Here is a 113,236-nt window from a genome sequence, read left to right as displayed (position 1 = left end):
GTAGGAAACTCTGGCAGAAGTCCCTCAAGGGCGATGACCAGACCCTCTCCTTCAACGAGGTCACCGTCGGCAACGGCGTGGTCGCCGCGGGCAGCCTCTCGGGCGGCGCCGCCTGGTCGCTGGCCGACGGCAAGGAACTGTGGAAGCCCCAGCCGACCACGGACTGCGTGGACCGCGGCTACGGCGGCGGGAACAAGCTGGTCGCGGTGCGCCGCTGCGGTGACTACGACCACCCGCTGATGAAGATCCAGACCCTCAAGCCGAATGGCGCGGTGCTCTCCTCGTTCACCCTGCCGAACAACCTGGCGGGGGCGAACGTGGTGTCCACCGACCCGCTGGTCGTCGCGATCAAGGCGGGCAGCGACTCGTCGACCTCCGGTGCCTCGGACTTCATGGTGATCGACGACAGCGCCAAGGACGGCAAGCTGCGCAGCAAGATCTCCGCCGGGAACGGCACCTACGACCCGCACTGCGACTCGCTCCAGGTGGAGAGCTGCAAGACCGCCATGGTCGGCAAGGACACGCTCTACCTGCCGACCAGGAGCCACCAGACCGGCAAGGCCGGCGCGGATGTCAACGAGATCGTCGGCTTCGACCTGGCCAGTGGCCAGTCGAAGGGCAAGGCCGAGGGCCGGAAGAGTTCCGAGCTCACCCCGCTCACCGTGGACCAGGACGGGTACCTCATCGCGTACCAGACGCCCGGGTGGCAGCAGGGCGGCCAGGTGGTGCGCCTCGATCCCAAGACGTTCGCCCTGGACGTGCTGTTGCGGAACCCTGCCTCCACCTCCCGGGTGGAGGAACAGATCTCGATGGGCCGCGGCGGGGTCCTGTGGTCCCAGAACCGGCTTTACCTGGGGCGGGATTACATCAGCGAGACCAGTCGCTGGGACAAGGACAAGAAGTACCTGGCGACGGTCTGGGGAGCCAACTGATACTGATCATTTGACGAGCGCTCCGGCCAAATCCCTGTCCATCGTGCGTACATGCCTGAACGATCCGTTTCAGACGCGAAGTACACATGATTGGCAGGGATTTCGGCATTCCGGGGGACTTCTCACCAGTAGGGGGCGCGGAACGTCGAACAAGCGTGTAGCTTCCGGTGGACAAGAGGGCGACAGGAGACGTACGCGGGCGACAGGGGGGGGCAGCGCATGGGCGTGCGGCTCATGGTGGTCGATGACCACCGTCTGCTGGCCGAGGCCCTCGCCTCGGCGTTGAAGCTGCGAGGGCACCGGGTGCTGGCCGCGGCGGCGCCGAGCGCGGGCGCCGCCGAACTGGTGGTGAGCCGGGCGCCCGAGGTGTGCCTGCTGGGCACCGCGGCCCCGGCCGAGCCGGGGGCCTTTGAACCGGTGGTCCGGATCAAGCGGGAGCGGCCCCAGGTGGCCGTGGTGGTGCTCGGCCCGGTGCCCAGCCCGCTGGGGATCGCGGCCGCCTTCGCCGCCGGGGCCTCCGGCTATGTGCGCCACAACGAGCGCATCGAGGGCGTCGAGCGGGCGATGATGAAGGCCCGGGCCGGCGAGGCCGCGGTCGAACCACAGCTGCTGCAGGGCGCGTTCGCCGAACTGCTCAACCCCGCGGCCCAGCCGGACGACGAGGGCGCCCGGCTGCTCCAGCTGCTCACCCCGCGCGAGGTCGAGGTGCTGGTGCGGGTCGCCGAGGGGGAGGACACCCGGTTGATCGCGGCGGGCATGGGCATAGCGCCCAGCACCGCACGCACGCACGTCCAGCGGGTCCTGATGAAGCTGGGCGTGGGCTCCCGGCTGGAGGCCGCGGCGCTGGCCGCGCGCACCGGGCTGCTGGATCGTGCGGCGGGCGGTGCCGCGGTCACTCCTCGGGGGGTGGTGGGGCGGCAGGGCGGAGCCTGAGCCAGAGCAGGCAGCCGCCGCCGAAGACCAGCATGCCCAGGCCCGCCCAGAGGTTGATGTTGATGCCGCGTGCCTTGTCCAGGTCCGCGTCCGAGGCCGCGATCCCGGCCCCGGTGACGATCAGGCCGTAGACGGTGAACAGGCCGCCGATGACCAGGCGTACGTCAAAGAGCCGGTGGTGATCCTGCACGGCAACTCCTCAGTAGGAGAACGGGAGGTAGCAGACGGCGGCGAGGACCACCGCGCCCCAGCCCAGCAGGGCGGGTCTGCGGTACCAGGCGGTGTCGCCGGGATCCGGCGGCTGCGCCATGCCGGGGGAGGTGGTGCCGTAGACGAATCCGGCCAGCGACGCCAGGGGTTTGGGCTCGGTGGCATAGGAGACCGCGAGCATCACCACCGCGCCGACGGCGAACGCCACGATCGCGGAGACGAAGTTGGCGCCCTGGTCGGAGGGGATCGAGACGATGTGCTGCTGGTAGAGCCAGAAGTAGTTGACCATCGCGGCGGCGGTGCCGGACAGCAGGCCCCAGAAACCGGCGGCGGCGGTGGCCCGCCTCCAGAACATGCCGAGGATGAACACGCAGAACAGCGGCACATTGAAGAAGGAGAACAGCGTCTGGAGGTAGTTCATGATGTTGGAGAAGGAGGAGGCGATAAAGGCGGTCCCCATCCCGGCGAGCACCCCGGCCGCCGTCGCCCACCGCCCGGTCGCCAGGTAGTGGGCGTCGGTGCGGTCCCGCCGGACATAGGGGGCCCAAATGTCGTTGACGAAGACCGTGTTGAAGGACGACACATTGGCGGCCATGCCCGCCATGAAGGCGGCGAGCAGCCCGGTGACCGCGATGCCCAGCATTCCATTGGGCAGCAGATCGCGCATCAGCACCGGTATCGCGTCGTTGTAGCTCAGTCCGCTGCCCGCCCGGCCCAGTGCGGGCTCCATGACCAGCGCGATCAGCCCCGGCACCACCACGGCCAGCGGAATGAGCAGCTTGGGGAACGCGGCGATCAACGGGGTGCGCCGGGCGGCGCTGAGGTTCCTGGCGGACAGGGCGCGCTGCACCTCGGCGAAGTTGGTGGTCCAGTAGCCGAAGCTCAGTACGAAGCCGAGGCCCAGGACGATGGTCAGCCAGTTGGCGCCCAGCGGGTTGGCGTGGCCGATGCCGGTACCGCCCCAGGCGCTGAGGAAGTCATCGCCATGGGCGGCGGAGAGCGAGTCGGCCAGACCGCCCCAGCCGCCGACCCGCTTGAGGCCGACGACCGCCAGCGGTATCAGCGCGGCGAGGATCACAAAGAACTGCAGCACCTCGTTGTAGATCGCCGAGGAGAGGCCGCCGAGCGTGATGTACGCCAGCACAAAGAAGCCCGCAACGACGATCGCCACCCACTGCGGCCAGCCCAGCAGCGCCTGGAGCACGATCGCCATCGCATAGAGGTTGACGCCCGCGATCAGCACCGAGGAGACGGCGAAGATCACCGAGGACAGCAGGTGCGAGGCGGGTCCGAAGCGATGCAGCAGGAACTCCGGTACCGAGCGCACCTTGGAGCCGTAGTAGAAGGGCATCATCACCAGGCCCAGGAAGACCATCGCCGGTATCGCGCCGATCCAGTACCAGTGCACGGTGTAGGCGCCGTACTGGGCGCCGTTGGCGGCCATGCCGAGGATCTCGGTGGCGCCCAGGTTGGCGGCGACAAAGGCGAGGCCGGTGACCCAGGCGGGCAGCGAGCGGCCGGAGAGGAAGAAGTCCAGGCTGGTGCGCACCGAGCGGCGGGCCGCGAAGCCGATGCCCAGGACGACGGCGAAATAGAGCGCCAGGATCGTGTAGTCGAGACCGTTGACGGGGAGCCGCAGCCCGTCGGCCAGGTAGTGCATGGGGTGGTGCATGGTCACCTCACTCACTGTCGACACGCACGGTCGACCGAACTCACCGTTGACCAAGCTTGTTGACTCATGATTCCTTGTGTTTGGTTGTGTGGGAAGGTGTTGGTGAGGGGACGTCAGAAATGCAGAAGACGGTGACCCGTCTCGCGGACGGACGCGAGCTGATCTACTACGACTCCGATGACGACGCGGTGCGCGACGCCCCCGACCCCCGCCCGCTCGGCCCGGTCGCCACCGTCACCGAACTGCGCCGGGACCCCCTGCTCGGCGACACCGTTGCCATCGCCTCGCACCGCCAGGCGCGTACGTACCACCCGCCACCCGACGAGTGCCCGCTGTGCCCGTCAAGGGACGGCAGACACACCGAGGTTCCCGCCGCCGACTATGAAGTGGCCGTATTCGAGAACCGGTTCCCCGCCCTCGCCGGGGACGCGGGCCGCTGCGAGGTCGTCTGCTTCACCGCCGATCACCGGGCGTCCTTCGCCGATCTCGACGACCGGCGGGCCGCCCTGGTGCTCGCCGCCTGGACGGACCGCACGGCCGAACTGGCCGCCCTCCCCGGCGTGCGGCAGGTCTTCTGCTTCGAGAACCGGGGCCGGGAGATCGGCGTCACCCTCGGCCACCCGCACGGCCAGATCTACGCCTACCCCTTTGTCACCCCGCGCACCGAGCGGATGCTCGCCCGCGCCGAAGAGCACCGCCAACGCACCGGCGGGCGCAACCTGTTCGACGACACCGTGGCGGCGGAGGAGGCCGACGGACGCCGCATCGTCCTCTCCGGCGAGCACTGGACCGCCTTTGTGCCCTACGCCGCCCACTGGCCGTACGAGGTCCACCTGCACCCCCGGCGCAGAGTGCCCGACCTGCCCTCGCTCGACGAGGCCGCACGGGCGGAGCTGCCCGGGATCCACCGGGAGCTGGTGCGGCGCTTCGACCGTCTCTTCGGCCCCGGGCAGCCGCCCACGCCCTATGTCTCCGCCTGGCACCAGGCGCCGCTCCACCACCCCTACCGCCATGAATTCGCGCTTCACCTCGAGCTTTTCACCATTCGCCGTACTCCCGGCAAACTCAAGTTCCTCGCCGGTTCCGAATCCGGCATGAATGTGTTCATCAACGATGTGCCGCCCGAGGCCGCGGCCGAGCGACTGCGAGAGGCAGCAAGCCAATGAACCCCACTGCGCCTTCCCGGGGGACAACCCCCGGACCCCCGGCCGCAACGACAGGCCACCGGGGTTCCGCTGACCGGCATCGCGCGGGAAACGTCGGTAAGTGCCTGGTCACCGGCGGAGCCGGCTATATCGGCAGCGTGGTCACGGCACATCTGCTGGCCGCCGGGCACACCGTGACCGTCCTCGACGACCTCTCCACCGGGCACCGCGACGCCGTCCCCACCGGCGCGCAGTTCATCGAGGGGCGCGTCCAGGACGCGGCACGCCGGCTGGACGGCTCCTATGACGCGGTCCTGCACTTCGCCGCCTTCTCCCAGGTGGGGGAGTCCGTCGCGGAGCCCGGGAAGTACTGGCGCAACAACGTCGGCGGCACCCTTGAACTGCTCGCCGCCATGCGGGAGGCCGGGGTCGGCACCCTGGTCTTCTCCTCCACCGCGGCCGTCTATGGCGAGCCCGCCACCGTCCCGGTCACCGAGACCGACCCCACCGTTCCCACCAGCCCCTATGGTGCGAGCAAGCTCGCCGTCGACCAGATGATCGGCGCCCAGTGCACCGCCCATGGCCTGGCCGCCGTCTCGCTGCGCTACTTCAATGTGGCCGGGGCGCACGGGCGTTATGGCGAACGGCACTCGCCCGAGTCACACCTGATCCCCCTGATCCTCCAGGTCGCCCTGGGCGAGCGGGAGGCCATCTCGGTGCACGGCGAGGACTATCCGACCCCGGACGGCACCTGTGTGCGCGACTACCTCCATGTCGCCGACCTCGCCGAGGCCCATCTGCTCGCCCTGGCCGCGGCCCGCCCCGGCGAACACCTCGTCTGCAACCTCGGCAACGGCAATGGCTTCTCCGTGCGGGAAGTCATCGAGACCGCCCGTAAGATCACCGGCCACCCCATCCCCGAGCGCACCGCCGACCGGCGGCCCGGCGACCCCGCCGTGCTGGTCGCCTCCGCCGAGCGGGCCCGCGCACGCCTGGGCTGGCGGCCCGGCCGCGGCGAGCTGGCCGAGATCATCGCGGATGCCTGGGAGTTCGCCCGCCGGACGGACGCATGACCGCCGCGGCCGGATTCCGCGCCGTCTACGGCACCGAACCGGCCGGGGTGTGGTCGGCGCCCGGCCGCGTCAACCTCATCGGCGAACACACCGACTACAACGACGGCTTCGTCCTGCCGATCGCCCTGCCCCAGCGCACCTCGGTGGCCGCGGCCCCCCGCGGGGACGGACTGCTGCGGCTGCACTCCGCGGCGCAGGGCGGCGGAGCGATCGAACTGCGGACCGCCGCGCTGACCCCCGGGGCGGTGCGGGGCTGGGCCGCCTATCCGGCGGGCGTGTACTGGGCGTTGCGCGAGGCGGGCCTGGCCATGGACGGTGCGGATGTGCACGTGGAGAGCGATGTGCCGGTGGGTGCGGGGCTGGCCTCCTCCGCCGCGCTGGAGATCGCCACGGCACTGGCCCTGACCGAGCTGTCCGGGCACCGGCCGTCCCGCCCCGAACTGGCCCGGCTGGCCCAGCACGCCGAGAACGCCTTCGTCGGCGTGCCCTGCGGCGTCATGGACCAGCTGGCCTCGGCCTGCTGCACCCGGGGCCACGCCCTCCACCTGGACACCCGTGACCTGCGCGGCCGCCAGGTGCCGCTGGACCTCGCCGGGCCCGGCCTGCGGCTGCTGGTGGCCGACACCGGCGTACGGCACCGGCTGGGCGACGGAGCGTACGCCGCGCGCCGCGCCGGCTGCGAGACCGCGGCCCGGGCGCTGGGGGTGCGGGCCCTGCGCGATGTGCCCTACCCGCAACTGCCGAGGGCCCTGCACTCCTTGGGGCCCGACCTGCGGCCGCTGGTCCGCCATGTGGTCACCGAGAACCACCGGGTGGCGGAGGTCACCGCGCTGCTGGAGGCGGGCGCCGTGGCGGAGACCGGCCCGCTGCTCACCGCCGGTCATCTGTCGCTGCGCGACGACTACGCCGTCTCCTGCCCCGAGTTGGACCTGGTGGTCACCACGGCCTGCGCGGCGGGCGCGCTGGGGGCGCGGATGACCGGGGGCGGGTTCGGCGGGTCGGCGGTGGTGCTGGTCGCCGCGGGAGACGCGCCGGCGGTGCGGGACGCGATCACCGAGGCCTTCGCCTTCGCCGGCCACGGGGCGCCGCGGATCTTCTCCGTGACGCCGGGGGACGGGGCCGCCGCGCAACCCTGAGACACCAACCACCCGCAAGGGACTTGTCGTTCACCACCCCAATACTGAACAGAAAGCTCACCATAAACATCTGGGTCAAGCAGTTTTGCGATTCGCCTTCCGTTGTCGGACCCCCGCCGTACGCTGTGCACAGCGCCGGTGGGGGCCGACGCTGATCAGGGGGCGAGACAGGCAGGTACGACGCCCGGGGTGGGGAAGTTGTCCGGCACGGCGGCGGCCGTGCGCGTGTGACGGTCCCGTACCGGGCGCCGTACCCGCACTGCCCGCCTCCCCGGAATTGGGGGTGGTTGTGGCACGTATTCGGGTACTGGTGGTCGACGACCACCGCATCTTCGCCGAGTCGCTGGCCGCCGCCCTCGCGGCGGAGCAGGATGTCGATGTCTCGGCGGCCGGCAGCGGGCCGGCCGCGCTGCGCGCACTGGAGCGCGCGGCGGTGGAGGGGCGTCGCTTTGACGTCCTGCTGATCGACGCCGACCTGGGCACGGTGGCCGGGGATCTGGCGCGGGTGCCGGAGCAGCGCCGGGCGCCGGGCCAGGAGGGCCCGGGACAGGGCGAGGGCACGGTCGATGGAATCTCCCTGGTGGCCGGGGTGCGCGCGGGCCATCCGGGCGTGCGGACGGTGGTGCTCGCCGAGCGCGACGACCCGCGCCGGGCGGCCGCCGCACTGCAGGCCGGGGCCGGCGGCTGGGTCGCCAAGGACTGTTCGCTCTCCCGGCTGCTCGCGGTCATACGCGGGGTGCTGCGGGATGAGACGCACCTGCCGCCCGCCCTGCTGACGGGCGTCCTGCGGGAGTTGACGGCGGCGCGCAAGCACCGCACCGAGAGCGAGCGCCTGGTGGAGTCGCTGACCCCGCGCGAGCGCGAGGTGCTGCGCTGCATGGTGGCCGGGCTCGGCCGCAAGGCCGTGGCCGAGCGCCTCTATCTCTCCCCGCACACGGTCCGTACCCATATGCAGAATGTGCTGGGCAAACTGGGGGTGCACTCCACGCTGGCCGCGGTGGCGCTGGCCCGGCGGGCCGGGGTCGGGCCGGCCGACCTAGCCGGGGATGTTGTCGAACGGGGCGGTCAACTGGCGTAGCAAGCGGGCCAGTTCATGGCGCTGGGCGGTGGAGAGCTCGGCCAGGATCGCATGCTCCTGGGCGAGCAGCCCGGCGAGCGCCTGATCCGCGCGGTCCCGGCCCTCCGCGGTGAGCCGCACCAGCACCCCGCGCCGGTCATTGGGGTCGGGCTCCCGCTCGACCAGGCCCTTCTTGGCGAGCCGGTCAATGCGATTGGTCATCGTGCCGGAGGTGACCAGGGTCTGGGTCAGCAGCTGCCCGGGCGACAGCTGATAGGGCGCCCCGGCCCGGCGCAGCGCGGTCAGGACGTCGAACTCCCAGGGCTCGAGCTCATGCTCGGCGAAGGCGGTGCGCCTGGCCCGGTCGAGATGGCGGGCCAGCCTGCTGACGCGGCTGAGCACCTCGAGTGGTTCCACGTCGAGGTCAGGGCGCTCCCGGCGCCACGCAGCGACCAGTCGATCGACCTCGTCCTCCATGGGGAGAAGTGTAAACGGTCTGTCGACATGAAGTCTCTTGACGTCAAGACAGTTGTCGGGGGATGCTGGCGCCAAGCCCACCACCGCACGGAGGCCTCGCCATGCACCGCACCCCCACCTGGGACCCGCAGCAGTACCTCCACCACGCCGACCACCGCACCCGCCCCTTCCACGACCTGCTGGCGCGCATCCCCGAACTGCCCGCCCGGGACCGCCCCGCCCGCATCGCCGACCTCGGCTGCGGCCCCGGCAACAGCACCTCCGTCCTCGCCGAGCGCTGGCCCGACGCCCACCTCACCGGCCTTGACAACTCCCCCGAAATGCTGGACGAGGCCGCCTCCTTCGCGGGCCGTACCAGCGGCGGCGGCCGCATCGAATTCGGGCACGCCGACCTCGCCGACTGGACCCCGGCCGAGCCCTTCGACCTGATCGCTTCCAACGCCGCCTTCCAATGGGTGCCCGGCCACGCCGACTCCTTCAAGGCCTGGACCGACGCCCTCACCCCCGGCGGCATCCTCGCCTTCCAGGTCCCCGGCAACTCCGGCGCGCCCTCCCACGCGCTGATGCGTGAGCTGTGCGACTCCCCCCGCTGGCGCGAGCGGCTGGCCGGTGTGGTGCGCGGCCCCGTCCACGTCCTGGAGCCCGCCGACTATCTGACCCGGCTCGCGGACCTCGGCTGCGCCGTGGACGCCTGGGAGACCACCTATGTCCACCAGCTCCCCGGCGAGGACCCGGTGCTCGACTGGATCAAGGGCACCGGCCTGCGGCCCGTGCTGACCGCGCTCGCCGACAACCCGGCGGAGACCGAGGAGTTCCTCACCGCCTACCGGCCCCTGCTGCGCAAGGCCTATCCGGGCGGCCCGCACGGCACGCTCTTCCCGTTCCGCCGCATCTTCGTGGTGGCCCGGAAGCCGAGCTGAGCGGCCCGCGGCGGGGGCGCGGGACCGTCAACTCCTGCGGTGCCCTATCAGCCGCGGCTTGGGCTCCAGTCCGTCCAGCCCGTGCCAGGCCAGATTCACCAGATGCGCCGCCACCTCCGCCTTCTTCGGCTTGCGCACATCCAGCCACCACTGGCCGGTCAACGCCACCATCCCGACCAGCGCCTGGGCGTACAGCGGTGCCAGTTTGGGATCGAAGCCGCGGGCCTTGAACTCCAGCCCCAGAATGTCTTCCACCTGGGTGGCGATATCGCTGATCAGTGAGGCGAAGGTACCCGTCGACTGCGCCACCGGCGAATCCCGCACCAGGATCCGGAAGCCGTCGGTATACGTCTCGATGTAGTCGAGCAGGGCAAAGGCCGCCTGTTCCAGCAGCTCACGGGGATGGCCCGCGGTCAGCGCCCCCGTCACCATGTCCAGGAGCTGCCGCATCTCGCGGTCCACCACCACCGCGTACAGCCCCTCCTTGCCGCCGAAGTGCTCGTACACCACCGGCTTGGAAACCCCGGCCTTGGCCGCGATCTCCTCCACCGAAGTGCCCTCGAACCCCCGCTCCGCGAAAAGCGTGCGACCGACATCCAGCAGCTGCTCACGGCGCTCCGCGCCGGTCATCCGCACCCGCCGGGTGCGCCTGCCCCCCGAGCCCGGGGCCAGGTCCTTGTTGGTGGTGGTCTTGCCGTCGAACGCCACGCCGTCAATCATGCCTTTCCCAGCTACCGCCGAGGGGACCCCCAGGCGGCACCCTCCTTCTCCTGCTCGTGTCCGGCCCGCGGCCTGCGCCGGGACTCGATCCGCTCCGCCCCCGGCCAGCGCACGTCATACGCCCAGCCGGCCTGCTCAAACCAGCGGATGATCCGGGCGCTGGAATCCACCTGCCCCCTCAGCACCCCATGCCGCGCCGACGTCGGGTCGGCGTGGTGCAGGTTGTGCCAGGACTCGCCACAGGACAGCACCGCCAGCCACCACACATTGCCCGACCGGTCGCGCGACTTGAACGGCCGCTTGCCGACCGCATGGCAGATCGAGTTGATCGACCAGGTCACATGGTGCAACAGCGCCACCCGGACCAGCGAACCCCAGAAGAAAGCCGACACCGCACCCTGCCACGACCAGGTCACCAGCCCACCGACCAGCGGCGGGAACAGCAGCGAGACCGTCGTCCACAGCACGAACTGGCGGGAGATCCGGCGAATGGCCGGATCGTTGATCAGATCCGGCGCGTACTTCTGCTGCGGCGTCCGCTCCTCATCGAACATCCAGCCGATATGCGCCCACCACAGCCCCTTCATCAGCGCCGGGACCGTCTCCCCGAACCGCCACGGGGAGTGCGGATCACCCTCGACGTCCGAGAACTTGTGATGCTTGCGGTGATCCGCCACCCAGCGCACCAGCGGCCCCTCCACCGCCAGCGAACCCATGATCGCCAACGCGACCCGCAGCGGCCGCCTGGCCTTGAAGGCACCATGCGTGAAATAGCGGTGGAAACCGATCGTGATGCCATGACAACCGATGAAATACATCGCCACCAACAGCCCCAGATCCAGCCAGCTCACCCCCCAGCCCCAGGCCAAGGGCACCGCGGCCAGCAGCGCGACAAAGGGAACGGTGATAAACAGCAGCAACGTGATCTGCTCGATCGAGCGTTTGCTGTCGCCACCCAGGGTGGCGGAAGGCAGCGAGCCCTCCGGGGCCTTCGGCGCGTCTTCGAGCACGTCGGGGCTTGCAGTCATGGGGTTCCCTCATGGGGGTCGGGGAGCATCGGCTACGGTTCCGTAACCTACGGCAACGTAAGTATGGCAGGGCCCGCGCCCGGGGCAAGAGGGCTGCCAAAGCGCGTCGGACGGCGACCTATGCTGGTGAGCGTCGGACAGCGCGGTCCGCCACCCCTCCAGTACGTGCTCGGAACACCGCAAGGAGCCGCACCTGTGAGCAGCGCCGACCCCACCGTCGCCACCCCCGCCCCGCCCCAGGGCGAAGGCGAAGCACAGCGCAGCGCCGCCCTGCGCGCCGACATCCGCCGCCTCGGCGACCTCCTCGGCGAAACCCTGGTCCGCCAGGAGGGTGAAGAACTCCTCGACCTCGTCGAACGGGTACGCGCCCTCACCCGCACCGACGGCGAAGCCGCCGCCGAACTCCTCGGCAGCACCGACCCGCAGACCGCCGCCAAGCTGGTCCGGGCCTTCTCCACCTACTTCCACCTGGCCAACGTCACCGAACAGGTACATCGCGGCCGCGAACTGCGCGCCAAGCGCGACGCCGAGGGCTCGATCCTGGCCCGCACCGCCGACCAGCTCAAGGACGCCGACCCCGAACACCTGCGGAACACCGTCGAGCACCTCGGGGTACGCCCCGTCTTCACCGCGCACCCCACCGAAGCCGCCCGCCGCAGCGTCCTCAACAAGCTGCTGCGCATCGCCGAACTGCTGGACACCCAGGTCACCGGAGAAGGCGACAAGCGCCGCACCGACCTCCGCCTCGCCGAGAACATCGACCTGCTCTGGCAGACCGACGAACTGCGCGTCGCCCGCCCCGAACCCACCGACGAGGCCCGCAATGCCATCTACTACCTCGACGAACTCCACACCGGAGCCGTCGGCGACGTCCTCGAGGACCTCGCCGCCGAACTCGACCGCGTCGGCGTCACCCTGCCCCTCACCACCCGCCCCCTCACCTTCGGCACCTGGATCGGCGGCGACCGCGACGGCAACCCCAATGTCACCCCCCAGGTCACCTGGGACGTACTGATCCTCCAGTACGAACACGGCATCACCGACGCCCTGCAACTCGTCGACAAGCTGCGCATCGCCCTCTCCAACTCCATCCGCAACAGCGGAGCCACCGAGGAACTGCTCACCTCACTCCAGAGCGACCTCGAACGCCTGCCGGAGATCAGCCCCCGCTACAAGCGCCTCAACGCCGAAGAGCCCTACCGCCTCAAGGCCACCTGCATCCGGCAGAAGCTCGTCAACACCCGCGAACGCCTCGCCCGCGACACCCCCCACCAGGAAGGCCGCGACTACCTCGGCACCGCCGAACTCCTCACCGACCTCCAGCTCATCCAGGACTCCCTGCGCGCCCACCGCGGCGCGCTGATCGCCGACGGCCGCGTGGAACGAGCCCTGCGCACCCTCGCCGCCTTCGGCCTCCACCTGGCCACCCTGGACGTCCGCGAACACGCCGAAGCCCACCACCACGCCCTCGGCCAGCTCTTCGACCGGCTCGGCGAGGAATCCTGGCGCTACGCCGACATGCCCCGCGACTACCGCCGCAAGCTGCTCGCCAAGGAACTGCGCTCGCGGCGCCCGCTCGCACCCAGCCCCGCGCCCTTGGACGCGGCCGGCGCCAAGACCCTCGGCGTCTTCCACACCATCGGCGAGGCACTGGCCCGCTTCGGCCCCGAGGTCATCGAGTCCTACATCATCTCCATGTGCCAGGGCGCCGACGACGTCTTCGCCGCCACCGTCCTCGCCCGCGAAGCCGGACTCGTCGACCTCCACGCCGGCTGGGCCAGGATCGGCATCGTCCCCCTGCTGGAGACCACCGACGAACTCAAGGAGGCCGACCGCCTCCTCGACGACATGCTCGCCGACCCCTCCTACCGACGCCTGGTCGCCCTCCGCGGCGACGTCCAGGAAGTCATGCTCGGCTACTCCGACTCCTCCAAGTTCGGCGGCATCACCACCAGCCAATGGGAAATCCACCGCGCCCAGCGAAGGCTGCGCGATGTCGCACACCGCTACGGCGTACGGCTGCGCCTCTTCCACGGCCGCGGCGGCACCGTCGGCCGCGGCGGCGGCCCCACCCACGACGCCATCCTCGCCCAGCCCTGGGGCACCCTCGACGGCGAGATCAAGGTCACCGAACAGGGCGAGGTCATCTCCGACAAATACCTCATCCCGGCCCTCGCCCGGGAAAACCTCGAACTCACCGTCGCCGCAACCCTCCAGGCCTCCGCCCTGCACACCGCACCCCGCCAGTCCGACGAGGCACTCGCCCGCTGGGACGCCGCCATGGACACCGTCTCCGACGCCGCCCACAGCGCCTACCGGCAACTGGTCGAGGACCCCGACCTGCCCGCCTACTTCTTCGCCGCCACCCCCGTCGACCAGCTCGCCGAACTCCACCTCGGCTCACGGCCCTCCCGCCGCCCCGACTCCGGCGCCGGACTCGACGGACTCCGCGCCATCCCCTGGGTCTTCGGCTGGACCCAGTCCCGCCAGATCGTCCCCGGCTGGTACGGCGTCGGCTCCGGCCTCAAGGCCGCCCGCGAAGCGGGACTCGGCACCGTCCTGGAAGAAATGCACGAACACTGGCACTTCTTCCAGAACTTCCTCTCCAACGTGGAAATGACACTCGCCAAGACGGACCTGCGCATCGCACAGCACTACGTCGACACACTCGTACCGGACGAGCTCAAGCACGTCTTCGAAGTGATCAAAGCGGAGCACCAGCTGACCGTGCAGGAAGTCCTGCGCATCACCGGCGAGCGCGAACTGCTCGACGCCAGCCCGGTGTTGCGGCAGACCTTCCACATCCGGGACGCCTACCTGGACCCGATCTCCTACCTCCAGGTCACCCTGCTGCACCGGCAACGACAGGCCGCCGCACAGGGCGAGGCGGCCGATCCGCTGCTGGGGAGGGCACTGCTGCTCACCGTCAACGGCGTGGCGGCAGGGCTGCGCAACACGGGCTGAGCCATCAGCGGTAGAGGCCGACCCGGCCGGCCACCCAGTCCTCGTAGGTGAGCGGAGGACGTCCGATGATCTGCTCCACGGAGGGGCGTTGACCGAGCGTCCACCGCGTCAGCTCGGCGAGCCGGGCACCGTACTCGGCGAGGGCATGGAGCGTCACATCGATCCCATCGTCCGGCCAGCCGCGGTCCCGCCGGAACGGCGGATCTGGTTGCGGATCCGGTGGCGACCCTACCGCTGGACCTGCCCCGAGTCGAACTCCGTTCCGTTTCCTAGCAGTTGTATGTGTTCTGCGCCCGCTCCAGCCCGTCCACGATCAGCGTCTCCACCGCATCCGCCGCCCGTTCCACCTCGAACGCCAGCTCCTTGCGCTCCGCGGACGAGAAGTCCTTCAGCACAAAGTCCGCCACCTGCATCCGCCCCGGCGGACGCCCGATGCCGAACCGCACCCGGCAGTAGCCGGGACCCAGCGCCTTGGTGATGGACTTCAGACCGTTGTGGCCGTTGTCGCCCCCGCCCAGCTTCAGCCGCAGCGTCCCGTAGTCGATGTCGAGCTCGTCATGCACCGCGACGATCCGCTCCACCGGAACCTTGTAGAAGTCCCGCAGCGCCACCGTCGGACCGCCCGACAGATTCATAAACGACATCGGCTTGGCCACCACCACCCGCCGGCCGGCCGGGCCCGGCGCACCGAGGCGCCCCTCGACCACCTGCGCCCGCGCCTTGTGCGCCTTGAACCTCGCCCCCATCCGCTCCGCCAGCAGATCCGCGACCATAAAGCCCGCATTGTGGCGGTTGCCCGCGTACTCGGGCCCCGGGTTGCCCAGTCCCACCACCAGCCAGGGGCTCGCGCTCATGCCGTCCGTCATCCGCATAACTCCTTCATAGCCAACCGCCGCCCCGCTCCAGTGGAGCGGGACGGCGGTCGGAGAGAAAAAACCGGGGCTCAGGCCTCGGCGCCCTCGGCCTCGGCCGCGGCCTCGACCTGGCCGGCGACGACATGCAGCACCACGGTGTCGGCCTCAACGGCCAGCTCGGCACCGGCCGGCAGCACGATGTCCTTGGCCAGCACGGAGGCACCGGCGTCCAGGCCCGCGATGGAGACGGTGATCGCCTCGGGGATGTGGGTCGCCTCGGCCTGGACCGGCAGTGCGGTCAGCGTGTGCTCGAGCAGGTTGCCGCCCGGGGCCAGGTCGCCCTCGGTCTGCAGCGGAATCTCGACGGTGACCTTCTCGCCGCGCTTGACGACCAGCAGGTCGGCGTGGACCAGGAAGCCCTTCATCGCGTCGCGCTGGACCTGCTTGGGGATGACCAGCTCGGTGCGGCCCTCGATGTCGAGCGACAGCAGCGGGTTGGGGGTCTTGAGCGCCATCATCAGGTCGTGGCCCGGAACGGTCACATGAACCGGCTCGCCGCCGTGGCCGTAGATGACCGCCGGAACCTGGTGGGCGGCGCGGGCACGGCGGGCGAAGCCCTTGCCGAACTCGGTGCGAACGGTGGCGGCCAGCTTGATCTCGGCCATGAGTGCACTCCTCGTGAACTATCAGTGGACTGGGTCACCCGGCCCACGACAGGCCTGCTACGAAGAGCGCGTCGATAACGGACCGCCATACCGCGCCGCTCTGTCACAAGCAACGTGTACGGCCTCCCTCGCCGAGCAACTCGAGGAGTCTACCCGGCGAGGGAGGCCGCACAGAAATCGATCAACAGGGCGCCCGCCGAAGCGTTACGCCTGCTCGTCGAAGAGGCTCGTCACCGAACCGTCCTCGAACACCTCGCGCACCGCACGCGCGATCGTCGGCGCGATCGACAGCACCGTGATCTTGTCCAACTCCAGCTCGCCCGGCGTCGGCAGGGTGTCGGTGAAGATGAACTCGCTCACCTTGGAGTTCTTCAGCCGGTCCGCCGCCGGACCGGAGAGCACGCCATGCGTGGCCGTCACGATCACATCCGCCGCACCGTGCGCAAACAGCGCGTCCGCCGCCGCGCAGATGGTGCCACCGGTGTCGATCATGTCGTCCACCAGCACACAGACGCGGTCCTTCACATCACCGACGACCTCGTGCACGGTGACCTGGTTGGCGACGTCCTTGTCCCGCCGCTTGTGCACGATCGCCAGCGGCGCACCCAGCCGGTCGCACCAGCGGTCCGCCACCCGCACCCGGCCGGCGTCCGGGGAGACGACCGTCAGCTTGTCGCGATCCACCTTGGTGCCCACATAGTCCGCCAGCACCGGCAGCGCGAACAGGTGGTCCACCGGGCCGTCGAAGAAGCCCTGGATCTGGTCCGTGTGCAGATCGACCGTGAGGATGCGGTCCGCACCCGCCGTCTTGAACAGATCCGCGATCAGACGCGCCGAAATCGGCTCCCGGCCGCGGTGCTTCTTGTCCTGACGCGCATACCCGTAGAACGGCACGATCACGGTGATGCTCGCGGCCGAAGCCCGCTTCAGAGCATCCAGCATGATCAGCTGCTCCATGATCCACTTATTGATGGGAGCCGTGTGGCTCTGCATCAGGAAGCAGTCCGCGCCACGCGCCGACTCCTGGAAGCGGACATAGATCTCGCCGTTGGCGAAGTCGAAGGCCTTGGTCGGGACCAGGTCGACGCCCAGCTGGTGCGCGACCTCCTCGGCAAGCTCGGGGTGGGCGCGGCCGGAGAAGAGCATCAGCTTCTTCTCGCCGGTCGTCTTGAACCCGGTCACAGCACAGTCTCCTTGGATGTCGCTTTGTGTGCGCTTATCACGGTACGCCCCGCGTGGCCCAGCCGTGTCACGGTCACTGCTCTCCGTCGTGCTCCTGAAGGGCGGCGGAAGCGGCCTGCGCGGCCGCGCTCCCCGGACGCTTCCGAGCTACCCAACCCTCGATATTCCGCTGCTGGCCACGGGCGACAGCGAGCGAACCCGGGGGCACATCCTTGGTGATGACCGAGCCGGCCGCGGTATAGGCGCCGTCCCCGATCGTGACCGGAGCCACAAACATATTGTCCGCGCCGGTCCGGCAGTGCGAGCCGACGGTCGTGTGGTGCTTGTGCACCCCGTCGTAGTTCACAAAGACGCTCGCGGCGCCGATGTTGGTGTACTCGCCGATCGTCGCATCACCGACATACGACAGGTGCGGCACCTTGGTGCCCTCGCCGAGCTCGGCCTTCTTCAGCTCGACATACGCCCCGACCTTGGACTTCCGGCCGAGCTTGGTCCCCGGCCGCAGATAGGCGAACGGGCCGACGCTCACGCCCTCACCGATCCGCGCGCCATCCGCCACGGTGTTGTCGACCCGGGCGTCCGCGCTCACGACGGTGTCCTTCAGGCGGCTGTTCGGCCCGACCTCCGCGCCGGTGGCCAGGTGGGTCGCCCCGAGGAGCTGGGTGCCCGGGTGGACCAGACAGTCCCGCTCGAAGGTCACCGTGACATCGACCCAGGTGGTGGCCGGGTCGACGACCGTCACCCCGGCCAGCATCGCGGTGCGCAGCAGCCGCTCGTTGAGCAGCCTGCGGGCCTCGGCGAGCTGGACCCGGTTGTTGATCCCCAGGATCTCCCGGTGGTCGGCGGCCACCGCCGCACCGACCCGGTGCCCGGCCTCGCGCAGGATGCCGAGGACATCGGTCAGATACTCCTCGCCCTGGCTGTTGTCCGTACGGACCTTGCCCAGCGCCTCGGTCAGCAGCTGGGCGTCGAAGGCGAACACCCCGGAGTTGATCTCCCGGATCGCCCGCTGCCCGTCGGTGGCGTCCTTGTGCTCCACGATCGCGGTCACTGCTCCGGTCGCGGCGTCGCGCACGATGCGGCCGTACCCGGTGGAGTCCGGCACCTCGGCGCTCAGCACGGTCACCGCATTGCCGTCGGCGGCGTGTGTGGTGGCCAGGCGGGTGAGGGTCGCACCGGTGAGCAGCGGGGTGTCCCCGCAGACGACGATCACGGTGCCATCGAGGTCGACGCCGCCGTTCGACAGCTCCTCCAGGCCGATCCGCACCGCGTGGCCGGTGCCGCGCTGCTCCTGCTGTACGACGGTGCGGGCGCCCGGATCGATCCCGGCCAGGTGCGCGGACACCTGCTCGCGGGCGTGCCCGACGATCACCACGAGGTGTTCCGGAGCGAGCTCGCGGGAGGCGGCGACGACGTGTCCGACGAGGGAGCGGCCGCAGATCTCGTGCAGGACCTTGGGGGTGGCCGACTTCATGCGGGTGCCCTCACCCGCTGCGAGGACGACGACGGCTGCCGGGCGGTTGGCGCTCACGGGTGTGCCCTTCGGCTTCGGGGTTCGAGGGGGTGGACACCCGCAGGATACCGGGGCGTAGGAGGGGCGGAACGCGGACGGGTCCTGACCTGGAGGTCAGGACCCGTGCTTGGCTTTGCTCCCTCGCCAGGGCTCGAACCTGGAATAAGTCATCCAAAGTGACCCGTGTTGCCTATTACACCACGAGGGATGGCAAGCCATCCCAAAAGGGACATTCCGCTAAGCGGTTTGCTTGACTCCCAACACTATGCCGTACCACCAGCCTTCGATGCGACGGTATAGATCAGCGCTTTCCAGAACCCGGATCACGCAGCAGCCCCGGTAGCCGTCGCCGACGTTCTTGCGGACGGTCTTCGGGTTGTGCTTCTTGACCAAAGTCTTCCCGAGCGCCTCGGGCGCGATGCCGATGAGGTCGGCCCAGTAGCGCTCCGCGGCGGGTACGTCTGCGGACTCGTGGATCGATACACGGCAGCGCAGTCGGCTGCGGGAGACCCCAACCAGGTCGAGCCAGCGCAGAAACAGTTCGATGACGGCCGGATCGCTGTTGATGAGCTCAACGATCTCCCGGCGTTGGTGGGGTTTGTCCTTTGTGCCCTCTGCCCAGTAGAGCGTGACTCCCGCGATGAGGAGCTCCCGATCGGACATCCGGCCGATCTCTTGAGCCGCATCCGACTTCGTCTGCTGACGCTCCATCTCGCGGCGGCGCAGGATGGGATCCCATCTGCGCCTGGAGAACGCCGACGCCTCCTCGCGCGTGCGCGGCGGAAGTTTCGGCATGTCGGACACCCATAGAGAGATCGAGCTCTTTGAGCAGCCCAGTACCTGCTGGATCTGGTCGTAAGTCATGCCCTGTGCGCGCAGCTCCCGTGCCTTCGCCTTCAGGTCATCCTTGGCTCTCGGCCGTTTTGTCCATTCGGGTGGCGGCTCGCCCTTCAGGAGCTGGCTCAGTCGGCCATTGCCGATCTTGAGTCGCTCACGGATCTGGCGAACGCTGAGTCCCTCCCTCCGCAACGCGATCGCCCGCGCCCGCAGCTCCTCGAACCCGGCGGAACCGTCCCGCAGCCCGCCCACCCCGTCGCCGTCCCGGCGTCGTACCTCGGTCATGGGTCCAGCCTCCGCCGCTCGTACCGGCAGATAGCCCGAAAACCCGCTCTATTCAGTAGTTCGAGCGAAAAACCATAGATTTCGCTTCCGCTCGAACCTGTTGTGTGCTTCCGAACACATCGCAAAACCGGTGGCCCCCACCCGTAGTCTGGGTGGTATGACCACAACGGGGGCAGTCACGGACGCGGGTGCGCGAGGCGCACCCGCGGGGCGGTGGTGGTGGGCCAGGCGGCGGAGCCTGGCGCTGGATGTCGCGCTGGCGGTGACGTCGGCGGTGGAGTGCGCGGCCGAGGGGGTCTCGTTCGCGCACGATGCGGGGCTGCCTGGGGCGCTGGGGGGTGTGCTCGGGCTGCCGGTGGGGGCGTCGCTGCTGTTCAGGCGGCGGTGGCCGATAGCCGTGGTGCTGGTGTCGATCGCGGTCACCCCGGCCGAGATGGGTTTTCTGCTGGGGATCGTGGGTCTGTACACGCTGGCCGCGTCGGATATCCCGCGGCGGATCATCGCGGTGCTGTCCGCGGCCTCGCTGGCGGGGACGTTCATCGTCACCTTGACGCGCTTTCACCAGGACATGTCGCCGTCGGGCCAGCACACCGACTTCTGGGTGGTGCTGCTGTTCTCGGTGGTGATGGCGGTGGGCGTGACCATGCCGCCGCTGCTGCTGGGGCTGTATGTGGGGGCCAGGCGTCGGCTGGTGGAGAGCCTGCGGGAGCGGGCGGACGGGCTGGAGCGGGAGCTGTCGCTGCTGGCGGACCGGGCCGAGGAGCGGGCCGAGTGGGCCCGTAGCGAGGAGCGCACCCGGATCGCGCGGGAGATGCATGACGTGGTGGCGCACCGGGTGTCGCTGATGGTGGTGCATGCGGCGGCGTTGCAGGCGGTGGCGCTCAAGGATCCGGAGAAGGCGTCGCGGAACGCGGCCCTGGTCGGGGACATGGGGCGGCAGGCGCTGACGGAGTTGCGGGAGATGCTGGGGGTGCTGCGGACGACGCCGGATGGGGTGCTGGCGGAGCACAAGGAGGCGGGGGAGTCGGAGCGGCTGGCGGCGGTGGCCGCGGTGGCCTCGGCGCGGGTGCGGGCGGCCGGGGAGGCCGGGGACGGTCCGTGTCTGGCGGAGCTGGCGGAGCTGGTGGGGCAGTCCCGGGATGCCGGGATGGTGGTGGAGCTGTCGGTCGAGGGCCGGGCGCGTTCCTATGCGGCGCGGGTGGAGCGCACGGCGTACCGGGTGGTGCAGGAGGCGCTGACCAACGTCCACAAGCATGCCCCGGGCGCGAAGGCGCGGGTGCGGGTGGCGCACCGGGATGCGGAGGTGGCGCTGCAGGTGGAGAACGGTCCGTCGGACGGTGGTGCGGATGCGGGGCTGCCGAGTGGGGGCAATGGTCTGGTGGGGATGCGGGAGCGGGTGACGGCGCTGGGTGGGGTGTTTGTGTCGGGACCTACTGATCTGGGTGGGTTCCGGGTGTCGGCGGTGATTCCTGATGTGGCGAGTGCGCGGGGCCGGGCGGATGCGGCCTGACGCCTAGGTTTCGGCGGTTTCGGTGATTTCGGCGGTTCCAGTGTCCTCGGCGGTTTCGGTGTCCTCGGCGCGCTCCGGTGGGGTGGGCTGGGTCGCGCCGGCGGACAGGCGGGAGGGGCGGGTGCCGGTGATCAGGGTGCCTATCGCGTGGTCGATGTCGGAGCCGAGGTACCAGTCGCCGGTGTGGTCGAGGCTGTAGACGCGGCCGTGGGTGTCGATGGTGAGCAGGGCCTGGCCGTCGAGTTCCTGGCCGAGGGGGCAGACCTCGGCGCCGAGTGCGCGGCCGAGGTCGGCGACGGTGCGGGCGAGGTGGAGGCCGTGCAGCGGGTCGATGCGGAAGGGGGTGGGGGCGAGGTGGCGGCCGGGGCCGGGGCCGGTGATGTGCAGGCCGCCGAATTCGGCCCAGGCCTCGACGGCGGCGGGGAAGACGGTGTGCCGGTGACCTGCGGGGGAGGCGTGGGCACGGAGGGCGTCGGCCCATTTTTCGGCGGTCTTGATGTCCCAGCGACCGGGTTGCCAGCCGGCTTCGCGCAGGGCGGCGTCGACGGCGACGGGGAAGCGGGTGGCGGCGGTGCGTTCGAAGGCGCGCATGGGTGGTCAGCCTCTGCCTTGGGCCGGGGTGGGGTCGATGGCGCGTACGCCGAAGTGGGCGAGGAGTGCGGTGCAGGAGCGGCAGGGGGCGGCGTAGCCGCCGTGTTGGGGGTCGCCGTCCTCGCGGATGTGGCGGGCGGTCAGTTTGGATTGCTTGAGGGCGCGGCGGGCTTCGCCGTGGGTGAGGGGTTTGCGGGAGGCGCGTTTGCTGCGGCCGGTTTCGTGGGTGGTGAGGAAGCGGGTGAGGAGGACGGCCTCGGGGCAGCGTCCGGTGAAGCGTTCGCGGCGTTCGCTGGTGAGGGTGTCGAGGAAGTCCTGGACGAGCGGGTGCAGGGTGGGTGGTTGGTCGGCCTTGCTCGCGGTGCAGGTGAGGGTGGTGCCGCGGACGGAGAGTGCGGCGGCGATGGTGGGCAGGATGCCGTCGCGGCGGTGGAGGAGTGCGGGTGGTCGGTCGGCGTCTTCGGTGGAGCTCCAGGTGAGTCTGGGGTCGCCTGGTGTGGTGCCGGGTTCGGCCCCTTCGTCCAGGGGTGGTCGGTCCTGAGTCGTGTGCATTGGTGGTTCTTCCCTCCCGTGCAATCCCCCTGTTGCGGAGATCAGCCTGCCAAATGGGGCGGTGGGAGTGGAAGGCAGGTCGGTGTTGCGTGGGTCTGGTGTGTCGGGTGGGTGCGGCGGAGTTGTGAGGTATCGCACGGGGGTGAGCCGGTGGCCGTCCGCGGGATGTCTGGGGCGCGTGTGGCCTCTGTGTTCTCGTGAATGCGCGTGGTGCGCTTGAGGATTGTTTGGGGATGAGGCGGGGGCCTTGTCTTGCGTCACCGCATAGGCTGTCCGTCACCATGTGTTTCCCGGCCCGGGGCATGCCCTGGGAGGCCGGGGTCTTCGGGCAGCCCGAGAACGCGGTCCGGGAACCCCGAGAACCCCGAGAACACAGTCCGAGAACCCCGAGAACACAGTGCAGGAAACACAGCCAAGAACGCAGTCCAAGAGCGCAGAAGAACGCAGAAGAGCACAGCCTCAGGAACACCGCCAGTCAGCAGGGGGCATCCGCCATGACGACAGGTCGGCTCGGGCATCAGGCCGCGCCACCGAACACGGCCTACGCCGGGCAGGTCGTGCATTTCCCGGATCCGGTCCGGCACGGTCGCTACCCCAAGGGGGTGCGGGTGGATGATGACGGTTTCCCGGATTTCTCCTCGTATGCCCGGGCGGCCGCCGAGATCGCGGAACCGCCGGAGGGCTTCGGGGTCGACGAACTGCGGCTCACGGACTACGTGTCGGCGAACGCGGCCTTGCACACGGCGGGTCATGAGCTGTGGGCCAGCCTGTCACCGGTGGCCACCCCGCATGGCTGGACCTGGCACCATGTGGCGGGCAGCCGGCGGTTGGAGCTGGTCCCGGTCGAGGTCAAGGCGTTGCTGCGGCATCACGGTGGGCTGGCGACGGCGGTGGTGGATCACGAGAAGCGCGGCACCCGGCCGTTGCAGGAGACCCGGCCGGTGCACTTTGTGCTGCCGCAGCGGGATCTGGCGGTGACCGAGGAGCAGGTGCAGGGCGTCGAGGAGGACCTCGGCTACCGGCTCCCCGGCTCGTACCGCGCCTTCCTCAAGGCGGCGGGCGGCTGTGCTCCGGTGGGAGCGGCGCTGGACGCGGAGCTGGGGCTGCTTCTGGACCAGCCGTTCTTCACGGTGCGTGAGGAGGCGGCGGTCAATGATCTGGTCTATGTCAACAAGTGCCTGCGCGATCACTTCACCAAGGACTATCTGGGCGTGGCCTTCGTCCAGGGCGGTGTGCTGGCGGTGAAGGTGAAGGGCGAGGCGATCGGTTCGGTCTGGTTCTGCCCGTACGACGATGCCCGGGACCGGGACGGCTGGACGGTGCAGGAGCGGGTGGAGCGGCTGTTGCTGCCCTGTGGTGAGGACTTTGACGCGTTTTTGTCCCGGCTGGCGGGCGGGCCGCCGGAGTTGGAGACGGTGGCGAATCTGATGGTCGACGGCGGCTTTGCGTACGCCGTCCCGGTGGAGGGGTGAGCGCGATGGTGACCTTCGCGCAGGCTCAGGAGCGCGCGGAGCGCTGGGTCAATGGCGATGTGCCGGCGTATCTGCACCGTGAGGTGCAGGTACGGGAGTTTGACCTGGGCTTTGTGGCCTGGGCCGAGGACCGTGCGGGGGATCCGTCGTCCGATGGCGGCCGGACCCGGCTGGTGATCGCCCGGGACAGTGGGGAGACCACGCTGTGGCCGGGGCTGCCGGTGGGCGAGGTGATCCGGCGGTACGAGGAGGAGTACGGGGTTGTGGACGAGGCGGCGCCGGTGACGGACGCACCTCCGCGGCGGCTGGATCTGAACGCGACGTCGTTCCTGCTGAGTCCGCCGCAGTGGCTGCAGGATGCGGCGGATGCGATGGGGATCCCCGACCGGAAGCCGGAGGCCGCAGCGGCCGTCGCCCCCGAGGTGGCCGAGGTGGTGGCGGAGCCCGGGCCGGTGGCCGAGGAGCGCGGGGACGAGGCCGGGGTGGGGCTGCCCGCCACGGTGCTGGCGCCCGCGCTGTCGGGTTCGGACGAGGACGATGTGCCGCCGCCGGGCGTACGGCCGGATGCCAGGACGGAGCTGATGCCCAGGGGCAGCGCCCTGCCGCCCACGGCCATCGCCCCCGCGCTCGAGGAGCGGAAGGAGCCGGAGGCGTCGGCCGGGCAGCAGGTGCCGGGTGTGCCGGTGCCGTCGGCTCGTCGTGGTGATGAGGGCGGTGCGCACCCGGTGGATCCGGGGCCGTCCAACGCGCCGGAGGCGCCCGGTGGTTCGGGTGGGCAGGGTGGTGCGTATGCGGCGACGGTGTTGGCGAGTCCGGGTGGGCTGGGTGTGCCGGTGCCGCCTGGTCCGCCTGGGCCGCCGGGTGTTCCGGGTGCGGGGCGTCGTGGTGGTGAGGGTGGTGTGCCGGTGCCGCCTGGACCTCCCGGTGTGCCGGGTGCCGGCCGTTCCAACGCGCCGGAGGCGCCCGGTGGTTCGGGTGGGCAGGGTGGTGCGTATGCGGCGACGGTGTTGGCGAGTCCGGGCGGGCCGGGTGGGCCGGGCGTGCCGGTGCCGCCGGGGCCTCCCGGTGTGCCGGGTGCCGGCCGTCCCAGCGCGCCGGAGGCGCCCGGTGGTTCGGGTGCGCAGGGCGGCCCGACCCCGCCCGCCCCGACCCCGCCCGCCCCGCAGGGAGTGCATGCCGCCGCAACGGTGCTCGCCGGTCCGGATGCGCCCGGTGCGCCGGGCCTGCCGCCCGGTCCGGGCGCGCCCGTGCCGCCCGGTGCGCCGGGGCCGGGTGGGTATGGCTATCCGCAGGTGCCCGCCGGGGTGCCGACGGTCGGTCCCGGCTATATGGCGGTGCTGCGCTATCGCGCCCCGGACGGGTCGGAGCAGCAGATCATCCGCCGCAGCGCGCTGGGGACGCCGCATCCGGAGTGGCAGATACTGCATGAGCTGCGGACGATGAATGTGCCGCCGCAGCAGGTGCTGGAGTTGCACACGGAGCTGGAGTCCTGTGATCTGCCGGGTGGTTACTGTGCCCGGATGGTGCGGGACGCCTGGCCGCAGGTGCGGGTGACCCATACCGCCGCATATGGTCGTGACCATGCGTCGCGTCAGCAGGGTGTGCGTCATCTGGTGGAGCATCAGGGCGAGTTGCACCAGGTGGCGGGCGCCCCGGCGCGGTCGGCGCCGAACCGGGTGCCATTGCCGCAGCCGGATCAGGTGACCGCGGCGCCGCCGATAGCGCCGGACGGGATCGCCCGTGAGCTGCTGGACTCCTATGGTCCGCAAGGGGTGTTCCGCTTCGACCAGCGCGCGGTGTCGCGGCAGGGCGTGCCGGAGGTGGTGGCGCAGACGCTGGTGTGGGCGGGGCTGCCGCGGGACTTCGGGCCGTTCTTCTGGGCGCAGGCGCAGCCGGACCGTCCGGTGCCGACGCTGGCGGAGCTGGCGGTGGAGCGTGGGGTGCGGCCGGCGGTGGATGCCGGGTCGTATCTGGTGATGGGCAATGACTTCGGCCGTCAGCTGTGTGTGCAGTACGGGACGGCGCACATGGTGGCGGTGCCGTTGGAGGCGGCCTCGGACGGGCAGCCGGTGCCACCGCAGTTCGTCAACACGAGCCTTCCTCAGTTTGTACGCTCTTTGGCGTTGCTCGGCCGGATGTGGCGGTGGCGCTATGGGCTGACCCCGGAGCAGGCCGGGCGCTGGACCGTGGATTTCCAGGATCAGCTGGCCTCGTTGGATCCGGTGGCCCTGGCGGCGCCGGAGAATTGGTGGGCGGTGCTGCTCGAGCAGATGTGGGACGGTCTCTTCTAGCGGCCGGCCGAGGGTTTGACAGGTGCGGGGCGCTCGACCCGGGTGGATGGGGGCGGGCGCCCTGTGCTGTGGGCCGGCGCATCCTTGAGAGGAGGAGCGGGCGGAGTGTCGGGTTTTGGGACGCTTCTCTCGTGTGGGAATGATGTGCGCCTGACCGCGTCGCACACCGGTTGTCCGGATATGAGGGGCTTTGAGCATGAGCGCATCGGTATCTCCCGAAGGGTTCACTGTTGTACGAGGCCGCGGTTACCGGCCTGACCAGGTTGAGCGTGCCGTTGCCGAGTTTGCGCGGCAGCGGGATGCGGCGTGGGAGCGGGCGGCGCGGTTGACGGTGCTCGCGCGTGAGATGGAGGACGAGGCGCAGCGCCTCGGCCAGATCGTGGTGCAGCTTCCTCCGCAGACGTATGAGTCGTTGGGGCCGCGTGCCCAGGGGTTGGTGACGACGGCGGAGGCGGAGGCGCTGGGGTTGCGGGAGCGTGCCGATGCGGCGGCTGCCGAGGCGCAGGATGCGGCCGAGAGGCATGCCCGGCTGGTGCGGGATGCCGTGCATGAGCAGGCGGTTGTGTTGCGGGCCGAGGCGGAGGAGTGGGCGCGGCAGGCGCAGTTGGCGGCCGAGGCGGCGGCGGATGGGCTGCGTTCCACGGTGCGTCAGGAGGCCAAGGCGCGGCGTGAGGAGGCGGAGCTGGCGCTGCGGGAGATGCGGGAGCGTACCGCCGCGATGCTTGCCGGGTTGGAGAAGGAGCAGGCGGAGCGGTGGGAGGTGGCGGGCCGGGAGGCGGCCGAGCGGGAGGCGGCGATGGAGGCGCGGGTCGCGGCGATGGAGGAGTATGCGCGGTCGACGCTGAGTGAGGCGCAGCGTCGGTTTGCGGATGCGGAGGAGGCGGCTCGGCATGGTCAGGAGGATGCGGAGGCGCAGGCGGCCGCGGTGCTGGCGCAGGCCCGGGTGCGGGAGGAGCGGGTGGTGCGGGAGACGGAGCGGGTGCTGAGGGAGCACGAGGAGCGGCGTGAGGAGTTGCGGTCGCATATGGCGCATGTGCGGCACAGTCTGGCGGCGTTGACGGGCAAGCCGGTGGTGGAGGACGCGGGCTCCGGTACGTCCGGGGAGTAGCCGCCGTCCCGCCCGTGGGGCGGGCGGGACGGGTGCCGGGTCAGCCGGTCGGCTGTGCCGCGGTGACGGTCAGCTGCAGGGGGAGGCTGGTGCCGTCGTCGGTGGTGAGCAGGAGCGTATAGCTGCCGGTGTTCGCGTCGGCGAACAGGCCGGGCAGGGTGATCCGGCCGTTCTTGTCGCTTTCCAGGGTGAGTGTGTGCAGCGGTTTGCCGTTCTCGCCCTTGAAGTGGGGGCCGGTCTTTGCGGGGGTCTTGCCGTCGGCGGTGAGCACGGTGGCGGTGACCTTGACGCCGTCGACGGGCTTGCCCTTGGCGAGTGCCTTGAGCTGGACGGGGCCGGTGAAGGCGCTGTTCGGTGTGGTGTTGAGGGTGCCGTTGCCGATTCGGACCAGGGTGTCGGCGTGCGGGGCCGGCGGGGCCTCGACGGTGGCGGTGAAGTCGACGGGCTTGATGTCGTGGTCCAGGACGGTGGCGCGGATGGTGAACTTGCCTGTGGTGTCGCCTGCTTGGAGGGTGGGTGTGGCGGTGGCGCCGTCCTTGCCGGTGACGGTGGTGACGGTGCGGGCCCGGCCCGGGAAGCGGGTGTCCGTGTCGCCGATGATCTCGAAGCGGACGCGGGTGCCGCGGGTGGGTTTCCCGGTGGGGTCGGTGGCCTTGACCTGGGGCCGGTCGGCGAAGGCCTGGCCGGTGGTGGCCGTCAGCTGCTGGTTTCCGATGCGGTCGAGGCGGGTGACGGGGGCCTGTGGGGTGGGCTTGTGGTCGCCTCGCTGATGCCCGTCGCTCCGGTGTCCGTCGTCTCCGTGGTGGTCGCCGGGTGTGCCGGGGTTGTCTGAATCGCCGGGCTTCTTGGGCTCCTTGGGCCCTTCGGGGGTGGGGGTCCGCCGGGGCGGCTCGGTCGGGGTGGGGATGCCGGGTGTGGTGGGGGTCCGGCCGTTCCCGTTGCCGGGCGGGGTGCCGGGTGTGGCGGGGAGGTCGGGCAGCGCGTCGACCTTGCCGCTCTGGTAGGTGCGCATCCAGGCGACCACGGTGTTGAGGTAGTCGCGTGAGGCGTTGTAGCGCAGGACGGCCTTTTCGATGTCGGCCTGTTTGCTCAGGTCCAGGCCGCCGGCGCACAGATAGCGGGCGGTGCCGGCCGCCGCGTCGAAGATGTTGGTGGGGTCCTTGATGCCCAGGCCCCGGCCGTCGGTCGCGTAGCTCTCCCAGGTGGAGGGGATGAACTGCATGGGGCCGACGGCGTGGTCGTACACCGGGTCGCCGTCCCAGCGGCCGCCGTCGGTGTCTCTGACGAGCGCGAACTGCCCGCCGTCCAGTGCGGGGCCGATGATGGGTCTGGTCGTCGAGCCGTCGGAGCGCAGTCCATAGCCGGCGGCGTGTTCCGATTCCACCTTGCCGATGCCCGCGATGAGTTGCCAGGGCACGTGGCAGTCCGGCCACTGTTCCTTGGCGAGCTTCTCGGCGTTCCGGTAGGCGGCGAGGGCGGTCGCGGGGATGCCGGTGGTGCCGTCCGGGGTGTCGCCGGGGCCGAGGTCGCGGCCGGGCTTGCCCTGGGCGCCGGGCCGTGGGACGAGGTCGGGCAGCGCGAGGTTGGGGGAGCCGTGCGGCAGGCTCTGCGGGTTGCCGGGCGCGGGCGTGGGGTCGCCGTCGTGGGCGGCCGCGGTGCTGTGTAGCGGGTTGACGCCGACCGCGGCGGTGAGGCTGGCGACGAGCAGAGCCGTGCACAGTCCCTGTCGGGAGACGCTGGCAGCGCGAGTACGAAGTATCTTCACGGAGGCTGCTTCCTTGGGAGGCCGGCGGCCGTGCGCGGGGGGTCGTACGAAGCCCCCCTCGGCCATAGCCCGAACACTAATTCCCTCTGACCTCAAATGTCTTGCCCGGGGACAGGCTTCACGGTTTCTTCGCCGTTCGTTCTCTGCGGCGGGTGGTGATCCGGCCGCTCCCGGGGGTCCGTTGCCCAACGCACCTGGCCGGAAGGCGAGCTGACCCTGGGACAGCCTAGGACAGGCGCGGACACCCCCTAGGGGACGGCCCGGGGGTTCCCCGTCCTGCGGTTCGTCCCGGAGCAGGAGGAGCGGGGGCGGTGCCGCTGCCTAGCCTGATGACGGTGGCCGGGGGGCCGAAGGTGGGGCTGGCCCCACCCCGAAGAGACAGACGGGCCCCATCGTGATCGCGCCCGGCGATCGGCAGGCTGGAACCCACACACATTCAGTGGCTCAAGGAGCAGGAGACTTCACCGTGACTACGGCTGTATCGATTCCCAGGACCGGGGGCAGCGGAGGACAGGTGGCCGTCGCGGCGAGGGCACGTCAGGTCCTCAAGGCGTACGGCTCGGGGGAGACCCGGGTCACCGCGCTGGACCGGGTGGATGTGGACATCGCCAAGGGGCAGTTCACCGCGATCATGGGGCCGTCCGGTTCCGGCAAGTCGACGCTGATGCACTGCCTCGCCGGGCTCGACACGGTCACCTCGGGCCAGATATGGATCGACGAGACCGAGATCACCGGCCTCAAGGACAAGCGGCTCACCCGGCTGCGCCGGGACCGGATCGGCTTTATCTTCCAGGCGTTCAACCTGCTGCCGACGCTCAACGCCATCGAGAACATCACGCTTCCCATGGACATCGCGGGCCGCAAGCCGGACCGGGAGTGGGTGCAGCGGGTAGTGGAGACGGTGGGTCTGGCCGGGCGGCTCAAGCACCGGCCGAACCAGCTCTCCGGCGGTCAGCAGCAGCGGGTCGCCGTGGCGCGTGCGCTCGCCGCCCGGCCCGAGATCATCTTCGGTGACGAGCCGACCGGAAACCTGGACTCCAGGGCCGGCGCCGAGGTGCTGGGCTTCCTGCGCCGCTCGGTGGACGAGCTGGGCCAGACCATCGTCATGGTCACCCATGACGCGGTGGCCGCCTCCTATGCCGACCGGGTGCTCTACCTGGCGGACGGGCAGATCGTGGACGAGATGTACCAGCCCACCGCCGACATGGTCCTCGAGCGGATGAAGCACTTCGATGCGCGTGGACGGGTGTCGTGACTGTTCTCCGGACCTCGCTGCGCAACTTCCTCGCGCACAAGGGGCGGATGGCGCTGTCCGCCGTGGCGGTGCTGCTGTCGGTGGCGTTCGTCTGCGGCACCCTGGTGTTCACCGACAGCATGACGGCCACCTTCGACAAGCTCTTCGCCTCCACCGCCTCGGACGTCTCCGTCAGCCCCAAGAAGAACGACGACGCCCAGCAGACCGGCAAGCCCCAGACCCTTCCGGCGTCCCTGATGGACCGGCTGTCCAAGGTGCCGGGTGCCACCAAGGTCGAACCGCGGGTCACCAGCCAGCGGCTCACCGTCGCCAACTCGAAGAACGAGAGCCTGAGCCCCGACTCCGGCGCCCCCACCGTGGGCACCAACTGGGACGAGAGCCAGCAGAAGTCCGTCGAGATCACCAGCGGTCATGAGCCGCACGGTGCGCGCGAGGCCGTCCTGGACGCGGACACCGCCGACAAGCACCAGGTGAAGACGGGCGACACGCTCCGGGTGATGGCCACCCCGGGCGACTTCACCGTGCGGATCGTCGGCCTCGCCTCGTACAAGACCACCAACCCCGGTGCGGCCGTCGTCTACTTCGACACCGCGACCGCCCAGACCAAGCTGCTCGGCAGCGCCCGGGAGTACACCGGCTACGGGCTGACCGCCGCCTCCGGCGTCAGCGACGAGCAGCTCAAGAAGAACGTCGCCGCCGCCATCGGCACCGGCTACACGGTGCACACCGCCGCCGAGACCAAGGAGGAGAACAAGAACGACGTCGGCTCCTTCCTCAATGTCATCAAGTACGCGCTGCTCGGCTTCGCCGGCATCGCCCTGCTCGTCGGCATCTTCCTGATCGTCAACACTTTCTCCATGCTGGTCGCCCAGCGCACCCGGGAGATCGGCCTGATGCGGGCGATCGGCTCCAGCCGCCGCCAGGTCAACCGGTCGGTGCTGGTGGAGGCGCTGCTGCTGGGTGTCGTCGGCTCGGTGCTGGGCATCGGCGGGGGCATCGGGCTGGCCGTCGGGCTGATGCAGCTGATGAATTCCCTGGGCATGGACCTGGACACCTCCGACCTGACCATCAAGGTCACCACGCCGCTGATCGGCCTGGCGGTCGGGGTGGTCATCACCGTCCTCGCCGCCTATCTGCCCGCCCGCCGGGCCGGGAAGATCTCCCCGATGGCCGCCCTGCGGGACGCGGGCAACCCCGCCGACGGCACGGCGGGCCGGGTGCGGACCGGCCTCGGCCTGTCGCTGACCGGGGCGGGCGCCGCCCTGCTGGTACTGGCCGGGAACGCGGACCAGGCAACCGCCGGCTCCACCCTGCTGGGCCTGGGCGTGCTGCTGACGCTGGTCGGCTTTGTGGTCGTCGGCCCGCTGCTGGCCGGTCTGCTGGTCCGGGTGCTCAGCGCGGTAGTGCTGCGGGTGTTCGGCCCGGTCGGCCGCCTCGCCGAGCGCAACGCGCTGCGCAACCCGCGGCGTACCGGCGCCACCGCCTCGGCGCTGATGATCGGCCTCGCGCTGGTCGCCGCCCTGTCGGTGGTGGGCTCCTCGATGGTGGCCTCGGCCACCGACCAGCTCGACAAGTCGGTGGGCGCGGACTTCATCATCCAGGACGGGAGCGACAACCCCCTGAGCCCCTCGGCACAGAAGGCCATCACCTCGGTCGGCCACGTCGAGCACTTCACCCGCTATGTAGGTGTCATCGCCAAGGTCACCACCCCGGACGGGAAGACCGCCACCCAGCGGCTCACCGCGGCCGACCCCGGCTACGCCGACGACGTCCGGATGAAGACCACCGAGGGCCGGCTGAAGGACGCCTACGCCAAGGACGCCATGTCCGTACCGGAAGGCTTCGCCAAGGACCACCACGTCAAGCTCGGCGACCGGCTGACCGTCGCGATGACCGACGGCCGCTCCGCCCGGCTCAAGGTCAACGCCATCACCTCGGACGACACCGCCTTCGACAAGGGCGCGATGTACCTCAACGTCGCCACCGCGCAGACGTACCTGCCCGCCGACAAGATGCCGCTGACCGGGATGATCCTCGCCAAGGCCGCCGACGGCCAGGCGAAGGAGGCCGCCGCCGCGCTGAAGGCCGCGGTCAAGGAATACCCGCAGATCAAGGTCCGGGACCAGTCCGACTACAAGAAGATGATCAAGGATCAGGTCGGCCAGCTGCTCAACATGATCTATGGCCTGCTGGCCTTGGCGATCATCGTGGCGATCCTCGGTGTGGTGAACACCCTCGCCCTCTCGGTGGTCGAACGGACCCGGGAGATCGGCCTGATGCGGGCGATCGGCCTCTCCCGCCGCCAGCTGCGCCGCATGATCCGCCTGGAGTCGGTGGTCATCGCCCTCTTCGGCGCCCTGCTGGGCCTGGGCCTCGGCATGGGCTGGGGCGCGACGGCGCAGCAGCTGCTGGCCCTCGAGGGGCTGGGGGTGCTGGACATCCCCTGGCCGACGATCATCTCCGTCTTCCTCGGCTCCGCGGTGGTGGGCCTGCTCGCCGCCCTGGTCCCGGCCTTCCGGGCGGGCCGGATGAACGTCCTGAACGCGATCGCCACGGACTGAGCCCGAGGGGGGAACCGAGGGGAGGCACAGGGACGGCCGGCCCGGACACGCCACGGGGGTGTGTGTCCGGGCCGGTGCCTTTCCAGCGGTGGGTGTCGGTCCGCCGTCGTACGCTGGAGGGCGCACCCGGCCCGTTGTCCACGGGTCGGGCTATTCGCGATGTCCACCCCCGGGACGGGATGCCCTTCATGAGTCTGCACGGTCTGCTCGACGCCGTCGTCAACGATCCGGCGCTCGCCGAAGCGGTGAAGGCCGCGGGCGACGGCAACCGGCCGCACATCGACCTGGTCGGCCCGCCCGCCGCCCGTCCCTTCGCCATCGCCGCGCTGGCGCGGCAGGGGCGGCCGGTGCTGGCCGTGACCGCCACCGGGCGGGAGGCCGAGGACTTGGCGGCGGCGCTGCGTTCCCTGCTGCCCCCGGACGGCGTGGTCGAGTATCCGGCGTGGGAGACGCTGCCGCACGAGCGGCTCTCGCCGCGTTCCGACACCGTGGGCCGCCGGCTGGCCGTGCTGCGCCGGCTGGCGCACCCGGCCGCCGACGACTCGGCGGCCGGTCCGGTGAGCGTGGTCGTGGCGCCGGTGCGCTCGGTGCTGCAGCCGCAGGTCAAGGGGCTTGGCGACTTGGTGCCGGTCAGCCTGCGGAGCGGGCGGAGCGCCGACCTCGGGGAGGTCGTGGACGCCTTGGCCGCCGCCGCGTACTCCCGGGTCGAACTGGTCGAGAAGCGCGGGGAGTTCGCGGTGCGCGGTGGCATCCTCGATGTGTTCCCGCCGACCGAGGAGCATCCGCTGCGGATCGAGTTCTGGGGTGACGACGTCGAGGAGATCCGCTACTTCAAGGTTGCCGACCAGCGGTCCCTGGAGATCGCCGAGCATGGCCTGTGGGCTCCGCCCTGCCGTGAGCTGCTGCTGACGGACGGCGTGCGGGAGCGGGCGGCGGCGCTCGCGGCGGACCACCCCGAGCTGGGGGAGCTGCTCGGCAAGCTCGCCGAGGGCATCGCGGTGGAGGGCATGGAGTCGCTGGCCCCGGTGCTGGTGGACGACATGGAGCTACTGCTCGATGTGCTTCCGGCGGGCAGCATGGCGGTCGTCTGCGACCCGGAGCGGGTCCGTACCCGGGCGGCTGATCTGGTGGCCACCTCGCAGGAGTTCCTGCAGGCGTCCTGGTCGGCGACGGCGATGTCCGGCACGGGCGAAGCCCGTTCCGCCAAGGGTGGTGGTGGGCGACGGGTGGGCGGCGAGGCCCCCATCGACGTGGGCGCCGCCTCGCTGTGGGGCATCGCCGACGTCCGCGACCGGGCCCGTGAACTGGGCATGATGTGGTGGTCGGTGAGCCCCTTCGCGGCGGACGAAGAGGGCGACGGCGACACGCTCAAGCTCGGCATGCACGCCCCGGAGAGCTACCGCGGTGACACCGCCCGGGCCCTGGCCGACACCAAGGGGTGGCTGGCCGACGGCTGGCGGACCGTCTATCTCACCGAGGGCCACGGCCCCGCCGCCCGTACGGTCGAGGTGCTCGGCGGCGAGGGCATCGCCGCGCGGCTCGACGCGGACCTGGCCGAGCTGTCCCCGTCCGTCGTCCATGTCTCGTGCGCCGGCCTGGACAACGGGTTTGTCGACCCCGGCCGCAAGCTGGCGGTGCTCACCGAGACGGACCTGTCCGGCCAGAAGGCGGCCGGCAAGGACATGGGCCGGATGCCGGCCCGCCGCCGCAAGACCATCGACCCGCTGACCCTGCAGACGGGCGACTACATCGTGCATGAACAGCACGGGGTCGGCCGCTATCTGGAGATGGTCCAGCGCACGGTGCAGGGCGCCACCCGCGAGTATCTGCTCGTCGAGTACGCCCCGGCCAAGCGCGGCCAGCCCGGTGACCGCCTCTATATCCCCACCGACCAGCTGGAGCAGGTCACCAAGTACGTGGGTGGCGAGGCCCCCACCCTGCACCGGCTGGGCGGCGCGGACTGGACGAAGACCAAGGCGCGCGCCAAGAAGGCGGTCAAGGAGATCGCCGCCGACCTGATCAAGTTGTACTCGGCCCGGATGGCCGCCCCCGGCCACAGCTTCGGCGCCGACACCCCCTGGCAGCGGGAGCTGGAGGACGCCTTCCCGTACGTCGAGACGCCCGATCAGCTCACCACCATCGCCGAGGTCAAGGAGGACATGGAGAAGGCCGTCCCCATGGACAGGCTGATCTGCGGCGATGTCGGCTATGGCAAGACGGAGATCGCGGTGCGCGCGGCCTTCAAGGCGGTGCAGGACGGCAAGCAGGCCGCGGTGCTGGTGCCCACCACGCTGCTGGTGCAGCAGCACTTCGGCACCTTCTCCGAGCGCTATGCGCAGTTCCCCGTGGTGGTGAAGGCGCTGTCCCGCTTCCAGAGCGACACCGAGGCGAAGGCGGTGCTGGAGGGGCTGCGCGAGGGGTCGGTCGATGTGGTGATCGGCACCCACCGGCTGTTCTCCTCCGAGACCAAGTTCAAGGACCTGGGCCTGGTCATCGTGGACGAGGAGCAGCGTTTCGGGGTCGAGCACAAGGAACAGCTGAAGAAGCTGCGTGCCAATGTGGATGTGCTGACGATGTCGGCCACGCCCATTCCGCGCACGCTGGAGATGGCGGTCACCGGCATCCGTGAGATGTCCACGATCACCACCCCGCCGGAGGAGCGCCATCCGGTGCTGACCTTCGTCGGGCCGTACGACCAGAAGCAGATCGGTGCCGCGATCCGCCGTGAACTGCTGCGCGAGGGCCAGGTCTTCTACATCCACAACCGGGTTGAGTCGATCGACCGGGCGGCCGCGCGGCTGCGGGAGATCGTGCCGGAGGCCCGGATCGCCACCGCTCATGGCCAGATGTCGGAGTCGGCGCTGGAGCAGGTGGTGGTGGACTTCTGGGAGAAGCGGTTCGATGTGCTGGTCTCGACGACGATCGTGGAGTCGGGCATCGACATCTCCAATGCCAACACCCTGATCGTGGAACGCGGTGACAACTTCGGGTTGTCGCAGCTGCACCAGTTGCGCGGCCGGGTGGGCCGCAGTCGTGAGCGGGGCTATGCCTACTTCCTCTATCCGCCGGAGAAGCCGCTCACGGAGACCGCCCATGAGCGGCTGGCGACCATCGCCCAGCACACCGAGATGGGTGCGGGGATGTATGTGGCGATGAAGGACCTGGAGATCCGTGGCGCGGGCAATCTGCTCGGTGGTGAGCAGTCGGGGCATATCGCGGGCGTGGGTTTCGACCTCTATATCCGCATGGTCGGTGAGGCCGTGGCCGACTACCGGGCGGCGATGGAGGGTGCGCCGGAGGGCGCTGAGGAGCCGCCGCTGGAGGTCAAGATCGAGCTGCCGGTCGACGCGCATGTTCCGCATGACTACGCGCCGGGTGAGCGGCTGCGTCTGCAGGCCTATCGCGCCATCGCCTCCGCGCACGGCGAGGAGGACATCAAGGCGGTCCGTGAGGAGCTCGTCGACCGGTACGGCAAGTTGCCCGAGCCGGTGGAGAACCTGCTGCTGGTCGCGGGGTTGCGGATGCTGGCCCGTGCTTGTGGGGTGTCCGACATCACTCTGCAGGGCTCCAATGTCCGCTTCGGACCGGTGGAGTTGCGTGAGTCCCAGGAGCTGAGGCTCAAGCGGCTGTATCCGCGGACGGTCCTCAAGCCCGCCACCCGGCAGATCCTGGTGCCGCGTCCGGCGACGGCCCCCATCGGCGGCAAGCCGCTGGTCGGCCGGGAACTCCTGGCCTGGACGGGCGAGTTCCTCACCACGATCCTGGGCTGAAGTCAGGCGGACGGGATGCGCTTGAGCACGGTGTAGCCGCCTTCGCTGCCGAAGTGCTCATAGGCGGCCCCGGGGTGCATCCGTTCCGCGTCGGTTATCAGGTCCTTGGCGGTGCGGCCGTCGGTGACGCGCAGGGCGACATAGTCGGGGACCGTGCCGCGGGTGTCGCCTATCCAGAGCACCCGGCAGCGGTGGACGAGCCGGCTGATGGGGCCGACGTCCGTCTCCACGGTGGAGTTGTCGGGTATGCGGTCCAGGAGGGCCTCGGCGGCCTTGACGCTCCGGGGTATGCGGTAGGTATCGGGCTCGGTCAGGCTGTACAGCGGCAGGGCCGAGCTGAGCGCGAGCGCGGCGCCGGCGACCGCCGCGGGCAGCTGCCGGGCGTAGGACCGCAGCCAGGGCCGGCGGTCCTCGCGCGCCTTGGCCAGTGCGTCGGTGAGGGCGATGAAGACGATGGGCATCAGCACGGCGCTGTAGTGCCAGTCGGTGCCCCAGTAGTGATCGTCGTGGGATATGAAGCGCCAGCCCAGCGTCGGAAGGGCGACCAGCAGGAGCGGTGAGCGCAGGGCCAGCAGGCCGGTGGTGGGCAGCAGCACCCACAGCAGGGTGCGGACCGCGGTGAGGACGGGGATGGTGGAGGCCGGGCCGGTGCTGCTGACCTTGTTCCAGTAGTCGTAGGAGCCGGTGTTGTTGAAGGCCGGGATGAACACGCCGAGGGTCAGGGCGGTGGCGGCGAGCCCGAAGGCCACCAGACCCAGGGCCATGGCGGCGGCGCGTGGTGCCCGCCGGGTGCCGCGCAGCCGGATGAGGATCACCGCCCCGATCACTGCGACGGTGACCCCGAGATCTTCCTTGACCAGGACCAGTGGCAGTGCCCACAGCACCGCGGCCCGCCACCGGCGGCGCACCACCGCCTCCAGGGAGAAGGCGAGGAGCGGCATGGCGAAGGCGATCTCGTGGAAGTCGAAGTCGACCGCGCGCTGCACTCCCCATGACACTCCGTAGGCGATCCCGATCGCCAGCCCGCGTGCCCGGCCCAGCAGTCCGGCGGCGAGCCGGGTGACCGGGACGGCGGACAGCGCGAAGAGCAGGGCCTGGGCGATGAGCAGGGTGATAGGGGAGGGGAAGAGGCGGTAGAAGGGGGCGAGCAGTGCGGTGATCGGGCTGAAGTGATCGCCGAGGATGTTGGTGCCGGGTCCCTTGAGGTCGACGACGGGTGCTCCGAGGTGGGCGTAGGACCGTATGGCCTGCTCGAAGATTCCCAGGTCCCAGGACATGGTCAGCATGCGCCGGTGCCGGCAGAGCGCCAGTGCGCTGTAGAGGACGAGGAGCGCTCCGGCCACCCAGTACGGGTCGAGCCGTGGTGCGCGCAGGGTGGCGCTCCAGGTCCGGCCCTCGCGCCTGACCCCGGCCGCGCCCGGGTCCGGCGCCGCAACGGCGGCTGCGGCCGAGTCCATGGGTGGTCCCTTCCTCCTGTTTGGGCGCTGGACGACTTCGAAAAGATACGCGGAGTCCACCCATGGCCCGGCATTCCGCAGGTGAGGAAGGTGCCGTACGGGCCCGGTCAGCCGCTCTTCTTCCAGTTGGTGCACCCGTTGGTCTTGAAATAGGCGTCATCCGGGCTGATCGTCACGATGCCATTCCCCGTGACGTTGTCATTGGCGAGGATGGAGTCCGTCCCGTGCAGGGCGTCCTTGGTGCGCTCCCAGTAACAGGTCGTGCCGCCCTGGAACTTGTAGGTGCCGGGAGCTATGTCGACTCCCACGCGGTACATGCCGCTGCCGGATATCTCGGACTTCGGGGTGCCGCTCTTGGCCGTGGGCATGGGGTTCCACCCTGCGCAGCTCTGGGTCTTGAACAGCTTGTCGTTCGCCGTGATCGTCACATATGCGGTGCCGCCGCCGGTGTCGTTGGCGTTGATTGCCTCGGCATCGCCTGAGGAGTTCTTGAGGCGCTCCCAGTAGCAGAACTCCGAGTTGCCCACCGACATATAGGTGCCGGGCTTGATGTCGGAGCCGACTTGGAGGGTGCCATTGCCGGAGAAAGCGGCCTTCTTGCTCTTCTTCTCGCTCTTCCCGCCTTTTTCTGTGCCCGCGCTCTTCTCGGTGCTCTTGTTCTCGGCGGACTTGTCCGCGCTTTTGGTCTTGTCGTCGCCACCGCTGAAGAGCTTGCCGCAGCCGGTCGTGGTGGCGCCGATGCCCACCACCACCAGGAGGGCGCCCGCGGCCGTGAGCGCTTTGCGCCGGCCGAACCGGCTCTGCTTCTGCTGGGTGTGCTGCTGGGAGTACTGAGACGACATGGCGAACACCTTCGGCGTGAGATCCGTGAACCGACGGGTCAATAACATCAGAGCCTGTTAACCGAGTCAACTATGTTCACACGAACGGGTTGGTTCATGCCTGTGAAGGGGTCGGTTGCGGCTGCGAGGGTATGCTCGGCATCACAACGACGATGTGCGAGCGACGAATTGGGAGGGGAGTCCGGTGGCAGACAGTACGGCGGAGGTGACTGCAGCCGCGATCGCCCGGCTGGCCGGAGTGGGCCGCGCGGCGGTCAGCAACTGGCGCCGGCGCTATATGAACTTCCCTCAGCCCATCGGCGGCACCGAGAGCAGCCCCACCTTCGACCTCGGCGATGTCGAGCAGTGGCTGCGCCGCCACGGCAAGCTTGAAGCGGTCCCGCTGCGCGAGCGGGTCTGGCAGCAGCTGGTCAGCCATCCCGCAGGTGCCATGGCCGCCCTCCGCCACGCGGGGGCGGTGCTGCTGCTCGTGCGCGACCGGCCGACCAGCTGGCTGGAGATGGCGGCGCTCGCGGACCCGAAGCTCTCGGAGGTGCTGCCCACGGCACTGGAGACGGTGCTCGCCGCCCGGCTCGGCGAGCACCATCCGGTCGCCGTCCCCAGCTCCGCCGAGCTCGCCATTTCCTCCGCGCTCGTGCGCGGAGCCGCCGAGCTGGCCGCGGTGCGCGGTGCCGCGCACGCCTATGAGTTCCTCCTCGGCCGTCACCTCGACGCCAACCCCCGGCAGTACACCCTCACCCCGCCGGGCCTCGCCGAGTTGATGGCCGCCCTCGGCCGGGGCGCCGCCGACCGGCAACGCCCGCGCACGGTCCTCGATCCCGCCTGCGGCACCGGCGCTCTGCTGAGTGCGGCCGATACCTCCGGCAGCACGGGTGCCCCCTCGATGTTCGGCCAGGAGGCCGACCCCGACCTTGCCGCACTCACCGCGCTCCGCCTCGCCCTGCGGTCCGAGGCGCAGGTGCGGGTGCACGCGGGCGACAGCCTGCGCGAGGACGCCTTCCGGGAGCTCGCCGTCGACACGGTGCTCTGCCATCCGCCGTTCAACGAACGCAACTGGGGCCACGAGGAGCTGGCCTATGACCCGCGGTGGGAGTACGGCTTCCCCGCCCGCACCGAATCCGAGCTCGCCTGGGTCCAGCATGCGCTGGCCCGGCTCCGCGACGGTGGCACGGCCGTCCTGCTGATGCCCCCGGCCGTGGCCTCCCGCCGCTCCGGCCGCCGCATCCGGGCCGACCTGCTGCGCCGCGGCGCGCTGCGAGCCGTCATCGCCCTGCCCGCCGGGGCCTCGCCGCCCTATGGCATCCCCCTGCATCTATGGGTGCTGCGCCGACCCGGCGCCCAGCCGTCACCCACCCCGCAGCTGCTGCTGGTCGACACCGCCGACCTCGCCCCGCCAGGCCGCGAGAAGCTGCCCTGGCAAGCCGTGCACACCACCGCCCTGGAGGCGTGGGAAGAGTTCGACCGCTTGGGCACGGTGGAGGAGAAGCCCGGGCTGTGCCGCTCCCTGCCCGTCATCGACCTGCTCGACGACGATGTGGACCTGGCTCCCGCTCGGCACCTTCCACCACCTGCCTCCGGCGGAAGCGCGGCCGACCTCGCCGACATCCATGACCGGCTCACCGCCTCCCTGGCACGCACCGGCGAGTTGACCCCCGCCCCGCCCGCCGCAATCACCGACTCCGCTCGCTGGCCCACCACCACCGTCGGCGAACTCGCCCGCGCCGGAGCCCTGGTGCTGCGCTCGGGCGGCGCCGGTACCGCCTCCGGCGCCGATGCGCCCCCCGTCCTCACCGACTATGACGTCAAGGCCGGTGGTGCCCCGTCCGGCACCCTCCCCGAGGGAGCGGCCGAAGAGCCCGTGCTCGTCGAGGCCGACGACGTCGTGGTGCCGGTCGTCGGCGATGTCACCGTGGCCCGCGTCATCGACGAGGCCACCGTAGGGGCCGCGCTCGGCCGGGGGTTGTTCCTTCTGCGGCCCGACCCATCCGCGCTGGACCCCTGGTTCCTGGCCGGGTTCCTGCGCGGCACCGCCAACCAGCGCCAGGCCAGCAGCTATGCGTCCACCGCCACCCGGCTCGATGTGCGTCGGCTCCAGGTGCCCCGGCTGCCCCTGCCCGAACAGCGCCGTCACGGTGCCCAGTTCCGAGCCCTCGCCGCCTTCGAAGAGGCGCTGCGGCTGACCGAGAGGCTCGGCGAACAGCTGATACAGGGCTTGTACGACGGGCTGACCGATGGGACCGTACGCCCGGAGTGAGCTGGAGGTCTCCGCATCCTCGTCTGATCCGTACAACCCCGGTGGACCCATCGGAGTCGGTAGATAGGCTCGGACCCACACCGCACTTCAGGAGCAGCAATGAATGGCCCCGGCACTGAACCGCCGCAGCCCCGTCGCACGGGAAGAGCCACAGTGATCACCATCCGGGTGGTCCTCGTCGCCATCACCGGCTGCACCCTCGGCATCCTTGGCTGGGTGCCGATGCTGCGCATCGCGATCATCACCCGCAAGGCCCGGGACTGGGCGGTGTTCTGGGCGGTGCTGGTGGCGTATGCCGTCCTGCTGACCGTGGTCGACAAGGGGTCGACCGGCTGGAACTACTTCGCCTCGACCTTGGTGGTCCTCATGGGCGGCCTGACCATCGCCTACTACCTGTGGTTCGACATCCGCCACCACAAGGGCCCCGCCACCCCGCGGTTGGGCATACCTGTGGGCGTCGCCCCCGCCCAGGCGTTCCCGCCGGTGGCCGCACCCCTGCCCGGCCCGGCCTATCCGCCCTACGCCCCGCAGCGGCAACCGCAGTTCCACAACCGGACGGCCGCCCCGCTGTATGCCCCGCAGCCGCAAGAGGTGCCCCTGCATCAGCACACCCCACAGCCCCGGCACGCACGGCGCCCCGAGCCCCCCGCTCAGCCGCCGCACCCCGCGCCCCCGCCACCCCAGCCGCAGAGCGCCCCCCGCCCCCCACAGCGAATAGACCAAGTGCGCGCGGAGCTCGATGAGCTGAGCGACTTCCTGCGTAAGGAGCCCAGGAACCACAGGGAGCAGGAGCGGTGAACGGACGCCTCATCGCGGACCGGTACGAGCTGGCCACGGTCATCGGCCAGGGCGGCATGGGCCAGGTGTGGACCGGCTACGACCGTCGGCTGGACCGCCGGGTGGCGGTGAAACTGCTCCGCCCCGACCGGATGACGCCCTCCGACGACGGGGCGGACGAGCTGCGCCGCCGTTTTGTCCGGGAGTGCCGCGTCACGGCCCAGGTCGACCACCATGGCCTGGTCACCGTCCATGACGCGGGCAGCGACGGCGACGACCTCTTTCTCGTCATGCAGTATGTGGACGGCGCCGACCTCGCCGACCACTTCGCCGAGCACGACCCCTACCCCTGGCCCTGGGCGGTCTCGGTCGCCGCCCAGCTCTGCTCGGTGCTCTCCGCGGTGCACGCCGTGCCCATCATCCACCGCGACCTCAAGCCGCGGAATGTGATGGTTCGTCCGGACGGCTCCGTTCTCGTCCTCGACCTCGGCGTGGCCTCCGTTATGGACACCGACACCACCCGCCTCACCCGCACCGGTTCACCTATCGGCAGCCCCGCCTATATGGCACCCGAGCAGGCGATGGGCGGCGCGGTCGGCCCGTACACCGACCTCTATGCCCTCGGTGTGCTGCTGCATGAACTGCTCAGCGGCGACGTCCCCTTCGCCGGATCGACGGCGCTCGGGGTGCTGCACCGCCATCTCTATGAGCCGCCCATACCGGTCCGCCAGGTCCGCCCCGAGATCCCACAGGCCCTCGAGGAGCTGGTGCTGCGCCTGCTCGCCAAGGACCCGCAGGACCGCCCCGCCGACGCCCAGGAGGTCTACCGGGCCCTGGCGCCGCTGCTGCCCGCCCCCGGTCAGGCCCTCACCGGCCCGTACTCCGGCGCGCCCGTCGGCCCCATGAACCCCACGCGTCCGTTCCTGCTGCCGCATGCCCCCTGGCCGGACCGGTCCGCCGTCGCCGCCCCCCTGCCCGGGGCCTCCACAGCGCCGGCCGCCCCGCCCGCCGAGGCGCCCAGCGGCCTCGATGTCGCCGAGGCCGTCGAAGAGGTCAAGCGGCTGCTCGACCAGGGCGGCATCACCCAGGCCGTGGACATCCTGGGCGCCATCCTGCCGGCCGCCGCCGCGGAGCACGGTGAGCGCTCCGCGGTCGTGCTGACCCTCCGCAAGCAGTACGCGGCCACGCTGATGGACGACGGCCAGTTCCGGCGTGCCCTGCCCGAGCTCCGCCGCCTGGCCGATGAATACGCCCTGGAGTCCGGCCCGTACGCGGCCAGGCAGGTGCTGCGCTTCCGGTATGACGCCGCCCAGTGCCTGGAGCAGCTCGGCGAGGCGGTCGGCGCCCTCAACGAATACCGGGCCCTGCTCCCGCAGTTCGAGAGCGACCCGGAGGATGCCACCACCCCCCTTGAAGTCCGCCGTCGCATAGGTCATCTGCTGCTGTCCCTCGGCGACCGCCAGGCCGCCCATGACACCCTGGTCGCCCTGCTGCTCGACGCCGAACGGCTGCACGGACCGCACCACCCGCTGCCCGGCGAGATCCGGCACACACTCAGATGGCTGAGCGAGGTCAGAGCCTGACGAAGCGGCAGAAGACGCGCGCACCCCCCGCCTTCCGCCGAATCGTTGGTCGAATCAGTGGCCTCGGCCACCCGGACTCCCTACCATCGATCAACGCCAGGACGATCGACGCACCATCGCACGATCATTGCCGGGAGGCTCTATGATCCGCCGAAGGACCGCCGCGCTCTCCGTCTCCGCCGGGCTGCTGGCCCTGGCGCCCGTGCTCACCGCCTGCGGATCCACCCCGCATCCGGGTGCCGCGGCCGTCGTGGGCAAGGACCGGATCACCGTGGCCCAGCTCCAGCACCAGGTCAAGGACGTAAGGGACGCGCAGCAGTCCTCCCCGCAGGCGGAGCAGCTGCTGGCCAACAGCACCCGTCTCAACCAGCAGACCCTGATCCACCTCATCCAGTACCGGATCGTGGAGAAGGCCGGGCGCGACAACGGCGTCCATGTCTCCCGCCGGGAGCTCCAGGAGGAGCGGGCCCAGATCGAGCGGGCCAATGGCGGGGCCGAGGCGTTGCGCGGCCGGTTCCTCGCGCTGGGCATCGCGCCCGGCCAGATCGACCGGGCCCTCGCCCTGGACCTGGTCCGCACCAAGCTCGACGCCAAACTCGGCGCCGAACGCACCAATCAGGTTCTGATCCAGACCTCCGAGTCCCTGCGGGTCGACATCAACCCGCGCTATGGCACCTGGGATGCCAAGCGTGGCATCGCCCGTACGGTGCAGGAGCCGTGGCTGCGGCCGGTGCCACCCACGGCGCCCGCCGCCGAGGGCCCGGCATGAGCCTTCCCCCTCGCCCGGACGGCATGCCCGGTCGCCTACGCTCGGCAGGGTGAACGACTCCACGCCCGGCCGTATCGTCCTGCTCACCACCAGCCACCGTGTCGCTCCCGGACTGCTGTCCTGGCCGGCCTGGCAGACGCTGCACGCCGCCGACCGGGTGCTGTGCTCCGACCCCGGCCACCCGCTGCTGCCCTATCTGCGGGAGGCCGGGGTCGAGGCCGAGCCGAGGGCGGCCACCGCCCGGGAGCTGGTCGACTACTGCGTGGCCGGGCGGCGCACCGCCGTCGTGGTGACCTCGGCGGACGGCGAGTCCGCCGTCACCGACGGGCTGGCCCGCCTCGCCGGTTCGGGGCGGGAGACGATGCCCGCGCTGGAGCTGCTGCCCGGCTCGTACGACCTGCCCGGTGCGCGTCTGCTCGATCTGGTGCAGGTCATGGACCGGATCCGGGTCGCCTGCCCGTGGAGCGGCATCCGCACCCATGAGGACCTGGGCAAGTACGGCCTGGAGGAGATGTATGAACTCATCGAGGCCATCGAGACCGGCGACCGGGAGGCGCTGCTCGAGGAGCTCGGCGATGTGCTGCTCCAGGTCGTCTTCCACGCCAGGATCGCCCAGGACGATCCGGACGAGCCGTTCTCCGTCGACGATGTGGCGGGCGGCATTGTCGGCAAACTCATCCACCGTCACCCGCATGTGTTCGGCGAGGAGTCCGCCGAGACGCCCGAGGACGTCAAGGTGCACTGGATGCGTACAAAAGCGGCTGAGAAGCGCCGCGAATCGGCCACCGAGGGCGTTCCCCTCGGTCAGCCCGCCCTTGCGCTGGTCGCCAAGCTCGCCTCTCGGGCCCGTACCGAGGGTCTGGAGGTCGTCCTCCCGGCCGGGGAAGGGCTGGGGTACGAGCTGCTCGCGCTGGCGCTGCGCGCCGAGGCGGACGGCGTCGAGCCGGAGACGGCCCTGCGTGCCGCCGCCCGCACCTATCGCGAAGCCATTCGCGCCGCGGAGCGCGAGCGGCGGCGGGACGGCTGATCAGGCCGTGTGCGCGGCGTTCTCGGTCAGCTTTGCGGCCGCCCTGGCCAGGGCCCGGGCGAAGGCCTTTCTGCCGCGGTGGCCCCCGGCGGGGTAGTTGTGGACCAGCGAGGTGATTGCACCGTGGCTGCGCACGGTGGCGAGGTCGAAGTCCATCTCATAGCCGTCGACGGTGACGCCCACGGTGTAGGCGAGTGAGTCGTCCCCGTACCGGGGGATGCTGGTCCGCTGCACCGTCAGAGTGGCCGGCCTGCCCTCCAGGGTGCCTTTGAAGTCCGAGCACTGTTCGACGGCCGTGCGCAGCCTGTGCATGGCCCGCTCGGCCCGGTCGCGGGGATAGCCGCTGACGTCCTGACCGAGGCTGGTCGCTTCCTCGCCGTCCTTCTTGACGAACAGCTGCCGGGCGTGAGCGGCGTAATCGCCTTCCAGGCGGCCGGAGTTGACGACGGCGGCCAGCGGGGCGCACCGTGCCCCGACCTTCTTGAGGGCCTGGTGCTCCTTGCCGTTCTGCTGCTCGGCCGAGGACTTCCGCCGGAGCTTCCACCCGGCGGGCAGGTCCGCTGCCTCCACCAGGGCCGCCTTCGCCTGGGCGGGGGTGATGTGGGACGGGAGTTCCGCCTTGGCGGCCGTGCCGGGTGCGGCCTTGTCGGAGGTGGACTGTGCGTTGTGGGTGCCGCTGCACGCGGTGAGCAGCAGCGGGGCGGTGGCGAGGAATGTGAGCGTGAGGCGGCGGGCGAAGCGGGTGTGCACGGTGACTTCCCCTCGAGCAGTGGCAACTTTTCGAACGCTCGTGTGCTGTCGAGGTGCCCCTGATGGGAATTGGGTACCCATTCAGCCCATTTGCGGTCTTGACAGAGCGGCCGATGGGTACCCGGAAGCCATGTTCACGAAACACACGGACCTCGCCCTCCCCGCCTATCTCGGTGGCATCGCACCCTTTATCGTCGGGCTTTTCGTCGGAGCCCTGCTGATCCTCGCGGTCGTCTACGGGCTCAGGTGGCGCGACAGGGAGCCCCCGCCCCCCTCCGCCCCGCAACGGCGCATGGGCGCCTGGCGGACGCCGAGGGAGGGGAACGGGCCGACGTCCCCCGACCACGGCCCCGGGCACAACGACGACGAGGACGCGATCGGCTATGTCACCGAGCACCGTGAACCGGACCAGCTGCCCAGGGAGAAACAGAGCGACCGGCTCCTGCCGCACGAGCTGAAGAGCCCGGGCAGCCATCCCGAGGAGCCCTCGGAGGAACGCAAGAAGTGGAACCCCGGCAGCAGCGGCTCCTTCGGCAGCGGCGGCGCCGGCCATCACTGAGGTCCTCCACCGAGGTCCTCCACCGACGTCCCCGGGAGCCGCCGGTAACGTCAAGGCGTGCAAGACAAGAACGACAACCACACCGACCGCGGCGCGGACGGCGGCGCCCCCACCATGCCGCCGCTCTTCACCTGGGAATTCGCGAGCGACCCCTATCCCGCGTACGCCTGGCTGCGCGAGCACTCGCCCGTCCACCGCACCGCGCTGCCCAGTGGCGTCGAGGCATGGCTGGTCACCCGCTACGCCGACGCCCGCCAGGCCCTGGCCGACCAGCGGTTGTCGAAGAACCCGGGGCACCACTCCGAGGCCGCCCACGGCAAGGGCAAGGTCGGCATCCCCGGCGAGCGCAGCGCCAACCTGACGGCCCATCTGCTCAACATCGATCCACCGGACCACACCCGGTTGCGACGGCTGGTGTCAAAGGCCTTCACCCCGGGCCGGGTCGCCGAGTTCGCCCCGCGGGTGCAGGAACTGACCGACCGGCTCATCGACTCGTTCGCGGAGCGCGGGGAAGCCGACCTCATCCATGAGTTCGCCTTTCCGCTGCCCATCCTTGCGATCTGCGATCTGCTCGGGGTGCCGCCCGAGGACCAGGACGACTTCCGCGACTGGGCGGGGATGATGATCCGGCACGGCGGCGGGCCGCGCGGCGGAGTGGCACGTTCCGTGAAGAAGATGCGCGCCTACCTCGCCGAACTCATCCACCGCAAGCGTGAGTCCCTGGGGGGAGAAGGGGGCGAGGACCTCATCTCCGGTCTCATCCGGGCCAGCGACCACGGCGAGCACCTGACCGAGAACGAGGCCGCGGCCATGGCCTTCATCCTGCTCTTCGCCGGCTTCGAGACCACCGTGAACCTCATCGGCAACGGCACCTATGCGCTGCTGCGCAACTCCGGGCAGCGCGAGCTCCTGCAGCACGCGCTCGACCGGGGCGACGAGAGCCTGCTCGCCACCGGCGTGGAGGAACTGCTGCGCTACGACGGCCCGGTGGAGCTGGCGACCTGGCGGTTCGCGACCCAGGACCTGACGATCGGCGGGCAGCGCATCGCCGAGGGCGACCCGGTGCTCGTCGTCCTCGCCGCGGCCGACCGCGACCCCGAACGGTTCGCCGAACCGGATACCCTCGACCTCGCCCGGCGTGACAATCAGCACCTCGGCTACGGGCACGGAATCCACTACTGCCTGGGCGCTCCGCTCGCCCGGCTGGAGGGCCGGACGGCACTCGCGACCCTGCTGCGCCGCCTCCCCGACCTGCGGTTGGCCGTCCGGCCGGAGGAACTGCGTTGGCGTGGCGGGCTCATCATGCGGGGGCTGCGCACGCTGCCGGTCGAGTTCACCCCACGAACCGGATGACTGTACGTCAACTCGGCTTTATCGCCCCGTGACTCCGGCTACACCGGGTTGTGACTCCCGGAGCCCGTCGCTATGTTCGACGGTCATATCAGCCGCCAACGAGAGGTCATCAGATGCGTTCCGGGACAGGCCGACATCGTCGGCCCCGTCAGATACCCGCCGTTGTGGTCGCCGCGGGGGTGACGGGTGCCGGCATCGCCATGCCGTTGTTCGCCGCCACCGGCGCCACCGCCGCCGACGCCGCGACCTGGGACCGCGTCGCCCAGTGCGAGAGCGGCGGGCTGTGGAGCGCCGACAACGGCGACGGGTTCTACGGCGGGTTGCAGATGACGCGTCAGATGTGGGAGGCGAACGGCGGTACGTCCTATGCGCCGCAGCCCGACATGGCCAGTCGCGCCCAGCAGATCGCCGTCGCCGAGCGGATCCTCCAGGCCCGCGGACCGTATGCCTGGCCCAGCTGCGCGATCGGTTCCGGCCTGGCCGCGAACGGGCCGACGCCGGAGGTGAATCCGGGTTCGACCCAGGCGCCCGAGCTGGCGCCGGCCCATCGGGCCGAGCCCGGACACCCGGCGCCCGCACCCCCCTCGTCCGCCTCCGGGACCCCGAACCCCGATGGGACCCCGAACCCCGATGGGGCCTCCGGTTCCGGTGCGTCAAAGCCCGGCAAGTCCACGCCGCAGCAGCCCGCCGAACAGCAGGGCGACCAGCCCGAGGGCAAGCACCGCAAGCCCCCGGCGGCGGACCCGGTGACTCCGCCCGCCGGTACCCCCTCGGCGGACCCCGCCCCGGCCCAGGGGCACACGCCCGGCGGCACCGGCGCGGACCCGGGCGGCAGCGCACCGTCGGACCCGGGCGCCGGGGCGGGCGCGGGCGCGGGGACGGGCAAGCACCGTGCCGAGCCGCCGCGTTCGGGCGCGGACCGCGCCTCGCGCGGTGGTACGGAAGCCCGTACGGGCACGCCGGAGGCGGGCGACTACACCGTGCGCCCCGGTGACAATCTGTCAGCCATCGCACAGGAGGAGTCCGTCGAGGGCGGCTGGCACAAGCTCTACCGAGACAACCAAAAGGCCGTCGGATCCGATCCGGACCTCATCCACCCTGGTCAGCAACTCGAACTGAAGAAGTAGCGGGACGGTTTGAGTCGAATGTCCGTTCCTGTGGAAAGTGAGACATGGGTCTCGTTGACAACGGCTCAAATGGCACCGTCCGGAATTCGATTAACCGCCTCCCACCTGCGAAAACAGCAGGTTACGGAGGGGTGTGAAGTCAGTCGGTGGCTGAAAAGGAGGGTTTGAACACCTCGGCCGCCTGTGCTTAACGTCGTCACCGCTCGCCACCGCGAGCACCACGGTCGTCACGCCGAATCCTGCCAACGACCGAGGGAGTCGTCGCGCAAGCGCCGTAGGCAGGAGCGGGGGAACCAAGGTAGGGCGCCGTAACGGACCGTCAGTCGCGATCGTGGATCGCCGACCGGACGAGCCGGGACGGCTAGGGGTGAAGCCGAGCACGCGCAAGCCGCTCGGCCGGGCAACTCACGTCCGAACCCGACAGCTCACCTCGTAGGCGCCGGTGAGGAAACCGACTTATGTCCAAGGGCAAGCATCGTCGTCCGAACAAGGCCGTCCGCATCGCCACGCTGGCCGGTGTCACCGGTGCCGCTGTCGCGGCCCCGCTGATGGCCGCCACGTCTGCCCACGCCGCTTCCGTGGTCACCTGGGACAAGGTCGCCCAGTGTGAGTCCGGCGGCAACTGGTCCATCAACACCGGTAACGGCTACTACGGTGGCCTGCAGTTCTCGCAGTCCTCCTGGGAGGCCATGGGCGGCACCAGCTACGCCCCGCGCGCCGACCTGGCGTCCAAGAGCCAGCAGATCGCCGTCGCCGAGAAGCTCCTCGCCGCGCAGGGTCCCGGTGCCTGGGGCTGCGCCGGTGAGGGCGGCCTGACCTCCGGCGGCCCGGCCGCCGATGTCGACACCTCCGGTTCGTCCTCGAAGAAGTCCTCGGGCTCCAGCGAGCGCGGCACCTCCACCAAGAGCCACGCCGACCGCAGCGAGCGCCAGTCCGCGCCGAAGCACGCCGCCCCGAAGGCGGACGACGGCGACGACGAGACCCCGGCCCCGCGCCAGGCCGCGCCCAAGCACGCCGCCCCGAAGACCGTGAAGATGGGCGACGGCGAGTACCAGGTCAAGGAAGGCGACACCCTCGCCAAGATCGCCGAGGCCAAGAAGGTCAAGGGCGGCTGGGAGAAGCTCTACGACCGCAACAAGGACATCGTGGACAACGCCGACCTCATCTACCCGGGCCAGAAGCTGCACCTCAGCTGACCCGGGAGACCCCTGCCCTCACGTGTGAGCAGGATCGCCCCGCTCCGATGCGTCTACCCCCGAGCCGCATCGGAGCGGGGCTCCGCCATGTTTGCGATCCGCCATGTTTGTGAAGGGTGCGGGATGTTTGTGAAGGGTGCGGGCGCGCGAAGCGCACCCGCTTCTTCGCTCAGCGAACACAACGGCTGACCATTCCTCCCGTGATCTCGGCGTTTGTGCCATTTTTCGGTTTGGGCGGCGGTCCGGCGGCGGGCGGAGCCTCCGGGGCCCGTTAGGCTCGTGCTGCAGAACTCCAGACACCCACGAAGGAGACCCTCGTGCCGTCCATCGACGTCGTCGTAGCTCGCGAGATCCTCGACTCGCGAGGCAACCCCACGGTCGAGGTCGAGGTCGGCCTCGACGACGGCTCCACCGGCCGTGCCGCCGTGCCGTCCGGTGCCTCGACCGGCGCCTTCGAAGCCATCGAGCTCCGTGACGGTGACCCGAACCGTTACCTGGGCAAGGGCGTGGAGAAGGCCGTGCTCGCCGTCATCGAGCAGATCGGTCCGGAGCTGGTCGGCTATGACGCCACCGAGCAGCGCCTGATCGACCAGGCGATGTTCGACCTGGACGCCACCGAGAACAAGGGCTCGCTCGGCGCCAACGCCATCCTGGGCGTCTCCCTGGCCGTCGCGCACGCCGCCTCCGAGGCCTCGGACCTGCCGCTCTTCCGCTACCTCGGCGGCCCCAACGCGCACCTGCTGCCCGTTCCGATGATGAACATCCTCAACGGCGGCTCGCACGCCGATTCCAATGTGGACATTCAGGAGTTCATGATCGCGCCGATCGGCGCGGAGTCCTTCTCCGAGGCGCTGCGCTGGGGCACCGAGGTCTACCACACCCTCAAGAAGGTGCTGAAGGGCCGCGGCCTGTCCACCGGCCTCGGCGACGAGGGCGGCTTCGCCCCGAACCTCGGCTCCAACCGCGAGGCCCTCGACCTCATCCTCGAGGCCATCAAGGAGGCCGGTTACACCCCCGGCCAGGACATCGCGCTGGCGCTGGACGTCGCCGCCTCCGAGTTCTACAAGGACGGCGTCTACACCTTCGAGGGCAAGAGCCGCACCGCCGCCGAGATGACCGAGTACTACGCGGAGCTCGTCGCCGCGTACCCGCTGGTCTCCATCGAGGACCCGCTGTTCGAGGACGACTGGGACGGCTGGAAGACCATCACCGAGAAGCTCGGCGACCAGGTCCAGCTCGTCGGTGACGACCTGTTCGTCACCAACCCCGAGCGCCTCGGCCGTGGCATCGAGGAGGGCGCCGCCAACGCCCTGCTGGTCAAGGTCAACCAGATCGGTTCGCTCACCGAGACCCTCGACGCCGTCGAGCTGGCCCAGCGCAACGGCTTCAAGTGCATGATGTCCCACCGCTCCGGCGAGACCGAGGACGTCACCATCGCCGACCTGGCCGTTGCCACCAACTGCGGCCAGATCAAGACCGGCGCCCCGGCCCGCTCCGAGCGCGTCGCCAAGTACAACCAGCTGCTGCGCATCGAGGAGATCCTCGACGACGCGGCGGTGTATGCCGGTCGCAGCGCCTTTCCGCGGTTTCGCTCTGCGAACTAGACAAGCGCAGCGCTCTGCGAACCAGCAAGTGCTTCAAGGGCTGACAAACCCGGCGTAAGCCTCACCACGTCCTCGGCCACGGTCCCGTACCGTGGCCGAGGACGACTTTGCGCGTCCGCAACCGGACCCCAAGGGGAGGCGATGTGGCGGCGGAACGGTTCTCCACCGCGACCAGACTCAAGGCACTCGGCTCGGTGCTCGTACAGGGGCCGAAGGCCGGGGGTCGGCGCATCCGGCCGCCGCGCCGGAGCCGGCTGACCGGGCGTGCCGCGCTGCTGGCGCTGGTCGTCTGCTCGCTGATCGTCGCCCTCGCCTATCCCATGCGGCAGTGGGTCACCCAGCGTTCGGACATCGACGACCAGCGGCGGCAGACCGACCGCGCCCGTGAGCAGGTCAAGCGACTGCGCGAGCAGAAGGCCCGGCTGGAGGACCCGGCGTACATCGAGCAGTTGGCGCGGGAGCACCTGCACTATGTACGCCCCGGCGAGACCGGCTACACCGTGGTGGACGGCAGCGGGGCCGCCCGGCGGCCGAAGGACCAGGGCGCGGCCGACCGGCCGTGGTACAGCAACCTCTGGGACGGTGTGGACGTGTCGGACGGCCGCCACTGACGTCGTATCACCGATCACCGATCCGCCCATTCGAGAAGACGAACACGAGCGAGCACATGGACACCCCTCCTCCGAAGACCGAGCCCACCGAGCCGACGGACGCGGATGTCGTCGCGTTCCAGGCCCAACTGGGGCGCCCGCCGCGCGGCCTGCGCGCGATCGCGCACCGCTGCCCGTGCGGCAACCCCGATGTCGTCGAGACGCAGCCACGGCTGGAGGACGGCACTCCGTTTCCGACGCTCTATTACCTGACGTGTCCCCGGGCGTCCTCGGCGATCGGGACGCTGGAGGCCGAGGGGGTCATGAAGGAGATGACCGCCCGGCTGCAGAGTGACCCGGAGCTCGCTGCCGCCTACCGCGCGGCGCACGAGGACTACATCCGGCGGCGGGACGCGATCGAGGTCCTGGAGGGCTTTCCCAGCGCCGGCGGGATGCCGGACCGGGTGAAGTGCCTGCATGTGCTGGTCGGGCACTCGCTGGCGGCGGGCCCCGGGGTGAACCCGCTGGGGGACGAGGCGATCGCGATGCTGCCGGAGTGGTGGCGCAAGGGGCCCTGTGTGAGCCCGGGTGGGGACGAGGGGTAGCGGACCGGTAGGTTCCCGAGTCCGTCCCTTCCGTTCCGTCTCCGTCCGTTTCCGATGCCCCCACGACGACTGCTGGAGAGCGCATGACCCGCGTGGCCGCGATTGACTGCGGTACCAATTCGATCCGTCTGCTGGTGGCGGACCTCGATCCGGTTACCGGTGAACTCGCCGAGCTGGACCGGCGGATGACGATCGTCCGGCTCGGGCAGGACGTGGACCGTACCGGGCGTCTCGCGCCCGAGGCCCTGGACCGTACCTTCGCGGCGTGCCGGGAGTACGCCGGGGTGATCCGGGAACTGGGGGCCGAGCGCACCCGGTTCGTGGCCACCTCCGCGTCCCGCGACGCCGAGAACCGGGCGGACTTTGTGCGCGGAGTGGTGGCGATCCTGGGGGTGAAGCCCGAGGTGATCACCGGGGACCAGGAGGCGGAATTCTCCTTCACCGGCGCGACCAAGGAGCTTTCGGGCCGGGACGACTTCGCCAAGCCCTATCTGGTGGTGGACATCGGCGGCGGCTCGACGGAGTTCGTGCTCGGCGACGACCGGGTGCGGGCGGCGCGCAGCGTGGACGTGGGCTGTGTCCGGATGACGGAGCGTCACCTGGTGCGGGACGGCAAGGTCACCGATCCGCCGACGCCCGGTCAGATCGCGGCGATAAGGGCCGATGTCGAGGCGGCGCTGGACGTGGCCGGGGAGACCGTGCCGCTGGGCCGGGCCCATACGCTGGTGGGCCTGGCGGGGTCGGTGACCACGGTCGCGGCGATCGCGCTGGGGCTCGCCGAGTACGACTGGACGGCGATCCACCATGCGCGGATCCCGTTCGAGCGGGTCCGGGAGATCACCGCCGAGCTGCTCGCCGCCACCCATGAGCAGCGGGCGGCGATCCCCGTGATGCACCCCGGGCGGGTGGATGTGATCGGTGCGGGGGCGCTCGTCCTGCAGTGTGTGATGGAGCGGACGGGGGCGCGGGAGGTCGTGGTGAGCGAGCACGACATCCTGGACGGGATCGCCTGGAGCGTTGTGATGGGGGATTGATCCGTCCCGGCGAGGGGGTCCGGCCGGGGGTCCGGGGGTTGTCCCCCGGGTGAGGGGGCCTCGACGGGATCGCTTGGAGCGTCGCCTGAGGTGGCGCTCCGGGACGGCGTGGAAAAAAGTTCGTGAAATCCTTCACATGAAAAACCGGCCGCGGGGCCCCGGAAGCGGGCCCTGGTGCGCCCATCCGGGCGGCGAGGGGCTCGTGCGGGCGGGACCGGCCTGGTTCAAGCGGGTTGCAGCGGTGGGCGCGGCGGCCGGGAAGTGATGGTGGTCCAGCCCCGCTCGATGGCGCAAGGCCAGTTCAGCGGGGGTGGTCAACGCAATTCCGGGCCGAGTGGTTCCTGGTGGGAGTATGGCGTCGGTCACGTGAGCCGCGCAGTGTAGCAGATACCCCCCTGCGCCTTGTGAAGGGGCGCACGAGCAGCCCCCGGGGGTGTGCTGGATACTCGAAACATGAGCACCACGGAGCGTCCACGGATCCTCGTAGTAGGCGGTGGGTACGTCGGCCTGTACGCGGCGCGCCGCATCCTCAAGAAGATGCGGTACGGCGAGGCGACCGTCACGGTCGTGGACCCGCGTTCGTACATGACGTACCAGCCCTTCCTTCCCGAAGCAGCTGCCGGCAGCATTTCCCCCCGCCACGTCGTGGTGCCGCTGCGACGCGTGCTCCCCAAGGCGGAGGTCCTCACCGGCCGCGTCACCACCATCGACCAGGACCGCAAGGTCGCCACGATCGCGCCGCTCGTCGGCGAGGCCTATGAGCTGCCCTTCGACTACCTGGTCATCGCGCTGGGCGCGGTCTCGCGCACCTTCCCGATCCCCGGCCTGGCCGAGAACGGCATCGGCATGAAGGGCATCGAGGAGGCCATCGGCCTGCGCAACCACGTTCTCGAGCAGCTCGACAAGGCCGACTCGACCACCGACGAGGAGATCCGCCGCAAGGCGCTCACCTTTGTCTTCGTCGGCGGCGGCTTCGCGGGCGCGGAGACCATCGGCGAGGTCGAGGACATGGCCCGCGACGCCGCCAAGCACTACCGGAACGTGAAGCGCGAGGACATGCGCTTCATCCTGGTCGACGCCGCCGACAAGATCCTCCCCGAGGTGGGCCCCAAGCTCGGCCAGTACGGCAAGGAGCACTTGGAGAGCCGCGGGGTCGAGGTCTTCCTCTCCACCTCCATGGACTCCTGCGTGGACGGCCATGTGGTGCTGAAGAACGGCCTCGAGGTCGACGCCAACACCATTGTGTGGACGGCGGGCGTCAAGCCCAACCCGGCACTGGCCCGCTACGGCCTGCCGCTCGGCCCGCGCGGCCACGTGGACACCTCGGAGACCCTCCAGGTCCAGGGCACCGACTACATCTGGGCCGCGGGCGACAACGCCCAGGTTCCGGACGTGGTCGGCCGCAAGGCCGGCAACGAGAACGCCTGGTGCCCGCCGAACGCCCAGCACGCGCTGCGCCAGGCCAAGGTCCTGGGCGACAACGTGGTCTCGGGCATGCGCGGCTTCCCGCAGAAGACCTACTCGCACGCCAACAAGGGCGCGGTGGCCGGCCTCGGCCTCCACAAGGGCGTCGCGATGATCGTCATGGGCAAGATGAAGATCAAGCTCAAGGGCCGGCTCGCCTGGTACATGCACCGTGGCTACCACGGCATGGCCATGCCGACCTGGAACCGGAAGATCCGCGTCATCGCGGACTGGACGCTGGGCATGTTCCTCAAGCGCGAGGTCGTCTCGCTCGGTGCCATGGAGAACCCCCGCGAGGAGTTCTACGAGGCCGCCAAGCCCGCTCCGCGGCTCGACAAGGCCGACGCCGCTCCGGCGCAGCGGGCCAAGGCCGGCTAGGCCGTCCACCGTCAAGGGCGTCCACCGAATCCGTGGGGTGGGCGCCCTTCGGCGTGCCCGCGTCCGGCTGTGCCGTCGCGGCAAATTCCCGTCGGCCGCCCGAAAGTGATCTGGTTCCGCCGGGAAGGACTACTGCACGGTCCGTTGGTGTTTAGGTGTCAGATGAATCAATCTCCTGGCACTTCATCATGGAGGTGTGCGACATGGCCCAGGCCGCTCAACGGCTCTCCGCACTCATGGAACAGGTACTGGGGGCTCCGCTTCCGGTTCGGCTCCGTGCCTGGGACCACAGCGAGTCGGGGCCGCCCGGAACGCCCGTACTCGTCATCCGGCGCCGCCGCGCCCTGCGCCGGCTGCTGTGGAAGCCGGGCGAGCTCGGTCTCGCCCGGGCCTGGGTCGCCGGGGACATCGACGTCGACGGTGATCTGTACCAGGCCCTCGACCTGCTCGCCGGCTCCCTCTGGGAGCGCGGCGAGGACGCCGCCCGCCCCCGCGGGGCCGCCGCGATACTGAACGCCCTGCGCGATCCCGAGCTGCGCGCCGCCGGGCGGGAGCTGCTCCGCCTCGCCGGTCCCTGGGTGCCGCCCGCGCCGCCCCGGGAGGAGGCCCGCCGGAGCGGCGGCCCGCTGCACACGCTGCGCCGCGACAAGCAGGCCATCAGCCACCACTACGACGTGGGCAACAGCTTCTACGAGCGGGTGCTCGGCCCCTCGATGGTCTACTCCTGCGCCTACTGGGAGCCCGGCGGCACCCTTGAGGAGGCGCAGCGGGCCAAGCTCGACCTGGTCTGCCGCAAGCTCGGCCTGCGCGACGGCCAGCGGCTGTTGGACGTCGGCTGCGGCTGGGGTTCCCTGGTGCTGCACGCCGCCCGGGAGTACGGGGTGAGCGCGGTCGGCATCACGCTGTCCGAGGAGCAGGCCGCGTATGCCCGCAAGCGGGTGGCGGAGGCGGGGCTGGCGGACCGGGTGGAGATCCGGGTCCAGGACTACCGCGAGGTCCAGGACGGCCCGTTCGACGCCATCTCCTCCATCGGCATGGCCGAGCATGTGGGTTCGGTGCGGTACGCGGAGTACGCCGCCGAGCTCTACGGCCTGCTGAGGCCCGGTGGCAGGCTGCTCAACCACCAGATCGCCCGGCGCCCGCTGAAGGACGAAGCGGCTTACCAGGTCGATGAGTTCATCGACCGCTATGTCTTCCCCGACGGCGAGCTGGCGCCGGTCGGCCGGACCGTCGAGCAGCTGGAGGAGGCCGGGTTCGAGGTCCGCGACGTGGAGGCGCTGCGTGAGCACTACGCACTGACGCTGCGGAAGTGGGTGGCCAATCTCGAGGCGCACTGGGACGAGGCGGTGCGGCTGACCTCGCCGGGCCGGGCGCGGGTGTGGCGGCTCTACATGGCCGCCTCGGCGCTGTCCTTCGAGCGCAACCGCATCGGCGTCAACCAGGTGCTGGCGGTCCGTACGCCCGACTCCGGCGAGCCGGGGCTGCCGCTGCGCACCCGGGAGTGGCGGGGCTGAGCGGCGCGAGGGCCCGTTCCCGCAAGGGAACGGGCCCTCGACCGGGCGTCAGTCGGCCTTGATGGCGCTGAGCATGTTCATCCGGGCCGCCCGGCGGGCCGGCCACAGCGCGGCGAGCACGCCGACCACGGCGGCCAGGAGCAGGAAGACGCCCATGCTGCCCCAGGGGAGCACCAGTTGGTAGGTGCTCAGGCCCTTCTTGATCATCCCGCCGGCCGCCCAGCCGAAGAAGACGCCCAGGCCGATGCCGAGCACTCCGCCGAACAGGGAGATGACCAGCGACTCCAGCCGGACCATCCGCTTGATGCCCTTGCGGTCGAGGCCGATGGCCCGCAGCATGCCGATCTCCTGCTGGCGCTCGAAGACCGACATCGCAAGGGTGTTGACGACGCCGAGCACCGCGACGATCACGGCCATGGCGAGCAGTCCGTAGAGCATGTTCAGCATCAGGCTGATGAACTTGGCGATGCCGTTGGAGATGTCGTCCTTGTTCTGGACGGAGATGGCCGGGCTGTCGCCGAGTGCCTTCTTCAGCGATTTCTTGGCGGCGCTGCTGTCGCCGTCCTTGGTCTTCACCATCACCTGCATGTCGGTGATGTCGTGCTGGTGGGGCGCCAGCGTCGTCGTGTCGAGCATGATGCCCTTCATCATCATGTTGCCCTCGTAGACGCCCGAGACGGTCAGCTGCCCCTGCTTGCCGTCCTCGTAGGTCACCGTGAAGGCGGAGCCGAGCTTCCAGCCGTATTGCTTGGCGGTCTTGTCGTCGACGACGGCGCGGTTCGCGTGGGCGTCGCCCAGTCCGGCGAACGATCCGGCCTTGAAGTCCAGCTTCGCCAGCTGGTCGATGGTCTTGCCGTTGAGGCCCGTCAGGTATTCGGTGTCCTTGCCGATGCGGGACGGGGAGTTGCGCAGCGGGCTGGAGACGGTGACCTGGTCCAGCGAGGACAGCTTCTTGTCCACATCGGGGGAGAGCGGATTGCCGCTCGCCATGGAGACCACGAAGTCGGCCCTGAGGGCGTCGGTGGCCATCTTGTCGATGGCCTTCTGGACGCTGTCGGCGACCACGGTCATTCCGGTGATCAGGGTCAGCCCGATCATCAGCGCGGAAGCGGTCGCGGCGGTGCGGCGCGGATTGCGGACCGCGTTCTGCCGGGCGAGCTTGCCGGACATGCCGAACACGCGCAGGACGGGGGACGCGGCGGCGATCAGGGGCCGGGACAGCAGTGGGGTCAGCACGAAGACGCCGATGATCAACACGACGGCGCCCAGGCCCAGTACGGACTTGTTCCCCGAGCCGGTGATGGTCAGCAGGGCACCGACGGCGGCCAGGATGGCACCGATGGTGTTACGGACGATCAGGTTCCGGGTGGTGGCCACGGCGTGCACGCTGTTCATCGCGGCGACCGGCGGGATTTTCGCGGCGCGGCGGCCGGGGATCCAGGCGGCGAGCATCGTCACGACGATGCCGACGGCCAGCGAGACGAGGATGGTGCTCGGGGAGACGACGAGCGGGCCGTCGGGGACGGAGGCGCCGAGGCTGCCGATGAGCGAGCGCAGTCCGATGCCGATGCCGATGCCCGCCAGCAGACCCGTGACACCGGCCACCACGCCGACCAGGAACGCCTCGATGAGCACGGAGCGGGTGACCTGACGGCGGCTGGCGCCGACCGCACGCAGCAGCGCGAGTTCCTTGGTGCGCTGGGCGACCAGCATCGTGAAGGTGTTGGCGATGATGAAGATGCCGACGAAGAGCGCGATGCCGGCGAAGACCAGCAGTCCGGTCCGCATGCCCTCCGTGGCTTGTGCGATGGCGTCCGCCTGGTCGTCGGCGAGCTTCTTGCCGGTGACGGCCTCGGTATCGCGCGGCAGGACCTTTTCCAGCCCGGCCTTGAGCGCGGTCTGGGAGGTGCCGGCCGCGGCCTTCACATCGATCTCGTTGAACTCGCCGGGCCTGGCGTAGAGATGCTGTGCGGTGCGGGTGTCGAAGAGGGCGAGGCTGCCGCCCGCCGCGACATTGCCGTCGTCGGTGGTGAAGATGCCGGTGATCTTCTGCTCCAGCAGTGGGCCCTTGACCGAGATGCGCAGAGTGTCGCCGACCTTGTAGCCCGTGCGGTCGGCGGTCTTGGCGTCGAGCGCCATCTCGCCCGCCCGCTGGGGCGCGCGGCCGGACTTCAGCGGGTAGCGGGCGTCCTTGCCGTCAGCGCCCGGGTAGTAGTTGCCGCCGGACGAGGAGAAGCCGTTGCCCACGAGCGAGCCGTCCTTGTCGGGTATGGCGGCGAAACCGCCTATGGAACCCGTGACGGAGGCGGCGCCCGGCACCTTGGCAGCCCGGCCGAGCAGGCCCTGGGTGAGCTTGGGCGCCTCACCGGGCTTGCCCTCGTGCTTGTCCTCCTTGTGCGGCCTGAGGGCGACGTCGATACCGGTGAAGCCCTTCTCGGAGCTCTTCTGGTAGGCGTCGGAGATGGTCGAGGTGAAGACCAGGGTGCCGGACACGAAAGCCACGCCGAGCATCACGGCGAGGACGGTCATCAGCAGCCTGGCTTTGTGCGCGAGCACATTGCGCAGGGCGGTACGAAACATAGGTGAGTCCTGGTTGAGGTCTGCGAGTCGCTGCCCGCCGTCGTCGCCAGGAGATGGGCGGTGGTGACCGAGGGCGGTTGGCTTGTCAGGCGTGGCGAGGTGCTGCCCGCCGTCGTCGCCAGGAGATGAGCGGTGGTGACCGAGGGCGGTTGGCTTGTCGGGTGTGGCGAGGTGCTGCGCGCCGTCGTCGCCGGGAGACGGGCGGTGGTGACCGAGGGCGGTTGGCTTGTCAGGCGTGGCGGAGCCGTTCAGCTGGTGCGGCCCTTGGCGTCGAAGCGCTTCATCCGGTCCAGGACGGCGTCGGCGGTGGGCTGGCGCATCTCGTCGACGATGTGGCCGTCGGCGAGGAAGACGACGCGGTCGGCGTAGGAGGCGGCGACGGGGTCATGGGTGACCATGACGACGGTCTGGCCCAGCTCGCGCACGGAGTTGCGCAGGAAGCCGAGCACCTCGGCGCCGGAACGGGAGTCGAGGTTGCCGGTGGGCTCGTCGGCGAACATGATCTCCGGGCGGCCGGCCAGCGCGCGGGCGACGGCGACGCGCTGCTGCTGGCCGCCGGAGAGCTGGTTGGGGCGGTGCTTGAGCCGCCCGGAGAGGCCGACGGTGTCGACGACCATGTCCAGCCACTTCTGGTCCGGCTTGCGGCCGGCTATGTCCATCGGCAGCGTGATGTTCTCCAGGGCGCTGAGGGTGGGCAGCAGGTTGAACGCCTGGAAGATGAATCCGATCTTGTCCCTGCGGAGCCGGGTGAGCTTCTTGTCGGTGAGGGCGGTCAGTTCGACGTCGCCGATGCGGGCCGAGCCACCGGAGACCGAGTCGAGACCCGCCATGCAGTGCATCAGCGTGGACTTGCCGGAGCCGGAGGGCCCCATGATGGCGGTGAACTCCGCCTGGTGGAATTCGACGGAGACGGCATCCAGGGCCACCACCTGGGTCTCGCCCTGGCCGTAGACCTTGGAGAGATCCGTGGCGCGGGCTGCCACCGCGGCGGTGCGGACGGCGGTCTGGGCGCCGAAGGGGGTGGTGGTCACGGGTGACGCTCCTGCCGGTGATGGTGGATGGGGCGTCATCCATCGTCCTGTCCGAACCCTTCGGCCGGATCAACCCCTGTGCCCGTTCTCGAGGCCCCCCTGGGAGGTACTCCGGGAAGGCCGGGTCATCCTTGGGTAGGACACGGCGCCGGCGGCCCGGGAGTCGAGATTGCGACAATTCCGGGGCGTCCGGGGGGTGAGGTGGTGAACGGGGCGGATCGGCCGCTGGCATGTGCCAATGGCGTCGCCCTTGTGCTGATGTGCCCTCAGTTGCCAATAAAATAAGACAACTTCGGGTCAGCGTTCCGCTGTTTGGGGGGCGCTCCCCGGATAGGCTCATCCTGCTCTTCGCGAGGGGGGGACCGCGCGCGTCCTGCTCGTGCGACCCAAGGGCCCGCCCGGATGGTGGAAAGCAGACACGGCGAGCTTAAACCTCGCTGGCCCTCGGGCCGTGCCGGTTCGAGTCCGGCTCCGGGCACACCCGTTTCCCCCGGGCCGCGGCGTCGGCCAGACCGAAGAGCCGCTTGAGGGCGGCGAAGCCGCCTTCGCGGTCCACCAGCCCGTCGAGGGTGTGCAGGGTGTTCATCCCGACTCCGCTGCCGAAGATGATCGTCGCCAGGGACGGTGCGTCCGGCAGTCCGGGGTTCTCCGCGACCAGCCGTTCCGTATAGCCGGTCCACAGTCGGCGGGTGAGCTGGTAACCCTGTTGGTAGGCGTTCCTGAGCGGTCCCTCGCTCCGCATGGCCTCCGGCAGGACCGTCGCGAAGACCCGGCCGCACGGTGCCTCCATCACCGCCTGGTGGGCGTCCACCAGGAGGTCGAACGAGAGGGGGCCGGTCTCCGGCACCTGTCGGCGGTACTCCTCCGCGGCCGTGCGGAAGGCGTGCTCGATGACGGCGACGATCAGGCCGTCCTTGGAGCCGAAGTGCCAGGCGACCGAACCGCGGCTGATGCCGGCCCGGTCGGCGACGGCCTGCACGGATGCGGCAGGCGGACCGGCCTCGGCGACCAGTCCCGTCGCGGCCTCCAGCAGGCGGCGACGGCTCTCCCGTGCGGACTCCTCGCGACGACCAGACATGGGCGCGATTGTTCCACAGGCCCCACGGCCCGGTCCGGGGCGGCGGATCCGGATCGGTTCGCTCGAGCCCTTGACCTTTCTATGACGTGAGTCCAATGATTGGACCAACGTCCAGTGAATGCGGGTGCATGCACTGCGCGACCCGGCGCGCCCGGCTGTCGCGGGTCCCTCGCGCGGACGTTCTCCGAGCCGCCGATCACCCGAGGGAGACCTCATGCGCCTGATCACATTCGAGCACCTGCACCACCCCGGCCGACGGCGCCTCGGAGCGCTGCTCGACGGGGACACCACCGTCCTCGACCTCACCGCGGCGGCCCCCGCACCGGCGCCCTTCGCCTCCATGCGAGCCCTGATCGACGCGGGGGCCGACGGCCTCGACCGCGCCCGGCAGCTGTGCGAACGTCCCCCCGGGCACGCCCTGTCGGCCCGCGACGGCATCCGGCTCCGCGCGCCGCTGCCGGACCCCGCCCGGCTGCGCGACTGCGGGCTGTTCATCGCCCACCTCGAGGCCGGACTGCGCACCATGGCCCGGCGCCGGGCCGAGGCGGCGGACGACCCGGCCGCCGAGTTCGAACGGCTCATGGCGAGCGGCACGTTCGACCTCGATCCGCTGTTCCGGGAGCGGGTCATGTACTACTCGTCCGACCACTTGTCGGTGAGCGGACCCGAGGACGAGATCCACCCGCCCACGGGAGCGCGGGAACTCGACTACGAGCTGGAGTTCGCGGCCGTCATCGGACGTACCGGCCGGGGCGTACCGAAGGAGTCGGCGCACGAGCACATCTTCGGCTACACGGTCTTCAACGACTGGAGCGCCCGCGACCTGCAACTCCTGCTGATGCGCAGCCGCGTGGGACCCGGCGAGGGCAAGGACTTCGAGGGTGCGAACGGACTCGGCCCCTGCATCGTCACCCCGGACGAGCTCACCGACCCCTACGCCCTCACCATGACCGCCCGCGTCAACGGAGAAGAGTGGTCGCGCGGCAGCACGGCCGAGATGCACCACAGCTTCGAGGACGCCATCGAACAGCTCAGCCGGGACCGGGCCGTACACGCCGGAGAGGTCATCGGCTCCGGCACCGTCTCCACCGGCACCGGCCTCGACCTCGGCAAGCGGCTGAAGGACGGAGACCTGGTCGAGCTGGAGATCGAGGGCATCGGCGTGCTGCGCAACCCGGTCGCCCTCCCCGTGGCCGACGACGAGGCGGGCCGGCCGTGAGCGAGGCGTATGTGCTCGGCGTCGGCCGGACCCCGTACGGCAGATTCCCCGGCCACGCCGTCCACGATCTCGTCCGCACGGCGCTGGCCTCCTGCCTCGCCGACGCCGGGATCCCGGCGTCCGGCGTCGAGGGCGTGTTCTTCTCCAACGCCACCCAGGGAGCCCTGGAGGGGCAGCACCTGATCCGGGGACAGGTGGCGCTGCGCCGCATCGGCGCCGCCCTCGAAGGCATACCGGTCGTCAACGTCGAGAACGCCTGCGCCGGCGGTGCCACGGCACTGCACCTCGCCGCCACCGCCGTACGGGCCGGTGAGCTGGACGTCGCCCTCGCCATCGGCGCCGAGAAGATGTACGGCGCCGACGAACAGCGCACCCGGGAGGGGTTCCTGGGCGGGCTGGACGCCGCCCGCTGGGCGGAGGAACTCGCGGCGCTGCAGGCCGCGGCGGGGGCCGAGCCGGGCGGCCCCGGCCGGCGCTCGGTGTTCATGGACGTCTACGCGGCCCTGGCCACGCACTACCGGCGCCGTCACCCGTCCTGCACCCCCCGGCGGCTCGCCGCCGTCACCGTCAAGAACCGGCGGCACGCCGCTCTCAACCCCAACGCGGCCCACCGCACTCCGCTCACCGTCGACGACGTGCTCGCCGCGCGGCAGATCGTGCCGCCCCTGACGCTTCCCATGTGCGCGCCCATCGGTGACGGCGCGGCAGCCGCCGTCGTCTGCTCGGCGGCGGCGCTGCGCCGCTTCGGCGCCGCCCGTGCCGTACGGATCCGGGCCGGCGTGATCGCCTCCGGCACCGGCCGCGCGCTCGACGACGACACCCGGCAGATCACCCGTCGTGCCTCCGCCACCGCCTATGAGCGGGCCGGGCTCGGCCCGGCGGACATCTCGCTCGCCGAGGTCCATGACGCGACGGCGATCGGTGAGGTGATCCAGCTGGAAGCCCTCGGGCTGGTGCGGGAGGGCGACGGCGCGGGAGCCGCCGAGCGCGGGGAGACGGCGCTGGGCGGCCGGCTCCCGGTGAACACCTCGGGCGGCCTGGAGTGCAACGGCCATCCGATCGGGGCCACCGGAATCGGGCAGGTCCACGAACTCGTCCAGCAGTTGCGCGGTGAGGCCGGCGACCGTCAGGTCCCCGGAGCCCGGATCGGCCTTGCCGAGAACGGCGGCGGGTTTCTGGGAAACGAGGAGGCGGCCGCGGCCGTCGTCATCCTGGAGGCGCCCGGCGGCGCCGGGAGGCAGCCATGAACATCTCGCAGCTGCTGCACCAGGCGGCCGCCCGCACCCCGTTGGCACCGGCAGTGTGCGAGGGCGCCGCCGTACTGCGCGACTACCACGAGCTGGCCGAGCGCGCCCGCGCCATCGGGGACACCCTGTGCCGCGGGTATGGCGCGAGCCCGGGGGACCGGATCGCGCTGGCCATGCACAACACCCCGTACTATCCCGAAATCCTGTTCGGGGCATGGTCGGCGGGGCTCGTGGTGACACCGATGAACGCCCGCCTGCACCCCAAGGAATTCGTCCACCAGATCGAGGACTGTGCGGCCCGGGTGTGCGTGGCGACGGCCGGCCTGGCCGGCCCGCTGCGCGAACAGGATCTCGGCCCGACGGCGCTGGTCGAGGTGACCGAGCTGGTGGACGAGGCGTCGCGGGCGGCGTCCCCGCCACCGGCGGCGGTATCGGCCGGCGATCCCGCGTGGCTCTTCTACACCAGCGGCACGACCGGCCGTCCCAAGGGCGCGATCCTCACCCATGGGAACCTCATGGCCGCCGTGCACAGCGCGCTCGCCGACGCCGGGCCGGGCCTGAACGCCTCCCTGCTGCACATCACGCCCTACTCCCACGCCGGCGGATTCTTCGGGCTGCCCTTCACCGCCCGCGGCCGCGCCCAGGTCTTCCCCCGTGGCGGTGTGGTGGACGCGACAACGCTCGCGGAGGGGCTGCGGGCCTTCGGCCCGGCGTCGTTCTTCGCGGTGCCGACCCTGCTGCGCCGCATGCTCGACCCCGCCCTGCTGCCCGACGAGCTGATCCCGTACGTACACCGCGTCCTCTACGGCGGCGCCCCGATGTACGCCGAGGACCTGAAGCAGGTCATCGCCCGCTTCGGCCCCGAACGCCTCTGGCAGGCGTACGGGCAGGGCGAGTCCCCCGCCACCATCACCTTCCTGCCGCCCGAGGACCACCGCGATGACGACCCGGTGGCCCTCGAGCGCAGGCTGCGGAGCGTGGGGCGGGTGCGTACCGGCGTCGAGCTGCGCGTGGTCGACGAGCGCGGCCGTGCGGTGCCGCCCGGCACCACCGGCGAAGTGACCGTCCGGGGCGGCACCGTGATGGCCGGCTACTGGAACAACCCCGAGGCCACCTCGCTCGCGCTGCGCGACGGCCGGCTGCACACGGGCGACCTCGGGCGGCTCGACGAGCAGGGCTACCTCACCCTCGTCGACCGGGCCAAGGACCTGATCATCGCCGGCGGATCCAACATCTACCCGCGCGAGGTGGAGGAGACCCTGCTGACCCACCCCTCGGTCGCCGAGGCCGCCGTCGTCGGCGCCCCCGACCCCGAGTGGGGGGAACTCCCGGTCGCCTTCATCGTTCTCGCGGACGGGCACACCGCCTCGGCCGCCGGCCTCGAAGACCACTGCCTGGAACTGATGGCGCGCTACAAGCGGCCGCGCCGCTTCACCTTTGTGGCCGCACTGCCCAAGAACTCCTACGGAAAGGTGCTCAAGACCGAACTGCGCGCCCTGCTCGCCGAACCCTCCCCGCCCGAGTGAGCCCGAGAAGATCCCGAGTGAGCCCGAGTAAGCCCGAGAAGATCTCGGAGAAAACGAGCCGCACCATGAGCCGCATCATCGACCTCACCTCCCCCATCGACCCCCGTGACCTCCAGTACATTCCCGAAGGCATGCCCGAGCTGGCCTATGTGGTCGCCCCCAGAGTCGACTTCCGCTCCCACGAGGGCTGGGGCACCGATTTCATGACCACCACCTTCGGCTGCAAGCCCGAAGACCTCCCGGGCGGCGAAGGCTGCGCGGCCGAGGTCCTGCACGAGATCAGCACCCACTGCGGTACGCACATCGACGCACCCCTGCACAGCGGACGCCGGTCCGGGGGCAGCCCGGCGCGCACCATCAGCGACTTCGCCCTGGACGAGCTGGTGCGCCCCGGCATGGTCCTCGACGTGCGGCCCTGGGCGACCCCGGGGGAGGCGATCCCGGTCGAGGCCCTGGCCCGGGCGATCGAAGCCACCGGGCAGGACGTCGAGGACGGATCCGCGGTGCTCATCCGGACCGGCCAGGAGCGATACTCCCTGAGCGACCCGGAGTACTTCGGCTACCCGGGGATGTCCCGCGAGGGCACCCTCTTCCTCATCGAACGCGGCGCATCGATCCTGGGCACGGACGCCGTGGGCTGGGACCGGCCGATCCCCCTCATGGTCAAGGCGTACCAGGAGACCGGTGACCCCGGGCACATCTGGGACGGCCACTATGCGATCCAGGACAAGGAGGCACTGATCGTCCAGCAGCTGGTGAACCTCGGCGCCCTTCCGCCCACCGGCTTCACCGCCGGGTTCTTCCCGTTGCGACTGGTCGGAATGAGCGCGGCTCCGGCCCGTGTTGTCGCCTTCGTGGACGGCGGGGAGTAGCGGCGGCCCGACGGAGCATCGCTTCGGCGGCCGCCTCCGGCTCTCGTGTCCCGGGCGGAACCGAATGCCATCGGATAGCGTTCTCCGATGGGGGTACCCGGACCAAAAGATCGTCCCAAAGCACGAGAGCCATTCCTTTGCCTACCCATTACCCTGGTCGGCAAGGCCGCGCAGGGTGGCCATGGAGGAGTGAAATGAGGAGCAGGAACCCGGTCTTCTCGCGACGGGGGTTCACTCCCGGCAGCGGCTACGCGGGCTTCAACGCGGCGCCGCAGCCCGGGTACGCGACCCAGGGCAACCCGTACGCGCAGCCGACCAACCCTTACGCCCAGGGCACGCCCGACCTCCAGTACGGCATGCCCCAGGCCCCGGCGCGCTCGGGCGCCATGACGATGGACGACGTCGTCACCCGCACCGGCATCACGCTGGGCCTGGTGGTCCTCGCGGCCGCGGGCGCCTGGGCGGCCAAGCTCCCGGTGGGGGTCGCCGTCGGCGCCGGTCTGGTGGCGTTCGTACTGGCCATGATCCAGGCGTTCAAGGCCAGGCCGGCCCCCGCGCTGATCCTGGGGTACGCGGTCTTCGAGGGGCTCTTCCTCGGCGTGCTCAGCCAGGTGTTCAACGAGCGCGCCTCGGGTGCCCCGATGCAGGCGGTGCTCGGCACCATGGCCGTCTTCGCCGGCACGCTGATCGCCTACAAGACCCGCCTCATCCGGGTCGACCGGCGCTTTGTCGGCTTTGTGAACGCCGCCGCGCTCGGCTTCCTGCTGCTGATGATGGTCAACGGGCTGTTCGCCGTCTTCGGCGGCGGTGCCGGCCTGGGCTTCCGCAGCGGCGGGCTCGGCATCCTCTTCGGCGTCATCGGCGTGGTGCTCGGCGCGGCCTACCTGGCGATGGACTTCAAGCAGGTCGAGGACGGCATCCGGTACGGCGCCCCGCGCGAGGAGTCCTGGCTGGCGGCGTTCGGCCTGACGCTCTCGCTGGTGTGGATCTACACCGAGCTGCTCCGGATCATCGCGATCCTGAACAACGACTAGCCGCACCGCGGCGGACACCGGGCAGGGCCCGGGAAGGCATCGCCTTCCCGGGCCCTGCCCTTTCGGGGCGCACCGGCTACCGGAACTTGCGCGCGGCCCGACGCAGGTCGTACTCGTGGACGATCGCCTTGGCATGGCCGTAAGCGAGGCCGTGTTCTCCGCGCAGCCAGCTGACCTTCTCCTCGAACCGGGAGAGAGCGGGACCTTCGTCGACCGTGCGCAGCCATTCGGCGACTTCACGGCCGGTGCAGTGCGGGATTCGGGAGAGCAGGTTCCGGTGGGTCTCGTCGGAGATGACGTGGGACATCGGCGCCTCCGGACGCGTCGAATGATGGTCCTTCATGTCACCGTGCCTGAGTGTTCAGACATTGGCAACAGTCGGTGGGCGGCGCATACCCTCGGGGGCGTGGATGATGTGACGCCTCTGCTGGCCGCCGTGGACACCTTCGCCGACCGTTTGCGGGCCCTGCCGCAGTCCCGTCTGAGCCGCGGCGCGGCCGCGGAAGCACTGGCCCTGGCCAGGGAGTTGGCCGCGTGGGCCCAGCGGATCGAGGAGCCCGGGGCGGTGGTGCCGAGGGAGATGCCGGAGGCGGGGATGTTCGCCGTGGCCGATCAAGTGGCCGTGGCCGGGCACGACTTGGCCGAGGCGCTGGCCGCCGGGGGCGGTGCGGAAGGCGGTGCGGCCGAGGCCGTGCGGCTGATCGACGCCGCGGCGCGCCGGTGCGGGATGTGACGGGTCAGAGCGACGCGATGACCCGGTCCGCGAGGACATAGACCTTGCCCGTCGCGCAGCCGAAGGTCAGGGCGTAGGCGCCGGCCACCCCGGAGCCGCCCAGCAGCACCGGGGCGTCACCGGCGCGCAGCGCGTCCACCAGGCTCTCGGCGGTCTCGCGGTGGCCGGGGGTCAGGCAGATGGTGGTGCCGTCGGCGAAGACATAGACGTCCAGGGTGCCGAGCGGCCCGGGCCGCACATCGGCCAGCGGGGTGCGGGCCTCGGTGAGTTCGGCGAGGCGCTCCAGGGTGCGCTCGTGGTCGCCCGTGCTGCCGGACGGCGAGAAGTCGGGGTGCGAGGGGTGGCGGCGGCGGGCCGCGGCCAGCTCGGCGCTCTCCGGGGCCTCCGGGAAGGCCTCGGCCTCCGGCTCGAGGGGCGGCAGTGCGTCCAGGCCGGGCAGGCCGGTGAGCCCGGAGAGCAACGAGGGGGTGTCGGCGGGGTTGTTCAGGTCCCGGGCCTCCTGCGCGGCCCAGAAGGCGCGTGCCTCGGCCAGCTCCCGCTCGCGCTCCTCGGCGAGCGCATCGGCGACGGCCGCCCGTATCTCGGCGACGGGCGCGGTACGGGCGGCCGGCACCGCCGCGCGGCCGTCCTCCCCGTCGTGGTCCGGCTGCCCGTCGTGGTCCGCGGCACCGGCGAGGCGTGCGGTGGCGGCCGCCAGGTCGGCGCGCAGCGCCCCGATCTGCCGGCGCAACCCGCGGGTGACGTACAGCGCGGCGGCTCCCGCGGCGGTGGCGGTGGCAGCGGCCAGCAGCAGGGCAAGGGACATGGCGCTCACTGACGTACTCCCGGTTGCTATGGATCCCCCGAATTCCTACCTCAGCTTGGCGGGTGCTGCCGCGGCCCCACAGTGCAAAACGTCATGAACCGGGCAGGACTTAAGGCCCGGAGGTTCCCCTTTCAACATATCTGACCTGGGGAAACGAATCTCCCCCGGGACGTTGGTCACATCCTGGGGGAGATTCGGTCACGGACGGGTCGTACCTGGCTCAGCCGGTTGTACCTAGCTCAGCCGCTCGATCACCATGGCCATGCCCTGGCCGCCGCCCACGCACATGGTCTCCAGGGCGAACTGCTTGTCGTGGAACTGCAGCGAGTTGATCAGCGTGCCGGTGATCCGGGCGCCGGTCATGCCGAAGGGGTGGCCCACGGCGATGGCGCCGCCGTTGACGTTCAGCTTGTCGATGTCGATGCCCAGGTCCCGGTAGGAGGGGATGACCTGGGCGGCGAACGCCTCGTTGATCTCGACCAGGTCGATGTCGTCGATCGTCAGCCCGGCCCGCCGCAGCGCCTGCTTGCTGGCCTCGACCGGCCCGTACCCCATGATCTCGGGGGACAGTGCCGACACCCCGGTGGAGACGATCCGGGCGAGCGGGGTCAGGCCCAGCTCACGGGCCTTGGTGTCGGACATGATCACCACGGCGGCGGCGCCGTCGTTGAGCGGACAGCAGTTGCCCGGCGTGACCAGGCCGTCCGGGCGGAAGGAGGGCTTGAGGGCGCGGACGCCCTCCATGGTCACGCCCGCGCGCGGGCCGTCGTCCTTGGCAACGACCGTGCCGTCCGGGGTGGTGACCGGGGTGATCTCGCGCTCCCAGAAGCCCTTCGCGATCGCCGCCTCGGCGAGGTTCTGCGAGCGGACGCCGAACTCGTCCATCTCCTGGCGGGTGATGCCCTTGAGCCGGGCCAGGTTCTCCGCGGTCTGGCCCATCGCGATGTATGCGTCCGGGACCAGGCCGTCCTCGCGCGGGTCGTGCCAGCCCTCGCCGCCCTGCTCGGCGCGGGTGGCGGTACGGGCCTCGGCCTCGGCGAACAGCGGGTTGTGGGTGCCGGGCAGGCCGTCGGAGGTGCCGTTGACGGAGCGGGAGACCATCTCGACGCCCGCCGAGACGAAGATGTCGCCCTCGCCCGCCTTGATGGCGTGCAGGGCCATCCGCGAGGTCTGCAGGGAGGAGGCGCAGTAGCGGGTGACGGTGGTGGCGGACAGGTGGTCCATGCCCATCTGCACGGCCACGATGCGGGCCAGGTTGTGGCCCTGCTCGCCGCCCGGGAGGCCGCAGCCGAGCATCAGGTCGTCGATGTCGCGCGGGTCCAGCGCGGGGATCTTGGCGAGGGCGGCCTGGATGATGGTGGCGGTCAGGTCGTCCGGGCGGAGTTCCTTCAGCGAGCCCTTGAACGCGCGGCCGATGGGGGAGCGGGCGGTAGAGACGATCACGGCTTCGGGCATCACGGCTCCAGGAGATTCGCAGCGCGGGCAGGACTCCCGGTGAAGTTACCCGTGCGTAAGGGCGGGGTCACGGGGGTCGCCCTGTGATGCGGGACTCCTTTTCAATGTCCCGCTTCAATGTCCCGCGGCTTTTCAACGCCCCGCCCTGCTTTCAGTGTCCTCCTCGGTGTCCCGCCGCTGTTCACTGCCCCGCCGCGCCCTCGCCCTCGGCGGCCGCGGGGCGCAGCGCGTGCCAGAGATGGCGCGGGGTGGCCTCCGCGTGGGTGGGCAGGTGGCGGCGCCTGCGGTGCTTGAGCAGTGCCCAGCGGCCGCGCGCGGCCGTCACCTCGGTGCCGCCCTCGGCCGCCGCCTCGGCGGCGGCGCGGGCCACCGGAAGGATTCCCTCGCGCCGGGCGGCGTCCGGCCGCTCCTCCTCCGCGGGCCACAGCCCGAGCGCCGCGCACAGCGTCGGCAGTACGGCCATGGCGGCGGTGGCGTACCCCTCCGCCGAGGGGTGGTAGTTGTCCGGGCCGAACAGCTCGCGCGGGTTGGCCGCGAACTCCGGGCCCAGCAGATCGCCGAGCGAGACCGTCCGGCCGCCCGCCCCGAGCACCCCTATGGTCTGCGCGGCCGCCAGCTGGCGGCTCAGCTTCCGGGCCAGCCAGCGCAGCGGCTGGTACACCGGCTCGATGGTGCCCAGGTCGGGACAGGTGCCCACCACCACTTCGCAGCCCGCGTCGCGCAGTCTGCGCACCGCCTCCGCCAGCAGCCGCACCGACCGGGCGGCCGGCACCCGGTGGGTGACGTCATTGGCGCCGATCATGATCACGCAGACGTCCGGGGTCCGCTCCGGGTCGGCGAGGACCAGCGTCACCTGCCGCTCCAGGTCGTAGGACTGTGCCCCGGACAGCGCCACGATGCGCAGCTCGACCGGCCGCTCGGCGACCGCCGCGAGCCCCGAGGCGAGCAGTGCGCCGGGCGTCTGCCGGGGGCGGTGCACGCCCTTCCCGGCGGCCGTGGAGTCGCCCAGCATGCCCAGCACCAGCGGTTCGCGTCCCAGCCCGTGCACAAATGCCGACCCATAGCGGCCGTCGGCGTGCGGCGGGGTGTCGTTGTTCCCGCCGACGTTCCGTTTGGCCAGTGCCACCTCGGTGAGCAGCAGCCCCAGGGCCGCCCCGCCCAGCAGGCCGACCCCGCCGCCCCCGTATGCCGCCGCCGCCGCGATCCGGCGCGCGGTCCTTGCCCTCGACATGGACATCCGGCGGGTCTCCTCCCGCTCCGTGAATCCCGGCTCTGTGAATCCCGGCTCTGTGAATCCCGGCTCCGCAAACGATTGCCTGAGAGCTAGTTGCCCCCGGTGCGGCCGACCGCAACGCAGGGTTAGTGCACTCAGCCGCCGAATGGGCCGAATAGGCTGGTTGTACGGGCCTGCGACGACGGCAGGCCCCCTGACCGCGGAGATCACCGTGCAGTATCACGATTCGATGCTTGAGCTCATTGGCAACACCCCGCTCGTGAAGCTCAACAGCGTGACCGAAGGCATCCAGGCCACCGTGCTGGCCAAGGTCGAGTACTTCAACCCCGGCGGTTCGGTGAAGGACCGCATCGCCGTGCGGATGATCGAGGCCGCGGAGAAGTCCGGCGAGCTCAAGCCCGGCGGCACGATCGTCGAGCCGACGTCCGGCAACACCGGCGTGGGTCTGGCGATGGTGGCCCAGCAGAAGGGCTACAAGTGCGTCTTCGTGTGCCCGGACAAGGTGTCCCAGGACAAGATCAATGTGCTGCGGGCCTATGGCGCCGAGGTGGTGGTCTGCCCGACCGCGGTCGACCCGGAGCACCCGGACTCCTACTACAACGTCTCCGACCGCCTCGTCCGCGAGATCCCCAACGCCTGGAAGCCGGACCAGTACAGCAACCGGAACAATCCGCTGTCGCACTACCACTCCACCGGCCCGGAGATCTGGCAGCAGACCGAGGGCAGGATCACTCACTTTGTGGCGGGCGTCGGCACCGGCGGCACCATCAGCGGCACCGGCCGCTATCTGAAGGAGATCAGCGACGGCCGGGTCAAGGTGGTCGGCTCGGACCCCGAGGGCTCCGTCTACAGCGGCGGCTCGGGCCGCCCGTACCTGATCGAGGGCGTCGGCGAGGACTTCTGGCCGACCGCCTACGACGGCACGGTGACCGACGAGATCATCGCGGTCTCCGACAAGGACGCCTTCCAGATGACCCGCCGTCTCGCCCGCGAGGAGGGCCTGCTGGTCGGCGGCTCCTGCGGGATGGCGGTGGTCAGCGCGCTGCGGCTGGCCGAGCGGCTGGGCCCGGACGACGTCGTGGTGGTGCTGCTGCCGGACAGCGGCCGCGGCTATCTGAGCAAGATCTTCAACGATGAGTGGATGGCGGACTACGGCTTCCTGGAGGAGGCCGGCGACGACGCCCGGGTCGGCGATGTGCTGCGGCGCAAGGCCGGCGACCTGCCCTCGCTGGTGCATATGCACCCCGAGGAGACGGTCGGTGAGGCGATCGAGGTGCTGCGCGAGTACGGCGTCTCGCAGATGCCCATCGTCAAGCCGGGCGCGGGCCACCCCGATGTGATGGCCGCCGAGGTCATCGGCTCGGTGGTCGAACGGGAGCTGCTGGACGCCCTGTTCACCCAGCGCGCCTCGCTCTCCGACCCGCTGGAGAAGCACATGTGCCCGCCGCTGCCACAGGTCGGCTCCGGTGAGCCGGTGGCGGACCTGATGGCGGTACTCGGCGCGGCGGACGCGGCGATCGTGCTGGTGGAGGGCAAGCCGATGGGTGTGGTGAGCCGTCAGGACCTGCTGGCCTTCCTGGCCGAGGGCAATGGCGCCAAGTAGTCGGCACGTTTGGTGAGAGGTGCACCTGTGAAAGGTGTGCCTGTAAAAGGTGCGTATGTGTCACGTGGCGGCAGCACGGACTTAACAAGGGTCCGGCATAGTGAGGTGGTGCCGGGAGGGCGGGACGACCGTCCGGTCCGGCACCACCGGCGACGGCAGGACCTCCGGAGCGGCTCCCGGGATTCCACGGCCGTCCGGACGCGGAGTTCCGGGCTCGCCCGGCCCGTGTCCCTCGCGGGGACCGCTGTCGTCCCGACCCCGGCCCAGGCCGGGGTGCGGCGGCCCCCGCGCGCCACGCCTTGCCGGTGCGCCCGGTCAGTCGTCGGACGGCCGGTACTTCCGGGCCCGGGGGAGCCGCCCGAACGCCTGCACGGCGTTGACGCCCACGATCCCCGCCCAGGTCACCAGCAGCCCCGACAGGCCCCCCATGTGCCCGCCGATGGCGGACAGCGGAATGGCCAGCACCATCGAGACCGCGGCGAAGCCGAACCGCTCGCCGAAGGTGCCGAACTCCAGCTCTCCCCGCGGCCGTTCACCGCCCCGCGCGGTCGTCATCTGCTGCTCGGCCAGCTGGCGGCGCACCCGCCGGTCCGCCGTGGTGTCGAGTTTCCGCTCCACCTTCTCGAGGAAGGATTCGACGAGTTCCGCCTCGTACTCGGCCCCCAGCTCCTTGCGGGTCTGCAGGGTCGCGTCGAGTTCCTTCTTGAGGTCTTGGTCGTGGGCCGTCATGCCCACAACGGTACGGTCGCCGCAGGCCCCGCGTCGCTGGGGCTAGCACCCGTATCCGCAGTGGGGCGCCCCCTCGGCCGCCGAGGGCCCCGTGGAAGGAGAGCAGCCGATGACCTCAGCCCTGCTGTCGTCCCTCACCGGTCCCGGTGCGGACGACCGGCCGGACGCCCTCACGATCGCCGGGCGGTCCTGCTCGCGCGAGGAGCTGCTCGGCGCCGCCGGCGCGGTCGCCCGCCGGATCGCCGGGGCGGCCTCGGTGGCCGTGCACGCCGAGCCGTCGCTGGAGACGGTTGCCGTGGTGGTGGGCGGGCTGCTCGCCGGGGTGCCGGTGGTGCCGCTGCCGCCGGACGCGGGGCCTGCCGAACGCGCCCACATCCTGCGGGACTCGGGCGCCGGGCCGGTCCTCGGCGGCGCCGGGGGGATCCCGGTCGACCTCGCGGAACGGGCGGACTTCGCCGCCCGGGACGCCACCCCGGAGGCGACCGCCCTGATCCTCTACACCTCCGGCACCACCGGGGCGCCCAAGGGGGCACTGATACCGCACGGCGCCCTCGCGGCCGGACTGGACGGCCTGGCCGAGGCCTGGCAGTGGACCGCCGAGGACACCCTGGTGCACGGGCTGCCGCTGTTCCATGTCCATGGCCTGGTGCTGGGCGTGCTGGGCGCGCTGCGCACCGGGAGCCGGCTGGTGCACACCGGGCGGCCGACCCCGCAGGCCTACGCGGCGGCGGGCGGCAGCCTGTACTTCGGGGTGCCGACCGTATGGACCCGCATCACCCGCGACCCGTCCGCGGCCCGGCGGCTGAGCGGGGCGCGGCTGCTGGTCTCCGGGAGCGCCGCGCTGCCCGCGCCCGTCTTCCGCGACCTGGAGGCGCTCACCGGGCAGCGGCCCGTGGAGCGCTATGGCATGACCGAGACGCTGATCACCGTCTCGGCCCGGGCCGGCGGCAAGCGCGTCCCGGGCGCCGTCGGGCTGCCGCTGCGCGGCGTGCGCACCCGGCTCGCCGCCCAAGGCGAGGGCGGCATCGGGGAGTTGGAGGTGTCCGGGCCGACGCTCTTCACCGGCTACCTGGGCCGCCCGGAGGCGACGGCGGACGCGCACACCGCCGACGGCTGGTTCCGCACCGGCGACATCGCGGCCATCGAACCGGATGGCACCCACCGCATCGTCGGCCGGGCCTCCACCGACCTGATCAAGTCCGGCGGTTACCGCATCGGCGCCGGCGAGGTGGAGAACGCGCTGCTGGACCACCCGGCGGTGAGCGAGGCGGCCGTCATCGGGGTGCCGCACGACGACCTGGGGCAGGAGATCGTCGCCTATGTGGTGGCCGAGGGAGTGAGCGAGCAGGCGCTGATCGACTTTGTCGCCCGGGAGTTGTCCGGGCACAAGCGGCCGCGCCGGGTCCGCTTCCTTGACGCATTGCCGCGCAATGCGATGGGCAAGCCGCAGAAGAAGCTGCTGCCGCCGGCGTAGGCACCCGCCCCGGCCCTGCATAATTCCATGCAGGGTTAGGGAGTCATGAATGATGAACCACGATCACCGGGAGAGCAGATGAGCGAGACCGGCGGCGAACCGGAAACCACCGCACGGTTGCAGAAGCTCTTCGAAGGGCACCGGCTGACGCCCACCCAGCGCCGCATCGCGCACTGCATGGTGCGCCGCGCCGCCGACGCGCCCTTCCTCTCCAGCGTGGAACTCGCCGAACTCGCCGGAGTCAGCCAGCCGTCGGTGACCCGGTTCGCGGTCGCCCTGGGCTTCGACGGCTACCCGGCGCTGCGCCGTCATCTGCGCGAGGTGGCCCCGGCCGCGCCGGAGCCCGGCGACAGCTCGCTCAACGCCTACCAGCAGGCGGTCCACGCGGAGATCGACAACCTCCGCCACCTCGCCTCGCTGCTCGCCGACCCGGCCCCGGTCGCCCGGGCCGGCCGGCTGCTGGCCGCCTCCCGCCCGCTGCCCGTGCTCGGCCTGCGCGCCGCCACCGCCCAGGCCGCCGGCTTCGCCTACTTCGCCCGCAAGGTCCACCCGGATGTCCGGCTCCTCGACGAGGGCGGCAGTCTGCTGGCCGACCGCATCGACGCGGCCGTCCGCGCCGGGGCGAGCACGCTGCTGTGCTTCGCGCTGCCGCGCCACCCGCGCGAGGTCCTCGAGGCGCTGGAGTATGCACGCGGCAGCGGCCTGACCGTCGTCACCGTCGCCGACTCCACCTTCGCGCCGGTGGCCCGGCACAGCGACCTGCTGCTGCCCGCCGCGGTCGGCACCGGCCTGGCCTTCGACACCGCCTGTGCGCCGATGCTGCTGGGGCGGGTGCTGTTGGAGGCGATGTGCGACGCACTGCCGGACGCTCAGGCGCGGCTGGAGGAGTTCGACGCAAAGGCGGTGGCCCGCTCCTTGTTCGTGGAGTGAGCGGAGTGAGTGAAGTGGGCGGGGTCAGTGAAGTGAGGGGAAGACGCGGAATGATCCACGGCGCCCCCGGCCCCCAGGGCGCTCAGCAGCCCGGTCAGGGTCAGCGCCCCCGCCGCGACGATCGCCCGCCGCCTCAGCCCACGCTCCTTCGAAGCCATCTCCGGTTCCCTCCGCTCGACCGCTGCGCCGGACAGTAAGAGGCGATCCGCCCCCGCCGCGTCACACCCGGGAGCCAACTCGCCCGTGATACCGGGGTATGAATCCGGAAGGGCACGCTCACCGGGCGTCGACGCGCTTCTCAGGACCTCCTCAGATTCGCCCGCTAGCGTGCGGATGAACTCGAGTCGGGAGGTGTGAGGTGGGACGCGGAGCATATGCGCTGGCCCGGGTGGCGGTGATCGTCCGGGCCCCGGCAAGACCACTGTGGTGGCTGGGCGTACTGGCCGCGGGCAGCGGCCTGCTGGTGCCGGGGCTCACCGGGCGGCGCATCGGAGTGCTCGCCGGGGCGGCGCTGTTCATCGTCACGGCGGGCGTGACCTTCGCGGTGCGCCGCGGGCGGTACGCGGAGCTGGCCCGGGCGGCGTCCCGGGCGGGCCGGTCGGCGATCCTCCAGGACCGCGCGGTGACCGCACGGAACTGGCGGCGCGGGCGCCGCTGGTGGCTCGCCCTGGGCCTGCTGGCCGCCGTCGGCTCCTCGTTCGCGGCACCGGCCGCGGGCGGGCTGGCCCTGGCCGGGCTCGGTGCGGGCCGGTGGGCGAAGGCGCTGTGGCTGGGCGGGCTGGAACGCCGGACGGGCGCACTGCTGTGGGTCCGCACCGAGTGGGTGCTGGCCGGACCCGCCGCCAGGACCGTACCCGGCTATCTGACCACCGGCCTCGCCGCCGGCGACGCCGCCCCCGGCGGAGCCCGCCGCCGGGCCACCACGACGGCGGCGCGCACGCAGGTCAGCGCAGCGCGCTGAGGGACGCCAGATGCGCGGCACCGCTCTCGGCGACCAGCTCCCCGAGGGTCTGCGGGCTGCGCACCGGCGCGAACCGCACCCCCTGCCGGTGCTCCGCATAGCCGTAAACCCCCGGGCGGGGCAGCGAGTTGTAGGCATAGTGGTTGGAGAAGTAGTACGCGCCGGTGTCCAGCAGTGCCACGTGATCGCCCGCCTCCAGGGCCGGCAACGGCCGCTCCACCGCGACCAGATCCCCCGCGAAGCAACACGGCCCCGCCACGTCCTGCGCCACCGGGGCGCCCCGCTTGGGCCGCCCCCGCCCGTCGTACGCGGCCACCCGCAGCGGCCAGGAACCGGGAGCGAAGACGGTACGGGTCGCGACCTGCGCGCCCGCATGGGTCACCGCGATCCGGCGCCCCCCGGCCGACTTGGCGTACTCCACCCGGGCCAGCACCACCCCGCTCTTGGCCAGCAGCGACCTGCCGAACTCGGTGATCAGGCGGTACCGTCCGTCGAAGAGCCCCGGCACGGTGGCGGCGAGCAGCCGGGCGTAGTCCCGGAAGGCCGGAGTGACCTCGTCGGACGCGAAGTTGACGGGCAGGCCGCCGCCGATGTCCACGGTGTCGATCTGCCGCCGTCCGGCGAACTCATTGATCTCCTCGGCCAGTTCATAGGTGATCCGCACCCCCTCCGCCAGCAGCTCCAGCGGGCAGCCCTGGGACCCGGTGTGCGCATGCAGCCGGGTCAGCCACGGCCGCTCGGCACAGGCCCGCACCAGCCAGCCGCGCGCCCCCTCGTCGCGCAGCGCCACCCCGAACTTCGATGTCCCGGTGGCCGTGGACAGCGCCCCGATGCTGCCGCCGCCGATCTGCGGATTGACCCGCACGCCCAGCGCCGAGGACGGCCGCTCACCGATGAGCGCGTCCAGCCGGGCCAGCTCCTCCCGGCTGTCGGCGTTCACCGCCACGCCGAGCGCCAGCGCCTCGCGCAGCTCCGCGCCGGTCTTGGCGGGCGAGTCCAGCACGATGCGCTCGGCCGGCACCCCGGCGGCCCGGGCCAGCGCCAGCTCGCCCGGGCTGGCCACCTCACAGCCCAGCCCCTCGTCGGCGAGCAGCCGCAACACCGGCACCAGGGAAGCGGCCTTCACCGCGAAGGTGTGCAGCACCTCGCCCTCCCGGGTGCCGACTTCGGCGAACGCCTCGCGCAAGGCGGTGGCGGCGGCCCGGATCCCGGCCACGTCCAGCAGCCCGGCGACCGGCTCGCCCGCCCCGACCAGACCCTGCTCCACCGCCGCCCGGACGGCGGCGTCCCGTGTGTTCTGTGTGCGGCTCATGCGCCCACTTCACCACCGCGGGGGCGCTGCTGCCATGGGATCGCACATCCGGGCGGCCCGACGGCTGCTGCCGACGAAGCTGTTGACTAGGGCTATTCATCGCCGCAAGATGTGCAGTGTTCTATTCATTCCCAGGTTGTCCCCAGGGAGGCAGGGCCCATGTCAGGACCGCGACCCGTGCGAGCACCGCGAGGTACCGAGCTGAGCGCCCGGGGGTGGCAGCAGGAAGCCGCGCTGCGGATGCTGCAGAACAACCTGGACCCCGAGGTCGCCGAGCACCCCGACAAGCTGGTCGTCTACGGCGGCACGGGCAAGGCGGCCCGCGACTGGCGTTCCTTCGACGCCATGGTCCGCACCCTGCGGACGCTCAAGCAGGACGAGACCATGCTGGTGCAGTCCGGCCGCCCGGTCGGTGTGATGCAGACGCATGAGTGGGCCCCGCGCGTCCTCATCGCCAACTCCAACCTGGTCGGCGACTGGGCCAACTGGGAGGAGTTCCGCCGCCTGGAGGCCCTCGGCCTCACCATGTACGGCCAGATGACGGCCGGTTCCTGGATCTACATCGGTACCCAGGGCATCCTCCAGGGCACCTATGAGACCTTCGCGGCCGTCGCCGCGAAAAGGTTCGGTGGCACGCTGGCCGGGACGATCACCCTCACCGCCGGGCTCGGCGGCATGGGCGGCGCCCAGCCGCTGGCCGTCACCATGAACGACGGCGTCGCGATCTGCATCGACTGCGACCCGCGTGCCATCGAGCGCCGCATCGAGCACCGCTACCTGGATGTGCGCGCCGACTCCCTCGACCATGCCCTCCGGCTGGCGACGGAGGCGCGGGACGCCCGCCGCCCGCTGTCCATCGGCGTCCTCGGCAACGCGGCCGAACTCGTCCCGCAGCTGCTGGCGATGAACGCCCCCATCGACATCGTCACCGACCAGACCAGCGCCCACGACCCGCTGGCCTACCTCCCGCTGGGCGTCGACTTCGACGAGATGGCCGGCTATGCGGCCGAGAAGCCCGCCGACTTCACGCACCGCGCACGGGAGTCCATGGCCCGGCACGTCGAGGCCATGGTCGGCTTCCAGGACGCGGGCGCCGAGGTCTTCGACTACGGGAACTCGATCCGCGGTGAGGCCCAACTGGCGGGCTACGACCGGGCGTTCGCCTTCCCCGGCTTTGTCCCCGCCTATATCCGCCCGCTGTTCTGCGAGGGCAAGGGCCCCTTCCGCTGGGCCGCCCTGTCCGGCGACCCCAAGGACATCGCGGCGACCGACCGGGCGATCCTCGACCTCTTCCCGGAGAACGAATCCCTGGCGCGCTGGATCAAGCTGGCCGGTGAGCGCGTCCACTTCCAGGGCCTGCCGGCCCGCATCTGCTGGCTCGGCCAGGGCGAGCGTGACCGCGCGGGCGAGCGCTTCAACGACATGGTGGCGAGCGGCGAGTTGTCCGCGCCCGTGGTCATCGGCCGCGACCACCTCGACTGCGGCTCCGTCGCCTCCCCGTACCGGGAGACCGAGGCCATGCTGGACGGCTCGGACGCGATCGCGGACTGGCCGCTGCTGAACGCGATGGTGAATGTCGCATCCGGCGCCTCATGGGTCTCCATCCACCACGGTGGCGGGGTGGGGATGGGCCGCTCCATCCACGCGGGCCAGGTGACGGTGGCCGACGGCACGGCGCTCGCGGGTGAGAAGATCCGCCGGGTGCTGACCAACGACCCCGGGATGGGCGTCATCCGGCATGTGGACGCGGGCTACGACATCGCCGAGTCGGTGGCCGCCGAGCGCGGGGTCCGCATCCCGATGCGCGAAGGTGATTCGGCGTGACCCGGGAAGCCGCCGTGGCCGTCGGCCCGTCCTTCCACGAGATGTGGCGTGACCTCGCGCCCATCGGCCGCGACGCGGCCACCAGCGGATACCGCCGCTTCGCCTGGACCGGCGCCGACGCCGACTGCCGGGAATGGTTCAAGGCCCAGGCCACCGCACGCGGCCTCACCTACGAGCAGGACCGCAACGGCAACCAGTGGGCCTGGCTGGGCGACCCGGCCGCCGACAATGCCGTCGTCACCGGATCGCACCTCGACTCCGTCCCCGACGGCGGCGCCTTCGACGGCCCCCTCGGCGTGGTGTCCTCCTTCGCCGCCCTCGACGAACTCCGCGCCCGCGGTGCACGCCCCACCCGCCCCCTCGCCATCGTCAACTTCGGCGACGAGGAAGGCGCCCGCTTCGGCCTCGCCTGCGTCGGCTCGCGCCTGACCGCCGGGCAACTGACCATGGACAAGGCCCACACGCTCCGCGACGCCGACGGGATCACCCTCCCGCAGGCCATGGAACGCGCCGGGTACGACCCGGAGACCATCGGCCCCGACCCCGAACGCCTCGCCCGCATCGGTGCGTTCGTAGAGCTGCACATCGAGCAGGGCCGGGCCCTGGCCGCCCTGTCCGACAGCGGCTCCGCCGCGGGTCCACACGCAGTGGGCGTCGCCTCCGCGATCTGGCCGCACGGCCGCTGGCGCTTCGACTTCCACGGCGAGGCCAACCATGCGGGCACCACCCGCATCGAGGACCGCCGCGACCCCATGCTCACCTACGCCAACACCGTGCTGGCCGCCCGCAAGAAGGCCCGTCTCGCCGGTGCCCTGGCCACCTTCGGCAAGGTCGGCGTCGAGCCCAATGGGGTCAACGCCATCGCCTCTCTCGTCCGCGGCTGGCTGGACTCCCGCGCCGCCGACGAGGCGACCCTCGCCGAGGTCGTCGCCGCCATCGAACAGGCCGCGGTCGAGCGCGGCGAGCGCGACGGCGTGGACGTCCGGGTCACCCGGGAGTCCTTCACCCCGGTCGTCGAGTTCGCCCACGGCCTGCGCGACGAGCTCGCCGAACTCCTCGGCGGCGCACCGGTCCTGCCCACGGGCGCGGGCCACGACGCCGGTATCCTGTCGGGCGTCATTCCCACGGCCATGCTCTTCGTCCGCAACCCCACCGGCGTCTCCCACTCACCCGCCGAGACGGCATCCGAGGACGACTGCCTGGCCGGAGTGACCGCACTCGCCGACGTACTGGAGGGCCTGGCGTGCAGGCGACCGTGACCTACTGGGCCGAGCACGCCTGGCTCGACCCCGTGGTCGAGTCCGGCGTGGCCATCGACGTGGCCGACGGCCGCATCACGGCCGTACGCACCGGCGTGCCCACCCCGCCCCCGGGCGCGGTCACCCTGCGCGGGCTCACCCTCCCCGGCTTTGCGAACAGCCACAGCCACGCATTCCACCGCGCCCTGCGCGGCCGCACCCAGGTCGGCTCCGGCACCTTCTGGACCTGGCGCGAGATGATGTATGCCGTCGCCCAGAACCTCACCCCCGACAACTACTTCGCCCTCGCCCGCGCCGTCTACGCCGAGATGACCCTCGCGGGCATCACCTGCGTCGGCGAATTCCACTATGTCCACCACGCCCCCGGCGGCACGCCCTATGCCAACCCCAACGCCATGGGCGAGGCCCTGATCGCCGCCGCCGCGGAAGCGGGCATCCGCATCACCCTCCTCGACACCGCCTATCTCTCCTCCGCCATCGGCAAGGGCCCCGGCGGCGAGCCTCCCAACCGCCACCAACTCCGCTTCTCCGACGGCACGGCGGACGCCTGGGCCGACCGGGTGTCCGCCCTGAAGCCATCCGCGCATGCCCGCATCGGTGCGGCCATCCACTCCGTACGGGCGGTGCCCGCAGGGCAGTTGACGACCGTCGCCGCCTGGGCCGGGGACCGTGAGGCCCCGCTGCACATCCACCTCTCCGAGCAGACCGCCGAGAACGACGCCTGCCGCAAGGCCCACGGCTGCACCCCGACCCGGCTGCTCGCCGACCATGGCGCGCTCGGCCCGCGCAGCACCGCCGTGCACGCCACCCACCTCACGGACGAGGACATCCACCTGCTCGGCTCCACCGGAACCGGCATCTGCATGTGCCCCACCACCGAGCGCGACCTTGCCGACGGCATCGGCCCCGCCGTCCAACTCCAGCGGGCGGGCAGCCCGTTGTCCCTCGGCAGCGACAGCCATGCCGTCATCGACCTCCTCGAGGAGGCCCGCGCCATGGAGCTCGACGAACGGCTGCGCACCCGCACCCGGGGCCACTGGACATCGGCCGCCCTGCTGCGCGCGGCCACCGCCGACGGTCATGCCGCCCTCGGCTGGGCGGAGGCGGGCCGCATCCAGGCGGGCGCGCCGGCCGACTTCACCACGCTCGCGCTGGACTCCGTACGCACCGCGGGCCCGCCCCCGCGGCTCGGCACGGAAACGGCCGTATTCGCCGGGACCGGCGCCGACATCCGGCATACCGTGGTCGGCGGCCGCCATCTTGTCTGCGACGGGGTGCATCGGCTGGTGCCGGATGTGCCCCGGGCCCTCGCCGAGTCCCTCGCCGAACTCCACGGCTGAAGCCGACAGAAAGCAACGCCGCCATGACGCCGACCGCGCCGACCACGGCCATCACCAACATCAGCAGTCTCGTCACCAATGACACCTCCCTCGGCATGGGCATGCTCGGTCTGATCCAGAACGCGGCGGTCGTCATCGAGGGCGACCGCATCGCCTGGGTCGGTGAGACAAGCAAAGCACCCGCCACTGACAATCGGGTCGACGCCGGGGGCCGCTCCGCCCTCCCCGGCTTTGTGGACTCCCACTCCCATCTGGTCTTCGCAGGTGACCGCACCGCCGAGTTCAACGCTCGGATGTCCGGCCGGAGTTACCGGGCGGGCGGCATCCGCACCACCGTCGCCGCCACCCGTGCCGCGACCGACCAGGCGCTGGAGGCCAACCTCCGGCACCATCTCCACGAGGCGCTCCGCCAGGGCACCACCACCCTGGAGACCAAGTCCGGCTACGGCCTCACCACCCATGACGAGACCCGCGCCCTGCGTATCGCCGCCGCCCACACCGAGGAGGTCACCTACCTCGGCGCCCATGTCGTCGCCCCCGAGTTCGCCGATGACCCGGCGGGCTATGTCGCCCTGGTCACCGGGGAGATGCTGGACTCCTGTGCCCCGTACGCCCGTTGGGTGGATGTCTTCTGCGAGCAGGGCGCCTTCGACGGCGACCAGGCCCGCGCCGTCCTGACCGCCGGCCGACGGCATGGCCTGACCCCCCGTGTCCACGCCAACCAGCTGAGCCATGGCCCCGGCGTCCAGCTCGCCGTGGAGCTCGGGGCCGCCTCCGCCGACCACTGCACCCATCTCACCGACGCCGATGTGGATGCCCTGGCCCAGGGCGACACCGTCGCCACCCTCCTCCCCGGCGCGGAGTTCTCCACCCGCGCCCCGTGGCCCGACGCGCGCCGCCTGCTGGATGCGGGCGCCACCGTGGCGCTCTCCACGGACTGCAACCCCGGCTCGTCCTTCACCAGCTCGATGCCGTTCTGCATCGCCCTGGCCGTACGGGACATGGGCATGACCCCCGACGAGGCCGTCCGGTCCGCCACGGCCGGCGGCGCGGCCGCCCTGCGCCGCACCGACATCGGCCGCATCACCCCCGGCGCCCGCGCGGATCTGGCTCTCCTGGACGCCCCCTCACACATCCACCTCGCCTACCGGCCGGGAGTTCCGCTGGTCTCGGCCGTATGGCAGCGGGGTATAAGGGTCGCCTTGAGCCGGTAACGCAAAATTCTTCATTGAGCCTTTTCCATCCTCAGTCTGAGCTGGTCAGGTGGAGGGTGAGGACGGCTTGGACGAGGCTCGTGATCCGAGTCGTCGAGCAGCGGAGCTTGCGGAGAAGTCGCCAGGACTTGAGGGTGGCGACGGCCTGTTCGACCAGCGCCCGGATCTTCGCGTGGGATCGGTTGACGGCCTGCTGGCCGGTGGACAGGCGGTCCCATCGGCCGCGGTAAGGGACGCGTACCGCGCCGCCTGCGCCCTGGTAGCCCTTGTCTGCCCAGCAGGTGATGCCAGCCTCGGTGAGAGCGGCGATGATGCCGTGCTCGCGAGCGGCCCGGACGTCATGGAGGGCACCGGGAAGGGCCGGTGAAGCCCACAGGAGACGGCCCTTCGGGTCGGCGATGACCTGCACATTCATGCCGTGCTTCTTGTGCTTGCCCGAGTAGAATGGCCGGTCGACAGCGATCCGGTCGATCGGCAGGAGCGTGCCGTCCAGGATCACGAACGCCTTCCTACGCGCTGTGATCATCGCTGAGGCCAGGGACGGGGCAATGGCGGCCAGGACGTCAACGGCCTCGTGTATGTAGCGATACACGGTCGCGATCCCGACGCCGAACCCGGCGGCGAGTTGGGCGTAGGTGTCCCCGCACCGCAGGTGGGCAAGCACAAGCAGAGCCTGCCGGCCGACGGGAAGCCGCCGCCAGCGCGTCCCGATCTCGTGTCGCCGAGCCCGCAGTTGCTCACTCAGGTAGCGCAGGGCGCGGCTGGACAGATCGATCGACGACGGGTAGGCAAGCAAACGAAGCTCCTGGCCAGCATGGGTGATCTTGGTTGTGACCCCAACTACCAGGAGCTTCGTCGCGTTGTACAGCTGGCCAACTCGCCCACGGCGCGATCAGGTTGGGAAAATGCCTTGAGAGAGGTCGAGGCCTGTTTGTCGATGCTCACCCGGCTCAGCCAGCCGCCCGCAGCGGGCATCCGGTGCCAACACGTGCGTCGAGCTCGGCCCGCAGGGCGGCAAGCTGCGCCATACGCGCATCGATAACCTTGATCTTCTCCTTGAACAGCGCGGACAACGCCTCGGCGGTGTCGGGCGCGTTCCGCAGGTCCTCGCCGGTCTGTGCGATCTCGGCCAGCGAGAAGCCGAGCGTCTGTGCGGTGCGGACGTACTGCAGCCAGGGCACTGCCTCCGGCGGGAAGTCGCGATAACCGTTGGCCAGACGCCGCCCCGTGACGAGACCGATCTTCTCGTAGAAACGGATGGTGTCCCTGGTCAGTCCCGCTTGCGCGGCCAGCTCCCCGATACGCACGGCTCTCCCTGAACTGCGGACTTGACCTTGGACAGTACTCCACTGTTTACCGTCGTGGCGTCCGTGCAGGAGACCAGCAGGAGCCTCGCCGTGTTCCGTCTTTTCGCCCCTTCCCACCCCGCCTATCTTCGCGTCGTACGCACAAGTGCTTGGTACGACCTCGTGGTCACAGCCGGTTTCGCCACGCCGTGGACCTACGCCCTGGTGCACGACGCGCTGTCGAAGATCGGTGACGCGCTCGGGCTGGGCGCCCTGCCTGCCCTCGACCCGATAGAGATCCTTTACGCGAATCTGATGGGTTCAGTGGTGGTCGTCTGGGCGCTGCTCCGGATCATCAACCCACTGCCAGTGCACGGACTGTTCGACGGCATCGCGCGCACGCTTTTCGCCGCGTGGCAGGCGTATGCGCTGGCACATGGTGCCCCGCGCTGGCTGTGGCTGTTCTTCGTTGCCGAGGTGGCGTTCGGCGTCGTCCAGCTTGTGCCGTGGTGGCGGGCTCGACGCACCGCCCTTATGGACCCTTCTGCCGGACAACCGCTCGGCGACGCGGACCGGTAATACCCAGACGAGTCTCGGCCGAAAACCCATTCGCCAGTGGCCTCGTCACTCCGCTAGGAGCAACTGCCGTGCCAGCGCACCAGGTTGGAAAAGGCTCATTGCTTTATGGCTTCCGCTGAACAAAAGTAATTGAATGAAAACGATTGGCTTGCTCGGCGGCATGAGCTGGGAGTCCTCCGCGGAGTACTACCGGCTCCTCAACCAACTGACCCGAGACCGGCTCGGCGGCCTCCACTCGGCGAAGTGCGTTCTCTATTCCGTGGATTTCGCGGAGATCGAACGCCTTCAGGTCGAGGGACGCTGGCAGGAGGCGGGCGAGATCCTCGCCGACGCCGCCAAGTCGCTGGCAGCGGCGGGCGCGGACACGATCCTGATCTGCACCAACACCATGCACAAGGTCGCCGACCAGGTCGCCGCCGCGACCGGCGTCCCGCTGCTGCACCTGGCCGACACCACCGCCGCCGCGGTCCGCGCGGCGGGCAGGCGCCGCATCGGTCTGCTGGGCACCGCCTTCACCATGGAACAGGACTTCTACCGCGGCCGCCTCGCGGAGAACGGCCTGGAGGTCCTGATCCCGGACGAGGACGGCCGCCGGGCCGTCCACCGGGTGATCTACGAGGAGTTGTGCCTCGGCATCGTCCGCGAGGAGTCCCGCGAGGCGTATCGGTCCGTCATCCGCGAGCTGGTCGCCGCGGGTGCCGAGGGCATCGTGCTGGGCTGCACCGAGATCGAGCTGCTCATCGGCCCCGACGACAGCCCGGTCCCGGTCTTCCCGACGACCCGGCTGCATGTGGAGGCGGCGGTCGCGCTGGCGCTCGAGGGGAGCGAGCCGACCGGCATGTTGTGAGGGCGGTCAGAATGGTTGGCTGTACGCAGGGCGATGAGGGACAGCCCGTGGGCCTGGGCAATTGAGTGAACGTCACTGCTGAATCGCCCCCTTTTCCGGCGAGCGGGGTTAAAGCCGTTGGACAACCGTCCCTTCCCGCTCCTCCACTCCTGCAAAGGAATGCGCCGTGCGCCGAAGCATTCTCACCGCCGGGACGGCTTTCGCCACCACTCTCGCGCTCTGTCTGTACGGGCCCCTGGCACATGCGGCCAGGGGCCGCTACACCATCGGCAGCGATGAAGTGGCGCCCGGCACCTACCCCTTTATGACCCACCTGGCATTGCAGCTTCCGCAGGGCGAGTTCCACCGGTGCGGTGCCACGCTCATCGAGAGGCAGCTGGTCATGACCGCGGCGCACTGCGTCTACAACGAAGGGGAGACGCGCTTCCCCGACGACTGGTGGCGGGTGAAAGTGGGCGTGACGGACCGAACCAGCACCACCCAGGGCCAGTCGCGCACCGTGGCCAAGTCGATTGTGCATCCCCGCTACCGGAATTCCGGAACCCTTGCCGAGGGCGGCTATGACATCGCCTTCCTCAAGCTGAACAAGCCGGTCACGGGAGTCACCCCGGTCCAACTGCCCGCGGTGGGCAGCACTTCCTGGCTCGTCCCCGGCAAGGAGGCGACGGTCGCGGGGTGGGGCCGGACCACCCCCAGGGACGAGCTCAATGACTATCCGGTCCGCCTGAGCCATGTCCGGGTTCCCTTCAAATCCAACGCCCAGTGTCAGGCGGCTTTCGCGGAGCACTATGTCTCCCAGCTGATCTTCTGCGCCGGTTCCCTGGACCACGACACCTGCGAGGGCGACAGCGGCGGCCCGCTGTTCGACAAGGTGCGGGGCGGCTGGCGCCAGTACGGCATCGTCCATGCGGGCAGCGCCACCTGCGGTGACGACCTGGGCGGGCTCTACACCAACACGGCGTCGGCGCTGCTGTGGAAGACGCTGGGGGAGTCCAAGGACGGGGCATGGGTCAGGGGGCTGCTCAGGCGGTGAGCGTCGTCACTGCTGCGGGTCGGCCCATGCGGACATGCACTGTTCCAGAGTCCAGATGCGCACCCTTGCCCTGACCTTGGCGGCGTACAAGTCGCGTTCCACGACAATGCTCAGGTCTCCGGTGCCGAGTAATTGCCGTGTCGAATGTTCGACCAGGGTCAGCCCGGTCGCCCCGCCCGCGTGGAGCATCCGAAGGACCTCACTGGACCAGGTGCGTTCGTGCAGAACCCAGGGAGTCTCACCCGCCGCCGTGAGCTCCAGCATCTCCGCGAAACGCCCGGCGCACGTTCGCCGCGCGGATCCATCCCTCACCTGGAAGATGTGATTCCCGGTCTCGATCAGGGTCGCCGTGGGGAGGATGAACCGGATCCCTTGGGCTTGCCGCTTCCGTAATTCCGCCACCGTCTGGTCGTGTTGCTGACTCTTACCGGGAACCGAGAGGATCTCCACCAATACCGATGTGTCGATGAAATCGACGATGGGGGCCGGAGGAAGGCCCTTTCGTGTTGGTGTCACAGGGACCTCAGGAATGTGTCGAATGCACCGGAGCCCGGGCCGCGTTCTTCCCCTGCGGCGGGCAGCCTTCCTTCTGCGACCGCGTCGCCGAGCCCGCCGGAGGCCATGAGCTCCGGGTAGCCGGGAAGCTCGATGAGCCTGCGCAGACGGCTGTTTCCGCTCTCCGGGTCCCGGTCGCAAACGACCATGCCTTCGTGATCTTCGCCGTCGAGGGCGTTCAGCAAAGCGGGGCTATGCGTGGTCAGCAGGACGCGAAGTGGCCGGTTGTGTGCTTGTTGCTTGAGCAACGCCAGCACACGTGAGGCTTGGTCGGGGTGGAGACCGTTTTCCACTTCCTCGACCACGAGTTGGCGATCACTGAATACCTCATAACCGGCGGAAACAAGTAGCGGGGAGCTGAGAACGGCGGCTCCGAAGGCGAGGAACCGTAGGACGCCATTGCTGATGGAACGTGCCGGCACACGATTGACCGTGCCGTTCGGCGACTTCTCACAGAGCACGACTTGGACATCCCCGAGGTCAGTCTCCACTGTGCTCAGTGAGTCGACGTGCTGTTCTGACATGTCGGAGACCATGCGCTCCAGTTGGGAAAATCCCTCCGGATCCTCCGATCTGAGCACGGACAAGGTGGCGCTCAGGTTGTCCGCATTGCTTCTGAAAGATGCGTCGTTGATGTTGACGTACTGGCGCATGAGGTGCGGTACCGGATCGAGCACGAAGACATTCTTCAGCGCGTCTGCGATGCCGGCGACACCCTGCATCAGGTGCCGTACGTGATGAGAGTCGGCCGGAAGGCGGGCAAACGCCTGGATCAGGATGGAACGGTGACGGGGCGTGAGGATCGGCCCGGCGAGCGATTGATCACCGTTGTAGAAATACATCCCAAGGTCGTTCGCACTCGGCAGACCCTGACGGCTTTCGAGTAGAACCCGTCCACTGAGGTCGTTCCCCTCCGGGTCTGTGCCCGATACGCAGACGACCTGCTCGCTCATGATCCGGACATCCGATTGAACGTCGACGAGGACGTCGTAATCGACGGTCCAGTCGTCACTGTGCACGCGACAACCCACATGGAAGGAGATCTCCCCGAAAGGCGGGCATCCGGCCGAACCGCCCCGGATCGGTTCCTGTCCTGTCCGGCTCCCGTCCAGCGCTTCCCTGACGTCTTGCCCGCCGGCCAGCCGTGACAGAAACACAAGGGCATCGAGCGCATTCGACTTCCCGCTGCTGTTGCGGCCGACGAGGACGGTGAGGTCGGACAGGGGCAGCACTTGCTGCCGGAAGCTCTTGAACGCCTTCAGGTGCAGTTCCTCGATGTGAGGAGGATTCGAGGTCTCTGTCGTGTCCACGTCGCTGCCATCCCATCGTGCAGTCAGTTGCGCGCTGGATCATCTTCCCGCATTTGCTGCTCGGAGCGTGGCGGGAGAGACGGATCACGCCGCTTCGTGTACCGCCGGGCGGCAGTCGCGGCAGCGGCCGGGCTTGGCGGCCCGGAAGACCCGTTCGCAGCCGTCGCAGGTCTGGAACGGCAACGGCGGCGCGGGCCGTGCCGGGGGCGGCGGCCCGACCGGTCCCGCAGGCAGCGCGGGCGGCAGCCAGTTGGCGAGGCGGTAGCCGAGCAGCCGGGCGGGCCAGGGGATGGTGACCACGGGCAGGTCGGCGGTCAGGGTGCGGACGACCTGCGCGGGGCCCACGCCCCGGTCGAGCCAGGCCCGTACGGCGGGGGCGAGGCGACGTACGTCCTTCTCCGAGAGCAGCAGCCTGGGGTCGAGGCGGCGCAGCCCGGCGAGCAGGTCGGCGGCGGGCTGGTCGACGGGCGGCAGCTCCGCGGGCGGCTGCGCGGGCGGCTGTGCGGGCTTCTGCTGCGGCGGGGCCGCTGTCGGCTCGGGTGGGCGCACGGGCGCGGGGCGCCGCTTCACCAGGTCGACGCGGCCCGGGCATTCGTACCAGCGGGTGCGGGTCACGACCTGGCCGCTCTCGGTGCGTACCCGCGTCCGCTCCAGGTAGCCCGCCCTCTCCAGCTCCTTGAGTGCGCGGGCGATGGTGATCTCCCCTTCACGGAAGCGGCGGGTGAGGTCCTTGATGCCCACGGCCGCCCCGTCCGGGAGCGACTGGATGTAGACCCCGAGCCCGATCGCGACGGCCGAGAGGTCCGGGTGCCGGGCGAGGTGATTGCCGACGACGGTGAAGTGCGAGTCGTGGCGGTACCGGATGTGGGTCACCCCGGAGTGCGGTGGGCCGGTGCGTGTGGAGGTGCGCGCGCTAAACTTCGCGTCAGTCATAGGGAAGGTCCGTCTTCCTCGATGATCAGGCCCTCGGTTGGGATGCCAGTCCCGGTCGGGGGCCGTCGTCGTGTGTGGGGTTGTGGCGCGACCGTACCGCGCCGTTCCCGGCGCCTGCCACCAAGTCACCTGATGGAGTGACGCGAGCCGGTTGGTGGGTATCGGTACTTCTCCAAAACATTCTTTAACTACACGTCCGGCCGGGCCGGTTCACGGCTCACCGGGTCGCGGAAACCTCGGTCCGGCGCGCCGGGAGAGCGAAGGGGCTGAACTCATGGATACGGCACACCGGCTGGTGTTGTGGGATGTCGACCAGACGTTGATCGACTGCGGGGGCGTGAGCCGTGATGCGTACGCCGCGGCGTTTTCCCGTGTCACGGGTCGGCGTCTCGCCAGAATGGCGAACATGGCGGGGCGGACCGAGCTGGCGATTGCGAGCGAGACGCTTGAACTCAATGGTGTCGCACCCGAGTCGGTCATGGTCGGACGACTGACGGATGCGCTTGTGGAGGAGCTCCACGCTCGTACGGATCAACTGCTCACTGCCGGGCGGGTGTTGCCCGGGGCGGTGGCTGCGGTGGCGGCGCTTTCGCGGGTGGGTGGTGTGCACCAGTCGGTGCTCACGGGGAACGTTCGCAGGCTGGCGGAGCTGAAGTTGAAGGTGTTCGGCCTCGACGGCCATATCGACTTCGACTGCGGCGCGTACGGTGACGATGCGTTGGAGCGGACCGCATTGCTGGGGCGCGCGTGGCGGCGCGCCCGCGCGCGGTGCGGACGGTCGTATGCCGGGCCTGACACGGTGATCATCGGTGACACGGTGCGGGATGTCGCCGTGGCGAAGGCGGGTGGGGCGAGGGCCGTTGCCGTGGCGACGGGTCGGACGACGGTGGAAGAGCTTGCGGCGGCTGGTGCGGATGTTGTTCTGCGGGACCTTGGGGATACGGGGGCTGTGGTGGATGCGGTGTGCTTCGCCGTGAGCTGTAAGGAGCAGTAGCAGTGACGGCCTTCATCAAAGACGATGACTTCGATCACTACTTCGGTGACGGGTTCAAGCACACGGCTTGGCGGCTGGAGACTCGACGGGCCTACGCTTCGGACGCGGAAGGCGAAGAGTTTCGGCGATTCCTGCGCGGTGAGGATCCGAGGGAAGATCCGGACCGGGAATGGTGCCGCAATATCCGGCAACAGGTCGCCAAGGGAAAGCGTTTCGGGCGTGTTCGGATCCTGGATGATCCGCCAACTGTCGGCCAGCGCTACTTGCCGGCTGCTGCCTGGACGAATTTGGAGGCCGGTGAGGAAATCCGAGGACTGCATCGCGAGGAGGCAGTAGGACTGGGGCTGCCCATGGTGGACTTCTGGCTGTTCGACTCCTGCTTTGCACTCAAACTGCACTTCGACGAGCAGGACAAGTACCTCGGCGCCGAGTTGATCGAGGACGCGGCGGAGATCCTCGGGTACTGCCAGATCCGAGATGCCGCTTGGCGCCATGCCTGGCGGTTTGAGGCGTTCGAGGTCCGTTGAAGCCGCACGCCTTACCGAGACTTGTCCGCTGGGAGCCAGCCTCTTGGTCGGCCGGCCACGGCCTAACTACCAGTTCTGAGGATACGGGCAGGCCAGCGCAGCAGGAAGCCCCGCCCGCACGCCTCGGGGGAGAGCGCACGGACGGGGCTGGACGGGGAGGCTACTGCCCTCCCGCCATCTCCCGGAGGAAGTCCCCGGCCGACTTCACGAACTCTTCGCGTGCTTGCTTGAAGTCGTGCCAGTCCGGGGACTTCCCGCCGTCCTTGTGCATGGCTTGCAGTTGTTCGAGGACAGCGCGGGCCTCCTTGATGGGGCCGACGCTTTCAACGTCAATGACGTTGAATTTGGCGCGGGTTGCTGCGTAAGCCGAGTCCACTGCTGCGATGGCTTCCGCGTCTTCCTTGTACCGGCCGTCACTGCGGAACCAAGCGACTTGGGATTCTGCGTCGGCGGCAGAGAGGAATTCGGCGTACGCGTCACGGCGAGCGAGGTAGAGCGTGACGGTTGATGCTTCGAGCATGCGGTTACTCCGTACTCGGTGAGCCTCTTTGAGCCCGTCTGGCTCGGGCGCCGCTACGCTACCCGGGTCCGCGCCTTGATCACCGGGGTACCGGAGTAGTTCCCCCGCATGTGCAGAGTCACCAGCGCTCACGCAGGGGGTCAGCAGTCCGTGCCGGATACCCCGGGGTTGGCGTACCGGACAGATCGCTTCGGTGACAGGCGGACTTCCTTCTTCGGCGGTGGAGGCGGCTGGGTCGGCCCACAGGCCGCATCAGGGGCGCACACGGTTTGCGGTGAGCAGGTCTCGAAGCTGGGATTGCAGTCCGGCAGGCACTTCGGGTTGTCGTCCACGACCGTATGCGGGAATACCTCTTCCAGTTCAGCGCGAACCAGTCGGTTCGGAACGCCGTAGTAGATTTCTTCGACGTTCTTCTCGTGCACGTTCCCTATGCTCATCCAGCGGGCGAAGACGCAGGGCCATACGTCGCCGTTGGGGCCGATAGCAATCTTCCCCCGGCCACAGCGTCCGCAGAGCTTCTTGGTTTCAGGTGCGTTGCCTGCCGCCCCACGCCCGAAGGGCCGGAGTTTATCTACGCGCACGTCTCGGATACCGATCTGTAGCAGATCGGATTCTGCTGGTGCGCTTCGCTGATCTTCAAGTACCCGGATGATGCTGCCCCGTGTGGGGATGCCGAGCTGCTTCGCCTTCTCGACGTTGGCGCGGGTCCGCGCATGCGAGCCTTTCACTTGCGTCACGTCGTCGTGGTCGCCTGCCCAGTCGGAATAGTAGCTGAACGCCACGCGCACGCCCGGCAGTTGGAGGACCGGCCATACCTCGTCCCGGATGTGGGTCATGTTGGAGAAGACCTCAACGCGCATGCCTTTTGAGCGCGCGTGCCGGACGAACATCGGAAAGCCGGGGTGCAACGTAGGCTCGCCGCCGATGAACTGCACGTCGCGGACTCCGGTTGCGGCAAGTTGATCCATGACTCGGCACCAGTCAGCCGCCGTCATGTCCCCGTGGTCCCCCTTCGGGGATGAACTCGCGTAGCAGTGCACGCACTTGAGGTTGCAGAACGCCGTGATCTCCAGCCATGCGAACATCAGCCGGAGAGGGAGCGCACTCATAGATCCTCCAGGGTGAGAGATCGTATGTTGCTCTTGATGGCGTACCTGATTTGCTGGCCGTTTGATGGTGCACCCGTCCGGCCATCAACGGCCACGAGGACGACCGGACGGGCGATCCTGCCCCTCTGCCAGGGAGTGAGAGGAACCCACAGTCAGGGAGGGAAGCCCGTGGGTGCCGGGCAGCAGTGCAGGGGCTCTATTGGGGCAGGCCGTCTGACCTACCCCCTGCCGGGGCTTCGTGTGTAAGAGGCACATCCCCCGATCGTCCGGCAGGGGGCAGGGGCTTGTTGGGAGCCGTCCGGCTGCCCCCCGTACAGCCGGACGGATACTTGGGCGGTGCAGGCAGAACAGCCGTGCCGTCCCACCTGACCACGATTGCGGGCCGGATGCGCTCAGCGTCGGCAGGGTGCTCCTGGTGGGCGTCAGTCACTGTCTGCCCCTCTGCGGAGATGGCAGCCGCCGGACGGGATAGGGCATCCCCGGCACGCCATCGGGGGGCCGGACGAGTGAGGAAGCGAGATAACCCGTGCACGGTCCGACAGCCGGTGCGTGGTTACCGCCACTGGAGTTGTCCGGCCCGATCTTGGCTCGCTTCGGCACGGGCTGCCCCCATAGCCGCATCAGCTCCCGTAACTCGTCCGTAGAAATCTTGTAGTCGTTTGCGATCACGTGAAGCGCGACCCCATCGCGGTAGCGCCGCAAGATGCGAGCCTTTGCGCTCGGGTCTACGTAGCCCGGCATTGCGTCACCTCCTTATGGGAGTTCGCCGGTCTCGTCTCAAGGTGGGCCCACACGGTTTTTCCAGGGCCGTCCGCGCGCTGCCGAACCCCCCACTGGTCGGCGAAGTGACTGACGATCAGGAGACCCCGCCCCGACTTGCCCACCTGATCAAGATCAAACCCGGCGTCGTACTCAGGTACCGATGCGTCGGCGAATTCCGGGCCATTATGAAAAGGTTGGGGAATGGACTCAGCGGACGAGTCCGTAACCTCAATGATCAGGACCCCACGCCTGCGACGAATGCAGAGTTCAAAGAAGTCGGCAATGCCTTTGGCGTGCAAGACGACGTTGGTCGTCAACTCGCTGACCAATAGGGCGGCAGACTCGGTCAGTTCAGCGCGTATCTTCCAGTCATTGCACACCGATCGGGCGTACTTCCGAGCTCCGGGAATTGATGGCCGGATGGCCCGAAATTTCTTCTGCACCGTGCGTCCAGACATGCGGCCCCCAGGGCAAGCAGGCGGAACCATGGCCACGGGTTGCCACCGGTAGGCGGCGCTGTGTGGCGCAACGCACGCTAGACCGCAACTCACGAGCTCTGCAACCAACATGGCAATGCAAAGTTGCATTTTGGCCCGTGAGGGCTACTGGCTAGCCTGTAGCGTCACCAAACGTGCAGACTGGACACAGACAGTCAGGGAGGGGACGTGCCCGCAGGTGGGCGGCCTACAGTGCGTAGTAGGCGACTTGGGGCGGCGCTTCGGCGCTACCGCGAAGCCGCCAAACTGGATCAGGAACATGCAGCGGAAACGATCGCGGGCTCGAAGTCCAAGGTGAGTCGCATCGAAGCTGGGCAAGTCACCGCCAAACCGGGTGATGTTCGCCTAATGCTCGAACTGTACGGAGTCATGGACCCTGCTGTTCGTGAACATCTTGAGCAGCTTGCGCGAGTCAGCAACCGGCGCGGCTGGTGGATGGATCATGCGCTACCTGACGCCCTGGCGGACGTCGTGTCCTTGGAGGCTGACTCGAAGTACATCCGGACCTGGCAACAGCTCTTCATTCCTGGGCTGTTGCAAACCGAGGACTACGTTCGCACGTTGACACGTCACTCCAGTCTCAACGTCTACACCGAGGAGGCTGAAGATGCTTTCCTGAAGATCAAGGCCGAGAGAAAGCGCGCCATCAATGAACAGGGCGCGCACTTCGCTTGCGTCATCTGGGAGCCAGCCCTCACGGCCCCGATGCCCTCGCCCAGGGTCCACAGGGAACAGCTTGAACATCTCGTGCTCGTAGGACAGAAGCCCAACGTGACGATCCAAGTCCTACCTCACTCCGAGTGGAAGGCCGCACATATGGCCAGCCACTTCGTGGTGTACTCCTTCGGCCCTGAACCGAGCCCGGAAGCCGTCGTTTTTGACACTCCAACCAGCACGATCATCCTTGAGGAACCAGATGATGTGGCCAAGCACGCTCGGATTTTTGAAGCTCTACGATCAGCGGCCTTGACACCTGATGGAAGCATCGAATTCATCCGTGATGTAGCGAAGAGCATCCCGGAGAACGAGGAAGAAGAACAATGAAGGACCTCCCAGAGATCGTGACAGCCTTCAGGACGTCGTCCTACTCCCAGAGCGGGACGCAGGAGTGCGTGGAGGTAGCCCAGACTGATGACAACGGCCGGGCGATACGCGACAGCAAGGACCCCAGCAGTCCCACCCTGTACTTCACCCCTGCCGCATGGTCCGCCTTCGCAAACGGCGTGGCAAAAGCGTGAGTTTGACGACCTGTATGGCGCGTCCCGCGTCGCTCCAACCGAGCCCCGACCTGCTATCAGCGGGCCGGGGTTCTTTTCATGACTCTCCGTTGACCTCATCGCCCCAGTGGCAGCGCCTATTGCAGGGCGCGAGACGCGCGGCAGGCGCACCCTTCCGGCGCGGGCCCCGTGTCATGGCGCACCGTTGGTAGCAGTGCGGGCCCTTGGATCTGAAGGCGGTGGAACCCTTGGGGGCACTGGGTGGTAGCCTTCAGTCGGCAAAAATCACCCAGCATTTCGAAGGTGGGGTAACTCACCTCAATGGAGCGGGAGTTGATCAGAGCGAGTCCAGCACCCGGCGCACGCGGGGGAGCCAGACAGCCGCCCGCCGGTCCAGCTCGTCACGGTCGACCGGATCGCGCCCGGACTCCTACAACTCCGCTGAGAGTCTGGTTCATGGCTCGTGCGGCGGAGGAGCGGGAACCAGCGGGCATCTCGTCCGGCGCGAGGCTCAGCGACCGCACCAAGGCGAGGAATGACGCCTCAGCAGCCCGGATTTCCTTGAGACAGGGGTTGGGGCCGATACCCCCGCGAATTCCCCGCACAACAGCACCACGGGTCTTAACGTCCCGCTCCATCTCGTCTATCTGGTCAAGCACCGAACAGGCCCGGTCAAGGGTCACTAGCTCGTGCTCGTCAAGGTCGAAAGAGGTGACGCGTTTCTGAAGTCGTACGGCTCGCTTCTGTATCGGGACGCTCTGTAACGGCACGGTTGCCGGCATGACTCGCAGTCCTCGCACCCCGGGCGACATCGAGCGTCGTCGTGGTCTCGCAGATGCCTCCAGCGGTTACGCCATGCGCGTTCCGGTGGTGCTGTATGCGTGTGTCCACGACGGCCGCGACCCTCTGGCAGTCATGGCTGCATTGCGTATGCACGCCGAAGCCAGGGATTGGCTCGTACGCGCCGCGCTGTACGACATCATCCCCATCACCAGTTCCCTGGCTGAGCGCAAGGCGTGGCCCAATGCTCAACAACTCGTGGAGCGGTGGGAGGTTCATGGCCTGGTAGCCCGGTGCGAGGACGAGATTGCCTTCTCCTCGTCCGACAAGGACCGGTTGCGCGAGTGGCTGTTCGCCCGACGGGCCTTCGCCGCCTACTTTCCCGAGCAGCCCGGCCAGCAGCTGTTGAACGTTGCCCAGCCTCCGACACCACCAGAACGGAAAATCCGACCCCGCATGCTTCCCTCAAACGACGCCGACGACTCCACCACGCAGCAACGTCTGCCGATCATGACATTGATGACGGGGGAGAATGCACCGCTCGACCTGGTGACCATCCGCGTCGCCACTGTTCGCCGCGCCCTGCAGCAACGGACGGCTCTCCCTCGTTTCAAGGAGACCCGGGAAATTACCGAGGCGTTGCGCGGACACCTGCAAGTCATGCTTCCCGAGGCACAGTTCCGTGCCGACCAGCTTGAGCGAGGCAGCGAGGCCTGGCTTTCCTGGCGAGCACTGATCATTCGTGTCCAGGATGACCTCAACCGGGATAGCGGATCCGACCGACGCGCGGCGGCTGCCCACATGAACGACCTCGGCGCCACCTGCCGCCGCCTTGCCGACTGTCTGGGCGAATGAAGTTCAGACGACGACGGAAGAGCTTGCGGCGGCCGGTGCGGATGTGGTTCTGCGGGACCTTGGGGATACGGGGGCTGTGGTGGATGCGGTAGGGGCAACCGGCAACCGATGAGCGTGCGGTGCTATTGGCGTCGGTACCTCGGACTGGAAGGCCGAGCCGCCTCCTCGAACTCGGCCTTTGCCTGAGCCCAGCGGGCTTCGGTCAGCTGCTGCCTCCGCACCCAGTACTTGAGCAGGATCAATTGTGTGCAGACCTGGCAGAGCGTCATTCGACGCTCAGAGCCGTTGTCCCCATGAACATTGATCGCGATGGCGACGTCGACCGTGCAGCCGCATGCCTCGCACTCGTACTTTCCGGCGTCGAGCCCCAGCACGGCGGGGTTGAAGATCACCGGACGCTCCCGCGCGGGATTCGTCGGTACGCCGCGCATGCGGTGCACGCCATGAGCTGCCAGGAGGTGGTGCCCCCGGTCCAGTCGGTGATGTGGATGTGGCCTGCGGGCACATGGCCTCCCTCGGGGAGTCGGCACCAGCAGCAGGCTCTTCCGCTCAACTGCCCTTCTGTGTAGGTGGTTGGCGGTGGCAGTTTGGCGAACTCGCGGGCATCGGTCATGCGACCACGATCATGTGCTCCGGAACGGCAGCCCATCCCGTGGCCCTATGGGGCGCCCTATAGTCGGGGTATGGGTGATGACACTGTGAACGTCTGGGCTCACCCTCAGTTGGCTGCGGCTGTCGTGAGCGAGGACTGGGCGGCGCTTCTGCGGACGTACCGAAAGCTCACCGGCATGAGCCAGACGAAGCTGGGTGAACTGGTCGGGCTCGTCCAGCCGGATGTATCCGAGATCGAGCGTGGGCGACGCTGCGTGACCTCCATGGAGGTACGACAGCGCATTGTCCACGGCCTTGGCATGCCGCCCGGGCTGCAAGCTGCTGTCGGAGGGCGACCCCTGACGAGTCCGGTCCCCGGCCTGGAGCTGTCCGGCCTGGCGCCGGACGCGGACCTTCTGGCCCGTGTGACGAGCGCGGTTGACGGTTCGGCACAGGTGGACGGTCCGACTCTTGACTGGCTCGACCGGCTCCTGGCCGAGCACCGGAAGGCCGAGGATGTGATCGGTTCCCGACCGTTGGTGAGCATCATGCGCCAGCAGCTGCACACGGTGATGGATTTCCGTGCCGGAGCACGGGGTGCCTTGGCGGACCGGGTGGTCAGGCTCGCATCCGAGCATGCACAGTTCCTCGCGTGGATGGCTCAGGACCAGGACGACGCGGCGGCCGCGCTGGCTTGGTACGACCGTTCCCATGAATGGGCGTTGGAGGCGGGCGACGCCGATATGGCGTCGACGACGCTCAATATGAAGGCGCATATGGCATGGTCCAAGGGGCACGCTGTTCGCTGTGTGAAGCTGGCCGAGGCGTCACGGTGGTCCGCCCCCGGTACCTCGTTCGGAGTGCGGGGTATGGCCGCGCAGATGGAAGCCCGGGGACATGCCCTCAACGGTGACGCCGAAATTTCCCGCCGGTTGCTGGATGAAGCACAAACCCTCATCGGCGCTGCTGCGGAGCACCCGGAGGACCAACCGCCGTGGATGTATTTCTACGACGAGACGTGGTTCACGCTCCAACGCGGCATGGCGGAAATGCACTTGAGGTCATGGCCGACTGCGATTGAGCAACTCGACAAGGGGCTGGCCGCATTGCCGGACGAGTACCGGCGGGACAAGACCTGGTACCGCGCCTGCTTGTCGCATGCGCTCGCGGGTGCAGGGGAGGCGGATCGGGCCTTGACCGTTGCTCTGAAGAGCATTCCCGACGCTGCCGCCGTCGGGCGCCCGCACTCGTGGAACGAACTGCACGCTGCTGCGGCCGTTTTGTTGCGCCGAGGCGCTGCGGAGGGGCGACAGCTGGTGGCGGCGTTGCAGGAGTGTGGCTGACGTCAGAGCGGCGGCCGGCCGGGCTGGTCGCCGCGATGTCGGACATGACTGGCAGCTGAACGCCGTGTCCTTCGCTCTTATGGGTGATGGTAAGGGGAAGTGTTTCGAAGTACTTTCAAAGTCATGAGCGCAGAAAACGCCGCCGTGAACTTCTCCGAGTTGGTCAACAAGAACAAACAGACGCTCGCTCGGCTGCAGGAGTCGCCGCGACTGCTCCTGCACCGCAGAGACGGGGAGGACTTGGTCCTGACCACAGCGGCACGGGCGGAACAGGAGCAGACCGTCGTGTCGGCTGCGACGCGGATGCTCTCGGCCATGGCTCGACGTGAACCCGGCAGCATGGAACTGCTCCTCGATATCTTGCCGGACGCCTTCCCCTGGGTCCGCTTCCTGCCCGACTCGGATGTCCACGCCTTTGCCGTCGAGTTGGTCGACACCATGCGCGCCGCCGAATCGATTGCCAACACCTCATCTGTCGCTCAGATGCTCATTGAGTGGGAGCACACCGCCGAGGTGTGTGCCGACCCCGAGCTGCGGGCCGCCCTCGTCAGAGACCATGACACGGACTACGGCCCGGTGCCGGACCCCAGAGAAAACGCGTGAGCCCTGGTCGCGGTCTACGGTCGCGTTGCCCGCGCCCGAAGGATCAGAAGCTCCCCCGGTGCCGCTCGGCCCAGTCGCGGAACGTGCGGGCCGGAACTCCGGTGATCCGTTCGACCGTTGGGTGGATCACCGACAAGGACGCGTCGAGCCCCGCGGCGCGAACCGCCATGATGCCGTCGGCGACCTCGGCGGGCAGGCCGTGGGCGATCAGGGACTGCCGGGCGGTGTGCGGGGGGACGTCGACGTAGTGCAGGGGGCGGCCCAGGGCCTCGGCGAGGATGTCGACCTGTTCGCCGGGGGAGTGGGCCTGCGGGCCGGTGAGCGGGTAGGCGCGGCCCTCGTGGCCGGGGGTGGTGAGCACCGTCGCTGCGACGGCGGCGATGTCGGCCGGGTCGATCACGGCGTTGCGGCCGTTGCCGTAGGGGGCGTAGACGGTGTCCTGGGTGCGGATGGTGTCCGCCCAGTGCAGGGCGTTGGACATAAAGCCGACGCAGCGCAGGAACGTCCAGGCCAACCCGCTGTCGCGGACCGCCTGTTCGCCGGAGCGGTGCCAGGTGGCGATGGGGTCGTCGGCCGGGCCGGCACCGGCCCGCAGTACGGAGAGCTTGACGATGCGATCGACCCTGGCCCGGGCGGCGGCGCGGGCGAGGTTGGTGTCGTGGGCGGGTATCCCGGGGCCGTCGGAGAGCAGGAACACCTGGGTGACGCCGTGCAGGGCGGGGGCGAGGCTGCTCGGGTCCGCGAGGTCGCCGCGGATCACTTCGACTCCGGCGGGCAGGTTTGCGAACTCGGGGCGGCGGGTGAGGGCCCGTACCGGTGCTTCCGCCTCGAGGAGGCGGTCGACCAGGGTGCGGCCGACGGTGCCGGTGGCGCCGGTCACGAGGATCATGAGTGGTTCAACTCCTGTGATTCGAGTTGGGCGAGCAGCTTGTCGTGCCAGGCCAGTTCGGCCCGGAGGCGTTCCAGGCAGTGCTCGAAGATCATTGGCTCCAGACCGACCAGATCCGGTCGTGCGGTGTGGAACTCCGCCTCGAATGCGGCCAGTTGGGCGGCCACTGCCTGGCGTCGGGTGTTGAATGCCGCGACCAGTTCCTGCTCGGTGAGGTCCACGGTGTACTGCAGGGCGAGGTCGACCGGGTCGGGGCGCATACGGACGTCGCGCAGTGCCGCATCGCGCTGGGCGATGAGCTCCCGGCGGCCGTCCGCCGTGATCGTGTAGACGGTCCGTTCCGGCGGGTTGCCCACCTTCTCGGTGCGCACCACCTCCACCAGCCCCTCCTCGGCCATGCGGCGCAGTGCGTTGTACAGCGACCCGGGCTTGACGTCGGTCCACAGCTCGGTGCGGTCGAGCTGTGCCGACCGGCGGATCTGGTAGCCGTGCATCTGGCCACGGCGGGCCAGCGTGCTGAGCGCGAAGAGACGTGTGCTGTTCATCCTCATAGTCAAGCGCGACTATGACTTCGTAGTCAAGGGTGACTATGGCGTCTCGGGTTAGGTAGAGTCCATCTATGTAGATGGGAACTACGTAGCGGGAGTCTGTCGTGACGGGATTCATCGGACGCACCATCGAGCTGGCTCTCCTGCGTAAGCGCCTGGACCGGGTCACGGCTTCGAGCACCGGGACGGCTGTCGCGATAAGAGGCCGTCGTCAGGTGGGCAAGTCGCGTCTGGTCCAGGAATTCTGCGACCGGGCCGAGGTGCCGTACTTCTTCTTCACCGCGACCCAAGGCGCCTCTCCTGTGGAGTCCGTGGGCGCGTTTCTCGCGGGTCTCAGGGAATCGGCCCTGCCTGTCGACGCCGAGCTTGTCCCTGCTCACAGCGGGGGCAGCTGGCCCGATGCGCTCCGGATTCTGGCCTCGGCGCTGCCGGACGCTCCCGCTGTTGTCGTTCTCGATGAACTGCCCTGGCTGTCGGAGCAGGACGATATGTTCGACGGAGCGTTGCAGACCGCTTGGGACCGGTTGTTCGCCCAACGCCCCGTACTTCTGCTGCTCCTGGGCAGCGACATTCACATGATGGAGCGCCTCACCGCCTATGACCGGCCCTTCTACGGACGTGCCGACAACCTGGTGCTCGGCCCGCTCAACCCGGCGGAGACAGGGCGGGCTCTCGGCCTCGAAGACGCCGATGCCATCGATGCCCACCTGGTGTCCGGCGGTTTGCCGGGCATTCTGCGCAGCTGGCCGCATGGCACACCGGCACTCCCGTTCCTGGCGGCGGAGTGCGCCGACCCCGCCGCGCCGGTGTTCAGCGTGCCGGAGTCGGCGCTGATGGCGGAGTTCCCCAACCCCGACCAAGCCCGGCGCGTCCTCGAGGCGGTGGGCAGCGGTGACCGCACCCACGCCAACATCGCTGCCACGGCGGGGAGTCGGCAAGGCGCCCTGCCGTCCGGGTCCTTGTCCCCTCTGCTGCGTCGGTTGGTGGACGAGAAGCGGGTTCTCGCCTCGGAGGAGCCGCTGTCCACACAGTCGGGGAAACCGGTGCTCTACCGTGTCGCGGACAGCAATCTGCGGCTGTATCTGGGGGCGTTGCGGCCCGCACAGGAACAAGCCCGCCGGGGCCGGCCCGAGGTGGGTTTCCGGCTGGTGGAGCGGCGTTGGCCCACTTGGCGCGGTCGGGCCGTCGAACCCCTGATTCGCGAGGCACTCGAGCTCGCCGCCGTTTCGGGCGAGCTGCCCTGGGCCGGCACCGAGGCCGTGGGCGGCTGGTGGAACCGGCAGTTCGACCCCGAAGTGGACCTCATCGGAGCGGATCGGTATCCCATTGCGCGACGGGTGGACTTCGCGGGGTCCGCCAAGTGGCTGGGAACGCCGTTCGACGGGCATGACCTCGCGGCGTTGGTGAAGGGTGCGGCGCAGGTGCCCGGGTTTGAACCAGGTCGTACGGGGCTGGCCGTGGTGTCGTTGTCCGGGGTGACGCCGAGTGCGGACCTCGGCAGGCTTGGCCTTGTCTGGGGGCCGGGTGATGTCATCCGGGCCTGGCAGTCCGGGGGATGACCGTTGCCCGGGGGCTGTCGCATCGGTGGGATTCGTCCGTCGGTTTTCTTTGAGTAACGGCCGGACGCCAAAGCGGCTTTGTCGAGGAATGAACTACTCCGCCTCGCGAGTGGGCGCACATTCCGCGTATAAGCCGTGCATTCATTTCTCTCCGGCCTTGCTCTTCGATCAGCCGCTGCCATAGATTGAGCCGGCGCTCAAGTGCGCGAGGATTTCCCTTAATTCCCCGCCTTGCGTGTCGCGCCGGGGTGCCGTGCGAAATTTGCAGGTCGTGTATGCCGCGCTGTCGCACCCGGGAACAGTTCTGGCCGCCGATTCGGCCGAAATTCCAGATCCAGAAACCGGTGATAGCTTGTGAAGAAGTCAAATGCGCTTCGTCTCCTTGTTGCTGCCGTGACCGTTCCCGCCATCGGCCTGGGGATGGCAAGTCCGGCTTCGGCCGACGGCAATGTTCGTTGGCAGAACGCCAGGACCGGCATGTGTCTCGGCTCTGCCGGCGACTACGTCACCATGGAAATCTGCGGATCCGGGACCACCATATGGCACGACAACCAGCAGCCGGACACCAACTGGCTCGAGATGTCAACGGCCAAGGCCGACTACTGTCTTGACAGCAACAACCGTGGAAGCGTTTACCTCGGCCCTTGCGACGAGGGCAACAGAAACCAGCGCTGGTCCGAGGAGAAATGGCGCGATGGCTGGGTGCTCAGGAACGTTGCCACCAACAGATGTCTGTCCGGCGGCGGCTACCATGCCAAGACCTACCCCTGCAACGCGGACAACGCAGAACAGTTCTGGAAGTAAATCGCCACAGAGCTGATCCGGGCCGCTGATCTCTGCTGATCTCCGGGCCGTTGAGTTTCCGGCACCACCCCCCGTCAGGAGTCCGCCTCGTCGCGCCGGATGACGACCGATGCCGCGCACAGTGCCACGGTGACCCAGAGGCACAGCGGGCCCAGGGCCGAGGGGATGCCGCCCGCCGTACGGTCGGCCAGTACCCCCAGCCCGCTGGTGAAGGGGCCCCGGAACCGGAACTGTTCCAGGGCCCCCTCGGCGAGGGTGCCGACGGCCAGGATGACCAGTACCGCCGAGGAGTTGCGCACGATGGCCCCCAGGGCCAGCCCCCACAGTCCGAGCAGGGCGACGCCCAGTGCCGTGACTCCATAGAGTCGGGCCATTTCGGCGCCCCGGTCCGCGTGCATGGCCGCGGCATTGTGCCGCAGCACCCCGGCGGCCAGCCAGATGGTCTGGGTGACGGCGCTGAGGACCACGCTCAGCACGGTCAGGGCGAGGCCCTTGGCGGCCAGGACGCGCCAGCGGGCGGGGGTGGCGAGGAAGGCGGGGACGATGGTCCGGTAGCGGAACTCCTGGGTGATGGAGGAGGCGCCGAGCAGCAGCACCGGGTATCCGGTGAGCACGCCCGCGCGAGGGCCCAACGCGTCGCGCACCAGGGATGTTTCGGCCTGCATGCCGATGACCAGTGCCAGGACGGCCTGTGCCGAGACCGTCGTGGCCAGGGTGATCCAGGGGCCCTTGGTGCTGCGCAGCTTGAACAGTTCGGTGCGTGCCAGGGCGATCACTCAACGGCTCCCGGGGGTGGGGTGCTGGTCAGGCGGAAGAAGGTTTCTTCCAGGGTGGGGGCGGCCGTGTGCAGCTCATGGAGCGGGATGCGGTGCTCGGCCGCCAGGGCTCCTACGAACTGCGCCCAGCCGCCCGGGAGTTGCAGGGAATCGGGCCCGGTGACCGACAGGGGCGCGCCGGCGGCGCGCAGCAGCTCGCTCAGGCGGCCGCTCTGCGGGGACACGATGGTGACCGTCTGGTGTCCTAGTGCGCCGAGTTCGGCGATGGTGGCCTCGATGACCAGCCGCCCGTGGTTGATCACCACCACTCGGTCGACGGTCTGCTCGACCTCGCTGAGCAGATGGCTGGAGACCAGCACCGCCCGGCCCTCCCCGGCCAGTCGGCGCAGCAGCTCGCGCAGCCAGTGGATGCCCTCCGGGTCGAGGCCGTTGGCCGGCTCGTCCACGACCAGGATCCTGGGATCCCCCAGCAGCCCGGTGGCCAGGGCCAGGCGCTGGCGCATGCCGAGCGAGAAGCCGCCCACCTGACGGTCGGCCGCGTGGTCCAGCCCCACCATGTCCAGCAGGCGCTGGATCCACCTCTCGGATACGCCCAGTGGCCCGCCCAGCATGCGCAGATGGTTACGGGCGGTGCGCCGTGGATGCACCGCGCCGGCGTCCAGGGAGGCGCCGATGAGGTGTCCGGGGCGGGAGAGCCTGCGGTACGGGCGGCCCTGGATCAGGGCCTCGCCGGAGGTGGGGCTGACCAGGCCCAGCACCATCCTCAGCGTCGTCGTCTTGCCGGCGCCGTTCGGGCCGAGGAAGCCGACGACCGAGCCGGACTCGACGGTGAAGGACAGCCCGTCCACGGCGGCCACGTCGCCATAGTTCTTGGTGAGACCGCGGACTTCTATCGCAGTCAAGAAAGATCTCCTGCCTGTCGCGGTGGCCAATTTCGGCCGTGCGACCGGGAATTCGCGTGTGATACGTGTCAAGGACGTCACTCGTGTCTCAGTGGTTGCACGGCAGCCGTGGGCACGAGGTCTGTCACATCTGTCAGAGTTCGTCCGTCAATGCTGTGATGACGGATCGCGACGATGGCGGATGAGTGAGGGCGATGGACGAGAACGAGTTTCTGGCGGAGCGCTTCGAGGCCCACCGGGGGCATCTGCGGGCGGTGGCCTATCGGATGCTCGGTTCGCTGAGCGAGGCGGAGGACGCCGTCCAGGAGACCTGGTTCAAGCTCAGCCGCTCCGACACCGGTGGCGTGGCGAACCTGGGGGGCTGGCTGACCACGGTCGTCGGGCGGGTGTGCCTGGACATGCTGCGCTCGCGGGCCGCGCGGCGGGAGGAGTCTCTGGAGGGGGTGGTGCGGCTGCCGGATCCGGTCGTCAGCGGTGCCGAGGGGAACGATCCCGAACAGGAAGTGCTGCTGGCCGACTCCGTCGGTCTCGCGCTGCTGGTGGTCCTGGAGACGCTGGCACCTGCCGAGCGGCTCGCCTTTGTGCTGCACGACATGTTCGCCGTGCCCTTCGACGAGATCGCCCCGGTCATCGGACGCACCCCGGCCGCGGCCCGCCAGCTCGCCAGCCGGGCCCGGCGCCGGGTGCGGGGCGAGGCTCCGGCCCCCGACACCGGCCTCGACCGGCAGCGCGAGGTGGTCGACGCCTTCCTCGCCGCCGCTCGGGGCGGCGACTTCGAGGCGCTGGTCGCGGTGCTCGACCCGGACATCGTGCTGCGCTCCGACGGCGGGACCCTGCGTCCGGGAACCCTGCTGCGCGGTGCGGCCACGGTGGCCGGACAGGCCATCACCTTCGCCCGGTTCGCCCAGCAGGTCTGCCCCGTGCTGGTCAACGGCGTCGCGGGCGTGATCGCGTTCGCCGATGGGCGGCCGATGTCGGTGATGGCCTTCACGGTCAGCGGCGGGAAGGTCGTCGAGCTGGACATCCTTACCGATCCCGAGCGCCTCGCACGAATCGAGCTGTGCAACACGCCACATTGATTGACAAGTTCATGAAAAATGCGACCTGGTGACGATCAGCGGTCATATCCACCTCGTCCCGTTCCGGGTCCTGGAGCGCAAGGGCAAGCCGGTGGCCCCCGGCGAGCGCGGCCTGAAGGACACCGTCCTCATCGCGCCGGGCGACACGGTGAAGATCGCGATCAGCTGGACCGGCTATGCGGGCGAATATGTCTACCACTGCCACCAGTTGGGGCATGCCTCGGCCGGGCAGATGGGGCGGCTGGATGTGAAGCAGGCGTAGTGGCGGGCCCGGCCCGGGCCCGCCACCGGTAAATGTGTCAGGGGATGAGGAGTATGCGGCCCAGCTGGGTGCGGTTCTCCAGGATGCGGTGCGCCTCCGCGGCCTCGGTCAGCGGCAGGGTGGCGTGAACCGAGGTGCGCAGCCGCCCGGTTGCCGAGTATTCGGTGAGCTCGGTCATCTCCTGGCGGGCCTGTTCGGGGCTGGCGGTGCGCCAGGCGAGGAGGGAGAAGCCGGATACCGTCCGGAGGGCGAAGAGGCTCATCAGGGGAACGCCGGTGAAGTCGCCGCTCGCGGCGCCGTAGGTCACCAGTCGGCCGTGCGGGGCCAGCAGTTCGAGGCTCTGGCGCATGATGTCGCCGCCGACCGAGTCGATGACCACGTCCACGCCCCGGGGCGCGGCCTTGCGGACCTGCTCGGGCCAGTCCTCGTCGGTGTAGTCGATGCCCACATCGGCGCCGTGCTCGCGGGCGAAGGTGAGCTTGGCCGGTGAACCGGCGGTGGCGATGACCGTGCCGGCACCCAGCAACTTGGCGAGCTGGACGGCGAGATGGCCGATGCCGCCCGCGGCGGAGTGGATCAGTACGGTCTCACCGGCGGCCAGCCGGGCGGTGCGCAGGGTCCGCAGGGCCACCGGGGCGCCCATGGGGAGCATGCTGGCCGCGGCGAGATCGAGGCCGTCGGGCACCGGGGCGAGCCATTGGGCGCCGGTGACGGTGTAGTCGGCGAAGGCGTCCTCGGACGAGGTGGCGACCCGTTGGCCCAGCAGCTTGTCGTCGACGTCCGGGCCGATGGCCTCGACGGTGCCCACCACATCGCCGGTGAGGGTCCTGGGGAAGGGGCGGTCGAAGACCTCCGAGTGGGTGCCGCCCCGCCGGAGCATGGTGTCGACGAAGTTGGCGCCGATCCCCTCGGCGCGGATGAGCACCTGGCCCGGTCCCGGGGTGGGGACGGGGGCGTCTTCCGGAGTGAGGACCTCGGGGCCGCCATGGGCGTGGTAGAGGATGCGTCGCACGAGAACTCTCCTTGAGCAAGGGCAGGGTTGAGCAAGGGCAGGGTTCTGAACTGGACCGGCGGTCAGGTTCAGAAAATTACTGGACCGACGGTCAAGTTGTCTATGCGGGATCATGGGGAGCCGACGGAGAGAACGGGGAGAGTGTGATGGCGGAGGTCCGGCGTGAGCGCGCCGACGCGGTGCGCAACCGGCGCGCGATCCTGGCGGCCACGGAGGAACTCCTCACCCGGCACCGGCCCGAGCAGGTCTCGATGGAACGGATCGCCGCGGCGGCCGGGGTCGGCAAGGGCACGGTGTTCCACCGGTTCGGCAGCCGGTCGGGGCTGATGTACGAGCTGATGCGGGAGCGGGCGTTCGCGCTGGAGGAGGCCGTCGCCTCCGGCCCGCCGCCGCTGGGGCCGGGGGCCCCGCCGCGGGCGCGGCTGTTCGCCTTCCTCGATGCGGTGGCGGATGTGGTCAGCCGCAACAAGGGGCTGATGGCCGCGCTCGGCCATGCGGTGAACGTGACGTCGGCGAAGTCCGGGGAGGGGCTGTGCGAGGCCTACTCGATCTACGAGTCCTGGCACGGCCAGGTCAGTGCGCTGATCACCGCGGAACGCCCGGACCTGGATGCCGAGTTGCTGGCCCATGTGTTGCTCGGCAGCCTGCAGAGCGGGCCGGTGCTACACCTGCTGGAACAGGGTGAAGGGCGGCGGCTGGGGGCCGCGCTGCGGGCGCTGGCCGCGGGGGTGCTCGACGGCTGAGGCGGCGCGGGGGTGGCGCGCGGCGGGCGCCCGTCCAAACGCCGTGCGCCGCACGGGAGTCCGTGCGGCGCACAACGGCGTGGTGGAGGGCGGCCGTCACTCCTCGCTGAGCAGGCCCCGGCGCAGCCGGACCAGGGTGCGGGACAGCAGGCGTGAGACATGCATCTGGGAGATGCCCAGCTCGTCGCCGATCTCCGACTGCGTCATGTTCGCCACGAACCGCAGGGAGAGGATCTTCCGGTCGCGGGGCCGGAGTTCGGCGATCAGCGGCTTGAGCGACTCCACATATTCGATGCCCTCGAGGTCGTGGTCCTCGTAGCCGATGCGGTCCGCCAGGGTGCCCTCGGGCTCGTTCGCCTCGGGTGGGGCGTCCAGGGAGCTCGCGGTGTAGGCGTTGCTCGCGCCCATGCCCTCGACGACCTCTTCCTCGGTGATGCCGAGGCGCTCGGACAGTTCGGCGATGGTCGGCGAGCGGTCGAGGCGCTGGGCGAGTTCATCGCCGGCCTTGACCAGTTCGAGGCGGAGTTCCTGGAGGCGGCGGGGCACCCGCACCGACCAGCTGGTGTCGCGGAAGAACCGCTTGATCTCGCCGATGATGGTCGGCATCGCGAAGGTGGGGAATTCCACGCCGCGGCTGAGTTCGAAGCGGTCGATGGCCTTGATCAGGCCGATCGTGCCGACCTGGATGATGTCCTCCATCGGTTCGCTTCGGGTGCGGAACCGGGAGGCGGCGAACTTGACGAGCGCCAGGTTCAGTTCGACCAGAGTGTTGCGCACATACGCGTATTCGTGCGTGCCTTCCTCGAGGGAATCGAGGCGTGCGAAGAGGGTCTTGGACAGGGCCCGTGCGTCGACCGGTCCCACCTCGTCATACGGGGGGATGTCCGGGAGTCCGGGCGGGGTGGTGATTGCCGACGAGGCGGTCTCCAAAGATTCGGGGGAACGCGATTCGTCGAGCCGGGGTGACATGGTCTCCTCCATCGTTCTCGGCATATGGCTGCCGGAGCCCTGTAACTCGTGCTGCGGTTTGCGGCGCCCTCCAAGGCCGTCCGTGGTGATTGATGTCTTCCTCTAGCCGTACCGGTCTTTACCTTGACTTGGCAAGTGCATGTTGTCCCTATTTGGCGCTAAATGACCGTTGTTCGGTTTTCGTAGGTCGTATCGAACGCGTAGGGTTTTCCCGGTGTTAGGCGGGCACATCACAAATCCATCACGAAGGGACCCGGAATGGAACGCGGGGATGCCAGGGGAAGGGTGTCGCCGTGAGCGCGGCCCGGCTGCGCGTAGAGGTCCGGCGGCATGGTGCGAGCGCGGTCGTGACACCGGCCGGAGAGCTCGACCACCACACGGCGGAGCTGTTGCGGGAGCCGCTGGAGGCCTGTGCGCGGGAGGATGGCGCGCGGGTGGTCGTGGACTGCTCACGGCTGGACTTCTGTGATTCCACCGGACTGAATGTGCTCCTCGGCGCCCGGCTGACGGCCGAGGCCACGGGCGGGGCGGTGCATCTGGCCGCGATGGGCCCGATGGTGGCCCGGGTCTTTGAGATCACGGGCGCGGGGGCCGTCTTCACCGTGCACGACACGCTTGACGCGGCGCTGGCCGAATGAGCTCCCGCCCTGCCTCGCGTTGCACAAGTCACACGGAACCTGTCGAAGGTGTTCATGGCGTTCGGCCGGGCAGGAGCCAGCTGAATCCACTGTGTGTGCACTCACCGTGTACGCACCCACGTACGCGAAGACCGTTTCCAACACTTTCCAATCGGTGAAATCGGTGAGGTGAAGCGCTGATGAGCACCACCCGGCCATACCTGCCTGCGCCGGGCGAGCCCGGACCCGAGGGCTGCGCGGCCGCGCCCGGCCCGCCGTCACCGGGGGGACCGGTGCGCCGCCTCCATCTCGTCGGGGTCGGCGGCGCGGTGCCGCTCTCCCGCGACTTCACCCGGCAGGCGCTGCGCGACTGGGGCTGGCTGCCTTCGGCCACGGCCGATTGCCGGGCGGCCGCGGAGGACGCCCTGCTGGTCGTCTCCGAGCTGGTCACCAATGCCTGCCTGCACGCCGGCGGCCCCGAGGAGCTGCGGGTCGGCCAGGGGGCCAGGGTGCTGCGGCTGGAGGTCGCCGACCTCGGTACGGGCACACCCGCACCCCGCACCCCGCACCGCGCGGGCCGTCCCGGTGGCCATGGCATGTTTATCGTGCAACGGCTCTGTCTGGACTGGGGTGTCGTACGGCACGAGGCCGGCACCGGCAAGACGGTCTGGGCCGAGCTGGCCGTGCCCCTGTGAGCTGCCCGCTCAGGGTGTTCCGGGTGTTGTGAGTCTTCCCTCCGCAAGATCTCCGGCGTACCGTCGCGGCTGATCTGATGTGCCGTCAGTTAGCTGGTCGGTTTTCGGCCGCGGCACCGGATGAGACCGGATGAGAGGGGAACCCCAGGTGACCCGCACTCAACGTCACCCCATGCGCCGGGCCGGAGCGCTGGCGCTCTCCACCGCACTGGCCGGCGGCACGGTGCTGCTGGCCGCGCCGGCCGCCAACGCCGAGACGGTCGACGTGAATTACCACTGCAAGACGCCGATCGGCGACAAGAGCGCGGTATCGCCCATCGATATCAAGGCGGCCGCCGCCGGTGCCTCGTACAAGCTCACCATGTCCTTTGAGAAGGGCGTCTCGAGCAGCCCCATCGAACTCCCCAAGGGGGTGATGAAGCCGAGTGCGGTCATCCGGCTGGGCGGTGCGCAGACCGGCACCATACCGGTGGACGGCCCGGCCAATGACCAGCCGATACCCCCCAACACCCCCATAAAGATCAATGACTTGTCCGGCACCTACACGCCCAGGAAGAGCGGCAGGGTCACCTTCACGGCCGCCAGGCTCACCATCTCCGCAATGGGTACGACGACCCTCTGCGATCCCGTCAACAACCCGAAGCCATCGCTGACGCTGGACGTCAAGGGGCCCGGCGGGGACACCACGGGCGGGGAATCCACCGGTGGGGATGCCACCGGCGGCGCTGCCTCGGGCGGGCAGTCCACCGGGGGGTCGGCTTCGGGCGGTTCGGCCACCGGCGGTTCGGCGACCGGCGGACAGACGAGCGGTGGGGCGGCGTCCGGTGCCTCCGGTGGCGCCGGCACGACCGGTGGCGGCAAGCTGCCGCAGACCGGTCCGGGTGACTCCGCCCTCGCCCTGGGCACCCTCGGCGGCACGGTGCTGCTGTCCGGGGTCGCCGGTGCGCTCTGGCTGACCCGGCGCCGTCGCCCCACGCCGTGATGGGGATCCCCCCGGGCGGAGCCGAGAGTTCGGGGAAGGAGCCGAAAGCCTGGGGGAGAGCGGCTGTCCTGGTGGCGGGCCTGGTGCTGGCGGCCGCCCCGGCGGCGTCCGTTAGGGCGTGTCTTATGGATCAGTGCGGGCCCTGCGGTGTCTGGTGCGGTGGATCGCAAGGCGGAGCATCGCCCGCGTACTGGGCGATGGGGGTCCCCCCATGCCCGTTCAGGGCTATGGGGGAGG

Annotated in this window: 104 protein-coding genes, 2 tRNA genes, 1 pseudogene and 1 riboswitch (1 of these 108 cut by a window edge); of the genes and pseudogenes, 63 read left to right on the top strand and 44 right to left on the bottom strand. The window is 69.9% G+C overall.

What is annotated here, in order from left to right; genetic code table 11:
* Positions 1-932, top strand: partial view of an outer membrane protein assembly factor BamB family protein gene (locus tag ABCR83_RS06920; RefSeq protein ID WP_462693916.1) — the 3' portion only. The gene continues 808 nt to the left of window position 1, outside the view; the window shows 932 of its 1,740 coding nt (coding positions 809-1,740); its start codon lies beyond the left edge, outside the window; its stop codon occupies positions 930-932.
* 219 nt (positions 933-1,151) lie between these two features.
* Complete coding sequence (locus ABCR83_RS06915) at positions 1,152-1,865, top strand: response regulator transcription factor (protein ID WP_462693915.1); 714 nt, start codon at positions 1,152-1,154, stop codon at positions 1,863-1,865.
* Here the strand turns inward: ABCR83_RS06915 and ABCR83_RS06910 are convergent.
* Entirely contained in the window at positions 1,825-2,055 is a 231-nt protein-coding gene (locus tag ABCR83_RS06910) for a hypothetical protein (protein WP_462693914.1), read from the bottom strand. The two genes, ABCR83_RS06915 and ABCR83_RS06910, sit on opposite strands and share 41 nt — an antisense overlap.
* Before the next feature lie 9 nt (positions 2,056-2,064).
* Positions 2,065-3,735, bottom strand: coding sequence for a sodium:solute symporter family protein (locus tag ABCR83_RS06905; protein ID WP_462693950.1), 1,671 nt, complete (start codon positions 3,733-3,735; stop codon positions 2,065-2,067).
* A gap of 131 nt (positions 3,736-3,866) precedes the next feature.
* On the opposite strand from ABCR83_RS06905, the gene galT reads away from it, so the two are divergent.
* From galT to ABCR83_RS06885, 4 genes are all read left to right on the top strand, one after another.
* Positions 3,867-4,913: a galactose-1-phosphate uridylyltransferase gene (galT, locus tag ABCR83_RS06900; RefSeq protein ID WP_462693913.1), complete on the top strand. Its 1,047-nt coding sequence runs from the start codon at positions 3,867-3,869 to the stop codon at positions 4,911-4,913.
* Positions 4,914-5,017: 104 nt separating this feature from the next.
* Entirely contained in the window at positions 5,018-5,965 is a 948-nt protein-coding gene (gene galE / locus ABCR83_RS06895; RefSeq protein WP_462693949.1) for a UDP-glucose 4-epimerase GalE, read from the top strand.
* A complete protein-coding gene (gene galK, locus ABCR83_RS06890; protein WP_462693912.1) occupies positions 5,962-7,101 on the top strand; it encodes a galactokinase in 1,140 nt (379 codons plus the stop codon). The genes galE and galK overlap by 4 nt, the downstream gene beginning before the upstream one ends.
* Positions 7,102-7,390: 289 nt before the next feature.
* Complete coding sequence (locus ABCR83_RS06885; protein ID WP_462693911.1) at positions 7,391-8,179, top strand: response regulator transcription factor; 789 nt, start codon at positions 7,391-7,393, stop codon at positions 8,177-8,179.
* Here the strand turns inward: ABCR83_RS06885 and ABCR83_RS06880 are convergent.
* Positions 8,138-8,635, bottom strand: a complete 498-nt coding sequence (locus ABCR83_RS06880) for a MarR family winged helix-turn-helix transcriptional regulator (protein WP_462693910.1) — start codon at positions 8,633-8,635, stop codon at positions 8,138-8,140. The two genes, ABCR83_RS06885 and ABCR83_RS06880, sit on opposite strands and share 42 nt — an antisense overlap.
* 101 nt (positions 8,636-8,736) lie before the next feature.
* Between ABCR83_RS06880 and ABCR83_RS06875 the strand changes: the two genes are divergently transcribed.
* Positions 8,737-9,555, top strand: a complete 819-nt coding sequence (locus ABCR83_RS06875; protein WP_462693909.1) for a trans-aconitate 2-methyltransferase — start codon at positions 8,737-8,739, stop codon at positions 9,553-9,555.
* A gap of 27 nt (positions 9,556-9,582) precedes the next feature.
* Here the strand turns inward: ABCR83_RS06875 and ABCR83_RS06870 are convergent, their stop codons facing one another.
* On the bottom strand, positions 9,583-10,275 hold the full coding sequence (locus tag ABCR83_RS06870) for a TetR/AcrR family transcriptional regulator (RefSeq protein ID WP_462693908.1): 693 nt from the start codon (positions 10,273-10,275) through the stop codon (positions 9,583-9,585).
* Positions 10,276-10,286: 11 nt separating this feature from the next.
* Positions 10,287-11,303 carry an acyl-CoA desaturase gene (locus tag ABCR83_RS06865; RefSeq protein ID WP_462693907.1) on the bottom strand — a complete coding sequence of 339 codons (1,017 nt, stop codon included), beginning with the start codon at positions 11,301-11,303 and terminating at the stop codon, positions 10,287-10,289.
* Between the two features lie 195 nt (positions 11,304-11,498).
* Here ABCR83_RS06865 and ppc point away from each other — a divergent pair, with 195 nt between their 5' ends.
* Positions 11,499-14,267 (top strand): phosphoenolpyruvate carboxylase, encoded by a 2,769-nt coding sequence (gene ppc / locus ABCR83_RS06860; protein ID WP_462693906.1) that lies wholly within the window; start codon positions 11,499-11,501, stop codon positions 14,265-14,267.
* Between the two features lie 4 nt (positions 14,268-14,271).
* Here ppc and ABCR83_RS06855 read toward each other — a convergent pair whose 3' ends face one another.
* The 7 genes from ABCR83_RS06855 to ABCR83_RS06825 form a co-directional block, all read right to left on the bottom strand.
* Positions 14,272-14,424, bottom strand: a complete 153-nt coding sequence (locus tag ABCR83_RS06855; RefSeq protein WP_462693905.1) for a hypothetical protein — start codon at positions 14,422-14,424, stop codon at positions 14,272-14,274.
* Between the two features lie 112 nt (positions 14,425-14,536).
* The gene (pth, locus tag ABCR83_RS06850) at positions 14,537-15,133 is read right to left on the bottom strand and encodes an aminoacyl-tRNA hydrolase (RefSeq protein WP_462693904.1); all 597 of its coding nucleotides are present in this window, start codon (positions 15,131-15,133) and stop codon (positions 14,537-14,539) included.
* A 77-nt stretch (positions 15,134-15,210) separates the two neighbouring features.
* Complete coding sequence (locus ABCR83_RS06845; protein WP_462693903.1) at positions 15,211-15,786, bottom strand: 50S ribosomal protein L25/general stress protein Ctc; 576 nt, start codon at positions 15,784-15,786, stop codon at positions 15,211-15,213.
* A 204-nt stretch (positions 15,787-15,990) separates the two neighbouring features.
* Positions 15,991-16,968: a ribose-phosphate diphosphokinase gene (locus ABCR83_RS06840; RefSeq protein WP_462693902.1), complete on the bottom strand. Its 978-nt coding sequence runs from the start codon at positions 16,966-16,968 to the stop codon at positions 15,991-15,993.
* Between the two features lie 73 nt (positions 16,969-17,041).
* Complete coding sequence (gene glmU / locus ABCR83_RS06835) at positions 17,042-18,499, bottom strand: bifunctional UDP-N-acetylglucosamine diphosphorylase/glucosamine-1-phosphate N-acetyltransferase GlmU (protein ID WP_462693901.1); 1,458 nt, start codon at positions 18,497-18,499, stop codon at positions 17,042-17,044.
* A 118-nt stretch (positions 18,500-18,617) separates the two neighbouring features.
* Positions 18,618-18,689, bottom strand: a tRNA-Gln gene (locus ABCR83_RS06830).
* Positions 18,690-18,718: 29 nt separating this feature from the next.
* Complete coding sequence (locus ABCR83_RS06825) at positions 18,719-19,603, bottom strand: hypothetical protein (RefSeq protein ID WP_462693900.1); 885 nt, start codon at positions 19,601-19,603, stop codon at positions 18,719-18,721.
* A 157-nt stretch (positions 19,604-19,760) separates the two neighbouring features.
* Here ABCR83_RS06825 and ABCR83_RS06820 point away from each other — a divergent pair, with 157 nt between their 5' ends.
* A complete protein-coding gene (locus tag ABCR83_RS06820; RefSeq protein WP_462693899.1) occupies positions 19,761-21,113 on the top strand; it encodes a sensor histidine kinase in 1,353 nt (450 codons plus the stop codon).
* 3 nt (positions 21,114-21,116) lie between these two features.
* Here ABCR83_RS06820 and ABCR83_RS06815 read toward each other — a convergent pair whose 3' ends face one another.
* Together ABCR83_RS06815 and ABCR83_RS06810 are read right to left on the bottom strand one after the other, a co-directional pair.
* A complete protein-coding gene (locus ABCR83_RS06815) occupies positions 21,117-21,704 on the bottom strand; it encodes an SUKH-3 domain-containing protein (RefSeq protein WP_462693898.1) in 588 nt (195 codons plus the stop codon).
* A gap of 6 nt (positions 21,705-21,710) precedes the next feature.
* The gene (locus ABCR83_RS06810; protein ID WP_462693897.1) at positions 21,711-22,256 is read right to left on the bottom strand and encodes a YwqJ-related putative deaminase; all 546 of its coding nucleotides are present in this window, start codon (positions 22,254-22,256) and stop codon (positions 21,711-21,713) included.
* Between the two features lie 494 nt (positions 22,257-22,750).
* Between ABCR83_RS06810 and ABCR83_RS06805 the strand changes: the two genes are divergently transcribed.
* The 3 genes from ABCR83_RS06805 (at position 22,751) to ABCR83_RS06795 (ending at position 27,127) form a co-directional block, all read left to right on the top strand.
* Complete coding sequence (locus tag ABCR83_RS06805; RefSeq protein ID WP_462693896.1) at positions 22,751-23,728, top strand: SMI1/KNR4 family protein; 978 nt, start codon at positions 22,751-22,753, stop codon at positions 23,726-23,728.
* Positions 23,729-23,733: 5 nt separating this feature from the next.
* Positions 23,734-26,019, top strand: coding sequence for an SUKH-4 family immunity protein (locus ABCR83_RS06800; protein WP_462693948.1), 2,286 nt, complete (start codon positions 23,734-23,736; stop codon positions 26,017-26,019).
* Between the two features lie 196 nt (positions 26,020-26,215).
* On the top strand, positions 26,216-27,127 hold the full coding sequence (locus tag ABCR83_RS06795; RefSeq protein ID WP_462693895.1) for a cellulose-binding protein: 912 nt from the start codon (positions 26,216-26,218) through the stop codon (positions 27,125-27,127).
* A gap of 40 nt (positions 27,128-27,167) precedes the next feature.
* On the opposite strand, the gene ABCR83_RS06790 is transcribed toward ABCR83_RS06795, so the two are convergent.
* Positions 27,168-28,892: a lytic transglycosylase domain-containing protein gene (locus ABCR83_RS06790; RefSeq protein ID WP_462693894.1), complete on the bottom strand. Its 1,725-nt coding sequence runs from the start codon at positions 28,890-28,892 to the stop codon at positions 27,168-27,170.
* 466 nt (positions 28,893-29,358) lie between these two features.
* Here ABCR83_RS06790 and ABCR83_RS06785 point away from each other — a divergent pair, with 466 nt between their 5' ends.
* The 3 genes from ABCR83_RS06785 (at position 29,359) to mfd (ending at position 36,478) form a co-directional block, all read left to right on the top strand.
* A complete protein-coding gene (locus ABCR83_RS06785; protein WP_462693893.1) occupies positions 29,359-30,147 on the top strand; it encodes an ABC transporter ATP-binding protein in 789 nt (262 codons plus the stop codon).
* Positions 30,144-32,708, top strand: a complete 2,565-nt coding sequence (locus ABCR83_RS06780; protein ID WP_462693892.1) for an ABC transporter permease — start codon at positions 30,144-30,146, stop codon at positions 32,706-32,708. Before ABCR83_RS06785 ends, ABCR83_RS06780 begins: the two co-directional genes overlap by 4 nt.
* 188 nt (positions 32,709-32,896) lie before the next feature.
* Positions 32,897-36,478 (top strand): transcription-repair coupling factor, encoded by a 3,582-nt coding sequence (gene mfd / locus ABCR83_RS06775; protein ID WP_462693891.1) that lies wholly within the window; start codon positions 32,897-32,899, stop codon positions 36,476-36,478.
* Between the two features lie 2 nt (positions 36,479-36,480).
* Here the strand turns inward: mfd and ABCR83_RS06770 are convergent, their stop codons facing one another.
* Together ABCR83_RS06770 and ABCR83_RS06765 are read right to left on the bottom strand one after the other, a co-directional pair.
* On the bottom strand, positions 36,481-37,935 hold the full coding sequence (locus tag ABCR83_RS06770; RefSeq protein ID WP_462693890.1) for a DUF2079 domain-containing protein: 1,455 nt from the start codon (positions 37,933-37,935) through the stop codon (positions 36,481-36,483).
* Positions 37,936-38,042: 107 nt separating this feature from the next.
* Positions 38,043-38,777, bottom strand: a complete 735-nt coding sequence (locus ABCR83_RS06765; RefSeq protein ID WP_462693889.1) for a hypothetical protein — start codon at positions 38,775-38,777, stop codon at positions 38,043-38,045.
* A gap of 184 nt (positions 38,778-38,961) precedes the next feature.
* Between ABCR83_RS06765 and ABCR83_RS06760 the strand changes: the two genes are divergently transcribed.
* The 5 genes from ABCR83_RS06760 (at position 38,962) to ABCR83_RS06740 (ending at position 45,187) form a co-directional block, all read left to right on the top strand.
* Complete coding sequence (locus ABCR83_RS06760) at positions 38,962-41,031, top strand: N-6 DNA methylase (protein WP_462693888.1); 2,070 nt, start codon at positions 38,962-38,964, stop codon at positions 41,029-41,031.
* 153 nt (positions 41,032-41,184) lie between these two features.
* Entirely contained in the window at positions 41,185-41,829 is a 645-nt protein-coding gene (locus tag ABCR83_RS06755; protein WP_462693887.1) for a hypothetical protein, read from the top strand.
* Complete coding sequence (locus ABCR83_RS06750; protein WP_462693886.1) at positions 41,826-43,391, top strand: protein kinase domain-containing protein; 1,566 nt, start codon at positions 41,826-41,828, stop codon at positions 43,389-43,391. The genes ABCR83_RS06755 and ABCR83_RS06750 overlap by 4 nt, the downstream gene beginning before the upstream one ends.
* Positions 43,392-43,533: 142 nt before the next feature.
* Positions 43,534-44,160, top strand: coding sequence for a SurA N-terminal domain-containing protein (locus tag ABCR83_RS06745; protein WP_462693885.1), 627 nt, complete (start codon positions 43,534-43,536; stop codon positions 44,158-44,160).
* A gap of 49 nt (positions 44,161-44,209) precedes the next feature.
* Complete coding sequence (locus ABCR83_RS06740) at positions 44,210-45,187, top strand: nucleoside triphosphate pyrophosphohydrolase (RefSeq protein ID WP_462693884.1); 978 nt, start codon at positions 44,210-44,212, stop codon at positions 45,185-45,187.
* Here the strand turns inward: ABCR83_RS06740 and ABCR83_RS06735 are convergent, their stop codons facing one another.
* Positions 45,188-45,937, bottom strand: a complete 750-nt coding sequence (locus ABCR83_RS06735; RefSeq protein ID WP_462693882.1) for a hypothetical protein — start codon at positions 45,935-45,937, stop codon at positions 45,188-45,190. It abuts the gene before it with no gap.
* A gap of 130 nt (positions 45,938-46,067) precedes the next feature.
* Between ABCR83_RS06735 and ABCR83_RS06730 the strand changes: the two genes are divergently transcribed.
* The 10 genes from ABCR83_RS06730 to ABCR83_RS06685 all read left to right on the top strand — a co-directional run bounded on the left by ABCR83_RS06730 (position 46,068) and on the right by ABCR83_RS06685 (position 57,361).
* On the top strand, positions 46,068-46,496 hold the full coding sequence (locus ABCR83_RS06730) for a DUF6479 family protein (RefSeq protein WP_462693881.1): 429 nt from the start codon (positions 46,068-46,070) through the stop codon (positions 46,494-46,496).
* Positions 46,497-46,610: 114 nt separating this feature from the next.
* Positions 46,611-47,849 (top strand): cytochrome P450 family protein, encoded by a 1,239-nt coding sequence (locus ABCR83_RS06725; RefSeq protein ID WP_462693946.1) that lies wholly within the window; start codon positions 46,611-46,613, stop codon positions 47,847-47,849.
* A 113-nt stretch (positions 47,850-47,962) separates the two neighbouring features.
* Entirely contained in the window at positions 47,963-48,976 is a 1,014-nt protein-coding gene (locus tag ABCR83_RS06720) for a transglycosylase family protein (RefSeq protein WP_462693880.1), read from the top strand.
* 260 nt (positions 48,977-49,236) lie between these two features.
* Positions 49,237-49,430, top strand: a riboswitch (cyclic di-AMP (ydaO/yuaA leader).
* A gap of 4 nt (positions 49,431-49,434) precedes the next feature.
* On the top strand, positions 49,435-50,172 hold the full coding sequence (locus ABCR83_RS06715) for a transglycosylase family protein (protein WP_462693879.1): 738 nt from the start codon (positions 49,435-49,437) through the stop codon (positions 50,170-50,172).
* 317 nt (positions 50,173-50,489) lie between these two features.
* A complete protein-coding gene (gene eno, locus ABCR83_RS06710; protein ID WP_462693878.1) occupies positions 50,490-51,776 on the top strand; it encodes a phosphopyruvate hydratase in 1,287 nt (428 codons plus the stop codon).
* 143 nt (positions 51,777-51,919) lie between these two features.
* A complete protein-coding gene (locus ABCR83_RS06705; RefSeq protein ID WP_462693877.1) occupies positions 51,920-52,387 on the top strand; it encodes an FtsB family cell division protein in 468 nt (155 codons plus the stop codon).
* Between the two features lie 56 nt (positions 52,388-52,443).
* Positions 52,444-52,971, top strand: coding sequence for a DUF501 domain-containing protein (locus tag ABCR83_RS06700; RefSeq protein ID WP_462693876.1), 528 nt, complete (start codon positions 52,444-52,446; stop codon positions 52,969-52,971).
* Between the two features lie 83 nt (positions 52,972-53,054).
* Positions 53,055-54,005 carry a Ppx/GppA phosphatase family protein gene (locus ABCR83_RS06695; RefSeq protein ID WP_462693875.1) on the top strand — a complete coding sequence of 317 codons (951 nt, stop codon included), beginning with the start codon at positions 53,055-53,057 and terminating at the stop codon, positions 54,003-54,005.
* A gap of 453 nt (positions 54,006-54,458) precedes the next feature.
* Complete coding sequence (locus tag ABCR83_RS06690) at positions 54,459-55,847, top strand: NAD(P)/FAD-dependent oxidoreductase (protein WP_462693874.1); 1,389 nt, start codon at positions 54,459-54,461, stop codon at positions 55,845-55,847.
* Between the two features lie 203 nt (positions 55,848-56,050).
* Positions 56,051-57,361, top strand: coding sequence for a class I SAM-dependent methyltransferase (locus ABCR83_RS06685; RefSeq protein ID WP_462693944.1), 1,311 nt, complete (start codon positions 56,051-56,053; stop codon positions 57,359-57,361).
* 48 nt (positions 57,362-57,409) lie between these two features.
* On the opposite strand, the gene ABCR83_RS06680 is transcribed toward ABCR83_RS06685, so the two are convergent.
* The gene (locus ABCR83_RS06680) at positions 57,410-59,941 is read right to left on the bottom strand and encodes an ABC transporter permease (RefSeq protein WP_462693873.1); all 2,532 of its coding nucleotides are present in this window, start codon (positions 59,939-59,941) and stop codon (positions 57,410-57,412) included.
* A 248-nt stretch (positions 59,942-60,189) separates the two neighbouring features.
* Complete coding sequence (locus ABCR83_RS06675; protein WP_462693872.1) at positions 60,190-61,011, bottom strand: ABC transporter ATP-binding protein; 822 nt, start codon at positions 61,009-61,011, stop codon at positions 60,190-60,192.
* A 357-nt stretch (positions 61,012-61,368) separates the two neighbouring features.
* Between ABCR83_RS06675 and ABCR83_RS06670 the strand changes: the two genes are divergently transcribed.
* Positions 61,369-61,450: transfer RNA gene (locus tag ABCR83_RS06670), tRNA-Leu, on the top strand.
* Positions 61,451-61,876: 426 nt separating this feature from the next.
* Here the strand turns inward: ABCR83_RS06670 and ABCR83_RS06665 are convergent.
* Positions 61,877-62,050: pseudogene (locus tag ABCR83_RS06665) on the bottom strand (helix-turn-helix domain-containing protein); the annotation flags it as partial.
* A gap of 214 nt (positions 62,051-62,264) precedes the next feature.
* Here ABCR83_RS06665 and ABCR83_RS06660 point away from each other — a divergent pair.
* The 5 genes from ABCR83_RS06660 to ABCR83_RS06640 all read left to right on the top strand — a co-directional run bounded on the left by ABCR83_RS06660 (position 62,265) and on the right by ABCR83_RS06640 (position 67,948).
* A complete protein-coding gene (locus ABCR83_RS06660; RefSeq protein WP_462693871.1) occupies positions 62,265-63,269 on the top strand; it encodes a fumarylacetoacetate hydrolase family protein in 1,005 nt (334 codons plus the stop codon).
* Positions 63,266-64,516, top strand: a complete 1,251-nt coding sequence (locus ABCR83_RS06655) for a thiolase family protein (RefSeq protein WP_462693870.1) — start codon at positions 63,266-63,268, stop codon at positions 64,514-64,516. Before ABCR83_RS06660 ends, ABCR83_RS06655 begins: the two co-directional genes overlap by 4 nt.
* Positions 64,513-66,042: an AMP-binding protein gene (locus ABCR83_RS06650; protein ID WP_462693869.1), complete on the top strand. Its 1,530-nt coding sequence runs from the start codon at positions 64,513-64,515 to the stop codon at positions 66,040-66,042. The genes ABCR83_RS06655 and ABCR83_RS06650 overlap by 4 nt, the downstream gene beginning before the upstream one ends.
* A gap of 17 nt (positions 66,043-66,059) precedes the next feature.
* Positions 66,060-66,914: a cyclase family protein gene (locus ABCR83_RS06645; RefSeq protein ID WP_462693868.1), complete on the top strand. Its 855-nt coding sequence runs from the start codon at positions 66,060-66,062 to the stop codon at positions 66,912-66,914.
* A gap of 194 nt (positions 66,915-67,108) precedes the next feature.
* Entirely contained in the window at positions 67,109-67,948 is an 840-nt protein-coding gene (locus ABCR83_RS06640) for a Bax inhibitor-1/YccA family protein (RefSeq protein ID WP_462693867.1), read from the top strand.
* 76 nt (positions 67,949-68,024) lie between these two features.
* Here ABCR83_RS06640 and ABCR83_RS06635 read toward each other — a convergent pair whose 3' ends face one another.
* Positions 68,025-68,255: a DUF4287 domain-containing protein gene (locus ABCR83_RS06635; RefSeq protein WP_462693866.1), complete on the bottom strand. Its 231-nt coding sequence runs from the start codon at positions 68,253-68,255 to the stop codon at positions 68,025-68,027.
* Positions 68,256-68,354: 99 nt separating this feature from the next.
* On the opposite strand from ABCR83_RS06635, the gene ABCR83_RS06630 reads away from it, so the two are divergent.
* Entirely contained in the window at positions 68,355-68,681 is a 327-nt protein-coding gene (locus ABCR83_RS06630) for a hypothetical protein (RefSeq protein ID WP_462693865.1), read from the top strand.
* A 4-nt stretch (positions 68,682-68,685) separates the two neighbouring features.
* Here ABCR83_RS06630 and ABCR83_RS06625 read toward each other — a convergent pair whose 3' ends face one another.
* The 3 genes from ABCR83_RS06625 to ABCR83_RS06615 form a co-directional block, all read right to left on the bottom strand.
* Positions 68,686-69,495: a hypothetical protein gene (locus tag ABCR83_RS06625; RefSeq protein WP_462693864.1), complete on the bottom strand. Its 810-nt coding sequence runs from the start codon at positions 69,493-69,495 to the stop codon at positions 68,686-68,688.
* 225 nt (positions 69,496-69,720) lie between these two features.
* Positions 69,721-70,941, bottom strand: a complete 1,221-nt coding sequence (locus tag ABCR83_RS06620; protein WP_462693863.1) for an acetyl-CoA C-acetyltransferase — start codon at positions 70,939-70,941, stop codon at positions 69,721-69,723.
* Positions 70,942-71,122: 181 nt separating this feature from the next.
* Positions 71,123-72,178: an SGNH/GDSL hydrolase family protein gene (locus ABCR83_RS06615; RefSeq protein ID WP_462693862.1), complete on the bottom strand. Its 1,056-nt coding sequence runs from the start codon at positions 72,176-72,178 to the stop codon at positions 71,123-71,125.
* 208 nt (positions 72,179-72,386) lie between these two features.
* On the opposite strand from ABCR83_RS06615, the gene ABCR83_RS06610 reads away from it, so the two are divergent.
* Positions 72,387-73,778, top strand: coding sequence for a cystathionine beta-synthase (locus tag ABCR83_RS06610; RefSeq protein ID WP_462693861.1), 1,392 nt, complete (start codon positions 72,387-72,389; stop codon positions 73,776-73,778).
* Between the two features lie 315 nt (positions 73,779-74,093).
* Here the strand turns inward: ABCR83_RS06610 and ABCR83_RS06605 are convergent, their stop codons facing one another.
* Positions 74,094-74,507: a hypothetical protein gene (locus ABCR83_RS06605; protein ID WP_462693860.1), complete on the bottom strand. Its 414-nt coding sequence runs from the start codon at positions 74,505-74,507 to the stop codon at positions 74,094-74,096.
* Between the two features lie 109 nt (positions 74,508-74,616).
* Here ABCR83_RS06605 and ABCR83_RS06600 point away from each other — a divergent pair, with 109 nt between their 5' ends.
* The 3 genes from ABCR83_RS06600 to ABCR83_RS06590 all read left to right on the top strand — a co-directional run bounded on the left by ABCR83_RS06600 (position 74,617) and on the right by ABCR83_RS06590 (position 77,872).
* The gene (locus ABCR83_RS06600) at positions 74,617-75,981 is read left to right on the top strand and encodes an acyl-CoA synthetase (protein ID WP_462693859.1); all 1,365 of its coding nucleotides are present in this window, start codon (positions 74,617-74,619) and stop codon (positions 75,979-75,981) included.
* A gap of 78 nt (positions 75,982-76,059) precedes the next feature.
* The gene (locus tag ABCR83_RS06595) at positions 76,060-76,911 is read left to right on the top strand and encodes a MurR/RpiR family transcriptional regulator (protein ID WP_462693858.1); all 852 of its coding nucleotides are present in this window, start codon (positions 76,060-76,062) and stop codon (positions 76,909-76,911) included.
* Between the two features lie 358 nt (positions 76,912-77,269).
* Complete coding sequence (locus ABCR83_RS06590) at positions 77,270-77,872, top strand: hypothetical protein (RefSeq protein ID WP_462693857.1); 603 nt, start codon at positions 77,270-77,272, stop codon at positions 77,870-77,872.
* Here ABCR83_RS06590 and ABCR83_RS06585 read toward each other — a convergent pair.
* Positions 77,856-79,184, bottom strand: a complete 1,329-nt coding sequence (locus tag ABCR83_RS06585) for a type III PLP-dependent enzyme domain-containing protein (protein WP_462693856.1) — start codon at positions 79,182-79,184, stop codon at positions 77,856-77,858. The two genes, ABCR83_RS06590 and ABCR83_RS06585, sit on opposite strands and share 17 nt — an antisense overlap.
* A gap of 159 nt (positions 79,185-79,343) precedes the next feature.
* On the opposite strand from ABCR83_RS06585, the gene hutU reads away from it, so the two are divergent.
* Genes hutU through hutI form a run of 4 tightly spaced genes read left to right on the top strand, consistent with a single transcriptional unit; the run spans position 79,344 to position 84,821 of the window.
* On the top strand, positions 79,344-81,008 hold the full coding sequence (gene hutU / locus ABCR83_RS06580) for a urocanate hydratase (protein ID WP_462693855.1): 1,665 nt from the start codon (positions 79,344-79,346) through the stop codon (positions 81,006-81,008).
* Between the two features lie 41 nt (positions 81,009-81,049).
* Positions 81,050-82,267, top strand: a complete 1,218-nt coding sequence (locus tag ABCR83_RS06575) for an allantoate amidohydrolase (protein WP_462693943.1) — start codon at positions 81,050-81,052, stop codon at positions 82,265-82,267.
* Positions 82,252-83,607 carry a formimidoylglutamate deiminase gene (locus tag ABCR83_RS06570; protein ID WP_462693854.1) on the top strand — a complete coding sequence of 452 codons (1,356 nt, stop codon included), beginning with the start codon at positions 82,252-82,254 and terminating at the stop codon, positions 83,605-83,607. Before ABCR83_RS06575 ends, ABCR83_RS06570 begins: the two co-directional genes overlap by 16 nt.
* A gap of 23 nt (positions 83,608-83,630) precedes the next feature.
* The gene (gene hutI / locus ABCR83_RS06565) at positions 83,631-84,821 is read left to right on the top strand and encodes an imidazolonepropionase (protein ID WP_462693853.1); all 1,191 of its coding nucleotides are present in this window, start codon (positions 83,631-83,633) and stop codon (positions 84,819-84,821) included.
* A 31-nt stretch (positions 84,822-84,852) separates the two neighbouring features.
* On the opposite strand, the gene ABCR83_RS06560 is transcribed toward hutI, so the two are convergent.
* Entirely contained in the window at positions 84,853-85,617 is a 765-nt protein-coding gene (locus ABCR83_RS06560) for an IS5 family transposase (RefSeq protein WP_462693852.1), read from the bottom strand.
* Positions 85,618-85,771: 154 nt separating this feature from the next.
* On the bottom strand, positions 85,772-86,128 hold the full coding sequence (locus tag ABCR83_RS06555) for a MerR family transcriptional regulator (protein WP_462693851.1): 357 nt from the start codon (positions 86,126-86,128) through the stop codon (positions 85,772-85,774).
* A 90-nt stretch (positions 86,129-86,218) separates the two neighbouring features.
* On the opposite strand from ABCR83_RS06555, the gene ABCR83_RS06550 reads away from it, so the two are divergent.
* From ABCR83_RS06550 to ABCR83_RS06540, 3 genes are all read left to right on the top strand, one after another.
* Positions 86,219-86,686, top strand: coding sequence for a hypothetical protein (locus ABCR83_RS06550; protein WP_462693942.1), 468 nt, complete (start codon positions 86,219-86,221; stop codon positions 86,684-86,686).
* Positions 86,687-86,819: 133 nt separating this feature from the next.
* Positions 86,820-87,533 (top strand): aspartate/glutamate racemase family protein, encoded by a 714-nt coding sequence (locus tag ABCR83_RS06545; RefSeq protein WP_462693850.1) that lies wholly within the window; start codon positions 86,820-86,822, stop codon positions 87,531-87,533.
* 166 nt (positions 87,534-87,699) lie between these two features.
* Positions 87,700-88,566 (top strand): S1 family peptidase, encoded by an 867-nt coding sequence (locus ABCR83_RS06540; RefSeq protein WP_462693849.1) that lies wholly within the window; start codon positions 87,700-87,702, stop codon positions 88,564-88,566.
* A gap of 6 nt (positions 88,567-88,572) precedes the next feature.
* Here the strand turns inward: ABCR83_RS06540 and ABCR83_RS06535 are convergent, their stop codons facing one another.
* From ABCR83_RS06535 to ABCR83_RS06525, 3 genes are all read right to left on the bottom strand, one after another.
* On the bottom strand, positions 88,573-89,019 hold the full coding sequence (locus tag ABCR83_RS06535; protein WP_462693848.1) for a hypothetical protein: 447 nt from the start codon (positions 89,017-89,019) through the stop codon (positions 88,573-88,575).
* Positions 89,020-89,078: 59 nt separating this feature from the next.
* On the bottom strand, positions 89,079-90,431 hold the full coding sequence (locus ABCR83_RS06530; protein ID WP_462693847.1) for an AAA family ATPase: 1,353 nt from the start codon (positions 90,429-90,431) through the stop codon (positions 89,079-89,081).
* An 84-nt stretch (positions 90,432-90,515) separates the two neighbouring features.
* Positions 90,516-91,364, bottom strand: coding sequence for a helix-turn-helix domain-containing protein (locus ABCR83_RS06525; RefSeq protein ID WP_462693846.1), 849 nt, complete (start codon positions 91,362-91,364; stop codon positions 90,516-90,518).
* 274 nt (positions 91,365-91,638) lie between these two features.
* Here ABCR83_RS06525 and ABCR83_RS06520 point away from each other — a divergent pair, with 274 nt between their 5' ends.
* Together ABCR83_RS06520 and ABCR83_RS06515 are read left to right on the top strand one after the other, a co-directional pair.
* Positions 91,639-92,358, top strand: a complete 720-nt coding sequence (locus ABCR83_RS06520) for an HAD family hydrolase (protein ID WP_462693845.1) — start codon at positions 91,639-91,641, stop codon at positions 92,356-92,358.
* Positions 92,359-92,360: 2 nt separating this feature from the next.
* Entirely contained in the window at positions 92,361-92,885 is a 525-nt protein-coding gene (locus ABCR83_RS06515) for a DUF6879 family protein (protein WP_462693844.1), read from the top strand.
* Positions 92,886-93,045: 160 nt separating this feature from the next.
* Here ABCR83_RS06515 and ABCR83_RS06510 read toward each other — a convergent pair whose 3' ends face one another.
* The 3 genes from ABCR83_RS06510 to ABCR83_RS06500 form a co-directional block, all read right to left on the bottom strand.
* Positions 93,046-93,405: a hypothetical protein gene (locus tag ABCR83_RS06510; RefSeq protein ID WP_462693843.1), complete on the bottom strand. Its 360-nt coding sequence runs from the start codon at positions 93,403-93,405 to the stop codon at positions 93,046-93,048.
* Between the two features lie 140 nt (positions 93,406-93,545).
* Complete coding sequence (locus ABCR83_RS06505; RefSeq protein ID WP_462693941.1) at positions 93,546-94,490, bottom strand: radical SAM/SPASM domain-containing protein; 945 nt, start codon at positions 94,488-94,490, stop codon at positions 93,546-93,548.
* 749 nt (positions 94,491-95,239) lie between these two features.
* A complete protein-coding gene (locus ABCR83_RS06500; protein WP_462693842.1) occupies positions 95,240-95,734 on the bottom strand; it encodes an ATP-binding protein in 495 nt (164 codons plus the stop codon).
* Between the two features lie 207 nt (positions 95,735-95,941).
* Between ABCR83_RS06500 and ABCR83_RS06495 the strand changes: the two genes are divergently transcribed.
* Together ABCR83_RS06495 and ABCR83_RS06490 are read left to right on the top strand one after the other, a co-directional pair.
* Positions 95,942-96,817: a helix-turn-helix domain-containing protein gene (locus ABCR83_RS06495; RefSeq protein ID WP_462693841.1), complete on the top strand. Its 876-nt coding sequence runs from the start codon at positions 95,942-95,944 to the stop codon at positions 96,815-96,817.
* Positions 96,814-97,011 carry a DUF397 domain-containing protein gene (locus ABCR83_RS06490; protein ID WP_462693840.1) on the top strand — a complete coding sequence of 66 codons (198 nt, stop codon included), beginning with the start codon at positions 96,814-96,816 and terminating at the stop codon, positions 97,009-97,011. The genes ABCR83_RS06495 and ABCR83_RS06490 overlap by 4 nt, the downstream gene beginning before the upstream one ends.
* 380 nt (positions 97,012-97,391) lie before the next feature.
* Here the strand turns inward: ABCR83_RS06490 and ABCR83_RS06485 are convergent, their stop codons facing one another.
* On the bottom strand, positions 97,392-97,772 hold the full coding sequence (locus ABCR83_RS06485) for a P27 family phage terminase small subunit (protein ID WP_462693839.1): 381 nt from the start codon (positions 97,770-97,772) through the stop codon (positions 97,392-97,394).
* Between ABCR83_RS06485 and ABCR83_RS06480 the strand changes: the two genes are divergently transcribed.
* Complete coding sequence (locus tag ABCR83_RS06480; protein WP_462693838.1) at positions 97,771-98,625, top strand: DUF6415 family natural product biosynthesis protein; 855 nt, start codon at positions 97,771-97,773, stop codon at positions 98,623-98,625. The two genes, ABCR83_RS06485 and ABCR83_RS06480, sit on opposite strands and share 2 nt — an antisense overlap.
* A gap of 122 nt (positions 98,626-98,747) precedes the next feature.
* Here ABCR83_RS06480 and ABCR83_RS06475 read toward each other — a convergent pair whose 3' ends face one another.
* Together ABCR83_RS06475 and ABCR83_RS06470 are read right to left on the bottom strand one after the other, a co-directional pair.
* Positions 98,748-99,017 carry a hypothetical protein gene (locus tag ABCR83_RS06475; RefSeq protein ID WP_462693837.1) on the bottom strand — a complete coding sequence of 90 codons (270 nt, stop codon included), beginning with the start codon at positions 99,015-99,017 and terminating at the stop codon, positions 98,748-98,750.
* Positions 99,014-99,238: a hypothetical protein gene (locus ABCR83_RS06470; RefSeq protein WP_462693836.1), complete on the bottom strand. Its 225-nt coding sequence runs from the start codon at positions 99,236-99,238 to the stop codon at positions 99,014-99,016. The genes ABCR83_RS06475 and ABCR83_RS06470 overlap by 4 nt, the downstream gene beginning before the upstream one ends.
* 70 nt (positions 99,239-99,308) lie before the next feature.
* On the opposite strand from ABCR83_RS06470, the gene ABCR83_RS06465 reads away from it, so the two are divergent.
* Together ABCR83_RS06465 and ABCR83_RS06460 are read left to right on the top strand one after the other, a co-directional pair.
* The gene (locus tag ABCR83_RS06465; RefSeq protein WP_462693835.1) at positions 99,309-100,559 is read left to right on the top strand and encodes a helix-turn-helix domain-containing protein; all 1,251 of its coding nucleotides are present in this window, start codon (positions 99,309-99,311) and stop codon (positions 100,557-100,559) included.
* A gap of 123 nt (positions 100,560-100,682) precedes the next feature.
* On the top strand, positions 100,683-101,162 hold the full coding sequence (locus ABCR83_RS06460; RefSeq protein ID WP_462693834.1) for a hypothetical protein: 480 nt from the start codon (positions 100,683-100,685) through the stop codon (positions 101,160-101,162).
* A gap of 43 nt (positions 101,163-101,205) precedes the next feature.
* Here the strand turns inward: ABCR83_RS06460 and ABCR83_RS06455 are convergent, their stop codons facing one another.
* Both ABCR83_RS06455 and ABCR83_RS06450 read right to left on the bottom strand, forming a co-directional pair.
* The gene (locus ABCR83_RS06455; RefSeq protein ID WP_462693833.1) at positions 101,206-102,051 is read right to left on the bottom strand and encodes an NAD(P)H-binding protein; all 846 of its coding nucleotides are present in this window, start codon (positions 102,049-102,051) and stop codon (positions 101,206-101,208) included.
* Positions 102,048-102,596 (bottom strand): PadR family transcriptional regulator, encoded by a 549-nt coding sequence (locus tag ABCR83_RS06450; protein ID WP_462693832.1) that lies wholly within the window; start codon positions 102,594-102,596, stop codon positions 102,048-102,050. Before ABCR83_RS06450 ends, ABCR83_RS06455 begins: the two co-directional genes overlap by 4 nt.
* Before the next feature lie 107 nt (positions 102,597-102,703).
* Between ABCR83_RS06450 and ABCR83_RS06445 the strand changes: the two genes are divergently transcribed.
* On the top strand, positions 102,704-104,158 hold the full coding sequence (locus ABCR83_RS06445) for an ATP-binding protein (protein ID WP_462693831.1): 1,455 nt from the start codon (positions 102,704-102,706) through the stop codon (positions 104,156-104,158).
* 354 nt (positions 104,159-104,512) lie between these two features.
* A complete protein-coding gene (locus tag ABCR83_RS06440) occupies positions 104,513-104,962 on the top strand; it encodes an RICIN domain-containing protein (RefSeq protein ID WP_462693830.1) in 450 nt (149 codons plus the stop codon).
* Positions 104,963-105,036: 74 nt separating this feature from the next.
* Here ABCR83_RS06440 and ABCR83_RS06435 read toward each other — a convergent pair whose 3' ends face one another.
* Together ABCR83_RS06435 and ABCR83_RS06430 are read right to left on the bottom strand one after the other, a co-directional pair.
* Positions 105,037-105,738: an ABC transporter permease gene (locus ABCR83_RS06435; protein ID WP_462693829.1), complete on the bottom strand. Its 702-nt coding sequence runs from the start codon at positions 105,736-105,738 to the stop codon at positions 105,037-105,039.
* A complete protein-coding gene (locus ABCR83_RS06430) occupies positions 105,735-106,640 on the bottom strand; it encodes an ABC transporter ATP-binding protein (protein WP_462693828.1) in 906 nt (301 codons plus the stop codon). Before ABCR83_RS06430 ends, ABCR83_RS06435 begins: the two co-directional genes overlap by 4 nt.
* A gap of 194 nt (positions 106,641-106,834) precedes the next feature.
* Between ABCR83_RS06430 and ABCR83_RS06425 the strand changes: the two genes are divergently transcribed.
* Both ABCR83_RS06425 and ABCR83_RS06420 read left to right on the top strand, forming a co-directional pair.
* Positions 106,835-107,719 (top strand): sigma-70 family RNA polymerase sigma factor, encoded by an 885-nt coding sequence (locus ABCR83_RS06425; protein WP_462693827.1) that lies wholly within the window; start codon positions 106,835-106,837, stop codon positions 107,717-107,719.
* 28 nt (positions 107,720-107,747) lie between these two features.
* Positions 107,748-107,981, top strand: coding sequence for a multicopper oxidase domain-containing protein (locus ABCR83_RS06420; RefSeq protein WP_462693826.1), 234 nt, complete (start codon positions 107,748-107,750; stop codon positions 107,979-107,981).
* Between the two features lie 37 nt (positions 107,982-108,018).
* Here ABCR83_RS06420 and ABCR83_RS06415 read toward each other — a convergent pair whose 3' ends face one another.
* Positions 108,019-108,993, bottom strand: coding sequence for a quinone oxidoreductase family protein (locus tag ABCR83_RS06415; RefSeq protein WP_462693825.1), 975 nt, complete (start codon positions 108,991-108,993; stop codon positions 108,019-108,021).
* A 146-nt stretch (positions 108,994-109,139) separates the two neighbouring features.
* On the opposite strand from ABCR83_RS06415, the gene ABCR83_RS06410 reads away from it, so the two are divergent.
* The gene (locus ABCR83_RS06410) at positions 109,140-109,736 is read left to right on the top strand and encodes a TetR/AcrR family transcriptional regulator (protein ID WP_462693824.1); all 597 of its coding nucleotides are present in this window, start codon (positions 109,140-109,142) and stop codon (positions 109,734-109,736) included.
* Positions 109,737-109,832: 96 nt separating this feature from the next.
* On the opposite strand, the gene ABCR83_RS06405 is transcribed toward ABCR83_RS06410, so the two are convergent.
* On the bottom strand, positions 109,833-110,705 hold the full coding sequence (locus tag ABCR83_RS06405; RefSeq protein ID WP_462693823.1) for an RNA polymerase sigma factor SigF: 873 nt from the start codon (positions 110,703-110,705) through the stop codon (positions 109,833-109,835).
* A 293-nt stretch (positions 110,706-110,998) separates the two neighbouring features.
* On the opposite strand from ABCR83_RS06405, the gene ABCR83_RS06400 reads away from it, so the two are divergent.
* The 3 genes from ABCR83_RS06400 to ABCR83_RS06390 all read left to right on the top strand — a co-directional run bounded on the left by ABCR83_RS06400 (position 110,999) and on the right by ABCR83_RS06390 (position 112,999).
* Positions 110,999-111,343 carry an STAS domain-containing protein gene (locus ABCR83_RS06400; protein WP_462693822.1) on the top strand — a complete coding sequence of 115 codons (345 nt, stop codon included), beginning with the start codon at positions 110,999-111,001 and terminating at the stop codon, positions 111,341-111,343.
* Positions 111,344-111,522: 179 nt separating this feature from the next.
* Positions 111,523-112,017, top strand: coding sequence for an ATP-binding protein (locus ABCR83_RS06395; RefSeq protein WP_462693821.1), 495 nt, complete (start codon positions 111,523-111,525; stop codon positions 112,015-112,017).
* Positions 112,018-112,189: 172 nt separating this feature from the next.
* Positions 112,190-112,999: an LPXTG cell wall anchor domain-containing protein gene (locus tag ABCR83_RS06390; protein ID WP_462693940.1), complete on the top strand. Its 810-nt coding sequence runs from the start codon at positions 112,190-112,192 to the stop codon at positions 112,997-112,999.
* The last annotated feature ends 237 nt before the right edge of the window (positions 113,000-113,236 follow it).

This window comes from Streptomyces xingningensis (assembly GCF_054957865.1).
Note: the sequence above shows the minus strand (reverse complement) of the source record. Positions and strands in the feature narration are given on the sequence as shown.

What these genes read in the sequence shown, in the direction of transcription:
- ABCR83_RS06615 (WP_462693862.1), bottom strand. Translation starts at nt 72,178, where the DNA reads ATGTCCATGTCGAGGGCAAGGACCGCGCGCCGGATCGCGGCGGCGGCG.
- ABCR83_RS06605 (WP_462693860.1), bottom strand. Translation starts at nt 74,507, where the DNA reads ATGACGGCCCACGACCAAGACCTCAAGAAGGAACTCGACGCGACCCTG.
- ABCR83_RS06875 (WP_462693909.1), top strand. Translation starts at nt 8,737, where the DNA reads ATGCACCGCACCCCCACCTGGGACCCGCAGCAGTACCTCCACCACGCC.
- ABCR83_RS06410 (WP_462693824.1), top strand. Translation starts at nt 109,140, where the DNA reads ATGGCGGAGGTCCGGCGTGAGCGCGCCGACGCGGTGCGCAACCGGCGC.
- ABCR83_RS06680 (WP_462693873.1), bottom strand. Translation starts at nt 59,941, where the DNA reads ATGTTTCGTACCGCCCTGCGCAATGTGCTCGCGCACAAAGCCAGGCTG.
- galK (WP_462693912.1), top strand. Translation starts at nt 5,962, where the DNA reads ATGACCGCCGCGGCCGGATTCCGCGCCGTCTACGGCACCGAACCGGCC.
- ABCR83_RS06695 (WP_462693875.1), top strand. Translation starts at nt 53,055, where the DNA reads ATGACCCGCGTGGCCGCGATTGACTGCGGTACCAATTCGATCCGTCTG.
- ABCR83_RS06640 (WP_462693867.1), top strand. Translation starts at nt 67,109, where the DNA reads ATGAGGAGCAGGAACCCGGTCTTCTCGCGACGGGGGTTCACTCCCGGC.
- ABCR83_RS06405 (WP_462693823.1), bottom strand. Translation starts at nt 110,705, where the DNA reads ATGTCACCCCGGCTCGACGAATCGCGTTCCCCCGAATCTTTGGAGACC.
- ABCR83_RS06500 (WP_462693842.1), bottom strand. Translation starts at nt 95,734, where the DNA reads ATGTCTGGACGCACGGTGCAGAAGAAATTTCGGGCCATCCGGCCATCA.
- ABCR83_RS06810 (WP_462693897.1), bottom strand. Translation starts at nt 22,256, where the DNA reads ATGCACACGACTCAGGACCGACCACCCCTGGACGAAGGGGCCGAACCC.
- ABCR83_RS06905 (WP_462693950.1), bottom strand. Translation starts at nt 3,735, where the DNA reads ATGCACTACCTGGCCGACGGGCTGCGGCTCCCCGTCAACGGTCTCGAC.
- ABCR83_RS06465 (WP_462693835.1), top strand. Translation starts at nt 99,309, where the DNA reads ATGGGTGATGACACTGTGAACGTCTGGGCTCACCCTCAGTTGGCTGCG.
- ABCR83_RS06800 (WP_462693948.1), top strand. Translation starts at nt 23,734, where the DNA reads ATGGTGACCTTCGCGCAGGCTCAGGAGCGCGCGGAGCGCTGGGTCAAT.
- ABCR83_RS06455 (WP_462693833.1), bottom strand. Translation starts at nt 102,051, where the DNA reads ATGATCCTCGTGACCGGCGCCACCGGCACCGTCGGCCGCACCCTGGTC.
- ABCR83_RS06460 (WP_462693834.1), top strand. Translation starts at nt 100,683, where the DNA reads ATGAGCGCAGAAAACGCCGCCGTGAACTTCTCCGAGTTGGTCAACAAG.
- galT (WP_462693913.1), top strand. Translation starts at nt 3,867, where the DNA reads ATGCAGAAGACGGTGACCCGTCTCGCGGACGGACGCGAGCTGATCTAC.
- ABCR83_RS06525 (WP_462693846.1), bottom strand. Translation starts at nt 91,364, where the DNA reads ATGACTGACGCGAAGTTTAGCGCGCGCACCTCCACACGCACCGGCCCA.
- ABCR83_RS06685 (WP_462693944.1), top strand. Translation starts at nt 56,051, where the DNA reads ATGGCCCAGGCCGCTCAACGGCTCTCCGCACTCATGGAACAGGTACTG.
- ABCR83_RS06575 (WP_462693943.1), top strand. Translation starts at nt 81,050, where the DNA reads ATGTGGCGTGACCTCGCGCCCATCGGCCGCGACGCGGCCACCAGCGGA.
- pth (WP_462693904.1), bottom strand. Translation starts at nt 15,133, where the DNA reads ATGACGGACGGCATGAGCGCGAGCCCCTGGCTGGTGGTGGGACTGGGC.
- ABCR83_RS06715 (WP_462693879.1), top strand. Translation starts at nt 49,435, where the DNA reads ATGTCCAAGGGCAAGCATCGTCGTCCGAACAAGGCCGTCCGCATCGCC.
- ABCR83_RS06720 (WP_462693880.1), top strand. Translation starts at nt 47,963, where the DNA reads ATGCGTTCCGGGACAGGCCGACATCGTCGGCCCCGTCAGATACCCGCC.
- ABCR83_RS06390 (WP_462693940.1), top strand. Translation starts at nt 112,190, where the DNA reads ATGCGCCGGGCCGGAGCGCTGGCGCTCTCCACCGCACTGGCCGGCGGC.
- ABCR83_RS06660 (WP_462693871.1), top strand. Translation starts at nt 62,265, where the DNA reads ATGCGCCTGATCACATTCGAGCACCTGCACCACCCCGGCCGACGGCGC.
- ABCR83_RS06795 (WP_462693895.1), top strand. Translation starts at nt 26,216, where the DNA reads ATGAGCGCATCGGTATCTCCCGAAGGGTTCACTGTTGTACGAGGCCGC.
- ABCR83_RS06690 (WP_462693874.1), top strand. Translation starts at nt 54,459, where the DNA reads ATGAGCACCACGGAGCGTCCACGGATCCTCGTAGTAGGCGGTGGGTAC.
- ABCR83_RS06505 (WP_462693941.1), bottom strand. Translation starts at nt 94,490, where the DNA reads ATGTTCGCATGGCTGGAGATCACGGCGTTCTGCAACCTCAAGTGCGTG.
- ABCR83_RS06865 (WP_462693907.1), bottom strand. Translation starts at nt 11,303, where the DNA reads ATGACTGCAAGCCCCGACGTGCTCGAAGACGCGCCGAAGGCCCCGGAG.
- mfd (WP_462693891.1), top strand. Translation starts at nt 32,897, where the DNA reads ATGAGTCTGCACGGTCTGCTCGACGCCGTCGTCAACGATCCGGCGCTC.
- ABCR83_RS06595 (WP_462693858.1), top strand. Translation starts at nt 76,060, where the DNA reads ATGAGCGAGACCGGCGGCGAACCGGAAACCACCGCACGGTTGCAGAAG.
- ABCR83_RS06585 (WP_462693856.1), bottom strand. Translation starts at nt 79,184, where the DNA reads ATGAGCCGCACACAGAACACACGGGACGCCGCCGTCCGGGCGGCGGTG.
- ABCR83_RS06620 (WP_462693863.1), bottom strand. Translation starts at nt 70,941, where the DNA reads ATGCCCGAAGCCGTGATCGTCTCTACCGCCCGCTCCCCCATCGGCCGC.
- ABCR83_RS06770 (WP_462693890.1), bottom strand. Translation starts at nt 37,935, where the DNA reads ATGGACTCGGCCGCAGCCGCCGTTGCGGCGCCGGACCCGGGCGCGGCC.
- hutU (WP_462693855.1), top strand. Translation starts at nt 79,344, where the DNA reads ATGTCAGGACCGCGACCCGTGCGAGCACCGCGAGGTACCGAGCTGAGC.
- ABCR83_RS06815 (WP_462693898.1), bottom strand. Translation starts at nt 21,704, where the DNA reads ATGCGCGCCTTCGAACGCACCGCCGCCACCCGCTTCCCCGTCGCCGTC.
- ABCR83_RS06825 (WP_462693900.1), bottom strand. Translation starts at nt 19,603, where the DNA reads ATGACCGAGGTACGACGCCGGGACGGCGACGGGGTGGGCGGGCTGCGG.
- ABCR83_RS06470 (WP_462693836.1), bottom strand. Translation starts at nt 99,238, where the DNA reads ATGACCGATGCCCGCGAGTTCGCCAAACTGCCACCGCCAACCACCTAC.
- ABCR83_RS06490 (WP_462693840.1), top strand. Translation starts at nt 96,814, where the DNA reads ATGAAGGACCTCCCAGAGATCGTGACAGCCTTCAGGACGTCGTCCTAC.
- ABCR83_RS06510 (WP_462693843.1), bottom strand. Translation starts at nt 93,405, where the DNA reads ATGCTCGAAGCATCAACCGTCACGCTCTACCTCGCTCGCCGTGACGCG.
- ABCR83_RS06915 (WP_462693915.1), top strand. Translation starts at nt 1,152, where the DNA reads ATGGGCGTGCGGCTCATGGTGGTCGATGACCACCGTCTGCTGGCCGAG.
- ABCR83_RS06520 (WP_462693845.1), top strand. Translation starts at nt 91,639, where the DNA reads ATGGATACGGCACACCGGCTGGTGTTGTGGGATGTCGACCAGACGTTG.
- ABCR83_RS06545 (WP_462693850.1), top strand. Translation starts at nt 86,820, where the DNA reads ATGAAAACGATTGGCTTGCTCGGCGGCATGAGCTGGGAGTCCTCCGCG.
- ABCR83_RS06805 (WP_462693896.1), top strand. Translation starts at nt 22,751, where the DNA reads ATGACGACAGGTCGGCTCGGGCATCAGGCCGCGCCACCGAACACGGCC.
- ABCR83_RS06675 (WP_462693872.1), bottom strand. Translation starts at nt 61,011, where the DNA reads ATGACGCCCCATCCACCATCACCGGCAGGAGCGTCACCCGTGACCACC.
- ABCR83_RS06650 (WP_462693869.1), top strand. Translation starts at nt 64,513, where the DNA reads ATGAACATCTCGCAGCTGCTGCACCAGGCGGCCGCCCGCACCCCGTTG.
- ABCR83_RS06480 (WP_462693838.1), top strand. Translation starts at nt 97,771, where the DNA reads ATGACTCGCAGTCCTCGCACCCCGGGCGACATCGAGCGTCGTCGTGGT.
- ABCR83_RS06870 (WP_462693908.1), bottom strand. Translation starts at nt 10,275, where the DNA reads ATGATTGACGGCGTGGCGTTCGACGGCAAGACCACCACCAACAAGGAC.
- ABCR83_RS06425 (WP_462693827.1), top strand. Translation starts at nt 106,835, where the DNA reads ATGGACGAGAACGAGTTTCTGGCGGAGCGCTTCGAGGCCCACCGGGGG.
- ABCR83_RS06635 (WP_462693866.1), bottom strand. Translation starts at nt 68,255, where the DNA reads ATGTCCCACGTCATCTCCGACGAGACCCACCGGAACCTGCTCTCCCGA.
- ABCR83_RS06725 (WP_462693946.1), top strand. Translation starts at nt 46,611, where the DNA reads ATGCCGCCGCTCTTCACCTGGGAATTCGCGAGCGACCCCTATCCCGCG.
- hutI (WP_462693853.1), top strand. Translation starts at nt 83,631, where the DNA reads ATGACGCCGACCGCGCCGACCACGGCCATCACCAACATCAGCAGTCTC.
- ABCR83_RS06600 (WP_462693859.1), top strand. Translation starts at nt 74,617, where the DNA reads ATGACCTCAGCCCTGCTGTCGTCCCTCACCGGTCCCGGTGCGGACGAC.
- ABCR83_RS06730 (WP_462693881.1), top strand. Translation starts at nt 46,068, where the DNA reads ATGTTCACGAAACACACGGACCTCGCCCTCCCCGCCTATCTCGGTGGC.
- ABCR83_RS06450 (WP_462693832.1), bottom strand. Translation starts at nt 102,596, where the DNA reads ATGAACAGCACACGTCTCTTCGCGCTCAGCACGCTGGCCCGCCGTGGC.
- ABCR83_RS06485 (WP_462693839.1), bottom strand. Translation starts at nt 97,772, where the DNA reads ATGCCGGCAACCGTGCCGTTACAGAGCGTCCCGATACAGAAGCGAGCC.
- ABCR83_RS06880 (WP_462693910.1), bottom strand. Translation starts at nt 8,635, where the DNA reads ATGGAGGACGAGGTCGATCGACTGGTCGCTGCGTGGCGCCGGGAGCGC.
- ABCR83_RS06395 (WP_462693821.1), top strand. Translation starts at nt 111,523, where the DNA reads ATGAGCACCACCCGGCCATACCTGCCTGCGCCGGGCGAGCCCGGACCC.
- ABCR83_RS06765 (WP_462693889.1), bottom strand. Translation starts at nt 38,777, where the DNA reads ATGTCGTCTCAGTACTCCCAGCAGCACACCCAGCAGAAGCAGAGCCGG.
- ABCR83_RS06745 (WP_462693885.1), top strand. Translation starts at nt 43,534, where the DNA reads ATGATCCGCCGAAGGACCGCCGCGCTCTCCGTCTCCGCCGGGCTGCTG.
- ABCR83_RS06820 (WP_462693899.1), top strand. Translation starts at nt 19,761, where the DNA reads ATGACCACAACGGGGGCAGTCACGGACGCGGGTGCGCGAGGCGCACCC.
- ABCR83_RS06845 (WP_462693903.1), bottom strand. Translation starts at nt 15,786, where the DNA reads ATGGCCGAGATCAAGCTGGCCGCCACCGTTCGCACCGAGTTCGGCAAG.
- ABCR83_RS06700 (WP_462693876.1), top strand. Translation starts at nt 52,444, where the DNA reads ATGGACACCCCTCCTCCGAAGACCGAGCCCACCGAGCCGACGGACGCG.